The following is a 115,343-nucleotide window of genomic DNA, read 5'->3' on the forward strand; positions in this document are numbered from 1 at the left end:
TCATCCGCATTCATCGTTGAAGTTGAAATCGCCTCGCATGTTCAGGAGGGAGCTGGCGCGCCGGGCTCAGGAAAACGGCGCTAACTAAGCGATAGGCTGTGTCCGGCTATACGGGGGCAAGATCAGCTGCATTCATTACGTTGTGCGCAGGCAGTACAGCCAACGTGAGCGAGCCACTCAGAAAATTCTATATGTATCAGCATGCATGGGTGTTAATCCATTGCGAAGGCATGGGGTTCCGATTGCCTAAGAAACGCGATCTTGAGCGCATGGCTCTTACAGGCTCCCTGCCAGGCGAGGATGATGCAAGTGTCGCAGCTCGCCTTGAGCTGTTTAATTCGGTTGCGGAGTCTAGTCGGAAATAGAGCGACAGCCTCAGCGGACGCTCTCCTTGTAGTGCGCCCCCTTGCACGACTAGCGGCATGGAGCCTTGGTGCAAGGGGGCATAGCATTCGAATTGTTAATGAGCAATGGGAATCCCGCATGGTCGATGCATGATGGCACTTTGCATGTGACTGCGCTAGAAGGGGGAAGAATTGGCGCTTACGATTTCCTTGCGGCTGAGCGGCAATTTTGAGCGCGATGTGGTTACAGTTTTGCAGGAAGAATCTTCGGCAGGAATCATGCGAATATTCAGCGGAGACCGTTGGCCGAAGCTCCATTACAGTCCCTTTAAGGCCTGTGCTCGCCCCCAGCGCCTCGAGTGCATTGGAGAGCATCGCCATCGCGGCTTCGTCTGTTTCCAGGGTATTCCTTAACTGAGCCATTCAATCTTCCGCAGTTTTCACGTTACGTGAATTTTCACATTTCATGAAGAATTTTGGTCGTTTTCAAGAAAATCTGAAATTCACGGATCGTGAAAATAGGCAAAAGTTGAACGCAAACCAGAGAGAATACTCACCAAGCCAGTAGATGCAAAATATGCAACGCAGTAGCCACCACCCCGCCCTCCTGACTGGGCAATGAAAACCGACAACCAATTTCCAAATTGCAGCGTTGAGCAAACTCAACGCTTCGTGCGATACCCATAGGCCCATGTCATATCCCATAGCGTTCCCTCAAACGCTTACAACCGCGCAGGTCTTACCTTATTGAGAAGACCTTTCGATAAGGAGATAAGTGTGGACACCAATAAACTCATACCGGGAACATGCCGCTTGATGCGCATACGCGAAGTACTGCAATTGTGCGGCTTCTCACGCGCCACGCTGTACCGGGAGATCAAGCTGCACGCCTTCCCTGCACAGGTGAAGCTGTCAGCACGGTCTGTGGGCTGGCTGCAGGATGATGTGATGCAGTGGTTGGATGCGCGCATAGCGCAGCGCGGCCCGGCCTACCAGGCCTCCATACAGGTCGAATGCCACGACACCAAACGTGGGGCAGCAATTAAGCCTGCCCACCGCCGGGCAACGGATAGATCGGAATGACGTCGGCGCCAGCACGCAGCTTATCGAGGTAGTCGGCCCAGCGCTGCATCATCGCCTTGCGCGCTGGAAGGTGCGCCGTGCGATTGTAGGCACGCCCGTTTGGATCGATGACGCGGTGCGCCAGCTGGTGTTCGATAAGGTCCACGCGCTCATTCAGCACTTCATCAAGTATGGTTCGCGCGGTCGCGCGGAAGCCATGTGCGGTCATCACCTCTTTCGAGAAACCCATGCCCCGCAAGGCCGCATTGATGGTGTTCTCGCTCATACAGGCTTGCTCGGTGCGCAGACTAGGGAAGACAAACTTCCCGTGTCCCGTCACGCGATACAACTCCCGCAGGATCTCCACTGCCTGTGTGGGCAGAGGAACCATGTGCTCCAGCTTCATTTTCATCTTCGCCGCAGGGATACGCCATTCGGCCGCATCCAGATCGAATTCAGGCCATTCTGCGGCACGCAATTCGCCCGGACGCACGAACAGCATGGGGGTGAGCTTTAACGCCGACACCGCGACGATATGGCCGTTGTAGGCGTATATGGAGCGCAGCAGAACCGCTAGTTCCTTCGGTTCGGTGATGGCGGCGAAGTTAGTGCGTGGTATCGCCACCAAAGCACCCTTCAGATCTGGCGTCACATCACGCTCCACCCAGCCAATCGCCACGCCATAGCGCAGGATCTGGCCGCACACCTGCTTCATGCGGTGAGCCGAGTCGATGGCGCCGCGCGCTTCGACGCGTTGGATCACGCCCAGGATATCGCGCGGCCTGATGGCGGCTGCCGGCATGGAGCCAATGAAGGGAAAGAGATCGTGCTCCAGCCAGGCCTGCACCTTTTCTTGCGTTGCTGCGCGTCGGCTGACCGCCATCTTGGCCAGCCACTGCAGCGCCAATGCCTCAAAGGTGTTTTTCTCGATGTCGTCCTGTAGCTCACTCAGATCGGGCTTCTTCGGTTTCGGATCGACACCTGCGCGCAGCAGCTTGCGCGCATCGGCGCATAACTCGCGCGCCTCCGCCAGAGAGACTTCGGGATAGATGCCGAGGGCCAGAGTCTTGTGCTTGCCCTTGTAGCGGTAATTCATCCGCCAGTACTTATTTGCCTCTTTGATAAGCAAATATAAGGTGCGGCCATCGTTGTATTTGTCGCCGCTCGGCTTCCCGGAATGCTTGAGTTTCCGTATGAAAAGATCGGTGAGTGGCATGGCTGCCTCCCGAAGGGACCTGGCGCCGATTGAGGGACATTTGAGGGACCTAAGCTCTGTGTGAGGGACCTGACGCCAATTTTGTCCCTCATTTGTCGGAGATTTCATGGTACGCCGACGGATTTTCGAAGACAACAAAAAACCCGCTTCCCTATGACAGGAGCGGGTTTTGATACTTCTTGGTACTACTTATTGCTGAGTTCTGGTGCCGCTTGCCGGAATCGAACTGGCGACCTTTTCATTACGAATGAACTGCTCTACCAACTGAGCTAAAGCGGCGAAGGCCCACATTCTAACAAACAATTCTCCCTATCCGCTAGTCCCCGATGCAAAATAATTCGAGACATTGAAAAATCATCATTGCATCGGGCGCACAATAGGCTATACGGGGCTATGCGGCCGGTCAGCCCTGGTGGTAGCCCGTCACCACCGCCACCTCGTCGCGCGAGCCCAGGAACACGGGCACGCGCTGGTGCAGCTTGTGCGGGGCGATGTCGAGGATGCGCTGCTTGCCGTCGGTGGCCGCGCCGCCCGCCTGCTCGACGATGAAGGCCATCGGGTTCGCTTCATACATCAGGCGCAGTTTGCCCGGCATGGACGTGTCGCGCAGGTCGGCCGGGTACATGAAGATGCCGCCGCGGTTCAGGATGCGGTGCACATCGGCCACCATCGAGGCGATCCAGCGCATGTTGAAGTTGGTGCCGCGCGGGCCCGTGTCGCCAGCCAGCAGCTCTTGCACGTAGCGCTGCACGGGCGGGTGCCAGTGGCGCATGTTGGACATGTTGATGGCGAATTCCTTGGTCTTGGCCGGAATCTGCATGTCGCGCTGGGTCAGCACCCAGGAACCCATCTCGCGGTCCAGCGTGAAGCAGTTCACGCCATGGCCGGTGGTCAGCACCAGCATGGTCTGCGGGCCGTACACGGCGTAGCCGGCGGCCACTTGCTTGCTGCCGGCCTGCATGAAGTCGGCCTCGGTCGGTTCGCCCATGCCTTCCGGCGCCTTGAGCACGGAGAAGATGGTGCCGATCGAGACGTTGACGTCGATGTTGGAGGAGCCGTCCAGTGGATCGAACAGCAGCATGTATTCGCCCTTGGGATAGCGGTTCGGGATCGGGTGGATCGATTCCATTTCTTCCGACGCCATGGCCGCCAGGTGGCCGCCCCATTCGTTCGCTTCCAGCAGGATTTCGTTGGAGATGATGTCGAGCTTCTTCTGCACTTCGCCCTGGACGTTTTCCGTGTCGGCCGTGCCGAGCACTTCGCCCAGCGCGCCCTTGCCCACCGAGTGGCTGATGGTCTTGCAGGCGCGCGCGACCACTTCGATCAGCAGGCGCAGTTCGGCCGGGATCGTGTTGTTTTGTCGCTGTTCTTCGACCAGGTATTGCGTGAGGCTGATGCGTTTCATGGATTCCCTTATTTAGTCAAAATACTCAGTCAAAATACTTAGTTGGACAGCGCTTTGCTGATCACTTCCAGCACGTCGTTGGACAGCTTGGAGCGCGCTGCCACCCGTTCGAGCGCATGGCGCATGTGCACCTGCAGCGCAGGCACGTAACGGCGCCAGCGGTCCATGCTGCGCGCCAGGCGGGCCGCCACTTGCGGGTTGATCTTGTCGAGCGCGATCACCTGCTCGGCCCAGAAGTCGTAGCCGCTGCCGTCGGCCGCGTGGAACTGCGGTGGATTGGCGTTGGCGAAGTTGAACAGCAGGCTGCGCGCGCGGTTCGGATTCTTCAGCGTGAAGGCGGGATGCAGCATCAGCTGGCGCACGGCCGCCACGTCGGTGCCGGGGGCGGCGGCCTGCATGGCGAACCATTTGTCGACCACCAGCGCTTCCTGTTCGAAGTCGGCGTAGAAGCTGGCCAGGCTGGCGCTGGCGTCGGCGCCGCTGTGGATCAGGGCTGCCAGCGCTGCGGCGCGGTCGGTCATGTTGGTGGCTTGTTCGAACTGCTGGCGGGCCAGCGCCAGGTCCGCATCCTGCGGTGCGATCAGCAGGTAGGCCAGCGCCAGGTTCTTCAGCGCGCGCTTGCCGGCCGAGACGGCGTCCGGGCTGTAGTCGCCGGGGGTCTGGTTGGCGTGGTACTGGGCCAGCAGTTCCGGGCGCAGCGCGGCGCCGATGGTGCGGCGCATGAACTGGCGCGCGCCATGGATGGCTTGCGGGTCGACCACCGGCACCTGTTCGGCGATGATGGTTTCCGACGGCAGGATCAGGGCCAGTTCGCGGAAGGCCGGGTCCAGCGTGTCGTCCGTCAGCACGTTGCGGAAGGCGGCGATGAAGGTGTCGTCCAGCGCCAGCGTGTCGCCGGCGGCCACGGCGCTGGTCAGCACCAGCAGGCGTTCCATGGCCAGCCGCTGGCCAGCTTCCCAGCGGTTGACGGGGTCGCTGTCGTGGCTGAACAGGTGCAGCAGTTCGGCGTCCGTGTAGTCGTATTCCAGCACCACGGGCGCGGAGAAGCCGCGCAGCAGCGATGGCGTGGGCTTCTGGTCGATGCCCTTGAAGCGGAAGGTTTGCGTGGCCTCCGTCAGTTCCAGCACCACGGTGGTGGGCGCGTGCTTGGGCGACGGTGCGCCTTCCAGCCGCAACAACAAGTCCTTGCCGTTCGCGTCCAGCAGGCCCACGGCCACGGGGATGTGGAACGGCAGCTTGTCCGGCTGGCCGGCCGTGGCCGGGCAGTGCTGGCTGAGCGTGATCTCGTAGCAGCGCGCGGCCACGTCGTAGCGCGTGCTGGCCGTCACCACGGGGGTGCCGGCCTGGCTGTACCAGCGTTCGAACTGGGTCAGGTCGCGGCCGTTGGCGTCGGCCATGGCGGCGCGGAAGTCGTCGCATTCCACGGCCTGGCCGTCGTGCCGTTCAAAGTACAGGTCCATGCCCTTGCGGAAGCCGTCGCGGCCCAACAGGGTCTGGTACATGCGCACCACTTCGGCGCCCTTTTCATACACGGTCACCGTGTAGAAGTTGTTGATCTCGACGAACGAGTCGGGCCGCACCGGGTGCGCCATGGGGCCGGCGTCTTCCGGGAACTGGGCCTGGCGCAGCGTGCGCACCTGGTCGATGCGGGTCACGGCGCGGCCGGTGTCGGTGCCGATCATGTCGGCCGAGAATTCCTGGTCGCGGAATACGGTCAGGCCTTCCTTGAGCGACAGCTGGAACCAGTCGCGGCACGTCACGCGGTTGCCGGTCCAGTTGTGGAAGTATTCGTGGCCCACCACCGCTTCGATGCCGGCGTAGTCGACGTCGGTCGCCACGCGCGAATTGGCCAGCACGTACTTGGTGTTGAAGATGTTCAGGCCCTTGTTTTCCATGGCGCCCATGTTGAAGTCGCCCACGGCGACGATCATGAAGCGGTCCAGGTCCAGTTCCAGGCCAAAGCGTTCCTCGTCCCAGCGGATCGAGTTCTTCAGCGACTGCATGGCGTAGTCGGTCTTGTCGAGGTTACCCTCCTCCACCCACACCTGCAGCAGCACTTCGCGGCCGGACTTGAGCGTGTAGCGCTCTTCCTGGCATACGAGGCGGGCCGCCACCAGCGCGAACAGATAGGACGGTTTCTTGAACGGGTCTTCCCACTTGGCGTAGTGGCGGCCGTCGCCCAAGTCGCCTTCCTCGATCAGGTTACCGTTCGACAGCAGCACGGGGTACAACTGCTTGTCGGCCCGCAGCATCACCGTGTATTTCGCCATCACGTCCGGACGGTCGGGGAAATAGGTGATGCGGCGGAAGCCTTCAGCCTCGCACTGGGTGAAGAAATTGCCGTTCGAGACGTACAGGCCCGACAAGGTGGTGTTCTTCACGGGCGCGCACAGGGTTTCGATTTCCAGCACCACGTCGGCCGGGGCCTTGGGGATGGTCAGCGACGAAGGCGTGAGCCGGTACTGGCTGGCCGTCAGCGCCTTGCCGTTCAGGCGCACTTGCACCAGTTCGATTTCCTCGCCGTGCAGCACAATGTCGCGGCTCTTGCTGGCCGGATTGCGGTGCAGGGTGATGCGGTTGGCGACGATGGTGCGGGCCGGATCGAGGTCGAAGCCCAGTTCGACGGTGTCGACCAGGTAGGCTGGCGCGGTGTAATCCTTGCGGAAGATGGTCTGGGGGCTGCTGTCTGTGCGCATGGGAGCTCTGGTAGGAGGCGGGATCAAGGGGCTATTTTACCAATACCGGGCCCGGCGCGAGACGTTTTGACCGATGGGAACGTGGATAAGTTGCAGGTTTCCCTCCGCCGGTAACATTCTGTAATAATCATGCGCTAACGACAACTTCGTCGTAGACTGAATGATGGAACATTCATTGTGGAAGGGCAACGTCATGAAATCTTTCGCCATAGTGGCGGCTGCCGCCACCCTGTTGTTGAGCGGCTGCGCGACGACCATACGTAGCGACGTGACCGCTTTCAACGACTGGCCGGCGGACCTGCACAACAAAGCCTACGTGTTCAGCGCGCCACCGCCCAACGAGGACACGCTGGAATACCGCAGCTATCAAGTCTTGGTCAGCAACGAGCTGGGCAAACTGGGCTTCAAACAGGCGGCCGACGGCGTGCACGCCGGCTTGCTGGTGGGGATGCGCTTCAAGACCGTGGACCAGCCGATCCGCGTGCTGATGGCCACCGACCCGTTCTGGCCCGGCCCGTATTGGGGACCAGGCTGGGGCCGCTACCCCTACCATCGCTACGGCTACCGTCCATTCTTCTATGACCCCATGTTCTACGGCCCGATGGAAGTGGAGGAAGGTGTGCGCCACCAGTACGAGCGTCAGCTCAACATCACCATCAATTCGGATACGGGGCGCAAGCTGTACGACGTCACCGTGCACAACGTGAGCCGGGTGCAGGCCACGCCGCATGTGATGCCGGCGCTGGTGCAAAGCGCGTTCACCGGCTTCCCCGGCCAGAGCGGCGTGCCGCATCAGGTCGAGCTGAAGATCGATGCGAAAATGCTGGAAGACGAAGCACCAGCCGTGCCGGCGGCGGCGCAGAAGGAAGCGCCGCCCGCCGTCAAATAAGCGTTACCGGGTCGTTCAAGGCAAGAGGATGGACGACCCCATCGTCTTGCGCGACTCCAGGTCGATATGGGCTTGCGCCACGTCGGCCAGGTTGTAGCGCTGGTGCACCGGCACCTTCACTTCACCGCTGCCGACCACGCCGAACAGCGACGTTGCCGCCGCTTCCAGGTCTTCCCGCTTGGCCGTGTAGTTCATCAGCGAAGGCCGCGTGATGAACAGCGAACCGCGCGACGCCAGCTCACTGAGGCTGAACGGCGGCACCGGGCCGGACGCGTTGCCGAAGCTGACCATCATGCCCAGCGGCGCCAGGCAATCGAGCGAAGCCGTGAAGGTATCCTTGCCGATCGAGTCGTACACGACGGACACGCCCTTGCCGCCCGTGATCTCGCGCACCCGCTCCACGAAGTTCTCCGTGTTGTAGTTGATGACGTGGGCCGCGCCGTTGGCCCGCGCCAGCGCCGCCTTCTGGTCCGAGCCCACGGTGCCGATCAGGTTCACGCCCAGCACCCGCGCCCACTGGCAGGCGATCAATCCCACGCCGCCGGCGGCCGCGTGGAACAGGATGGTGTCGCCCGCCTTGAGCGCCACCGTGCGGTGGAACAGATACTGCACCGTCAGCCCTTGCAGCATCATGGCGGCCGCCGTCTCGAACGGAATATGCTCGGGCAGCACCAGCAGCGCGGCGGCCGGCATGTTGCGGGCCTGCGCGTACGAGCCGATGGGCCGGCCCGCGTAAGCCACGCGGTCGCCCACCTTGACGTGGGTGACGCCGGGACCAACCGCCTCCACCACGCCCGCCCCTTCCATGCCCAGCCCGGCCGGCAGCGGCTGCGGATACAGCCCGGTGCGGAAATACACGTCGATAAAGTTGACGCCGATCGCCTCGTGCCGCACCTGCGCTTCGCCGGGGCCGGGCGGCGCCAGCGTCACATCGACCAGCTCCATCACTTCCGGCCCGCCGGTGCGGGTCATCTGTATCACTTTCGTCATGCCGGCCTCCGTATGGTGATCAGGTTCAAGGCTGCGCGCGCAGCTGCAATTGGGACAGTACCAGATGTGCCGACGCCATGTTGGTGGCGCACGGCGTATTGTGCACGTCGCAGGCGCGCACCAGCGCGTTGATGTCCGGTTCGTGCGGCTGCGGCGTCATCGGGTCGCGCAGGAAGATCACGCAATCGATCATGCCTTCCACCAACAGCGAGCCGATCTGCAAGTCGCCGCCGAACGGACCGGAATGCTTGCGCTCCACCTGCAGCCCCACTTCGTTGACCAGACGGCCGCCCGTGGTACCGGTGGCCACCAGCGAGCACGTGGCGAGGAAGTCGCGGTATTCCGTGGCCAGCGCGATCATGTCGTCTTTTTTCTTGTCGTGGGCAATCAGGGCGATGCGGGTTTTCATAGCGTGATCCAAGGTTGGGGTGAAAGACAAGGTAAGGCTACTTCTTCGACAGCAGGTAAATCCCCGCCAGCACCAGCGTGGTGCCGGCCAGCTGCCAGGAGGTGATCGGCTCGCCCAGGATCAGCGCGCCGAGGAACAAGGTGGAAACGGGGCCTATCATACCGGCTTGCGAGGCCGTGCTGGCGCCGATGCGGGCCACGGCGATCATGGTCATAAACACCGGCATCACCGTGCACAGCAAGCCGTTCACCAGCGACAGCCAGTACACGGGCGCCGGCTGCACCAGCAACGCGGCCGGGCGCAGGATGAAGAACTGGCCGATGCAGGCCGCGCTGGACACGCACATGGCGTACGACACCAGCCGCAGCGAGCCCAGCCGCTTGACCATCTCGCCGGAAAACAGCAGGTAGACGGCGTAGGAGATGGCCGAGCCGACCACCAGCACCGCCCCCAGCGCCACGTTGCCGCCGCCGCGCAAGTCGTGCAGGAACACCAGCACAATGCCCGCGTAGGACGTGACCAGCGCCAGCCACTGGGCGCGCCGGATGTGCTGGCGCAGGAACACGGTGGTCATCAGCAGCACGAAAGTGGGCGTGAGGAACAGGATCAGCCGTTCCAGGCCGACGGAAATGTATTGCAGGCCGAGGAAATCGAGAAAGCTGGACAGGTAATAGCCGAGCAGGCCCAGCGCCGCCAGGCGCCAGCGGTCGGCGTTGGAGAGCGGCGGCCCGCGGCGCATCTGCCAGAGTGCGATGACGGCGAACACGGGCAGCGAAAACAGCATGCGGAACGCGATCAGGGTGACGGCGTCCAGATGGTGGCGGTACAGCAGCTTGGCCACCACCGCCTTGGTGGAAAACAGCACGGCCCCACCGATGGCCAATCCCAACCCGCCCAGGAAGGCGGCGCGCGCATTGGGCGCGGAAGATGAGGCAGTCGGGTTGTTATCCATGCGGGAATTGTAAAGGCAAACCGGCAACATCGCTTGCCACCAACGAAAATCGGGGACGGACCCCAATTTCCGCATAGCGAAAATTGGGGTCCGTCCCCGATTTTCTGTTCCCGATTCGGCTGGCGCTGTCGCTGTCGCTTAGCTGATGGCGACGGCGGCGCTACCGGCCGTGACGGTGGCGGTGGTCACGCGTGCCACCACATTGGCTGGGGCGTTGCTGCCCACCAGCTTGTTGGCTTGCTTGAACTGGGCCGTCAGCTTGCCCGGGGTCAGGGTGACCACGGTGTAGCCCTGGGCATCCGTGTTCACGTGCTTGAGCCATGGGTTGTTGCCCAACGACGCCAGCTGCTGGGCCAGCGCCAGCAGGTTGACGCTGAACGCGCTGCTGGCCTTCAGGCCGGCCATCACGGCGGCGACGGTCGGATCCAGCTGCACTTCCGGCAAGCCCTTGGCCGCCAGCGCGCCACGCAGTTGCACGCGCAGTTGGTCCAGCAAGCCGTCCACGGTCGGCGCGGCCTTGCCCATGGTGTAGTCGAGCAGGTCGAAGTCCAGGTTCAACGTGCCCACGCCCGGCACCGGCACGGCAACCGGGTAGGTCACCAGGGTGCTGATGTCGCCCAGCGCAGCCGCGGCCGCCTTCAGGTAAGTGAAGAAGGAGTCCGAGCTGATACCGGCCGTGACCAGGTCCACCATCACCGGCGTGCCGCCGTTGGCCGCGTCGAAGTCGTCGCTGACGGTGCCGGCGAAGAAGGCGTGGATGTCGCCCGTGAGCGCCACCACGTTGCTGATGTTGTTGGTCTTCAGGTGGCTCATCAGCGCCTTGCGTTCGCTGTTGTAACCGTCCCACTGGTCGCAGTTGACCAGGAAGCGGGTGAAGAACGGCGCCAGCGCGGCTTTCTTGCCGGACGCGGCCACGAACACGGAATCCGCTTTATGGGCCTGGATGTCGGCTTTGATCCAGCCGAATGCGATCACCTGCGCTGCGGAACCAGCCTGGGCGGCGGCACCAGCCGGCGCGGCGGCCACGGCGGCGTTGTAGGCGGCCACGGTGATGCCGGCCTGGGCCGTCGTCAAGCCCGCGCCCACGGCGGCCGCGCCTTGGGCGGCGGCGCTGCTGCCGGCGCCGGCGATGGCCATGGCGGCGGCCTGGGCGATCGCGGCGGTGGCGCCAGCCGTGGAGGCGGCCACGATGGCTGCGGCCACTGGCAGGTTACCGCCCACGGCGGCAGCAGTCGAGCCGATGGTCGAGGCCAGGGTTGGCACGGCGCCCAGCGCCAACAGGGTGGCGATCGCGTCCACACCGTTCAGGCCCATACGCAGCAGCGACACTTCATTGCCCCACAGCTTCCAGGTCGAGGTGGCCGATTTCATCTTGTCCATCCACCACTGGCGCTGGGTGGTGCCCAGCATGCCGACGATGCTCAGCGGATCGGCGCCGATCTGCACGCCGCCGGCCATCTTCTGCGCTTCCACGCTGTTGAACACGTCCTGCGGCACCAGGTAGCGGGCGCCGATGCTGCCCACGGCCACGCCGGTGGCGGGGTTGATGGCCGCTTCCGGAATCACGTGGTCGGCGCGGTACAGGCGTTCGTCGGTCATCACCAGTTGCATCAGCTTGCCGAACTGGAAGTCGCGGTAGATCTTGATGTTCTGGAAGCTGGTCGAGGCCGTATCGAGGCTCACGTCGGCCGGCATGTATTCGAACCAGGCCTGGTTGGCGTTGCGACGGCGGGCCGGCTGGTGCAAATCGCTGCCGTCGGCGTTGAACGTGCCTTCATAGGTTTCCGCATCCTGCCAGCAATCGTCCGAGAACTCGTGGTCGTCCCAGATGGCGATGAAGGCGAAGCGCTCATGCAGCGCCTGCAGGCGGCTGTCGGTGCGGTATTTCTTATACAGGTAGCGGTAGTCGGCCAGCGTGGTGGCGTACTTGGCGCCCGAGGTGCCGCTCTTGAAGGCGCCGTCCGGCAGCACCAGCTGGTCGTGGCGGGTTTCCACGGCGCCGACCTGGAACGTTTCACCCACGGTTTCGTAGATGTAGTCGCCCAGGTGGACGATGAAGTCGAGGTTCTCGGTGGCCATGTTGCTCATGGCGCCCCAGTGGTTGATGCTCCAGTCCTGGCAGGTCATGTAGGCGAATTGCAGCTGGCTGACGTCGGCGTCGGCCGCCGGCGCGGTCTTGAAGCGGCCCACGTTGGAGCGCACGTCACCGGCCACGAACTGGTAGAAATAGGTGGTGCCAGCCGTCAGGCCCGTGACCTTGTGGCGCACCGTGTTGTCGAACTGGGCTTGCAGCGGCAGTTTCTCGTCCACCAGCAGGGCACCGGCCAGGGCCGCGTTGCTGCCCAGCAGGGAGGCATTGTCGGTGGCGGTGACGACCAGGCGGATGCTCACGTCGTTGCCGGACGCGGCGGCGGCCACGCTGTCGGCGCCCGCTGGCAGCGCGCGGGTCCACAGCATGATGCTGTCGGGACGGGGGTCGCCGGAGGCTACGCTTTGGGGGAACTTCCAGCCGGCGCCTGTGGCGGCCGGCAAGTTGGCCGCGGCCGGGGAGCTGCTGCCGCCGCAACCGACCAGACCGGTGCTGGCCACGGAAACGGTGATGAAGCCGCTAAATTTGAGAAACTGCCTTCTGTCCATATGTCCCCTCTTGTTCGAAATGTACCGGAATTTAAAATCGTAGCATGGCCGTGTGACTTGATGCCTACAAGAAACCGAGCACGCACTCTATTTTAGCAATATTACAATCCTAGCACGCCGGGCTGGGCGGCCGGGGCGGTTTGGCGGGACGGCGATATGCTAAAATACCGCCCTCACGGACTCACCGCCTAAGGAAGACTGAACATGGCTGGACATAGCAAATGGGCCAATATCAAGCACAAAAAAGCCGCGACGGACGCTAAGCGCGGCAAAATCTGGACCCGACTGATCAAGGAAATCACGGTTGCCGCACGCATGGGCGGCGGTGACGTCAACGCCAACCCGCGCCTGCGCCTGGCCATCGACAAGGCGGCCGACGCCAACATGCCCAAGGATAACGTGGCGCGCGCGATCAGCCGCGGCACCGGCGGCGATGACGGCGCCAACTACGAGGAAGTACGCTACGAAGGCTACGGCATCGGCGGCGCCGCCATCATCGTCGACTGCATGACCGACAACCGTGTGCGCACCGTGGCTGAAGTCCGCCACGCCTTCAACAAGAACGGCGGCAACATGGGCACGGAAAACTCGGTGTCCTTCATGTTCAAGCACTGCGGCCAGTTCCTGTTCGCACCCGGCACCAACGAAGACGCGCTGATGGAAGTGGCGCTGGAAGCGGGCGCCGAGGACGTGGTGGCCGACGAGGAAGGCGGCTTCGAAGTACTGTGCGCACCGCACGACTTCGCCACCGTCAAGGACGCGCTGGAAGCGGCCGGTTTCAAGGCCGAAGTGGCCGAGATCATCATGAAGCCCGCCACCGAAACCGTGTTCACGGGCGACGACGCGGTCAAGATGCAAAAACTGCTGGACGCCCTGGAAAACCTGGACGACGTGCAGGAAGTCTATTCCAACGCCCTGATCGAAGACTGATAGTCCTCCCGGCAACAATCCCCCGCGGCGGCCCACTGGCCGCCGTTTTCCGCTCTTTTATGGATTGAACGATGAAAATTTTGGTAGTCGGCTCCGGCGGCCGCGAACACGCGCTGGCATGGAAATTGGCGCAATCGGAACGCATCCAGATGGTGTACGTGGCCCCCGGCAACGGCGGCACCGCGCGCGATGCGCGCCTGGTCAACGTCAACATCACGGACCTGCATGAACTGGCCAATTTCGTCGAGCAGGAACACATCGGCCTGACCGTGGTGGGACCGGAAACCCCGCTGGCCGGCGGCATCGTCAACCTGTTCCGCGCCCGTGGCCTGAAAGTGTTCGGCCCCACCAAGGAAGCGGCCCAGCTGGAGTCGTCGAAAGACTTCGCCAAAGCCTTCATGCACCGCCACGGCATCCCGACGGCGCGCTACCAGACCTTCTCCGACGTGGCCCCGGCCCACGCCTACATCGACGCCATGGGCGCGCCCATCGTCATCAAGGCCGACGGCCTGGCCGCCGGCAAAGGCGTGGTGGTCGCCATGACGCTGGAAGAAGCGCACCGCGCGGTGGACGACATGCTGGCCGATAACCGCTTCGGCGACGCCGGTGCCCGCATCGTGATCGAGGAATTCCTGGCCGGCGAGGAAGCCAGCTTCATCGTCATGTGCGACGGCAAGAACGTGCTGCCGCTGGCCACCAGCCAGGACCACAAGCGCCTGAAAGACAACGACGAAGGCCCGAACACGGGCGGCATGGGCGCCTACTCGCCGGCCCCGATCGTGACCCCGGCCATGCATGCGCGCGTGATGCGCGAGATCATCAACCCCACCATCGCCGGCATGGCCAAGGATGGGATCCAGTTCACCGGCTTCCTGTACGCGGGCCTGATGATCGACGCGGCCGGCAATCCGCGCACGCTGGAATTCAACTGCCGCATGGGCGACCCGGAAACGCAACCGATCATGGCCCGCCTGAAGACCGACCTGCTGGGCGTGATGGAACACGCCGTCAACGGCACGCTGGACGCGGTGGAACTGGAATGGGACCGCCGCACGGCCGTGGGCGTGGTGCTGGCCGCTGCCGGCTACCCGGACGCCCCGCTCAAGGGCGCCGTGATCGACGGCATCCCGGCCGAGACGGCCGAAACCGTCACCTTCCACGCCGGCACGGCCGAAGTGGGCGAACAGTTGCAGGTCACGGGCGGCCGCGTGCTGTGCGTGGTGGGCCTGGGCGACAGCATCAAGATGGCGCAGAAACAGGCGTACGACGTGGTCGACCAGATCCATTTCGACGGCATGCAGTGCCGCCGTGACATCGGCTGGCGCGGCCTGAAGCATTAAAACCAAAGACCGCGAAAGACCGGGGTCAGTTCCGGCATCGTGCCAAAACACGCAAACAAAACAGGGGGCAGTTCCGGCATCACGCCATGATTTGGCAGATTGCCGGAACTGACCCCGGTTCTCGCCGGAACTGACCCCGGTTCTCGGTTCTTGATTTGGCAGATTGCCGGAACTGACCCCGGTTCTTTTTGCTATCACAAACACGTGCAAACGGGTACAATCGACCCTTGATTTTTTTCCCCGCACCGCCTCATGTCGCTTTCTCCCAACCCTGAAGCCGTCAAAGCTTACCTGCTCGATCTGCAAGACCGCATCGTGCAGGCGCTCGAAACGCTGGACGGTTCGCCGTTCCGGCGCGACGCCTGGGACCGCCCCGAAGGCGGCAGCGGCATCACGCGTGTGATCGAGGAAGGCCACGTGTTCGAACGGGGCGGCTGCAATTTCTCGCACGTCAAGGGCGCCAAACTGCCACCGTCTGCCTCGGCCCACCGGCCCGAACTGGGCGGCCAGCCATGGGAAGCGATGGGCGTGTCGCTGGTGCTGCACCCGCGCAACCCGTACGCGCCCACGGTGCACATGAACGTGCGCTTCTTCTCCACCAGCGCGGCCGACGGCACGCCCGTGTGGTGGTTCGGCGGCGGCATGGACCTGACGCCCTACTACGGCGTCCAGGAAGACGCGCGCCACTTCCACCAGACCTGCTTCGCGGCGCTGGCACCGTTCGGCGCCGACCTCCATCCACGCTTCAAGCAGTGGTGCGATGAGTATTTCTATCTCAAGCACCGGCGCGAGGCGCGCGGCGTGGGCGGCATCTTCTTCGATGACGTCAACGCGGGCGGCTTCGAGCACTGCTTCGCCATGACGCGCAGCGTGGGCGACGCCTTCCTGACGGCCTACCTGCCGGTGCTGGAACGGCGCAAGGACCAGCCTTACGGCGAACGCGAACGCGATTTCCAGGCTTACCGGCGCGGGCGCTACGTGGAATTCAACCTGGTGTTCGACCGTGGCACGCTGTTCGGCCTGCAATCGGGCGCCGGCCGCACGGAATCGATGATGATGTCGATGCCACCGCTGGCCAAGTGGCGCTACGACTGGCAGCCGGAAGCGGGCACGCCGGAAGCGGCGCTGTACACGGACTTCCTGCCGCCACGGGACTGGCTGACGACGTGACGCGCCGCATCGCACTGCTGGGAGGCAGTTTCGATCCGGTCCATGTCGGTCATGTCGCGCTTGGCGCCCATTTCACCCACTTGCTGCAAACGGATCAGCTGCGCGTGATCCCGGCCGGCAGCCCGTGGCAGAAATCCACGCTGCAGGCCACGCCACGCCAGCGGGCCGACATGGTGCGGCTGGCCTTCGCCGACCAGCCCTTCCCCGTCGTGGTGGACTTGCAGGAAATCGAACGCAGCGAACAAGGGCAGCCGACCTACACCATCGACACCCTGCGCTTGGTACGCCAGGAACTGGGGCCGCAAGCGTCGATCGCCTTCCTGATGGGGGCCGACCAGTTGCAGAACTTCGGCACCTGGCGCGACTGGCGCGCACTGTTCGACTACGCCCACTTCTGCGTGGCGGCCCGGCCCGGCTTCGCGCTGGACAGCCTGGCGCCGGAAGTGGCGGCGCAATTCACGCAACGGCTGGGAAGCCCTGAACAAATACGCAACACCCCGCACGGTCTGACTTATCTGGCACAGGACTTTGCGGTCGATATCTCCGCCACCCAGATACGTGCGGCATTACAACGGGGGGAGCAGGCGAATTCGCTTATCGCCCCGCGAGTGCTAGACTATATTGAACAACATAATTTATACAAAAGCTAAATGGACATCAAAAAACTGCAAACCCTCGTCGTTGACGCCCTCGAAGACGTCAAGGCCCAAGACATCGTCCTGTTCGACACCACCCACCTGACCAGCCTGTTCGACCGCATCGCCATCGCCTCCGGCACCTCCAACCGGCAGACCAAGGCGCTGGCCGCGTCCGTGCGCGACAAGGTCAAGGACGCCGGCGGCAACGTCTACGGCATGGAAGGCGAGGACACCGGTGAATGGGTGCTGGTGGACTTGGGCGACATGATCGTCCACATCATGCAGGCCCCGATCCGCGCCTACTACCGCCTGGAAGAGATCTGGGGCGACAAGCCCGTCAAGCTGGGCGCCGCCAAGCGCGCCAAGAAGACCGACGACGCGGCGCCGAAGAAAACCAGCGGCCACCTGGCCGCCTCCAAGGCCGCCGTGGAAGCCACCCCGGTGGTGGAGAAAAAGGCGCCGGCCAAGAAAGCGGCCGCCAAGCCAGCCGCCGAGAAGAAGCCAGCCGCCAAGAAGGCCGCCGCCCCTGCCGGTAAAGTGGTCAAGGTCGCAGCCACCAAGAGTGCCACGGCCGCCGCCGCCGAACTGAAAAAACTGCCACCGAAGCCGAAAGCCCCGAAAGCGGCCGCCGACAAGGAAGCACCGGCCAAGACCGTGATCAAGCGCATCAAGAAAGTGGCCGAGTAAGGGCCGATGCAACTGATTATCGCGGCCGTCGGCCACAAGATGCCAGCCTGGATCGAGACGGGCTACGCTGAATACGCCAAGCGCATGCCGCCGGAACTGCGCATCGTGCTCAAGGAGATCAAGCCCGTTGAGCGCTCCGGCAGCAAGACGGCCGCCACCGCCATGGCGCTCGAACGCGAGCGCATCGAGGCGGTGCTGCCCAAATCGGTGCGCATCATCGCGCTCGACGAGCGCGGCAAGGACCTGACCTCGGTCGGCCTGTCCCAGCAGCTCGAAGCGTGGCAGCAGGATGGCCGCGACACGGCCTTCCTGATCGGCGGCGCGGACGGCCTCGATCCTGAACTGAAGGCCCGCGCCGAAGGCTTGATCCGCATTTCCAGCATGACCCTGCCGCACGGCATGGTGCGCGTGATGCTGGCCGAGCAGCTGTACCGGGCCTGGTCGATCACGCAGAACCACCCTTACCATCGGGTCTGACGTTACTATAATTAAAAAATGAAACCGGTCGACAAGAAGATCTACCTCGCCTCCAAAAGCCCGCGTCGGCGCGAACTGCTGCGCCAGATCGGGATTGACTTCGAATTGTTGCTGCTGCGCAGCGACGGCCCGCGCGGCGCCGACGTGACCGAGGAAGTGCTGTCGGGCGAAACGCCGGCCGTCTACGTGGCCCGCGTGGCGCGCGAAAAAGCGGCGTTCGCCTACGACCTGCAATACCGGCGCCACCTGACCCCGCGCACCGTGCTGAGCGCCGACACCACCGTCACCATCGACGGCGAAATCCTCGGCAAACCGGCCAATCCCAACGAAGCCAAAGCCATGCTGCGGCGCCTGTCCGGCCGCACCCACCAGGTACTGACCTCGGTGGCGGTCCACCATGCCGACTTCACCGGCCAGGTGACGCAAGTGTCGGACGTGCGCTTCTGCGTCCTCAGCGAAGCGGCCATCGACGCCTATTGCGCCACCCAGGAACCGTACGACAAGGCCGGCGGCTACGGCATCCAGGGCCTGGCGGCCCGGTTCATCGAACATATCGAAGGCAGCCACTCCGGCATCATGGGCCTGCCCCTGTTCGAAACGGCCGAGCTGCTGCGCCAGGCCGGCCTGCCCCTGCCCTGACGCGCCGCCCCGCAGCATCAGCCCCCACTATCACCCAGCGGTCGCACCGCGCGGCCGCCCCCAGTAACGCCGCCACGGCCCACGCCGTGGCGCGCCGCCGCATACTGTGGCATCACTGCCATGTTGCAATCTTGGCTAACCGTGTATGATCCCCTTGCGCATCCGCCAATCACAGATCCCAGGTCCATGAAGCATGAATGAAGACATCCTGATCAACATCACCCCGCAGGAAACGCGGGTCGCCCTGATCGTCCAGGGCGCCGTGCAGGAATTGCACATCGAGCGCACCCTCACGCGCGGCCTGGCCGGCAACGTCTATTCCGGCAAGGTGGTGCGGGTGCTGCCAGGGATGCAATCGGCCTTCATCGACATCGGCCTGGAGCGGGCCGCCTTCCTGCACGTGGCCGACATCTGGGAAGCCCGTCCGCACGACGGCCAGAACACCGCCCCCACCCCGATCGAAAAGATCCTGTTCGACGGCCAGGTACTGACGGTACAGGTGATCAAAGACCCGATCGGCACCAAGGGCGCCCGTTTGTCGACCCAGATCTCCATCGCCGGGCGCATGCTGGTCTACCTGCCGCAGGACTCGCACATCGGCATCTCGCAGAAAATCGAAAAGGAAGCGGACCGCGAAGCGCTGCGCGCGCGCCTGCAAGGCTTGCTGCCGGCCGACGAAAAAGGCGGCTACATCGTGCGCACCCAGGCCGAGGACGCGACCGATTCCGACATCGGCGCCGACGTCGAATACCTGCGCAAGACCTGGGCCGCCATCACCAACGGCGCCCGCACCAAGCCCGCCACCACCCTGCTGCACCAGGACTTAAGCCTGGCCCAGCGCGTGCTGCGCGACTTCGTGCACGAGGAAACGGCCACCATCCAGGTCGACTCGCGCGAAAACTACATCGCCCTGTCCGCGTTCGCCCAGACCTATACCCCCAGCGTGCTGCCCCGGTTGCAGCACTACACGGGCGAGCGCCCGCTGTTCGACCTGTACGGCGTGGAAGAGGAAATCCTGCGCGCGCTGGGACGGCGGGTGGACCTCAAGTCGGGCGGCTATCTGATCGTCGACCAGACCGAAGCCATGACCACCATCGACGTCAACACGGGCGGCTTCGTGGGCGGACGCAACTTCGCCGACACCATCTTCAAGACCAACCTGGAAGCGGCGCACGCCATCGCCCGCCAACTGCGGCTGCGCAACCTGGGCGGCATCATCATCCTCGACTTCATCGACATGGAGAACAACGAACACCGCAACGCCGTGCTGGCCGAGTTGAAAAAGACCCTGTCGCGCGACCGCACCAAGGTGTCCGTCTCGGGCTTCTCGGCGCTGGGACTGGTGGAGATGACGCGCAAGCGCACCCGCGAATCGCTGGCCCACATCCTGTGCGAACCGTGCCCGGCATGCGCCGGCAAAGGCCAGGTCAAGACCTCGCGCACCATCTGCTACGAAATCCTGCGCGAACTGCTGCGCGAAGCCAAGCAATTCAACCCGCGCGAATTCCGCATCCTCGCCTCGCAGGAAGTAGTGGACCTGTTCCTGGAAGAAGAATCGCAACACCTGGCCATGCTGGGCGACTTCATCGGCAAGAAAATCTCGCTGCAGGTCGAGACGGCCTACCACCAGGAGCAGTACGACGTGATCCTGATGTAAAAAACCCGGTGTCAGGTCTGTCAAACGGACAAAAAATGGGTAATCTGACATCGTTTTTTGAAAGACCCGGTGTCAGGTCTGTCAAATGGACAAAATGGAACGGTATTTGATTTTCGTTGTCCGATTGCCCGAACTGACCTTCCCCAACTGGAACCTCCCTGCCCCACATGACCGCCATCGACGTCAGCCACACCAAGCTCCTGCCCTGGAACCAGTACCGGGACCAGCAACCCGCCGACGCGCTCAAGATCATTTACGACCACGCCAACAGTACCTGCGCCGCCATCCGCGGCTGGTACTGGTCCAGCATCGGCGTCAAGCGCCGCATTTCGTGGTGGGTGCGCGGCGCCACTTTCCTGCTGCTGATCGTCGGTTCGCTGCTGCCGGTGGCGGCCGGCTTCAGCGACGCCAGCATGCTGCGCCTGCAATGCACCCAAAGCGGAGTGGTGGCGCTGGCCCTGGCCGGCCTGCTGCAAGGAGCGGACCGCATTTTCGGCTGGTCCAGCGGCTGGCTGCGCTATATCACCACCGTGGTCGCCATCGAAAACCGCAGCCGGCGCTTCGAACTGGAGTGGGCCGGCTACCTGCTGACCCGCCACGGCGCGCTCGATGACTCCGACGTGCGGGCCCTGTTCGAGCTGGCCCGCCAGTATGAGGATGACACGATACGGCTGCAGGCCGAGGAAACCAGCCAGTGGGCGGCCGAATTCAGCACCAGCATGACGGCCCTGGGCGAGGCCATCCGCGCCCAGCGCGAATCAGGCGACAGGGCGCTGGACACGGTGCGCGTCTCAGTCAGCAAATAACGCTGGCCTGACCCTGCGCCCAAACAAAACGGCCCGGACGCTCGCGCGGCCGGGCCGTTTCTGTTCGCCCGCCTCCATCGGAGCCGGGCAATATCGCTTACTTGGCCGCTTTGCGGCGCGCCACGAACGCCACCAGGCCCAGGCCGGCCAGCAGCATGCCGTAGGTTTCCGGTTCCGGCACGGCCGACGTCAACGACACCTTGTCGATCGACGTGCCATAGCTATCGCTGGTACCGACGGCCAGGAAGCTCAGCTTGGTGCCGCCCTTGTTGCCGATCACGTCGAAGGTCTTGGTGGTCCACTGGCTGGCGTTGTTGAACACGCCCAGATCCTGGCTACCCCAGAACACTTGCACGCCCTGCGAGGACGACGCCACACCAGGGCGGTTTTCGAACGCGAAGCTCAGCGTGTAGTGCTTGCCGGCCACATCGTTCACTTCCTGCCACATGGAGCTGTTGGCGGTGGTGTCCAGTTCCACGAAATTCTTGCCGTCCAAGGCGGTACCGGCCACGTTGTTGCGCAGCTCGATGCCGGTCTTGTTGGCGCCGTGCCAACCGATCAGGTTGTTGTAAATGTCCCAGGTGCCGGACGCTTGCAGGTTCTGTTCGAAGCTGCCGTTGGAGATCAGCTCGACGGCGGCGTGGCCGCCTGGGGCGGCCTGGCTGGCGCCGGCAACGACGATGGCGGCGGCTGCGGCGCACGACTTGAGGACGGTGGCAAATTTCATGTAGGGTTCCCTGTCTGTTTACTGTTGTTAATTATTGTTTCCTAAAAGACAGTGTGATTATATCCATTGCAATTATTTTTGCCACTTGAATCAGCAAAACCGAAGCCATCCTCTAATTCTCGCGCGCGCACCGTGCGGCCGATAAGCGGAGTAAGCTGCCGTTATTGTCCATTCCGCGCACAGGCCGCCATGGCACCCTCTACCGCCGACCAGGACGGCGCCTACAGCGAAGGACGGCTGTACGCGCGGCCCCACCCACCCACGGCCGCGCCCTCGATCGCGCCCGGCCTGCACACACTGGTGTTTCCGAACGGGCGCGAATCCCTGTTTTATGCGCCGCCGCAGCCCGACCCGGGCGGTGCGCCCCTGCTGTTGCTGCTGCACGGCGCCGGCCGGCGCGACGGCGGCTCCGAGGCCACGGCCCTGGCACACGTCATGCGCCGCGGCGCTTTCCTGCTGGCGCCGCGCGCCTATGGAACTTCGTGGGACTTGCTGCGTGGCGGCTTCGGCCCGGACCTGGCCTTCATCGATCTGCTGTTGAGCTGGACCATGCAGCACTACGCCATCGCGCCCGGCGCGCTGGCCATCGGTGGCTTTTCCGATGGCGCCTCGTACGCGCTCTCGGTGGGATTGGCCAATGGCGACCTGTTCGACGACATCATCGCGTTCTCGCCCGGGTTTTCGCGGCCACTGCGCATCATGGGCCGGCCACACGTGTTCATCGCCCATGGCGCGACCGATCCCGTGCTGCCGCTGCGCTGCGGCCAGGACATTGCCCGCCACCTGACGGCGACCGGCTATACGGTGGAATTCCAGCGCTTTGAAGGCGCCCACCTGGTGCCGCCCCGGATCGCCCTGGGGGCGCTGGCGCGGGTGGGTGGCGGGGCTTAGCTGAGGCTTGGACTTAAGCTTGGGAAATGGCGGACAGCATCGGTTGCAGGCTGTGCCAGGCCGTGGCCGGCAGCAGCTTGCGCATGCAATCCTGGTGACCGAGCGGACATTCGCGCTGGCGGCATGGCGCGCAATCGAGCCGCAACGACAGCGAGGCGGCCAGGTCGGAGAATGGCGGCGCGTGGTCGGGATCGGTGGGGCCGTACAGGGCCAGCACCGGACGGTTCAGGGCCGAGGCGATGTGCAGCAAGCCCGAATCGTTGGCCACCACGGCCGCCGCGCGGGCGATCAGGGCCACGGCTTCGGCCAGGCTGGTGGCGCCGGCCAGGTTGACGATGGCGTCCGTGCCGCCGGCCGCCGCCCGCACCGCATCGCACACTTCACTATCCTTGGGTGAACCGAGCAGCGCGATCTGGGCCCGCGGATGCGCGGCCAGCACGGCCTGCGCCAGGCTGGCGAAGTGCTCGGCCGGCCAGCGCTTGGCGCCGCCGAATTCGGCGCCCGGCGCGAACGCCAGCAGCGGCCGGTCCAGATCCAGCCCCGTGCGCGCGCAGGCGGCCGCGATCTGGGCGGCGCTGGCGCGCAGCGCCGGCCGTGGCAGGGCCGCGCGCCAGGCGGCCGGCTGGGCGGCCATCGGCGCCTCGGACAGGGCCGCATAGAACGCCACCATGGGCCGGGGCGGTTGTTCGTCGTGGTGCATCACGTTGATCAGGCCATGGCGGCTTTCGCCCTTGTAGCCGACCCGGCGCGCGATGCCAGCCAGCCAGGGGATCAACGCGTACTTGAGCGTGTTGGGCAGCACATAGGCATCCGCGTAGCCGCGCCGGCGCAAGACGCGCGCATACTTCCAGCGCTCGCGCAATTGCAGCGCGCCATGGCGGAACGGTGTCTCCAGCACTTCGTCCACTTCCGCCATCTGGCGCCACACGGGCGACACGGACGGCGGCGCCAGCACGTCGATGGGGCGTTCGGGATGGGCCGCCCGCAAGCGCCGCAGCAAGGGCTGGGCCATCACGGCATCGCCGATCCAGTTGGGGGAAATGACGAGGGTGCGCAATGGCGCCTTGGCGGTACTCATAGCACTTCCTTGGCAATGGCCGGCGCGCACCAGCCCAGCACCACCTGCTCCACCTGGGCCGGGGCGATGGCGTGCATGCAGGTGCAACTGGCCGCGTCGCGGCAGCCGGCGCATTCGCCCGTCATGGTGAGCGAGCGGGCCTGCGCGCCCAGCGCGCCCCAGCGCGCCGCGTCGATCGGTTTGCGGGGCGGGAACAGGCCCAGCGTGGGCCGGCCCAGCGCGGCCGACATGTGCAGCGGTCCGGTGCCGCTGGCCACCAGGCCGGTGCTGGCGCCGATCAGCGCACATAAGCCTTCCAGGTCGAAGCGGCCGCACAGGTTATCCACGTTGGGCATGGCCAGCAAGTCCGGCGCCTGGGCCGCCAGCAGCGCCCCTTCGGCCGCGCTGCCCGTCAGCCACAGCCGCACATCGGGTCGCGCTTGCAGGCGCCGCGCCAGTTGCGTGTAGTGTTCCAGCGGCCATTCGCGGCCGTTGCCGTTCGATTTAGGGTGCAGGATCACGGCATGGGGCGTGGCGGCCCGCAGTGCGGCCACGTCATCGCGTTGGGGCGCCGTCAGGCCATACAGGGGCGGCAGGCTGGCCAGCGGCGGAATCTCGCCCATCCCCAGCGGCCGTAACAGCGCGAAATTGAGCTGGGCTTCGTGCAGCGCCGAGTGGGCGCGGCCAAAGTGGGCCAGCCGGTTGCAATGGAACCAGTGGTACAGCCGATGGCTGGTGCCCACCCGGTTGCGGATCCGGGCCCGGCGCGCCGCCTGCGCCAGGCGGCGATTGGGCATGGCGAAGATCACCGTGTCGGCGCCATTGGCGGCGAAGAAGGCGGCCGGATCGCCCACCTGTTCCAGCGCATACACCTGGTCCAGGTGGCTGCAGCGGCGCGCCACCGGCGCGGCATAGTCGCTGCACAGCAGGTCGATCCGCACGCCGGGAAAACGCTGCTTGAGATAGCCGGCCAGTGGCAGCAGCAGCACGACATCGCCGATATTATCGGTGCGACAAATGAGTATGTGGTCCAGTTGCGGGGGCATGCGAGCCTGTGTAAAAAAATGGGAGACGCTCACGCGCGGATCTCAAGGGAAAGCGCGCGGCGCGCGGGCATCCTCGTCGTTCAAGCAGAAGCCGGCCAGCATGCACACCATGATACCGTAGAACACCTTGGGCATCATCAGCCAGAACATGACGTCGGTCTGGCCAAAGCCGAAGAAGCACACCACCAGCGTCAATCCGGCCAGGGCGGCGGCGCGGCCCTCGGCGCTGGCGCCCGCGCGGCGCAGGCGGCTCAGGAAAAAATGCAGCGGCGCGCCATACATCACCAGCAGCAGGCTGAAGTCGAGCAGGCCGCCGGTGGCCAGCACGTTGATCAAGTCATTGTGGCTGCTGCTGTAAATCAGCGCGTCGGACTGCTGCAAGCGCCCCTGCTCACGCAGCGCCAGCAACGCCGGGTGGAATTGCTCGCGCCCAACGCCCAGCCACGGATGTTCGCTGATCATCATCCACGACGCCTTCCACAATTCCAGCCGGATGCCGACCGAGGTGCTGGCGTTGCCCTGGGTCTGGTACAGCCGCACTTCGTTGACGGCGTCATCAACCCGCTTGGCGATGCCGGTGGCCGGCACGAACCAGGCGGCCACGCACAGGGCCAGCGCCAGCAACACGCCAACCACCAGGCGGCGCCCATGCACGGCGGCGCCGTACTTGAGCAGGAAGGGGATCACCAGCAGCAGGCCCAGCCAGGTGCCGCGCGAGCCCGACAACACCGCCGCCACCAGTCCGCACACAAAGGCCAGCATGGGCAGCGGCGCCAGCCGGCTGTGCCGGAACTGGCCCAGCGCGCACAGCGCCATCACGCCCATGGCTGCGGCCAGGTCGCCAAACGTGATGGCATGGTGGGTGAAGCCTTCGGCCCGCTCGCCGCCACTCATGGTCCATTGCACCACGGCAATCACGCCGGCGCTCACGGCGCCCAGGCACAGGCCCAGCCAGAACACCCGCACGGGTGGCCGGTAGCCGGCCACGAACACCAGGGCCGCCAGCGCCAGCAGCAGGCGCAGCGGCCCGTCCAGCGTGTGCAGGTTCTGGCGGAAAATCACCAGCCGCAGCAGCGAAATGAGGAAATAGCCGCCAAAGCCGAACGCGATGCCGGCCACGGCGCGGCCATGATCGGCCACCAGGGCGCGCCAGCGCACGCGCCCCAGCCAGGCCAGCGACAACAACATCAGGAACAGCGCGCCATGCATGCCGTCGCGCGTGATGATCACCAGCAGCGGCAAAGCAAAGGTGAGCATCACGGCCAGCGGGGGGGCGGAACGGAGCAATGCTTGCGGCTGGTTCAATAAGGTATTATTCATGCATTCGATTGTGAGCTTTACTTAGAAGAATCAACCAGGAATGCATTGCCCTCATGGAACAAGTTTTCACCATTTCCGTCATCATCTCCACTTACAATCGTCCCGACGCGCTCACGAGCGTGGTCGAGGCGTGTTTCCGCCAGGACGATGCGAATTACGAAATCATTATCGCCGATGACGGCTCCACCCACAACACGCGAGCGTGCGTGCAAGCCCTGCAGGCGCGCTCGCCGGTGCCCCTGCGCCATGTGTGGCAGGAGGATATCGGCTTCCGGCTGGCCCGGGTCCGCAACCTGGGGATCCAGGACGCGCGCGGCCGCTATCTGATCTTCCTGGACGGCGATTGCGTGCCCCAGCCTGATTTCGTCAGCCAGCACCGCAAGCTGGCCCAGCGGGGCCACATGGTATCGGGCAGCCGCATCCTGCTCAGCGAACAGTTGACGGCGCGCGTGCTGGCCGGCCAGGTGGACGTCAACCAGCTCACGCTGGCCGATAAAGTGCGGCTGCGGGCCGGTGGCCACCTTAACAAAATCTTACAATTATTAGCGCGCTGGCCCGACATCGGCCGCGCCCGCCGCCACTTCAGCTGGCGCCGCATCAAGGGTTGCAACCTGGCCATGTGGCGCGACGACCTGGACCGCATCAACGGCTTCGATGAAAGCTTCCGCGGCTGGGGCTATGAGGATTCGGACATCGTGGTGCGCCTGTTCAACGCCGGCGTGATGCGCAAGGATGGCGCGTTCGCCACCGAAGTGCTGCACCTGTGGCATCCAGAAAGCAAGCGCGACCAGGCCGGCAGCAACCGCGAGCTGGTGGTGCGCCGCATCGCCGACAAGACCATCCGCGCCGCGCAAGGATTACAGGCGTGAACCAGCCCAGCATCAGCCTCATCATGGCCGCCTACAACGCGGCCCCCTTCATCACCGACACCCTGGCGCACATCGTCGGCCAGATGACGGCCACCCATGAACTGATCGTGGTGGACGACGGCTCGCGCGACGCGACGGCCGACCAGGTGCGCGCCGTCCAGGCCAGCCACCCGGCGCTGCGCATCGTGCTGCACCAGCAAGCCAACGCCGGCATCGCCGGCGCCCGCAACGCCGGTTTGGCGCTGGCCGGCGGCCAGTACCTGGCCTTCATCGACAGCGACGACCGGCTGCGGCCGGGCGCGCTGGCCGCGCTGGACGCCGTGATCGCGTGCGAACAGCCGGACGTGATCAGCACCGCCTTCCACTTCTGGCACCCGGACGCGCCGCACAAGGACCGCGACGTACAGCTCAGTTACCCGGTCGGCCAGCGCATCGAAGGCCAGGACGCCATCCTGGCGCCGTTCTTCGACGACCGCCACACCTACCTGTGGAACAATATCTGCCGGCGCGAGATCTACGCGCGGCTGCCGCAGCCGCCGTTTCCCGCCGGCCGCGTGTTCGAGGATCTCTCCGTGGTACCGCTGCTGCTGGCGCACTGCCACAGCATGGTCTACCTGCCGTTCGTGCTGCTGGACTACCGCCAGCATCCGGCCAGCATCACCAAGGCTGTCAGCGCCGGCTGGTGCGTGGACGTGGTGACGGCGCTGGCCAGCGCCCGCGCGCCACTGGCGCGGGCCGGCATCAGTCCTGCCGTCCAGGCCCACTTCGACGCGGCCGTGTGCGATTTCTATGTCGGCACCGTCAAGTGCAGCTACCAGTTGCCGGGCACCGAGGGCGCGGCCGTGCGCACGCGCCTGCGCGCACTCTTCCTGTCGACCCTGTTCACCTCGCCGCAACAACTGCTGGCGCGGCTGGGCGCGGCCGGCGCCAGCAAAGCCGACCGCCGCAACGCCCGCCAGCTGGGCCAGATATTGCGTGGTGACTGGCTATTCCACCTGCGCCAGACGGCCAGCCGCCAGTTCAAGCTGTGGCGCCGCGCCCGCGCCGCCGCCTAGCAGCGGGGTCAGCAGCGCCTAGCAGCGGGGTCAGTTCCGGCAATCTGCCAAAAATGGCAGATTGCCGGAACTGACCCCGTTATCGATCTGCCAAAAATGGCAGATTGCCGGAACTGACCCCGTTATCGGGACCCCGTTATCGTTATCGCAGCACGAAAATCGCGCCCTGTCGCCGGCCGGTGCCAACCGGTCGGCGGGACTCATCCCTCCCCTTGCAGCAAGCTGATACGCACCAGGTCGGCCACGTTGTCCACGCCCAGCTTGGCCATCAGGCGCGCCTTGTGCACCTCCACCGTGCGCACGCTGATGCCCAAGGCCGGGCCGATGTCGCGGTTGTGCTGGCCCATCACCACCAGCCGCATCACTTCGCGCTCGCGCGGGGTCAGCTCGCGCAGCAGGTCGGCGCCGCGCGCGCGCAGTTGCTGGGCGCCGCGCTGGGCCCGTTCGCGCGCGTAGCCCTCCTCGATGGCGGCCACCAGCTTGGCGTCGTCGAACGGCTTTTCCAGGAAATCGATGGCGTTGGCCTTGAACGCGGCGCGCGCCGAGCCCACGTCGCCATGGCCGGTGGCGATGATGACGGGGATGGTGCAGCCGCGCGCCAGCAATTCCTGCTGCAGCGCCAGCCCGTCCATCCCGGACATGCGGATATCGATCAGCAAACAGCCGGCCCAGTCCGCCCGCCACGCCTGTAAAAACGCTTCGCCACTGGCGAACACGGCGGTGCGGTAGCCGCGCACGCCCAGCAACAGGCCCAGCGCGTCGCGCACGGCCGGATCGTCGTCAACGATGAAGACAGTCAAATTATGTGGCAAGTTGTTCTCCAGCAGCCGCCATGGGCAGATCAAAACGGAATATGCCGTGCTCGCCCACCTCGGCCCACAGGCGGCCGCCATGGGCTTCGACGATGGCCCGGCTCAACACCAGGCCCAATCCCAGGCCACTGGCCTTGGACGACACGAATGGTTCAAACAGGCGCGTGGCCAACGCCTCGGACACGCCAGCGCCGCTATCCTCCACGCTCAGGCGCAAGCGCCCGTCCGGCGCCGGTGCGGCCGTCACGCTGACGCGGCGCGCGCCGGCCGGACGCGCCAGCACGGCGTCGCTGGCGTTGTCGAGCAGGTTGCGCAGCACCAGCTCCACCTGCACCCGGTCCACCCGCAGCGCCAGGGCCGGGTCCACGGCCACCGTCAGCGCGATGCCATGCTGGCGGAACGGCAGCTGGAACTGGGCCGCGATGCCCTGCACCAGCGCGGCCGCCGCCACGGTTTCGAAGCGCATGGCGCCGGTGCGGAAAAAGTCGCGCAAGCGCCGCACCACGTCGGCCGCGCGGCCCGCCTCCACCAGCATGCGGCCGATGGCATCGCGCAGCAGGGCTTCGTTGCCGCCCCGCTCCAGCAAATGCTCGCACGCCTTGCCGTAGGCCGACAGGGCCGTGAGCGGCTGGTTCAATTCATGGGCCAGGGCGGCGGCCATCTCGCCGGCCGCCGCCAGCCGCAGCGACTGGCGCAAGTCGGCCGCCACCTTGCGCAGCTCATCGACCACGATGCCGATGAAAAAGCCCACCAGCGCCAGCATCGCGTCCAGCATCTGCAATTCGTACACGGCCAGGTCGCGCGCGCCGTGCCACTTGACGAGCGCGATGATGCCCGTCTGCAGCACGAACACGATCAGGGCCGTGCCGTACAAGCCCTGGCGCGAGGCGGCCCAGATCACGGGCAGGAACAGGAAATAAAAGTGCTTGAATTCGGAACTGGCGATGGAGCCGAACACGGCATAGAGCACCAGCATGGCCAGCGCCAGGTAGGCCAGCGTCTCGCCGCGGGCCAGGATGCGGCGCAGCCGGTCGCGCCCTTGGGTACTGGCCAGCATCCAGATCAGCGGCATCGATACCAGGATGCCCACCGTGTCGCCGATGCCGAAGCGCATCAGCGCCAGCGTCCACTGGGCCGGCGGCACCAGCCCGGCGGCCGACAGCAGCGAGATATAGCCGATGCCGTTGAACAGGGTGCCGACCGCCACCACCGCCACCCAATGGAACAAGCGGCCGCGGTTGTCGAACATGTCGGCGCTGGAAAAGTCGCGCCGCAGGATGGCGCCCATCAGCCCGTAGGCGGCCGTCAGCCACAGCGCGCCGGCCAGCGTGAGCAGCGGCCCGGCCGGCATGCCGCGCACCAGCACTTCGCCGCCCAGCAGGGCGAGGAACAGCGGCAGCGCCGCGCGCCGGCCATAGCGCAGCCAGAACACCAGGCCCAGGGCCGGATCGGGATTCCAGGGCGTGATGTTCAGGCCGTACAGTGGATACAGATAGGTGGTCCAGTCGAACAGCAGGTACAGCCCGATGAACGCCGGATAGTGCAGGTAACGGAGCGAGAAATGGCGCATGGCATGGGCTTGTAACGGTATGTAGCATTATGCATGGCATTTTGTCAAAAAACACTAGGGAAATCGACTACGTGTTTCCCTTATATCGCCCACCAAATCCACGCGCATAGCCAGTGCGGCGGCCCGCCACCGGCGCCGCGGCGTTTAAGGGAAAACCGTAAGAGATTTTGCCAATTTACAATACGTTACACGAGGAATACCATGCACGATTCCGTATTCCGTCCCCACTCCTCCCAATGACGATGCAGGCTTCCGCCCCGATGGCGCAGTTAATCACCCTCCGCACGGGCCTGGCCGCCCGGGACGGCGCCCTGTCCTACCTGCGCGACTCGCTCAAGCTGTCGTTGCGCGCCTTCATGAACCGGCAAACAACGGTGGGCTGGCTGCAGCTGCTCAATTCGCACCCGCTGTACCGCGAACTGGTGCAGATCTATCCGATGATGGTGTACAAGATCTATCGCCCCTACCTGAGCGACGCCCTCAGCTGCGCCCAGCGTTTGACGGTGATCGAGGACCATTACCGCTTCGTGCTGCGCCACGGCCTGGGCCCGCTGACGGTACAGGCCGCGCGCGCGCCCATGATCCTGGGCGAGGTGCAAGGCAAGTCGGGCCGCGGCTACCAGCTGGAAATGCACGCGGTGGCGCCGCTGGAACGCGAGGGTGAATTGATGCTGCGCCTGTTGCAGGATGGCGAACGGGTGTTTTCCACCTCGTTCGTGTTCTTCCAGGGCGAGCGCGGCATGGCGCTGGGCGTCGGTTGCATGCAGGGCCCGCAGGATGACGAAGGCCAGCAGCGCATCAAGGAAGCGACACGCGACCTGCACGGCCTGCGTCCCAAGAATCTGATGGTGTATTTGCTGCGCCAGCTGGGCCATGCCTACGGCTGTGACCAGCTGCGCCTGGTGGGCAACGCCAACCGCACGGCCCGCACGGCCCTGCGCAAGGGCAAGGTACACGCCGACTACGACGCCCTGTGGCAGGAGCTGGACGCCCAGTTGCGTCCGGACGGCGACTACCAGCTGGCCTGCGCGCCGCTGACCGAGCCGGACATGGCCACCATTCCCTCGAAAAAGCGTTCCGAATACCGCAAACGCCACGAAACCCTGCAAGCGCTGGCCGCCATCCTGCAGGCGGGCCTGCAAGCGCCGCGCCTGACGCCCGTGGCCGGCGCGCCGCTGCGCGACTTCAGCGCGGCCGAACCGGCAGGCGCCACGCACGACGACAATTACCAATCAGCGCTGGCTTGAGCCGGCCCGCGCCGCACCGCAAGCCCACCCTGCCCTGTCTTGCCTCGTGGTCTGACAGGAACGGCCACCGCCCCCAATTTCCTGTAACATAGGAAATGGCGGTCGGCCCGGATCGTAGCCGTGGCCCGTTACCGCCCTGCCCAACAAGGAGGAGCGACATGCGCGTGGACATCTATCGCAGAGCTGAACACAACGGCGATTTTTCCTACCTGGCCGTACCGGAAGACAAAGCCATCCCCCAGGAAGCCATCAGCACCGACTGGCAGCAGGCCGCCCAGCGGGTGGAAGTGGACGAGGACGGCGACGACACCCTACCCCAATATCACATCACCCATCCGCTAGCGCAGATCCGCGACAAAGGCTACGCCATCACGGGACTGAACGGCAAGGGTTGAACAGCGGGGGTCAGTTCCGGCATCACGCCACAAACTTTGGTTGTTGGCGTGATGCCGGAACTGCCCCCCGCTTTTTAATACTCGACCGCCACCTCGCGGGCGCCCAGCACCTGCTGCAGCGCCAGTTGCAGCTCGTCCGACGGGGCCACCCGCCATTCGTCGCCAAATTGCAGCACGCACGCGACGCCCTGCGGCGCGATGCGGGCCGCGATCGGCAAGCCTTGCTCGTGGCGATGCGGCGCCAGCACGTCGGCGATCTTGCGGCTGTCCAGCGTGGCCGGTAGCGACAGCCCCAGCTGGCGGCCATACTGCACCCGCGCCGTGACGATGTCGAACACCTTCTCGGCCGAGATGCGCAGGCCGCCCGAGAAACGGTCTTCCGACACCTTGCCCACCACGGCCAGGAACTCGTCCTCCTTGAACATCTTCTTGTTCTCTTCGAACACTTCCGAATACACGGTCACTTCCAGCACGGCGCTCTTGTCGTCCAGCGTGACGATCAGGATCTTGCCGCGCTGGGTCATCTGCGGCCGGATGCCCGTGATCACGCCGCACAGCATGCGCGGCTCGCGCGACGGCTCCAGCTCGGACAACTTGGTGCGCGCGAAACGGCGCGCCTCCGGTGCGAACGAGTCGAACATGTGGCCCGACAGGTAGAAGCCGAGCGCGGTCTTTTCCTCGGCCAGCTTCTGGCGGTCCGTGAACGGCGCGCACTTGACGTATTCGGGCGGCGCCACCAGGTCGCTGTCGTCGCCGCCGAACAGGCTCACCTGGTTGGCGGAACGGGCTTCCTGCTCGGCGCACTCCATGGCGAAACTGACCGAGGCCAGCAAAATGGCGCGGTCGATGCCCAGGCCGTCGAAGGCGCCGGCACGGATCAGCGATTCGATGGTGCGGCGGTTGATCTGCTTCTTGTCGACCCGCTTGCAGAAATCGAACAGGCTGACGAAAGGACCGCCCGCCTCGCGCGCGGCGATGATGGCTTCGATCGCGTTCTGGCCCGCGCCCTTCACGGCGCCCAGGCCGTAGCGGATCTGCGTCACCTTCTTGCCCGTCACCGAAGGCGGCGGGCCGTCCGGCGTGAAGCGGAACTGGGACTGGTTGATATCCGGCGGCAGGATGGTCAGGCCGCAGATGTCGATCGCGTCCTCCACCAGAATCTTGACCTTTTCCGTATCCTCCATCGCCAGCGACATGTTGGCCGCCATGAACGCGGCCGGGTGGTGCGCCTTCAAATAGGCCGTGTGGTACGACAGCAGCGCGTACGCGGCCGCGTGCGACTTGTTGAAGCCGTAGCCGGCGAACTTCTCCATCAAGTCGAAGATCTCGTCGGCCTTTTCCGTCGACAGGCCATCCTTGGCGGCGCCGGCGCGGAAGATGGCGCGGTGCTCGGCCATCTCCTCGGCCTTCTTCTTACCCATCGCGCGGCGCAGCATGTCGGCGCCGCCCAGCGAGTAGCCGCCGACGATCTGCGCCATCTGCATCACCTGCTCCTGGTACACCATGATGCCGTAGGTTTCGGACAGAATCGTCTCGGTGCGCGGATCGGGGTAATCGAACTTCTCGCCGTGCTTACGCTTGCAGAAGTCGGGGATCAGGTCCATCGGGCCGGGACGGTACAGCGCCACCAGCGCGATAATGTCCTCGAAGCGGTCGGGCCGCGCATCCTTCAGCATGCCCTGCATGCCGCGCGACTCCAGCTGGAACACGGCCACGGTCTTGGCCTTGGTCAGCAGTTCATACGATGGGCGGTCGTTCAACGGCAGCTTGGCCAGGTCGAACTCCGCCTCGACCGGATCGAGCTGCTTGATGTAGCGTACCGCCCGGTCCAGGATGGTCAGCGTGGTCAAGCCCAGGAAGTCGAACTTCACCAGGCCCACGGCCTCCACGTCATCCTTGTCGTACTGCGACACCACGCCCGTGTCGCCGGACTGGGTGTACAGCGGGCAGAAGTCGGTCAGCTTGCCGGGCGCGATCAGCACACCACCGGCGTGCATGCCGATGTTGCGGGTGATGCCCTCGACCTGCTGCGCCAGGTCCAGCAGTTGGCGGACCTCCTCCTCGTTCTCCTGGCGCTCCTTGAGCATCGGTTCTTCTTCGATCGCGTCGGCGATCGTCACCGGCTTGCCCGGCTTGAACGGAATCAGCTTGGACACGCCGTCGCAGAAGTTGTAACCGAAATCCATCACCCGGCCCACGTCGCGGATAGCGCCCTTGGCGGCCATGGTACCGAAGGTGGCGATCTGCGACACGGCGTCGCGGCCGTACAGATCCTTCACGTGCTGGATCACCAGTTCACGCTTTTCCTGGCAAAAATCGATATCGAAGTCGGGCATCGAAACCCGTTCCGGATTCAGGAAACGTTCGAACAGCAGGTTGTATTTGAGCGGATCGAGGTCGGTGATCTTCAGGCTGTAGGCCACCAGCGAGCCCGCGCCCGAACCCCGGCCCGGGCCGATCGGCACGCCGTTGTTCTTGCCCCATTGGATAAACTCCGCCACGATCAGGAAGTAGCCGGGGAACTTCATCTTGATGATGGTTTCGTTCTCGAACTGCAGCCTGGCCTCGTAGCGCGGCCGCTCCTTCTCGCGTCGTTCCGGGTCCGGGAACAGGTGGATCAGGCGTTCCTCCAGGCCCTTCTTGGTTTCCTCGACCAGGAATTCATCGATCGTCATGCCCGGCGTGGGGAAGTTAGGCAGTTGCGGCTTGCCCAGCGTGAGCGTGAGGTTGCAGCGCTTGGCGATTTCCACCGAGTTTTGCAGCGCGGCCGGCAAGTCCGCGAACAGCTCGCGCATCTCGGCCTGCGACAGGAAGCGCATCTGCTCATTGAAGCGGCGCACCCGCTTGGCGTTGGCCAGCATCTCGCCTTCCGCGATACAGATGCGGGCCTCGTGCGCGATGAACTCATCGGCCGACAGGAACTGCACGGGATGGGTGGCCACCACCGGCAAGCCCAGTTTGGCGGCCAGCGCCACCGAATGGCGCACCTGCAGCTCCTGGTTGGCCTGGCCGGCGCGCTGGATCTCGATGTAGAAGTGGCCGGGGAAAATGGCAGCCCACTTTTGCGCGTTGCGCTCGGCCAGTTCCGGGTTGCCGTTCTCGATGGCCACGCCGACGTCGCCGAAGTGGGCGCCGGACAGGGCGATCAAGCCGTTGGCCGGGTCTTCGCCGGGCAGCAGCTCGTAGGTCTTGGAGGTCAGCTCCATCAGCCACTCGGTGCGGATCTCGGCGCGGCCCTTGTACTGGTTGGTGAGCCAGGCCAGCGACAGCAGTTCGCACAGCTGCAGATAGCCCATGCGGTTTTTCGCGTACAGCATCAGGCGCGAAGGCTTGTCGCGGTTATCGTCGTTGGTGATCCACACGTCCACCCCGACCACCGGCTTGATGCCCTTGCCGCGCGCGGCCTTGTAGAACTTGACCATGCCGAACATATTGGACAGGTCGGTGACGGCCAGCGCCGCCTGCTTGTCCTTGGCGGCGGCCGACACCAGGTCGTCAATGCGCACCAGGCCATCGACGATGGAATATTCCGAGTGCACCCGCAGGTGGACGAAGTCCGGGCCGGCGGGGACGGCGACCGGGGCTGCCACCACGTTGTCTTGTTCGTTTGCTACCATGTTCATACGCCGCTCAATGCTGGTTCAATAACCCGCTATTTTACCGTGCGGCGGGCGCGCCGCTGGGTTATTCGAATAGGGCCACGCCGGCATTGCGCGCCGCGTCCGCCAGCTTGTTGTCGAAGGTGGCCAGCGTCGCCATGGTTCGCACAGCCAGATCCAGATAGCACGCGTCATATGCAGACAGGCCATACTGGCGCGCAATGCCCATCACGGCGTCCCGGCGCGAACCAGGTAGCGCGCTATCGACGGTGATCGGCAACTGATCCAGCCGCGACAAGAATTGCTGTGATTGCGCAGGGGTGATGACCCTGCGCCGCTCCCCCACCAGCAAGGCATTCGCCACCTCGACGTGCCATAGCGGCGGCACCAGTCCGGCGACACTGGTCAATGCCAACACTGCGCGGTCGGCACAGTCGCGCTGTACGGCATCCGCGCGTTCGAACATCCACGCCAAGGCCATCGAAGCATCGAGCACCAGGATCACGGGCGGCCCTCGGCGATCCAGTCCGCGAGCTCCTCGCTGCCGACCCCCTGGATTTTTTTAAATTGCCGCATCGCAGCGACCGCCGCTTCGCGCCCGATATCGTGATTGCCGGCGTAAGGCACGAGATCGGCGACAGGCTCGCCCCGCACCGTAATGGTGTAACGCTGTCCGGCGCGCACTTCCCGCAACAATTCAGATAATTTTGCCTTGGCGTCAAAGGCGCCGATTTCCTTATGCATGGCGTGTCTCGAACTAGTTCATCAACTAGTTCAATCATACCACCAGCGGCGGCAATCTGCCCATTTTTTGAGCAAATGTGGTGCCAGATCAAACTGCGCCGCGTATAATGTCGGCTTTCCTGTTTTACGCCCCTGACACCACCATGCACGCTAATACCGCTTTACAAGCTGAAGCGCATGCCGCCGCCACCGCCGCCGCTGCCGCTCACGTCAACATCGCCGCCTACAAGTTCATCACCTTCGACAACACGGAAGAGATGCGGCCGCGGTACCAGGCCATCTGCGCCGAACTGGGCTTGAAGGGCACCATCTTGCTCACGCCCGAAGGCATCAACATGTTCGTCTCCGGTCCGCGCAGCCAGATCGACCAGTACCTGGCCTGGGTCCGCAGCGACGCCCGCTTCGCCGACCTGGAGGTGAAGGAAAGCTATTCGAAAGAGCAGTCGCACAAGCGCATGCTGGTCAAGATCAAGAGCGAGATCATCACCATGCGCATGCCGCTGATCAAGCCCGAGGAGGGCCGCGCGCCGTTCGTGGAAGCGGCCACCCTCAAGCGCTGGCTCGACAACGGTGTGGATGACAACGGCCAGCCCGTCGTCATGGTCGACACCCGTAACGATTTCGAAGTGGACGTGGGCACCTTCAACAACACGGTCGACTACCGCATCAAGAAGTTCACGGAATTCCCGCAAGTGATCGCCGACCACAAAGACGACTTCGCCGGCAAGACCGTGGTCACCTTCTGCACCGGCGGCATCCGCTGCGAAAAAGCCGCCATCCACATGCAGAACATCGGCTACGACAGCGTGTACCAGCTCGAAGGGGGCATCCTCAAATATTTCGAGGAAGTGGGCGGCGACCATTACACGGGCGACTGCTTCGTGTTCGACTACCGCACGGCGCTCAACCCGAAACTGGAACCGACGGAGACCGTGCAGTGCTTCGTGTGCCGCGCTGTCGTCACGCCGCGCCAGCAATTGTCGCCGGAATATGTGTACGAGAAATCGTGCCCGGCTTGCCATGGCAAGCAGCCCTAAGACAGGCTCAGCCCAGCCTGTCCTTCGCGGCCCCATACGCGCGGCCGCGTTCCCGCTTGCCAACGGCAATGACGGTCACGTAAACCACATCGTCCTCGACCCGGTAAATCAGCCGGTAACCGACTGTTTTGAGCTTAATCTTTTAACAATCTGCCATACCGGATAATGCGGCGCTGGGCACCCGTGGTGGTTGCAACCGGCCGGCCCGCGCCGCGCTATTGATGCGTGCGCGGCAGCAGCTCCCGCAGGGCCGCCTCATAGGCGTTGCGGGCCGTCTGGAACACCGCCAGCTGCGAGTGCAACTGCGTCATCTGGGCGTCGACGAAACGCAGGCTGGTCACTTGGTCCTGCGCCGCCGCGCTCAGATCACTGACGCGATAGCTCACGCCGTCGACCGTCACTTCCTGTTCTTCATGCATCGCGCTGTTTCCCATGCCGACTCAACGGAAATAGCTGGCCGCGTCGCGTACATCGTCGGCGCCCAACGTGCCTGCCGCCGAGCGCAAGCGCAACAGCGATTGGAGGTAGGTGTAGCGCGCTTGTGCCAAGTCGCGCTTGCTGGTGTAGAGCTGCTGCTGAGCGTTGAGCAAGTCGAGGTTGATGCGCACCCCGCCCTTAATGCTTTGCTCGGTGGCCTTGACCAGCAACTGTGCCGACTCCACCGCGCGATCCAGCGCGACGATACGGGCCATGCCGCTGTTAACCAGTCCGAACTGCTTGCCCACTTCCACCATCACCTTGGCCGTGCGCAGGTCGAGCTCGGCGCGCGCCTTCTCCAGTCCGGCCGCTGCCTGGCGCGTGGACGCGCTGACCGCGCCCCCCGAATACAGCGGGATGTTGATCTGCACGCCGATGCTGCGCGACGTCGCATCCTGGTTCAGCGTGGTCAGGGTGTCGGACTTGGTCTTGCTCAGGCTGCTGACTAGGTCGATGCGCGGCGTGTGGCCGGCGCGATTCTTGTTCACTTCCTGCACGCTGGCCTCGATCGCATAGCGCTGCGCCTGCAAATCGGGATTGTGTTCGAGCGCAAGTGCCTTCCAGTCGCCCAGCGCGGCTGGCTGCAGTGGCTGCACATGGAAGCTGTCACCAAGCATCTCCACTGACGGCACGGCTTCGCCCACGATGGCAGCTAGCGCGGCCATCGACGATTGCTGGTTGTCCAGCGACTCGATCAGTTGCGCTTCCGACAGTTGCAGCCGGGCCTGGGTTTCCAGCATGTCGGTGCGAGTGCCCTCGCCTTTCTCGAACAGGCGTTCATTGGTCCGGTACTGCTCCTGCTGGGCGTCGCGCTGGGCGCGCGCCAGCGCCACCTGCTCGGCGCTCAACGCGGCGTCGAAGTAGGTGCCGGCCAGTCGCACCACCAGCTCCTGGCCCGCGCTGGAAAACTGCGACGCGGCGTACTGGCTTTGCGCCACACCCTGCTTGTAGCGGGCCAGTGCGTCCAGGCTGAACAGCACTTGGCGCAGTTGCAGGGCGTCGGCATGGCTGTAGTACACCGGATGCGTGGTCGAGATCTGGCCGAACCCATTGGGCGCCGTCAAGTCCGCTCGGTTCTTATTGGCCGTGTAATTGGCCGAGAGCTGCGGCAGCATGCCGCTGCGGCCCAGCGCTTTGTACTCGGCGCCGCTCAGGCTGTCCTGGTAGGCTTCGCGATAGGTCGGGTCGTTGTGCAAGGCCGCATCATAGGCTTGCACCAGGTCCATCGCGCATGCGGCAGGATGATACAGTACCACCGCCGCCCCCACTGCGGCCGCCATCGTCTTCAACAAGGCGCCGCATGTCAGTATTGGTCGCACGCTCAATCCTCCGTCATCGACGTTTTGGCACGGTCAAAGACCGGTTTCAACAGGTAGCTCATCATCGACCGCTCGCCCGTCTTCACGAACAACTCGACCGGCATACCCGCCTGTATCGTCAACTTCTTGGCCGTGATCAGCTTCAAGCCTTCGGCGGACACTTTGGCGCGTATCTTGTAGTACGGTTGTCCCGTGCGCTCGTCCTGGGTGCGGTCCGCCGACACTTGGGTCAACACACCCGGGATATGGGGCGTGGTGTTGGTATTAAATGCGGAGAAAATCAGTTCGACTGGCATACCCACCTTGACTTTGTCGATCAAGTTGATGGCCAGCTGGGCCTCGACGATCAACGGATCGTCAGCAGGCACCACGTCCATCATGCGGAAACCTGGCGCCACCACGCCGCCCTTGGTGAATACGCTAAGGCCCACCACCGTCCCATCGACCGGCGCCTTGACATCCACATTGTCCATCTCGAATTTCTGTGCATGCAAACGGCCCTCGGCCACTTCCGCATCACGCTGCGCATCGGCCAGCAGCGAGTTCACTTCCTTTTGATACTCCTGCGAACGTTGCGTACGGCGCAAGGTGATTTCAGCGATTTGCCGCTGGGTGCGCCCAATATTGCCCGTATCTTCGGCGATCGCACCCAGCAACTGCGAATAGCTGCGCTCGGCGTCCAGCAAGCGGCTGCGCGGTACATAACCATCCTTGGCCAGGTCACGCAAATTGTCCAGTTGCTCTTTCAGGAAGACCACCTGGTCTTTCTTGCTGGCGCGTGACGCCTCCAGACCCTGCAACTGACTACTCAAACCGGCGATATTCTCCTCATAGGCCGCCAGTTCGTTATGCACCGACATCTCGCGCGAGGTGATCAACAAATTCTGCGATGCCATCGCCTGCGCCACCACTGGTTCATTGCGCTCGGCCAGCAGCGCCTCCGGGTAACTAATGACAGCCTTGCCCTGTCGTTCTGCCTGCAGCCGCGCAGCCGTTGCCGCCGCCGCTACGTACTGCGCATGGGCCATATCCAATTGCGCACGGGGTGCCACCGCATTCATGCGTACCAGCACCTGGCCTGCCTTGACCACGTCGCCATCCTTGACGAGGATTTGCTCCACCGTGCCGCCCTGCTGGTACTGGATCGACTTGCGGTTGCCCTCCTTTGCCACGGTGCCGGACACGGGCACGCCCTTGTCGAGCGGGGCAAAAACTGCCCACAGTAGGAAACCGCCTACGCCCAGCAGCGTGATCAGCCAACCCAGTTTGCTATAAGCGCGGGCGTCCGTGTTCACTTCCAGCGGGGTGACGTCATGGGCGATCACCTCGGTGGCGTCAGTCGTTTGTTTCGATAAATTCTTCATCATCACTCCTGTTCCTTGACCGCGTCCTGACCAGCGGCTTGTACCTGCACCGCAGCCTGCTGCTGGGCCATTTGCAGTTGCGCCTGTGCCTGTGCCTGTGCCTGTGCCTGTGCCTGTGCCTGTGCCTGTGCCTGCTGCTGGGCCAGCAATGCCTTCTGGTTATTCTCCTGCAGCGCTGCCAACACTTGATTGGTCGGACCGAACATTTCCAGGGCGCCGTCGCGCAGCAGTAACAGCTTGCTGGTAATGCCGATGATGCTGGTACGGTGAGTAATCAGCACGATGGTCTTGCCACGCTGGCGCAAATCATTGATCGCCTTGACCAGCGCCTGTTCGCCCACGTCATCCAGGTTGGAATTGGGTTCGTCCAGCACGATGACCGACGGGTCGCCGTACATGGCACGCGCCAGGCCCAGGCGCTGACGCTGGCCGCCGGACAAACCGGCGCCGCCATCGCCCAGCACCGTGTCGTAGCCCTTGGGCAGGTGCAATATCATCTCGTGCACGCCCGCGCGCTGAGCAGCCAGCACCACCTTTTCAGCGTCGACCTCACCGAAGCGCGCGATGTTCTCGCTGACGGTACCGCCGAACAATTCGATATCCTGCGGCAGATAACCGATATTCGGTCCCAGTTCGCCCTTATTCCATTGGAAGATGTCGGCGCCATCCAGGCGCACCTTGCCCATCACGGCCGGCCACACGCCCACCAGCAAACGCGCGAGGGTCGACTTACCGGAACCACTGGGACCAATCACGCCCAGCACATCGCCAGACGTGATGCCGAAACTGACGTTCTTCAGCACGGGTACCGTGGTCCCGGGCGCCGATGCGGACACGCCCTCCACCTGCAACTGCCCCACCGGCTTGGGCAAAGCCATGCCGGCCGAGCGCGCGGGGTTATCCGCCAGCAGCTTGGTCAAACGCTCGTAGGCGCTACGGGTACTGCTCCAGGACTTCCATACGCCGATTACTTGCTGCACCGGCGCCAGTGCGCGGCCAAGCAGGATGGACGCGGCGATCATCATCCCCGACGAAATCTTGCCGTCGATCGCCAGCAATGCGCCATAGCCCAGCACCAGCGACTGCATGGATACTTGCACGAACTTGGTGATGGCGCCGACGATGCCAGCCTTTTGGCTCGCTTCGGCCTGCAGATGCAGGAAGCGGGCGTGTACTTTGTACCAGCGGCCCATCAGGTTGGGCAGCATGCCCATCGACTCGATCACCTCGGCATTGCGCAAGTTGTTCGTCGCCAGCGTGCTCGACACGATGGCCATGCCGTTCGCCTCGGCCAACGGCTTGTGCGACACTTTTTCATTGACGTAAGCGAGGATCACCAGCAGCACCGTACCGCACAGGGCGAACACACCCAGCGAAGGTTCGAACATGAAGATCACGATCAGATAGATGGGGAACCACGGCGCGTCGAAGAACGCGAACAGGGCGTTGCCTGTCAAGAATTGACGGATGTTGGTCAGGTCCTGCAAGGCTTGTCCGGCGTTGCCACCGGCGCGCTTCAGGTTTTGTTCGAATGCCGCCGTGTAGACGCGCTTGTTCAGCTGCATGTCGAAATGCGCGCCCACCCGAACCAGCACGAAGCTGCGCACCAATTCCAGCGCCCCCATCAGCAGATAGGCACCCAACATCATCAACGTCAGCATCAGCAACGTAACTTCATTGCGGCTGCCCAGCACGCGGTCATATACCTGCAGCATGTACAGCGACGGTGCCAGCATCAACAAATTGATGATCGCGCTGAAGGTGCCGACAGTGTAGAAGGTGCTCCGGAAACCCGCCAATATTTGCTGGATTTCATTCTGTGGGGGGAGAAGTTTTTTCATGTCAATACGCGTTCGATTCAATAGTGTGAGGCGACGACGGAGCCAAAAGCGAAACGTCACCGTTTCGCAGCCCAGAACCACGCGACCGGCAACTCGGATGGCCGGTAAAAATGGAGTCAGGCGTGAGATTATAGAGCAATAGCCCAATAAAATGTGATGCTCATCACAAAATATTAATCAAGGCGAGCGCCTCCACGATGGCGACAGACGCCATAGAACGACGCTGTTATCGCATGCGCGCCTACAAAGCAACAGCCCCGCGCGGTCAGGCTCGCACTTGGCCGCGCGGGGCCGCTAGTCGTCGCCGGCGTTAGCCAATCAGCAGTGCGGCATGGTCAGCACTGAGCGAGGCATGGCTCAGGTCAACCAGGCCGATCAGCTTAACGATCAGATCGGTGCCATTCAGGAACGCCACCTCCGTCGACGCGTAGACGTGCTGCACGATGTAGGTATTGCCGCCGAACTGGAACCAACCGATATCTCCCTGGTTGCTTCCCGTAACAACGGCGTTAGCGTAATCCTGGAAAATGGCCGTCGAGTCCAGCGCGACCTTCGTTTCGGCAAAGGTCACCGTGCCGACGGTGGCCAGGCCAATCATGTCGCCTGCGGTCGCGTCAGTGATGGTGACGTAGTTGTTGACGTTGGTCGACGGCGTCTGGATGACGAACAGATCATTGCCGGCACCACCGGTCAACTTCACCCCATCGGCGGCGGCGATCAGCATGTCGGCGCCGGCGCCACCGATCACGGTGTCGCCGTTGTGGAGGGCATCGAGCACGTCGTCGCCGGCGCCGCCCTTGAGCACGGCGGCCGCGGCCGCGCCGGCCACCGTCGCCGCCTGCAGGTTGCCGGTCATGGCGCTGCCGTCGATCAGGGTCAGGGCCACGTCGGACGGGTCGAGCCCCAGCAGCAGGTCGGCATTGCCGTCCAGGTGCACCGTCATGGCGGCCGCGTCGGTGATGATGATCGCGGCGTGCTGCACGCCGTAGCCGGTGCTGGTGACGTCAGTGTCGATTGCGCTGACATTGACCGTCTCCACGCCGACCACCGCCACCACATTGAACGCCACGTCGGCCGCCGTCACCTTGGCAATCACGTTGAAGCTGTCGGCCGTGCCGGTGGCGTCGCTCATGGTCACGGTGGTGCTGGTGGCCGCGCCCGTCAACTCCAGCGTGCCCGCGTTGGCCATGTGGGCGAGCGTCAGCGTGCCGCTGCCCACGCCGCCGGCGCTAGTCACATAGCTGATACCGTCCAGATTGGCCAGGTTCACGCTGTCGCTGGCGGCGTTGGCCACCGCACCCAGCTTGAGGTGCTCGAAACCCGTGATCTTCGCGCCGAACGCGCCGTCGGCCGAAGCGCTGGCCGCGTCGGCCGAGGCCATCGCCAGCGTGTCGGTGCCGGCACCGCCGTCGAGCACGGCGGTAGCGGAATGGGTGCCCGAGGCCAGCGCCAGCGTATCATCACCGGCGCCCAGCGACACCGCCTTGGTTGGGGCGGTGGTGGTCAGCGTGACCGTGTCCACGCCGCTGCCGCCCGTGTAGACGGCCTGGTTGGCGTCGATCGAGATCACGTTGGCGCCCACGGTGGCCGCAGCGTTGACGGTCTGCACCGTGGTGCCCGACGCGTCCATCGTCACGCCGGCGGCACCGGTCACGACTACGTCGCTCAGCTTGCCCAGCACCGAATCGCTGAGGTCCACTGCCTTGCTGCCGGAAATATTGAGCGTCGCGACGCCGCCCGCATACAGCTTCACAAAAGAATCATCGCCCGTGGCGTCGATGTTCAGGGTGCCGTAGGTGGCGCCGAGGGTGACGGTGCTGGTGTAGTTGGCCAGGCCCACGCCATTCAAGCCCAGCGCCAGGGTGGTGGCGGCAGCATTGGTCACCGACACGTCCTCGTTGCTGTGGGCCAGGTTCAGGCTGGTCAGCGCGTCGGAGGTGATGGACGAGGCCGCGCCGATACCGTCCAGCGTCACGCTGGCCAGCTTGTCGGCGCCGTCGATGGCGCCGTTGATGGTCACGGCGCCACTGCGCACGCCCAGCACGCCTGTCTTGGCATCCACGTTTGTCAGACCGGCTGTCTTGTTGACGGCGGCCACATCGCCTGCGCTGGCCATGTCGTACACGGTGATCGGAGTGTGGCCGGTAACGGCGTTAGTTGCGGTCGCATCGACCGTAACGACGGTGCCGGTGGCGGTCACGGCGCCGGTGCCGTAGCTGCCCGAGAACACGCCCGTATAGCTGCCGCTGCCCGCTGGCGCGGCGCCGGCGACGGCGCCCCCGCTCAGGTTGGCGAAGGCGGCGGCAGCCTGCGCGGCCGTCAGCGCCTTGGTGGCCGTGAAGGTCAGGCCGCCCACCGTGACCGATTCGGTGGCCGCCATCGCGACGAAGGTCACCGTGTCGACCTGCTTGACGCCCACCGTGGCCGGCACGGCGTCCACGGCCGACACTTCCGGTGTTTCCGTCACCGACACGCTGGTGGTGGCGGCGCCAGCCGTCACCGTCACGGCGCTTTGCACCACGGTGTGGCCGATGAGGGAGGTATCGGCGGCAGCGGCGGCGGCGGACGAGGTGGCCGTCTCATTGATGGTGACAGTGGTGCCGCCCGTGACCTGGATCGCGCCGCGCACTACAGCCATGTCGGTGCCGGCATAAGCCTTGCCCACGGTGGTCACGCTGATGGCCCCGGAAGGCTGGTTGGTGGCGTCGCCGCCCTGGCCAATGTTGATGGTGCCAGTGGTCGCCTCGCCGGTCGTCAGGCTGACGCTGGTGCCGCCATCGATGCTGATGTTGCCGCTCCCCTGGGCGCTGTGGCTGACTGACACGGCGCCTTTGCCCACAGTGGTGTAGCCCAGCGTCACGTTGGTGTTGGCGGCGGCCGTGCTCACGGTCTGCGCCGCGCCACCGTTGAGGGAAATGGCGCCATCGGCGCCGGCCACGCTGATGGCGGTGGTGCCGGCTGCCGTCAGCGTGACGGCCTTGCCCTGCGTCAGCTTGAGCGAGGTCAGGCCGGTCCAGCCGGACACGTCGGCCGTCAGATTAACGGCAGAGCGCACCAGTGCGTTCTCGACGCCGGTCACGCTCAAGGAGCTGGGCAAGTCAGTGACGGCCGTGTTAGCCGGGCCGGCGCCGTTGACCACCTGCAGACTCAAGGTGTCCTTGCCCTGGCCGCCGTTGATGGTGTCGAGCGCGTTCAGGGTTGTTTTCTTGGCGCCGGTGGTGTCATCGATGACGGCATTGAAGTTGTCGTCACTGGAGCCGCCCACCTTGTCGATGGCCGTCGTCAGATCCCACGTCTTCGCTTGCGCAGCGGCCGCCCCGCCCAACAGGGTGTTGAGAGTGGTAGTGATGGTGGTCTGGAAGGCGGTCGTATCCGTGGTGGAAGTGACGGTGGACAGCATGGTGCGGGCAGACACGGCGGCGGTCGCCCCCTGGTAAGCCAGTATTTCATCCGTCGTGTCGATCGCATTTGTGAAATTGGTCGCGATCGTGGTCTTCCTGGCCAACAAGGCCGCATCGATCAGGCCCTGCTCGGTCGTGTTGTTCATCGCCCCGAGCGCGATATTCAGCGCGGCCGCAGCCTTGCTCAGGCGACCGGCGTCGATCTCGCCGGCCCAGTACAGCAAGCCCGAGAAATTGGCATGCCGGTTCAGCACGTTGACGAACACGGCGTCGACGAACGCCAGGGTGTCGGTACCGTACAACGCGACAGATTCAGTGCTGGTGCCAAACGAATTTATCAGGGTCGACAGCGCCGCGTTGGTGGTGCTGGCGGTCAACAAGCCGCTGAGCGTGGTCGGCGCGTGCAGCGCGTCCAGCTGTGCCGAGACATTTTTCAGGCCAATCACATCGGCCGGGCGGCCGAAATAGGAGATGTAAATCTGCTGTACGAGGTCGTTGTAGTCTGCTGCGGCCATTGTCTTCCCTTGGTAATTTTGAGTTATAGAGCCAACAGGCTGGCGACCGATGCTCCAGTGGTCACGCCATCCAGGACGTGAGCGGCAATTATAAACGCTACCAAAAACCAAGTGTAATTGATAAACCAGCAACTATCAGTCATCTCGATACCGCCTCAGGGCCATCACACTGCGTTACCGGTCGCGGCACTCCGGCGCCTGCCATCCCGTCAGCTGGCGCGATATCTCCTGTGTGTTCGCCGCTAGCAATACAGGGTCATACACCAGGTAACGAAGGTTGCGATCATAGTCCAGCAGGTGCAACAATGCCTCATCCCTCCGACCAGCCTGCATCAACCGGACGAAATGGGTGGGGAAGTGTTCAACCTCAGCCAGCTTGGAATCGAGCTCCCCGACATTCGGCCTCACGGCTACCTCGCAGGGCACGCCTGCGTTAATGAAACGCTGGTACGCGGCCGCGAAGTCGTGGCCAAACCAGCGGCCGAAGACGACCCATTTGGTTGGGCGGGGATCAGCCTCAAGCAAGAAATAGCGCTGAGTGGTCGCCTCCTTGATCAGCGTGCCGTTGACGAAGCCATGCAACAAGGCACTGCGGCCAAGCCGGATGAAGATGTCTTCCAACTCGGGGGGATTGGCGAAGTAGCGGCGTTTGGAGGCTGGACCTAAGGTCGCGTCAATGTCGTAGGCGCAGACCAGCTCCAGCAGTTCGCCGTCCTTGAACAGCGCGTCGACACCGACCACGTCACCGGCGATATGCCGCTGGGCCAGCAACGGTTCGCTGAAGTCATGGGACGCGACAAACTGCAGGAACGCGGCTTCATCATGCAATATCCTGACGCCGGCGCCACCGTTTGAATAATTTTCCTTCAACACGATCGGCAAGCCCAGCGACAGCAGCACTTCACTGGTCGCGTCCGCATTGTCCATACGAATGAACGCTGGCGATGCGATCGCATGATCGCGGCAATATTCGGAGAAACCGACTTTACTGAGCACGGGCAACGCTTCGGCACGGCGCACCGGCAGCAGGTGCAGCAGCGCCCCAATGTTCTCGCGATAGATCTTCCAGAGGATAGGATCGTCGCCAATGATGATGGCATGGTAGGTGCCTGATGCGGCCAACTTCGCCAGTTGCGTCAGCAACGTATCCAGCGATTCGCCGGCGTTGATCCAATGGTGATAGAAGCCGCTGGTCAAGGTGCGATTGAAGCTGGGGCACAACACGTGCACTTCACACCCTGCCTGCCTGAGCACGTAGGGCATCTCGACCAGCGTGCTCCAGTCAAACGTCACCAGCAGCACCTTGGGCGCGGTGGCGACAACCGGCATGGGCGCCGCGACTGCCGGCGACGCCGACCTGTCAGCAAGCCGCGCCATCTGTGCGCGCACCACCGCTTCGGCCCTGGCGGCGGCCAACTCCCGCAATGTCGCCACATGCTGCACTGACAGTAGCTGGCAATACGCCACCGCTAGCGCCCCTGCCCGACTAAGTTCCGCCAACGCCTCGGCCGGCAGGCGGCCCAGCGCCGCTTCGTCTATCCGGAACAAATCGGTGATATGGCGGGTGCCGGTCGGGGAAGGCAAGGCGATATGCCAGGGCTGTATCAACCCATGCTGATCCAGTAGCGCGCAAACGGCCACGGTGACAGCGCGGCTTTGTTCGCCACCGCGGAGCACCTCCAGGATGCCGGCCAGCGCCGGGCTGGGTTGTCCAGGCGCGACAAAAAACGGCTCGCCAGCTTCGTCGTCGTCGGCGAGACCAGCATCCTCATCTATGCACAACAAACGCTGTCCATCGGCGGACGTCCCCAGCAGAAATGGGTAAGACTTGAAAGCGGCGGGAACGAATTTTCCCAGCCAACGCCCCGCGTTGTCGACCATCAAATTCTCGCCTGGGCGCAGACCCAGCATGGCGGCCGGCACGAAGCCACCTTCTTGCCTGACGAGGCACACGGGCAGCATCATCGCCAGATTCGGCAGCTCATCAGTTGCAAGGGTAACGAGCGCATCTTCTGCGGCAAAGCCGAAGTGAGCCCTTAGCCGCCAGCGCTGGCCGGCGTGGCGGTCATAGGAAACGGCATGTACGCTAGGCATAGGCAACAAGAAAGCGTGGAAATTAACTCGGGGGCACCTGCGCAAAACGTTCCAGGTCCGCGATCGCAGGATAACGCGTGGCGGCGGCGGCAAACCATCGCTGTCCGCGCTCCACTTCCACCGCATCCATACGCAACACGTCGGCAATATCTTTCGCCCTGGTGGCGCCGTCGTATTGCGTATCGGGACGCTTGGAATTTTGCCGCACCACCTCGCCCGTCACCAGGGTTAGTATCTGGTCCTGCGTGTAAGGCAAGCGTAGATGGTCCAGCAAGACCGGTAGCGTCGCGGCATCGTGGAGAAGGTAATCGTCAAAGTCAACCCAAACCACCCGATCCGAACAATCGACAGCGGCGGCGGTCAACGTCAGCATCTCGGCGACCCAGCTCATGGCCGTGATTTCGCCGCGCGACATATCAAACAAACGCCAACTGTCGCAGTCCAGCAAACGATGCAAGCGCTGCAAGCGCGACGGCGCCTGGGCATATATATCATCCTGTCCCCAGCCCGCCTTGAAGATGGTGGCAAGAAATGCGGGGAGGCCGCTGTAGACAAACAACGCCCGTGGCGCGTGGTCTTGCGTCAAGATTCGCCGCGCCAAAACGTTGGTATAGCTGGTCGCCTTGATGACGACATCGTTTCCACCGCTGAACTGACGCGACAAGAAGGCCAGCGTGGCAGCGAAATAATTATCGAACTGCGCAGGCGAAACCCTGCTCTCGGGTACTGGCAGTTGGACATCAAGCTCGGCCAGCCAGCGCAACAGCAAAGGCTCACGTAGGGACAAGACCCGGGGTGCCTGGCCGATCACTTTGGACAGCAGCGTCGAGCCGACGTGGCTGATATGGAAAATATAGCGGCTGCATGGCGGCGACAGCAGCGACGGCGCCACCCGGCAAAATTCAGCCAGGGTTAACTGAAATTGCGTCGTGTCGCTACGCCGAATCCGATGGTCCAGAAAGCCCGAATTGCGGTAATCGTCTTCGCTCATTCGAACCAAGGTGATGCTGTCGCGCGCGCTGATCTGCAAAGGATACAGATCGGCCAGCAGCACCGATACCTGCCGCTCCGACGCGCTCATCCCGGCCCCACTACATCAGGCCGCGGCCTGATCAAATTGGCCGCCGGGCGCGTGGTTGGCAACTGGCCAAGAGGCAGGCCGTTCACACCTGAATAGCATTCATGGCGATGGAAATGCGCGCTTGCGGACCGGTGTGCAGTTCGACCCGATGCTCCAGCCAGCTAGGGAACACCACCAGCTGACCTGGTTTGGGGTGCAGGCTGACCGTGCTTTCGCTGTGCACGCCCGTCCCAGGCAAGGCGGTCAACATGACGCCAGGGCGAGGGTCGCGGAACACGATAGGACTGGACTGCTCGCACGCCTGCAGATAGTAACAACCGGCAAGCAAGGTGTGAGGGTGGACATGGGAGAGGTTACTGCCGCCCACATCAAGCATGTTGACCCACGCTTCGAGCTGGAAGCGTAGCGGCTCCTTGAGGGCCAGGTCCTTGAACGCATGCACGAATGCGGTTTGGGCCAGGCGCTGCAATGGCTCGAACTGCGGCACGGCAAACACCGTCTTGTCACTGTTCCAGCCTTGCCGATTGGAGCGCCCGGCCGGCACCGGCGACGCCTCGCGCATGGCGAGGATTTGGTCGATCCAGCCGGGATGCTGCTCCAGCAATTCGTCCAGCTCGAACACCCATATTCTGGTTGGGAACAAGTCCTGCGTAGTCAGTTTCATGACGCTCTCTTATCAATAACGAATGCCCAAGGCCATGCCGCCCCAGCGCAACCTCCCATGATAGCAGGCCGGCGGCATCGGATGCCAGCACTACCCTGCGTATCCGGGGTGGCGCTGGCATCCATACCACAGCCTGGTGCCAGCGTCGGTAATCGCCACCGCCATGAATTCAAAAAAAATCGTCCTGACACGTTCGCCCTGCCAGTAAAATCCAAAGTATTTTCTCAACTCCTGCATCTGGCAGCCGCAACGTAGCGTGCCTTCAAAAAACCGACCATGTCCTATCACGCTGAACTCCTGTCCACAATTGATGCCTTGGATGCCATCAAAGACCAGTGGCAAGCATTGTGCGCCGCGCTGCCCGAAAATACCGGCTTCTTCTCATCCTATTCCTACCTGCGCAGCTATCTCGATTTCCATCAGCCCAACGGCTGGGTGGTCGTGGCCATTTATGGCGCCGACAGGGCGCAACTGCTCGGTGTCTTTCCTCTATCAATCTTTAATGTCCAGGATGGGGACAACAATTACCGGGCCTGTAAGCCGATAGGTACACCTTACGCGCCATACTACGATTTCGCAGTGCGCAGTCAATGCCGCCGCGAAGTGCTCTCAATTCTCATCCATAACGTGCTGCGCGGCCATTTCAAATGCGATCTGGCGTTTTTGGGGCCGCTGCATGACTCCTCACCGCTGTCGATAGTCCTGCTGGAGGAGCTGGATGCGCCGATGATCAAGATGGTATCTAACCGCGATGCCCTTAGCCAAATCGATACCAGGGGTCAAACGCTTGAGGCCTATTTTCGGCGACGGAAGTCGCTCACATTGCCGAATGCGCGCTATCAGGAGCGGCGCTTGCGCAAATGCGGGAACGTCGAGATTTGCCTCACGGAGCATGGCGCGGATCTGGCTAATGTGGTCATGGAACTATGCCAAAGAAATGAGGAGCATTTTCCCGAGGAGAACTACTATCGTCAGCATGCGGACTGGAAGACGTACATGACGCAGCTTGCCACACAGCTGGCTCCTCAGGGTTTTGCCGAAATTGCGACCTTGCGCCTGGACCAGCAGGTCATCGCCTCGGCATTGAGCTTCTTGCAGCCTGGCCGACGTTATTTCTATCTGATAGCTTACGACCCGGCTTTCGGGCGCCACTCCCCATCCAAAATACTGATGGCCCATCTGATCGAACGCACGTTTGCGGAAAAGAACGTCTTCTGCTTCGGCGCGGGTCAGTACCAATACAAGCTCGACTGGTGCCAGTCGCTGGGCGACATTCGAACGCCCGTCATCTTCTACACGCCGGAAGCACGTCGCGCGCTTGATGAGAAGATAGTGGCAGGAAAAATGTCAGCGTTCATCAGCCATCATTGACCTGCTATTCCGGCCGTGTTCGGCTGCTGGTCAACAACCATCGATACAGCCCATCCCCTTTGACAAATCCGTAGTGCCCCTCGCCAGCGCTGGTGACTTGCAGCGCCTGGCCGAGGTACGCGGCTGCACGCTGGCGTATCGCCTGCGCACAATTGCCATGCTGATCACAAATCGGCATAGGGGGTGACCCAAGTGGGCCACTCCCCTGCCACACCACCCGGCATGCGGATCCGCACCGGGCGGTTCGAGTAGTTGAGGTCAAGACAGGCGAGGTACGCCAAGTCGGTCGAAATAAGCAATCGTAAGGACCGTCTTTAGCAGCCGATCCGCGTTGCGCCACCAGCGACGTCTATTTGCCGCCACCTGTCGCACCACCAATGGTGCGGCTCCGAGTTGGGTCAGCTCCCGATACATGGTCTTGCCGCGTTTCCAGTGCTTGAGCAGGATGGCTCAGCTCGCGGATGCGCTGCTTGAATGATGCCAGCGGTTTAGCCGCGACTTTCAATTTCACCACTTTCCCACGCGCTACCCATAGGCTGTAACCGAGGAACTTACGGCCGAAGGCACTGCCGACCGCGCTCTTGGCTTCGTTGACCACAAGGTGTAACTTGGCGTAGAGGCGGTGCAGCAGCGCCATCACCCGCTCGCCAGCCTTCTTGCTGCGGACATAAACATTCGCATCATCGGCATAGCGCGCGAAGCAGTGGCCCCGTCGCTCCAGCTCCTTGTCCACTTCATCGAGCAGGACGTTGGCGAGCAATGGCGACAGGGGGGCGCCTTGTGGCGTGCCCTCATGCCGCGACGGCACCACACCATGATCCATGATACCGCTGTTCAGATAGGCACGGACCAGCCGGATCACTCGGGCGTCGTCGATGCGTTTCTGTAGGCGGTCAATCAGGATGTCATGGTTGACGCGGTCGAAGAACTTCGACAGGTCCACGTCCACCACGATCCGCCGTCCCGACTGGACATACGCTCGGGCGGAAAGTACCGCGTCGTGCGCACGCCGGCCCGGACGAAAACCGTAGCTGTGCTCGCTAAATGTGGGGTCAAGAATCGGTTGCAGCACCTGAAGCAGTGCTTGCTGGATCAGCCGATCCGTCACCGTTGGAATGCCAAGCTCGCGCTCGCCACCGTCGGGTTTCGGGATCGTCACCCGACGTACCGGGCTGGGCCGGTACGTCCCCGCCAGCAGTTGTTCGCGTATTTCCGGCCACGCCAGCACCAGATAGCGCGAGGTTTCGTCGATGTCCCGACCATCCACCCCGGCTGCGCCTTTGTTGGCGCGCACACGCTTGAACGCTTGCAGCAGGTTCTCCCTTCTCAGCGCTGCGCGCAGCAGCGCCGATCCTGCGTCTCCTGACGCATGTCGCGGGCGGCAGGCTTCGTCGCTGGAGGTTGCGGCCAAGGCTTCACCTTGACCTACGGCCGCCCGCCCCGTTGACACGGGCATCTGACGCATTGCCTGTTGTATCGACATGCCGGACAACACTCCTACTCGTTCGGTCCTTCGTTGGCGGGGTTGAGCCTTCCCGTCGCTACCACCAACTACTATGACCTCAGCTGAGACCCTGCTACGGCGAATGCCGCCGTCCTTTCTGACATGAGGCAGGGCGTCCCCAGGTAAGGGCCGCATTCCTTCATCACACAACCGCCGCATCTACGCCACCTCGCCTTGACCACAAGAGCTTCGCGGTTTCTGGCCCGCTCGCCCTGCTCGGCAGCGCCTTCTATGCGGTTCGTGTTCCTCGGCTCATGATTTACGATTCACGCTTCCTTCCCACGGTCAATTACTCTTCCGCAGTTGCGCTTCACTTCGCTCACTGTGGTCAGCTCGCGGCGGGACTTGCACCCAAAGGAATGCGCCCATGCTGGGCGCACCAGAAAAAAAAATCCCCGCCTCCTTGCGGAGAGCGGGGATTTCGTCTTTTCGCCTAGCGTCCCCCGCTTGCGCGGGAGACAGCTTATTGAAATGCTTAGCCGATCAACAGGGTGACGTTGGTCGTGTTCAGCGAGGTGTGGCTCAGGTCAACGGTGCCGGTCAGCTTGACGATCAAGTCGGTGCCGTTCTTGAAGTCGTGCAGCGACGATGCATCGTGGTTGCTTTCCACAACGTAGGTATTGCCAGCAAACTGGAACCAGGAAATATGACCGGTGGTGTCGGTCGTATTGTTCTCGTTGACAGCGGCGTTGGCGTAATCCTGGAACGATGCGGTCGTGTCCAGCGAGATCGCAGCGGCCTTGAACGTTTCCGTACCGGTCGTGTTCAGGAACTGGATGATGTCGCCTTTGGCTGCATCAGTGATGGTCGCGTAGGAGTTGACGTTCACCGAAGCGGTCTGGATCACGAAGGTATCGTTGCCAGCGCCACCGGTCAGCACGTCGCGGCCAGCATTGGCGGTCAGCACGTCAGCAGCTGCGCCACCGATCAGCACGTCGGCGGTGGTACCCGTGCCGGCGGTCAGATGGTTGGCCATTGCGCCGCCCTTGACGGTCTCAGCAACGGTACCAGCGGTGGTCACGGTCAGGCCAGCGGTCATGCCGGAGGCGTCGATCGAGGTCAGCGCGGTGTCGCCGGTCACGGTCAGGGTCAGGTTGGCATTGCCCAGCACCTTGATCGCGGTCACAGCGGCGTCGGAAACGGTCAGCGAATCGCTGATCGTGCCGGCGTCGTGCTTGGCGTTGGTGTCGGTTGCGGTGACGTTGACGGTCTCAACGTTAGCCACAGCCACGGTACCACCAGCGATCGCAGCGCCCTTCAGCAGCACGTTGAAGCTGTCAGCGGTGCCGGTCGCGTCGGTCATGGTGACCGTGGTGCTCGAGGCGTTGCCGTTCAGTTCGAACGTACCGGCGTTGGCCATGTGGGTCAGAGCCAGGGTACCAACAGCAGCACCATCGGTGGTGACAGCAGTCGCGGCCGTGTTCAACACGGTGGTCTGCGAACCTACACCGATTGCCGAACCGCCACCAGCGACGTGCTCGGTGAAGGTGCTGGTGGTAGCGCCAGCTGCCGTGATGTCGTAGGCACCGCCATTCACCACCGTCAGACCAGTAATCACGACGCCGCTCGCGGCACTTGCCACTTGCGCTGCGGTGAACGCGCCGGTCGCGGTAATGGTCACGCCGCCAACGCCACCAATCGACTGCGTACCCGCATCCGCGAATGCTTGCCAGGTGACGGTGTCGACTTCCTTCGTAGCCACGCCATCGGGCGTCACCACGACTGCCGTTGGAGCGGTGTTGTTGGCTGCCGTCGTTACAGCAGGTGCAACCAGATCCACGTTAGCGACGTTGGTGTTAGCGGTGGTGCTGGTGAACACGTTGGTCGCGCCGGAAGCGGCGGCCACGGTCCATGCCACTGGTGGGGTGGTGATGGTCAGGCCAGCAACGGTGCCGCCGCCTGCCACGGTCGCCACTTGCGCAGCGGTGAACGAGCCGGTTGCGGTAACGGTCATGCCGCCGATGGTCTGGGTGCCGGCGCCGCTGAAGGCTTTCCAGGTCACCACTGCCGATTCGGTCGTACCTGCACCACCTGCGCTCACAACGTAGCTGATGTTGTTCAGGTTGGCCAGGTTGATGGTATCGGCACCACCTGCTGCTGCTGCGGTCAGGCCCAGCTTCTCGAAACCGGTGATATGGGCTTCGAAGGCGGTGTCGCCGGTAGCCGTCGCCGCATTCGCGGAAGTCATCACCAGGGTATCGGTACCGGTGCCGCCGTCGATGGTAGCGGTCAGCGCGGTCGTGCCGCTAGCCAGGGTCACTTTGTCGTCGCCAGCGCCCAGCGAAACTGCTTTCGACACGGTGGTCGAGCTCAGGGTCAGGGTGTCAACGCCCGAACCGCCTTCATAGGTTGCTTGGTTGGCGTTGATGGCGATGGTGTTCGCGCCCGACGAAGCTGCTGCGTTCACGTCGGTGACGTTGCCGCCAGCGGTGAACTCGGTGCCAGCGGCGGTCACGCCAGCGGCGCCCGAAATGGTGACGGTCTTCAGTGCGGTGAAGGTCGAACCGGTCAGGTCAACCGACTTGGCGCCATCGACGGTCAGGGTCTGCACGCCTGCGGCGGTCACGTTGACGGTCGATGCGGCACCGGCGGTGTGAACGTTCAGGGTGGTGTAGGTTGCGCCAACGTTATCCAGGTTCAGGGTCGACAGCGAGCCAGCGGTGGTCGCTGCCAAGTTGTTGACGGTCAGGCCCAGGGTCTTGGCGGTGTGGTTGTCCACAGTCACTGCCGCGTCGGTGGCGTTAGCCAGCGACAGGGTAGCCAGCGCGTCGGACTTGATGACGGAACCGGTGTGGTACGCATCCAGCTTGACGTTGTTGATGGTGCCGGCCGTCGCGGTGTTGTAGTTGACGTCCGTCACAGTCACGGCGCCGGCCGCGATGCCGCCCACGCCAGCTTGTGCGTCTACCGAATTAACGCCGGTGGTCACGTTGGTGCCGGTCGGAGCGGTGCCCGTGCCGGTGAACGCGGCAGCGGCAACAGCAGCGGCCGATTTGTAGCTGAACACCACGGTGTCGGAAGCGGTGCCGGTCACAGCGCCGGTGGTGAAGTTGCCGCCATAGGTACCCGAGTAGGTGCCCAGCACCGAATTGCCCTGGGTGGAGGTCTTGGTCAGGTTGGCGAAGGCAGCAGCGGTCTGGGCAGCGGTGGTGCCAGCGGCGCCAGCGGTGAAGGTCAGGCCGTCGACGATCAGGGTTTGGCCAACGGTCAGTGCGGCGAACTTGAAGCTGTCGGCTTCCACAACGCCGGTCTTGGCGGTGATGGTGTCAACTTTCGACACTTCAGCCGTCTGGGTCACGGACACGGTGGTGGTGGCGGTGGTGCCGGTGACGCCAACAGCGGCCTGGGTCAGGGTGAAGTTGGTCGCGGTAGCGCCTGCAGCCGGGGCGGTTGCCAGTGGCTGGGTCGCGTTTTCGGTAACGGTCACAACGGTGCCGCCGGTGATGGCGATGTTGTTGGTGCTTTGATTGCCAGTCTTGTCGCCGGCAATGTTGGCAACCACAGTCACGGCGCCGGTCGGGTTGTGGCCGCCGCTGCCGATCGTGATGCCGTTGCCTTCGCTGTCAGCGTCGAACGACGTGGTCAGCGAAACGCTGGTGCCGTGGGTGATGGTGGTGTCATTGCCGCCTTGGGCAGCGTCAACCACAACAACCGCGCCGGTTGCCTTGTCCAGGGCCACGCCGCCGGAGGTGTTGACGGTCTGGGTCGAACCGCCATGCACGGTCACTTTGCCAGCAGCGTTCACGGTCACAGCCGAATCGGTGGCGGTAACGCCAACGGTAGCGGCAGCTTTGGTGTCGGTGACGTTCACGGCCGTGCCGTCGCCAACAGCGACCACGTCATTACCGGTCGAACGGGTCACGTTCAGGGTCTTCAGGCCGGTGAAGCCGGTGGTGGTGTCAATGGTAGCTGCGCCGGCAGCTTGCACGTTCACGGTCTGAACGTTGGAGATCTGCAGGCCGCCTGGCAATGCGGTGCCGCCGCTAACGTCGGAGATGTTCAGGACGTTCTGGCCGGTCTTACCATCGATGGTATCCAGGGCGCTCAGGGTCGGGTTGGTTGCGGCGAGGCCGATCGTACCGTTGTAGGTATCGTTAGCGGAGGTGCCAACCAGGTTGTCCACGCCGACGGTCAGCGTGGTGTTCACGACTGGGTTGTTTGCGGTAACAATAGCGGCCAGGGTCGAATCAATGGTTGCCTGGAAGGTCGTGGTGTCGGTGGTCGACACGACGGTCTTCAACATGTCGCGCGCGTCCTGCGCAGCAACGGCGCCAGCGTACGACACGATGTCGGCGGCGTCGGTGGACATGGTGGTGGTGAAGTTGGTCGCAACGGTCACTTTGTTGGAGACGTTGGCCAGGTCGGTGGCGTTGCCGCCATCCTTGACTGCGGCGGCCAGGATGTTCATGGCGGCGGCGCCTTTGGTCAGCGCGCCGGAATCGATCGCGTTAACCCAGAACAGCAGGCCGTCGACGAGCGGTGCGCGGTTCAGCAGGTTCTGGTAGATGGCGTTGACGAAAGCGGCGGTGGTGCCGGAACCGTACAGGTTGGCCGATTCGGTGCTGTTGCCGAAGCTGTCAACCATCGACTTGACGGTCGAGTTGGTCGAGTAAGCGGCAACGAAGTCAGCGGTGTTGCTAGGCACGTTGCCAGCTGCCATGTTCTTGGTCATGTTGCTCAGACCGACGACGTCGGCAGGACGACCGAAATAGGCGATGTACAGTTCTTGCGCCAGGGAGGTGTAATCTGCGGCTACAGCCATGATGATTTCCTTTAAATTGTGGTTTAAACCAGGTTTTCTGCCATCGCATAGCGCCTAGTACCGGGCGCTATGTGATGCCTTTTTTGCAGAACTGGGAGTATATTGCCAGATAGGGGGGCAGATGTTGTGATGGCCATCACATTAACTCAGTGAATCTGCCCTTTTTTGTAATATTTTGTGTTTTTTTTGAGATTTCTCTCATGCACTGCACAATTTTTATGCAGCGAGACGGAAAAGTGAGCTTGGGCGCGCATCGGGTGAATGAATAAGCAAGTTTAATTCACAGGCCACGGATAATGACGAATATCACGCTCTCGCTATTTAATATGCCAACGGCGCCGGCCATCGCCCATTCCGGAGCAAACCAGCCCGCCCGGCAAGACAACGGGCTGGCATCCTTGCGAATGCCAGCCCGCCACCGCGCATCCTGTCTAGATCAGTGCTTCCAGGTGGTCGCACCCTCGGCCGTCATTTTGGGATTATTGATTGTCTTGAATACATAACCGGCTTGTTCGGCCTGGGAACCACCTAGGTAGCCCCGGATCGTCATGTCAGCCCCAAGATCGCTGACCAAGCCACCCACCGACGTGATCGAACCCTGCCCCGCCACGGCCATCGACGCATCGGGCGTGTACACCGTCAGGCCAGTGGAGAAACTGCGGCTGCCGAAATTGACGTCCAGATGCGCGTCCCTGATGGCGGCGGCGACTGGGTTCTGGCCGGCCAACTGCAAGGTCGCCTCGCTGCCCGACAACACGAACGCGGCCGTGCCATCCTTGGGCATCACCAACTGGCTGTTCTTCAGGCGCGCGATCACATAGGCACCGCCGGCCGTATAGGTATTCTCAAACGTACCATCGCGCAATTTCGCCAGCGCCGCCGCATCTTGCGGCACGTCGGCCACGGCTTGCCAGCGGCCCCACAGGATTTCCGGCGGGCTCGGTGGTGCGGGTGGCACGACGGGCTTGCCCGGATCGACGACAACTTCAGCGGGCGGCACCTTGGCGCCCGTGTCGGTGCCGGTCTGGGTGGTGTTGTTGCCGCTGGCGGCCTTGCCCGCGTTGAGCAAGCCCGCACCTTTTTGCGCATCCAGGTTCACATCCTGCACGGCCACCGGCAAGCTGGTCGCCGGCGTCACCTTGCCCACAGGCTCATCGCCACGCGGCGGCATACTCTGGTCCGGTGCCAACGATGGATTGCGCAGCAACTGAGGGATATTCTGGCCGCGCTGCACCTGCAGCAGCACGCCGGACTGGCCGGCGAACAGTTCGCGGCTGGCATTGCCTTCGCACGGGCCGTTGCCTTCCGGGCCGCAGCCGCCGGAGAAGCCGCTCACCACCACGCCGCCGGACACGACGGCCACGCGCGACGTTTCCTGGTCGGTATAAACGATAAAGTCGGTGCCGCGCACGCCGATGGCGGCCACAGGGGTGTTGAAACGGAAATTCTGGCGCGCTTTCTTGACGGCCGTACCGGAGATGCTGCGCGCCACACCACCGAGCAATTCGAGCTTGACGTGGGTGTTGCCGGGATTTTGCTGGTCAACCTGGTAGGCCGCGATGCGCGCCTTGCTGTTGGGGCGCAGGATCAAGAAGCCGGCGTCCACCGTCTTGATATAGACGTAGCCATCGGCGCCGGTGGCGACCTCGTCGCCCTCCTGCACGGCCGCGTCCAGTACCGCCGCCCGTTTGGCCAACTGCACCTGTCCGGTGACAAATACCACTTTCCCGGCCTCGCCCGCCATGGCGGCGGCCGACCACAGCAAGCCGGCGCCCACGCTCAACGAGACCAAAATTTGACGCAACATAATATATTCTCCCTCACCCTGCATTGTCCGCATTCTGGCGCCAAAGTATGTGATTACCGTCACATTCTTGCATTTGGATACAATTGAGAATACGCGCTGGCGGACGCCGCTTTAGAAACCGCTTTTTCGCCCTCCCGCCATAGTGTTGACGGTCACAAAGCGTTATACTTGACAACTATTTTACTGGGGTGCCGCCCCTCTCCTGCCCCAGCCTTCGGCACGCGAGCTTCGCCGGCACCGACTTGTTAGCCTATTTTGCGCCATTTGATCCCATCCGACTCCATGTTTCGCACCGGCATCGCGCTGGCCGCCGTCCTGCTGACGGTCTGGTCGCAGTGGCTGGCGCCCTCGGGCACGGGGTTCGCGGACGACTGGCTGCGCGACCGCTTCATCAAGCTGCGCGCCAGCACGGCGCCCGAGCACCGCATCCTGGTAGTAGATATCGACGAGAACAGCCTGGCGGCCCTGCCGTGGCCGTGGCCGCGCGCGCGCCTGGCCACGCTGATCGAAACCCTGCTGGCCAACGGCGCGCGCGGCGTGGCGCTCGACATTCTGCAAGAAAAGCCGGCCGATGCCGAAGGCGACGCGCGGCTGGCCATGCTGGCCCGCCACGGCCCCGTGGTGCTGGCCCAGCTGTTCGACTTCGCCCAGCAGCCCCATCCGTTGCGGGGCGGCCATCTGGTGGGCGGCACGCCGGCCGCCGCCGGCGCCGTGCCAGCCAGCGGCTACCTGGCCAACCACGCCGGGCTGGCGCAAGCCGCGCACGCCGGCAACATCGGCGTGGCGCCCGATCACGACGGCACGCTGCGCTGGGTTCCCATGTACGCCAGCTTCGAAGGCAGGCAATATCCCACCCTAGCGCGCGCCCTGTTCGACTGCTGCGCCGACGGCCCGGCGGCCGAACTGCCCACGGGCGCCCTGCGCATCCCCTACAGCCGCGCCTGGTCGGCCTACACCGGCCTGAAGGCGGCCGACGTGCTGGAGCAGAATTTCGCGCCCGACCAGGTGGCCGGCAAACTGGTGCTGATCGGCTCCTCGGCGCTCAGCATCGGCGACCGCCTGTCCACGCCGCTGGGCGCGTCCACCGCCGGCCTGCTGGTGCACGCGGCCGTGCTCGACAACCTGCTGGCGCGCCAGTCCGGCCACGCGCCCGCGCCCTGGCCCGGCAAGTGGATGGCGCTGTTGTTCTGCCTGAGCGTGGTGCAACTGATCAGCTACACCCTACCGCGCCAGTCGGCCGCCGCCAACGTGGCCCTGCTGGGCGCCAGTTCCGCGCTGTGGCTGGTGCTGGCCTATTTCGTCGTGCCGCATGACGACCAATTCTCCACGGCCGGGCCGCTGCTGTCCAACCTGTTCCTGCTGGCCGTGGCCGTGCCGTTCCACTGGCAACTCACGCAACACAAGTCGCGCCAGCTGCTACACACGCTGCGCCAGTACGTGGCCAAGGAAGTGGTCGAGGAACTGCTGCGCAGCGACCTGCAGGACCCGCTGTCGCCCAAGCAGCGCCAGGTCACCACGCTGATCGCCGACATGGAGGGCTACACCACCCAGGTCGAGTCGCTGCCGGTGGAGGAAGCGGCCAAGCTGACCACCGACTTCCTCGATTGCCTGACCCGCCCCGTGCTCGACATGCACGGCACGCTCGACAAATACACGGGCGATGGCCTGGTGGCGTTCTGGGGCGCGCCCCTGCCCATCGCCGACCATGCCGACCTGGCGCTGGACGCGGCCCAGCTGATCCTCAAGGAGGTGGCCCGCATGAGCGCGCACCGGGTGGCCGACGGCAAGCCGCCGCTGCGGGTGCGGATCGGCATCGAGAGCGGCCTGGCCATGGCCGGCGACTACGGCACCGCCTTCCGCAGCATCTACACGGCCGTGGGCGACAGCGTCAACACGGCTTCGCGGCTGGAGCAGGCCGCGCGCGACTTCCCGCACGACGTCATCATCGGCGAAGGCACGGTGCGCGGCGCCACCCGCCACCGCTTCGTCCACCTGGGCGAACGCCACCTGCGCGGCAAGGAAAAGCCGGTGCAGCTCTACACGCTGGAGCAAGCGGCATGAGGCGCCGGCTGCTGACATCCGTGCTGGCCACGGTGCTGGCAACGGCGCTGGCTGGCCCGGCGCGCGCCGACGAGGCGCCGCCGTTCCCACCCGTGCAGCAGGAAGAACTGTACGTGAGCGCCATGAAGGCGCTGGCCGACGGGCACCCCGACGATGCCACCCGGCTGCTGATGCGCTTTCTGGAAAAAGAACCGCAGCACGCTGGCGCTTGGCTGGACCTGGCCATCAGCCAGTGCGAGCTCGGCCATGGTGCCGAGGCCGAGCGCCTGTTCGTGGAAATCGAACGGCGTTTCGCGCCGCCGCCCGGCATCGTGGAAGTGATCCAGGGCCACCGCACGCGCGGCTGCCACCCTTTGCCGGCCGGCCGGCGCGACCTGCTGTCGCTGTCGGCCGGGCGCGGCTACGACAACAACGTCAACCAGGGCGCCAGCAACGCCTTCTTCAGCACCGGCAGCGGCGCCAACTATCTGCAATGGCAGTTGACGCCCGATTATCTGCCCAAGGCGGACGGCTACAGCTTGCTGACGGCCGACTACAGCGGCAACCTGGGCCAGAGCAAGCTGCTGGGATTCGCCCAGTTGCGGGTGCGCCGCCACGACCATGAGCACGAACAGGATATGGCCTCGGCGCTAGCGGGCCTGGAACAGCCATGGCAGTGGGGCCAGTGGCGCGGCCGGGCCACGGCCGGCCTGAGCGCCCTGGAGCTGAACGGCCACTACTACCAGCGCCAGGCCCAGGTGCAGCTGCGCGCCACGCCGCCCGTGGACTTGCCCGAGGCGCTGGAATGGTCGCTCACGAGCGGCCTGAGCCACGTCACCTATCCCACCCGCACCAAGTACGACGCCAACACCGTGGAACTGAGCAGCACACTCAACTACCGTGACAACGTGCGCCAGGCGCTGGCCGGGGTGGGCGTGCTGTCCGACCATGGCCAGGCCGGCCGGCTGGGCGGCAACCGCGATGGCTGGTATGGTAATCTACTGCTTTACAGCAATCTGGGCGAACGTTTCAGCGGCCAGCTGGGCTGGACGCGCCAGGTGTGGCGCGGCTCCACCGTCTATTCACCCAACGTGATCGACCTGGTTCGGCGGCAGGACACGCGCCTGCTGACGGCCAGCATTTCGATGCAGCTGCCGGCCCACCACAGCCTGCAGCTGGAATGGCGCTCGACCCAGAACAGGGAAAATATCTCGCTGTTTCAATATAATAGCCGCAGCTTGCAACTGACCTGGCACTGGGATGGTTTCTGACCGCCGGGCGCGGCACCATCCTCCGAAAGATACAAAGAACATTGCCACCATGACTTGGGAACTGATTTTCTTTTTACTGGCGCTGGCCGTCGTGTCGGCCGGCTGCCTGGCGCCGAGCGGCTGGCTGCCGGTGCTGCCGAATGACAAACTGCTGCACTTTGGCGCCTACGCCGCGCTCACGCTACTGGCGCTGCGGCTGGCCCACGGCTGGCGCGAACTGGCGTGCTGGATGATGGGGTTGCTGCTGGCGGGCTGGGCGATCGAGCTGCTGCAGAACCTGGTGCCAGGGCGGCGCTTCTGCTGGCGCGACCTGGGCGCGAACGCGGCTGGCATCGCAGCCGCCGCCTGCTGCGCGCCGCTACTGTTGAACTATTGAATCATTGGAAACCCCGCATGACCTCCAGTAAAAAGTCCCTCGCCGCCGCCGTTCCCGACGACACCGCCGCCGTCGGCGGCGCGCTGGCCGCGCAGGCCGCCGAGGGGCGCCAGCTGGGCGATCCCAACGAGCCGGTCAACATCCAGATCCACTTGCGCAAGATTCCGCTGTTGGCCGACCTGAGCGAGGAGGACATGGCCAAGGTCCGGGCCGACCTGCGCATCCGCCAATACAACAAGCGCGACGTGGTGCTGCAAAAAGGCGCGGCCGGCGACGCGCTGCTGTTCCTGCTGACGGGCCAGTTGCAAGTGATCGACGTGACCGAGGACGGGCGTGCGATCGGCCTGCGCATGCTGGCGCCGGGCGACTTCTTCGGCGAGATCGCCGTCATCAACGGCTCCATGCGCTCGGCCTCGGTGGTGGCCCTCAGTCCGGTACTGGTGGCGCTGCTGCCGCGCGCCACGGCGCTGCATCTGTTCTCGCACTCGCCGTCGGTGGCCAACCAGATGCTGCGCTTCCTGGCCGCCAAGGTGCAGCGCGATTCCGAATTCCGCGCGCTGCTGAGCATCCACAACACCTCCAAGCGCATCTACACCTTCCTCGAACTGCTGAAGGAGAAAAAGGAAGGCGAGGAGGAAGTGGTGGAAAACCTGCCCACCCACCAGGACATCGCCAACATGATCAACACCAGCCGCGAGACGGTCACCCGCACGCTGCTGACGCTGGTCCAGCAAGGCATCATCAAGAAAGGTACGCACCGGCTCATCATCATCAAGCCCGACGCGCTGCAAAAACTGGCCCAGGGCTGACACCCCGCGCTGCTATAATCCGGCGCGCGCCGGCCGGCGTTCCCGTCACGATCACCACACATATTCCGCATGGGCAGCATACACGTCAGTCAACTGGGCAAGGCTTATAAACAATACCCAGGCCGCTGGTCGCGCCTGCTCGAATGGGTCACCCCTTTCCTGGGACAGCGCCATCGCCTCAAGTGGGTGCTGCAGGATATCGATTTCCACATCGCGGCCGGCGAATCCGTGGCGCTGATCGGCGTCAACGGGGCCGGCAAGAGCACGCTGCTCAAGCTGATCACGGGCACCGCCCAGCCCACCACGGGCGCCGTGGCCACCCACGGCCGGGTGGCCGCGCTGCTGGAGCTGGGCATGGGTTTCCATCCCGATTTCACGGGCCGCCAGAACGCCGTGATGGCGGGCCAGTTGATCGGCCTGAGCGTGGAGGAAGTGACGGCCCTGATGCCGGGCATCGAAGCGTTCGCCGAGATCGGCGACTATATCGACCAGCCGGTGCGGGTCTATTCATCCGGCATGCAGGTGCGGCTGGCGTTCGCCGTGGCCACGGCCGTGCGGCCCGACATCCTCGTGATCGACGAGGCGCTGGCCGTGGGCGACGTATTCTTCCAGCAAAAATGCTACGAGCGTATCCGCGCCTATTGCCACGCCGGCACCACGCTGCTGTTCGTGTCGCACGCCATGGGCGCCGTGTATTCGCTGTGCAACCGTGCCATCCTGATCAGCGCCGGCCGCGTCGCACTCGACAGCAGCCCGCGCGAAGTGATCGATCTGTACAACGCCCATGTGCTGCACCAGCGCGAAGGCAAGACGCCACCACCGGCCCCGGTGCGCGCGCCCACATCCGACACTGGCGCCAGCTCCGCCACCGCCAACGCGCCAGGTGCGGCCGGCGCGCCCGGCGCGCCCGCGCAGGGGCATGCTCCTGCTCCTGCTCCAGCACCCGCGCCCGCCCCAGCCCCGGCCGACGCGGCCTCGCCATCGACCGTGGGCTCGTTCGCCAACGGCGGCGCCACACTGGACGCGGTGGGCCTGTACGTGGACGACCAGCCGGCCGCCACCATCGTCAGCGACCGCGTGGCCACGGTGCGAGTCGAGAGCCGTTTCGCCCAGGGCTACGCCGACCCGCACATTGGCTTCCAGATCCGCAACGCGCGCGGCGAGGCCGTGTTCATGACCAACACCTATTGCATGGGCCAGACCATAGGCCCGGTCGGTCCGGGCGAGGCGGTGCGGGCCGAATTCTCGTTCAAGGCCAGCCTGGCGCCGGGCGACTACACCATCACGGCCGGGGTGGCCGAGGGCGGCGCCGGCGAGGGCGACTTCCGCCAGACCCTGGCCCGCCAGCAGGACGCCAGCGCCTTCACGGTACTGCGCAACTTGGACGCCATCGTGTGGAGCGGCGTGTGCAACCTGGACCCCATCTGCGAGCTGCAGCGCCAGGCGGTGTAGCGGTGGGGTCAGTTCCGGCATCGCGCCATGAACCGCGGTTTATGGCGTGATGCCGGAACTGACCCCACACACTGACCCCACACAGTGGGAACTGACCCCACACAGAAATTAACATCCGCACAACGTTGCGGGCGCGCCAGTTTTTCACGCTATAATCGCCGGTTGCCCCGCTGCCCCCTATTTCGACATGGATTTACTGGTTACCACTTCGCAGTCCCTGCTGCTGCTCGACACCGACACCGGTCACGCCGTCCGGCTCGACAGCGGCCGCGGCTTGTATTACGGCCTGGCCCGCCACGGCGACCATTTGTACGTGGCCGCCCGCAACCGGCTGGTGTCGTCCACCGTCGATGCGGCGCTGGAGCGGGGCGAGATCCTGCTGTTCGACCGCGCGCTGCGCCCCTGCGGCGCGCTGCAGGCGCCGTTCCCCCTGCGCGACCTGCACGAAATCGCCTGGCACGACGGCAAGCTGTGGGCCACCGCCTCGCATGACGACATGGTCGCCATCTACGATGGCCAGCGCTGGGAGCAATGGTATCCGCTGGACTGCCGCGAGCAGGGCGATGTGCACCACTTCAATTCCTTCATGTTCGAGGACGGCCTGGTGTGGGTGCTGGCGCACAACCGTGGCCCCAGCGAACTGCTGGCGTTCTCGCTGGACACGCGCGCGCTGGCGCGCCGCGTGGCGCTGGGCAATTGCGGCCACAACATGTGGCGCGAACATGGCCAGTTGCTGACCTGCTCCTCGGCCGAGAGCCGGCTGCTGGGCGAACAAGGCTTGGTACTGGAGACGGGCGGTTTCCCGCGCGGCGTGGCCAGCGATGGGGTGGACCGCTGCGTGGGCGTATCGGCCCTGGCCGAACGGGCCGAGCGCGACTTCAGCGACGGCCAGGTGCAAGTGTATGACCAGCAATGGCGGCTGCGCCACACCATCGATCTGGCCGGCGAAGGCCTGGTACTGGACTTGCTGGCGCTGCCGGCCGGCTTCGGCCTGGGCCCGCTGCGCCGCGCCGGTGTCGCACTGGCCCGCCATTGGCCCGGTGCCGTGGCCGCGCCCCGCTTCCAGGTACGCCGCGCATGAGGATGCCCGCCCTGCTCGCCAGCGTGTGGCGCTACCGTGGCTTCGTGCTGGGCAGCGTGCGGCGCGAATTCCAGGCCAAATACCGTAACTCCCTGCTGGGCGCGCTGTGGACGGTGCTCAATCCCTTGGCCATGATCATCGTCTACACGGTGATCTTCTCGCAGGTCATGGGCAGCCGCCTGGCCGGCGATGGCGCGCCGTTCGCCTACAGCATCTACCTGTGCGCCGGCGTGCTGACCTGGGGCTTGTTCGCCGAGATCACCTCGCGCAGCCAGTCGGTGTTCATCGAGCACGCCAACCTGATCAAGAAGCTGCAGTTCCCCCGCATCTGCCTGCCCATCATCGTGGTGCTCAACGCGCTGGTCAACTTCGGCATCATCTTCGGCCTGTTTACGGCCTTCCTGGTGCTGTCGGGCAGTTTTCCCGGCTGGGCCTACCTGGCGCTGCTGCCAGTGCTGCTGATGCTGGTGCTGTTCGCCATCGGCCTGGGCATGATCCTGGGCGTGCTCAACGTGTTCTTCCGCGACGTGGGGCAGTTCTTCACCATCCTGCTGCAATTCTGGTTCTGGTTCACTCCCATCGTCTACCCGGTGGCCACGCTGCCGGCCGCCGTGCGCGACCTGCTGGGCTGGAATCCGATGGCGGCCGTGATCGGCGCCTGCCAGACCATCCTGGTGCACGGCCAGGCGCCGCAGTGGCGCAGCCTGCTGCCGATCGCCGTGCTGGCCGTGCTGAGTTGCGCACTGGGCCTGCGCCTGTTCCGCCGCCGCGCCGGCGAGATGGTGGACGAACTGTGATGGCGCGCCGCCAGGAGAAGACCGCATGAGCCAGACTTTTTACCGCGCTTTCGAGGACCGCTACCGTGGTTCGCGCGAGCTGATCAAGCACCGGCTGGGCGCCTACCGCCCCTTCCTGCTGCCGCTGGTGGCGCTGGATGCGCCGGCGCTGGACCTCGGTTGCGGCCGTGGCGAATGGCTGGAACTGTTGGCCGAATGCGGCCTGCAAGGACGCGGCGTGGACCTGGACGCCGGCATGCTGGCGGCCTGCCGCGAACGCGGCCTGAATGTGGCATTGGGCGATGCGCTGGCCGCGCTGCGGGCCCAGCCCGACGCCAGCCTGGCGCTGGTATCGGCGTTCCACCTGGTCGAGCACTTGCCGTTCGCGCTGGTGCAGGAACTGATCACCGAGTCGCGCCGCGCACTGCTGCCGGGCGGGCTGCTGATCCTGGAGACACCCAACCCGGAAAACCTCACCGTGGGCGCGGCCAGCTTCTATCTCGACCCCACCCATGAACGGCCGCTGCCGCCGGCGCTGCTGGAGTTCGCCGTCGACTATGGCGGTTTCGAACGCCACCGCGTGGTGCGCCTGCAGGAAGACCCGGTGCTGCACGATGAAGCGGCCGCCGTGGGCCTGATCACGGTGCTGGAAGGGGTCAGCCCGGACTACGCCGTGGTGGCCCAGCGCGCCGCCGCGCCGGCGGTGCTGGCCGCGCTGGATGCGCCGTTCGGCGCCGACTACGGTGTGGGCCTCGGTCAGTTGGCGCAACGCTACGAACAACAACAGGAGCGCGACCGCGCCAGCCTGCACCGCGGCCTGGCCCAGGCCAACACGGAACTGGACGCGCTGCGCGGCGGCGTGGCCATGGTGGCCGGCGGGGTGCAATCGCTGGTGGGCACCACGGACCAGCTGGCGCAGCAGCAGGCGGCCTTGCACGCCGAACTGAGCGACCGCCTGGGCCGGCTCGAAGCGCGCGGCGCGCAACTGGAGCAGCGCATCATCGACATGCTCAACAGCCGCTCGTGGCGCGTCACGGCGCCGCTGCGCTGGGCCACCGACCAGGCCCGCGCGGCGCGCGGCGCATGGCGCCAGTTCCGGTTCCGGCTGGCGCCGCGCCAACGCGCCCGCGCGTTGCTGCTGGCCACGATGCGGGCCGTGCTGCGCCGGCCCCGCTTCGCGCGCGCCGTGCGCGGCGTGGTGGCGCGCTTCCCGGCGCTGCAGGCGCGCCTGTACAGCCTGGCCTACCAGCCCGCGCATACGGGCGCTCCCGCCCCCATACCGGAATCGGAACAGCAGCTGTCGCCACGCGCCCAGCACGCCTATCAACAACTGCAACAAGCGCTGGCCGCGAGGAAGAAACCCTGATGCGCATCGTGATCGACCTGCAAGGAGCCCAGTCGGAAAGCCGCTTTCGCGGCGTGGGCCGCTATTCGCTGGCGCTGGCGCTGGCCGTGGCCCGCAACGCCGGCGAGCATGAGATCTGGCTGCTGCTGAACGGCGCGCTGGCCGACGCCATCCCCGACCTGCGCCACGCCTTCGCGCAACTGGTGCCGTCCGAGCGCGTGTGCGTGTTCGAGCCGGCCGTGCCGGTGGCCGCGCTGGCGCCGGCCAACGGTCCGCGCGCGCGCGCCAGCGAACTGCTGCGCGAACACGTGCTGGCCGAACTGGAGCCGGACATGGTGCTCGTCACCAGCCTGTTCGAAGGCTATGTCGACGACAGCGTGACCTCGATCGGTTGCCACCTTGGGGCCGAGCGCACGGCCGCCATCCTGTATGACCTGATCCCCCTGCTCAACCCGGCCGCCTACCTGCCATCGGCGCCCCAGCAGGACTATTACCGGCACAAGATCGCCTCGCTCAAGCGGGCCGGCCTGCTGCTGGCCATCTCCGACTATTCGCGCCAGGAGGCGCTGGACGCGCTGGCCCTGCCGGCGCGCCAGGTGGTGGCCATCTCCACCGCCGTCGACAGCCAGTTCCACCCGGCCCCGCTGGCCGACGCCGAGCAAGCCGCGCTGCGCCAGCGCTACGGCCTGACGCGCGCCATGCTGATGTACGCGCCCGGCGGCTTCGACGCGCGCAAGAACATCGATGGCCTGATCACGGCCTTCAGCCTGCTGCCGCCGGCCGTGCGCAGTGCGCACCAGCTGCTGGTGGCCAGCAAGGTGGGCGAGCATGACCGCGCCACGCTGCTGACCCATGCGCGCCGCTGCGGCCTGGGGCCGGACGAACTGGTGCTGACCGGCTATGTGGACGACGCCACCCTGATCGCCCTGTACCGCAGCGCCACCCTGTTCATTTTCCCGTCCAAGCACGAAGGCTTCGGCCTGCCCGCGCTGGAAGCGATGGCCTGCGGCGCGCCCGTGATCGGCGCCGACAACACCAGTATCCCCGAAGTGATCGGCTGCGACGAAGCCCTGTTCGACGCCGGCTCGCCGCCGGCCATGGCCACCAAGCTGGCCGAAGTGCTGGGTGATCCGGCCATGCTGGAACGCCTGCGCGCGCACGGCCGCCAGCAAGCGGCCAAGTTCTCGTGGGATATCTCGGCCCGGCGCGCGCTGCGCGCCATGGAACAGCATGTGGCCACGCTGGCCGGCGCGGCCGCCGCCACCACCCCGGTACCGATGCCGATGCCGATGCCGGCGTCCGCGCGCAAGCCGCGGCTGGCCTTTGTCTCGCCGCTGCCGCCGGAACGCACCGGCATCGCCGACTACGCGGCCCAGTTGCTGCCGGCCCTGACGGCCCACTTCGAGATCGAACTGGTGCTCAAGCAGGAGCAGCTCACCTTGCCGCCGGCGCTGGCCGCGCTGCCGCGCCGCACGGTGGACTGGTTCGCCGAGCATGGCGCCGGGTACGACCACATCCTCTACCAGTTCGGCAACAGCCCGTTCCACAGCCATATGTTCCCGCTGCTGCGCCAGCATCCGGGCGTGGTGGTGCTGCACGACTTTTTCCTCAGCAGCGTGCTGGTGTATGAACAGTTATCGGGCCTGCTGCCACATGCCTGGAGCGAAGCGCTGGCCGCCCATGGCTACCCGGCCCTGCGCGCCGGCCTCGGTGGCGGCGCCGACGCGGCCGAAGCGGCCAAGCGCGATTATCCGGGCAACCTGCCCGTGCTGCGCGACGCCAGCCACGTGATCGTGCACTCCGACCATGCCCGCGTGCTGGCGCGCCAGTGGTATGGTGCGCAGGCCGACCGCGACTGGAGCGTGGTGCCGCTGCCGCGCGCCGCCCCGCCCGCGCGGGATGGCGCGCGCGCTGCCGCCCGCACGGCGCTGGGTATCCGCCCCGGCGCCTACCTGGTGTGCAGCTTCGGCTTCATCGCCCCCACCAAGCTGACCCACGAGCTGGTGCAAGCATGGCTGGCCTCCAGCCTGCATGACAACCCCGATTGCGAACTGGTGCTGGTGGGCGCCAACCACGGCTCCGAATACGGCCTGGAACTGACGGCCATGCTGAGCGGCGCGGCGGGCCGGCGTATCCGCATCGCCGGCTGGACCGACGAAGCCGACTACCAGCGCTACCTGCAAGCGGCCGACGCTGCCGTGCAATTGCGCGCCGTGTCACGCGGCGAAACCTCGGCCGCCGTACTTGACTGCATGAACTACGGCTTGCCCACCATCGTCAACGCCAATGGCTCGATGGCGGCCCTGCCCGACGATTGCGTGCTCAAGCTGGACGACAGCTTCACCCCAGCCGCGTTGACCGCCGCGCTGGAAACGCTGCATGGCGACAGCGCGCTGCGTGACGCCATGGGCCAGCGCGCGGCGGCCCTGCTGCAACGCGAGCACAGCCCAGAACATTGTGCCGCCCTGTATGCGCAAGTGCTGGCCAACGTGCGTCCCGGCCGCCCCGCCCTGCTGCGCGCGCTGGCCGAGGTGGACGGACTGGCCGAGGATGGCCTCTTGCAGCGCCAGCTGGCGTGCGCCATCGCGGCCGCGCCCGATCCGCTGGCGCCGCGCCAGTTGCTGGTGGACGTGACCACCATCGCCCGCCACGACCTGCGCACCGGCATTGAACGGGTGGTGCGCGCCGAGCTGCTGGAACTGCTGCAACTGCAGCGGCCGGGCTGGCGGGTGGAACCGGTCTACCTGTGCCAGGAAGACGGCCGCTGGCAGTGCCGCTACGCGCGCCAGTACACCTACGCCCTGCTGGGCCTGGACCCGCGCACCACCCATGACCCGGTGGCCGACGTGCGCGCCGGCGACCAGTACTACGGCGCCGACTTCGCCCCCGGTCCGGTGGGCGGGGCCGCCGCCGACGGCCTGTACGCGCGCTGGCGCGCGCGCGGCGTGCACGTCAGCTTCGTGCTGTACGACCTGCTGCCCGTGCTGCGCCCCGAATTCTTCCCGCCCGGCGCCGACGCCGGCCACGCCGCCTGGCTGGCCACCATCGCCGCGCAAGCCGACCAACTGGTGTGCATCTCGCAGGCGGTGGCCGACGACATGCGGCGCTGGCTGGCGGCCCACCCGCTGGCCGACGGCGCGCGCCGCACGGCACTGCAACTGACGGCGCTGCATCTGGGCGCCGACCTGGCCAGTGCACCGGGCCAGGCGGGCATGGACGCCGCCCCCCATCCGCTGCTGCCGGCGCTGCGCGCGCGGCCCAGCTTCCTGATGGTGGGCACCATCGAACCGCGCAAGGGCCACTTGCAGGCGCTGGCCGCGTTCGAGCGATTGTGGGCCGATGGCGTGGATGCGCAACTGGTCATCGTCGGCAACGAAGGCTGGAAGCCGCTGCCGGCCGCCGCCCGGCGCACCATCCCCACCATCGTACGGCGGCTGCAGGAGCACCCGGAACTGGGGCGGCGTCTGCACTGGCTGCAAGGCCTGGACGACGCGGCGCTGGAACAGGTGTACGGCGCCTGCGCCTGCCTGCTGCAACCGAGCGAAGGTGAAGGTTTCGGCCTGCCGTTGATCGAAGCGGCCTGCCGCGGCCTGCCGCTGCTGGCGCGCGACATCCCCGTGTTCCGCGAAGTGGCGCACGACGGCGCCAGCTACTTCAGTGGACTGGAAGGCGAGGATCTGGCGCGGGCCGTGCGCGCCTGGCTGGCCCAGCACGCCGAAGGCCGCCATCCCAAGCCTGACGCCATCCGCTGGCGCACCTGGCGCGAGACGGCAGCCGAACTGCTGGAAGTGCTGGGCGAACCGCGTCATCAGCGCTGACCAGTCGGGACGGTGCAGGCCGGCCGCCGTGGTGGCACGGCCGTTGTAGGGTGGGGTCAGTTCCGGCAATCGGCCATATCGTCACTTCGCTTCGAACTTCCTCACTGCGCGGTTCACCGTTCGCAACGAAATACCGAAGAACTCGGCAATTTGTCGCATGGTGTACATCGTAGAGAAATACGCGCGGAAGATCGCCTCATCGCGGTCAGGGAATTGGCGCTGATACTCATCAAGTGGCCAGCCCACCGCGCGCCGCTGCGCCTTCCCGACATCGCGCAGAGAGTCTTGCACGGAATCATGATGGTAACGTGAAGTAAAGGCCGCATCGCCCAAAATGAGCTGGTAACTCACCTGTTTCAACGGACTATCCCGTCCAATGCCATCCATCACAAATTGCATGTAACGCTGAATAGCCTCGCCGCGCGTCGAACCGAACTGGCTCAGCAACCAGCCACTGTCCAGCCACGCAGGCGCCTTCCGAGCCCCCACTAAAAATGGATGGCTGCTCCACGGCCACTCCAGCAGCGAATGCACCAAGCGGGCCCGCAACGGGTTCAAGACCACATACCGCGAGAGCTCCAGCAAATGGCTCTCTTTTTGCACCAGGATGGCCTTGTAGCGCCCCTGGAAAAGGTGGCCGACAAGACCGTGCCTGCGATTGAAATGCTGCGTATATAGACCATTTAACTGCCGCATTCCTTGCGACAGGTTGCCTTCAACAGTTTCAATCAGCACGTGATAGTGGTTCGTCATCTGGCAATACGCGTAGATGACGAAATTGAACCGGCCGCAGACGAGCTCCAAAGTTTCAAGCCATGCCCGACGATCGGAATCATCGCGATAAATTGCCTCACAATGATCGCCGCGCGAGGTGACGTGATATAGCGCACCGGCAAATTCCAGACGAAGTGGACGTGTCATGCGTCCACCCTAATCCTCGCAACTAAAAGGTGCCTTGATTTACCGCAGCCGCAAATGAGCTTATGGCACGATGCCGGAACTGACCCCGCTTGTGACCCCGCTTGCTGGCGCCGGCGGGGTGATCCGGCACAACTGGTAAGGCTGGCGGCTGCTGCCCACGTAGGCTGAATAGATCTGGCAGCTGTCATCGTGCAGCGTGATGCCGTAACGGTCCAGGATCACGCGCGCGCGGCGCACCAGGTCGGCCTGGTGCTGCAAGGCGGCCTCCCGTTGCTCGGGCGGCGCCACGTCGGGCTCGGCGCCGCTGGCCGTCAACATCACATACATCGGGCCGCTGCGGGCGGCCATCATGTCGGCCACCCGGCGCGCATAGGCCGCCGATTCGGGGAAGCCCGAGCCCAGCGAGACGAACGCCAGCTCGCGCGGGAAGAACTGCACCATCCAGCCCAGCGGCGGATCACCTTGCACCGTGATCACCATGCTTTGCGCCGGCGCCGTGATAGGCGGCACGTCGGCGCGCGCGGCCGCGCGGGCCCAGCCGGCGTGGCCCCAGTTCGATACGGGCCAGATCGCCACGGCGGCCAGCAACAGCGCGTAACCGGCCACGCCGCGGGCGACCTGGGCCGGCATCAAGCGGTGCGCCACCAGCCACAGGGCCAACGGCGCCAGCAGTTCCAACGGCACCAGGTAGCGGTAGATGCCAAACAAGTTGAGCCAGCCCAGATAGGCCAGCGCGCAGAACACCAGCAGGAAGCCGATGCGCTGGCGGCGCGGTGTGAGCGCCGGCAGCTGGCCCAGGATCGCGGCCCGCAGGGCGCGCACGGCCAGCGCGAGGAAGGCCAGGTACAGCATCGGCCAGATCAGCTGCGTCATCGAAATCTCGATCACGCGCTGCGGATGCAGCGTGAAGATGAACGGCCACAGCAGGCGCTCGGCCCAGCCCTTGGGCAGCCAGCCGGTGTCGCCGATGCCGATCGGCGCCGCCAACGCCGCGTGGAAGCGGTCGTTAAACTGCGGGAACAGCGGATTGCCGAACTGCTGCCACATGCGCCAGTACCAGTGGCCAGCCGTGATGCCGATGCCACCCAGTACCCCCACCCCAAACACGAAGGCGGCCCGCACGCGGCGCAGCAACCCGCCCCGCACGCCCAGCAGCGCCAGGCACAGGGCCACGGCGTAGGTGGCGTTGGTCAGCTTCAGGCCGCAGCCGGCGCCCATCACCAGGCCGGCCAGCAGTGCCACCGGCAAGGCCTTGCTCGAGGCCAGCTGCGACCAGGCCTGCAGCAGCAACAGCAGCGCGCCCAGCACGCACAGCGAGGTCAGGTTGTCGCCCATGGTGTTGCCCAGCTCGGACAGGAAACCCGGTCCCAGGCAGCCGGCCAGCGCCAGCAACAGCGCCAGGCGGTGCGCGCCGCGGTCCAGCAGCAAACGCGCCAGCGCCAGCAGCAGCACGAAGTTGAGGCCGTGCAGCCAGCCCATGACGAAGCCGACGGCGGGCGCCGGCAGCACCCGGTTCAGGCCGTAGTACAGCAAGTCCAGCGTCGGATTGAAATAGCTTTGCCACTGCCCCGGCGCCAGGTCCAGCCCGATCTTGCCGTTCATCAGGGCGTAGGGATTGTAGAAGTGGTAGTTGTGCAGGTCCCAGTTGTCGTCCTGGCCCCGGGCCAGCGACAGCAAACCAAACGCCAGCGGCACCAGCCAGGCGGCCGCGCGCGCGACAGCGGGTTGATCGAGCGCCTGCCACAGGCGGCGCCAGGCGCCTTCCAGCGCCAGCAAAGAGGAGCGGAGTGGATTCATCGGGACGGGACGGCCGGCGCCGTCCGGTTAGCGTTGAAAGACAAAGAATTTGGCGCTGGCGAAATTGAGCATCATGCCCGCCAGCGAGCCGCAGCCCACGGCCAGCATCGGCACCAGCACCGGCGGCATGGGCGGCCAGTCGCGCAGCAGCCACACGGCCACGCTGTAGACGGCGTAGTTGAGCAGGCCGCCGCCGGCCATGGCCAGCAGGTAACGCCACCATTCCAGCCACACGGAACCGGTGCGCTCGCCGTGGAAGGTGTAGCGGCGGTTGATTTGCCAGGTGACCCACACGGCGCCCAGGAACGACAGCACGCGGCCGGCGTAAAAGCCCAGCCCCAGTGCCAGCGCCAGGTACAGCAGCGCCACGTCGGCCACCAGGCCGGCCACGCCGGCCACGGCGAACCACAGCGCCTCGCGCCTGATCCGGCTCATCGCGCGCGCCGTCTCAGGCTGGCCCGGCGCCGGGCGCCGGAATGGCCAGGTAGGCGAAGCGCTTCTGCTCCACGCGGCCCTTGGTGACGGTGTCGAGGATCAGGCCGCACGACAGCAGGATCACGCCGAACAAGCCGAGGCCGGAGCACAGGATGGCCGTGGGCAGGCGCGGCACCAGGCCGGTCTGCAGGTAGGTCTGCAGCAGCGGCACGGCCAGCCCCAGCGACGTCAGCGCGCACAGCAGCGCGCCGATCGAGAAGAAGGCGAACGGTTTTTCCGTCTTGAACAAACGCAAAATCATCCACAGGATGCGGATACCGTCACGGTAGGTGTTGAGCTTGCTGACCGAGCCTTCGGGACGGGCGCCGTACACGGTGCTCACTTCGGCCACCGGCATGCGCAGTTCCAGCGCGTGCACGGTCAGTTCCGTCTCCGTCTCGAAGCCGGCGGCGTGGGCGGCGAACGACTTGACGTAGCGGCGCGAGAACACCCGGTAGCCCGACAGCATGTCGGTGAAGGTATTGCCGAACACGGCGGCCACGAAGCCGGTCAGCATCTTGTTGCCGAAGCGGTGGCCGAAACGGTAGGCTTCCTGCTCGGTCGACACGCGCGTGCCCACCACCATGTCCAGCCCTTCGCGCACCAGCTTCTCGGCCAGTTGCGGCGCCACGCTGGCGTCGTAGGTGTCGTCGCCGTCGACCATGATGTAGATGTCGGCTTCGACGTCGGCGAACATGCGCCGGATCACGTTGCCCTTGCCCTGCAGCGGCACTTTGCGCACGATGGCGCCGGCGGCCAGCGCCACGCCCACGGTGTCGTCGGTGGAATTGTTATCGAACACGTAGACCGGAGCGCCCGGCAGGCAGGTGTTGAAGTCGCGCACGATGGCGGCGATGGTCAGCGCTTCGTTATAGCACGGCACCACAATCGCAATGCGTTGATTGGAAAGGATAGTCACTCGCTGTCGTTCAATCTGAATAGGATGAAAAAAAAGCCCCGCGACGGGCCCTGCGCGCCGCAATTTTACCAAATTGGCAAAACTGCGGATTCTATACGATATTTCGCTCAGGCACTAACGCGCGCGCTGCCGGGCCAGCGCCGCGGCGGCTCGCCCGCGGTCGCGTCAGGACTTGGGCAAACCGCCCAGCAAGGCGGCGATCTTCTGCTTGGGCTTGCTGGTTGGCGCGCTGTTGAGGGCGGCGGTCGGCGCCGGTGCGGCGGCCTTGGCCGGCTCGTACGGCTTGAGGAACCACGGATCGACTTTGTCGCGGCGGGGGCCGGCGCCGTTGTAGGAAGGCGCGGGACGGGGGCTGCGCTCGGCCACGCGGGCGGCCGGGGCACGGGAATCGCTGTCGGCCGGACGGCGCGCGCGGCGCTCGCCATGGCGCTCGTCGCCGCCGCGCGTGGTGCCGGGCGTGAAGCCGTCCAGCGTACCGCGGCGGATGGTTTGCTTGATCAGTTTTTCGATGTCGGCCAGCAGGCGCTCATCCTTGTCCGAATAGATGGAGATGGCGTCGCCCGACGCGCCGGCGCGGCCCGTGCGGCCGATGCGGTGCACATAGTCTTCCGCGTTGTACGGCAGGTCGTAGTTGATCACGCACGGCAGGTCGGAGATGTCGAGCCCGCGCGCGGCCACGTCGGTGGCCACCAGCACGTCGATCTCGCCCTTCTTGAACGCGTCCAGCGCGGCCATGCGCTCCTGCTGGGTCTTGTCGCCGTGGATGGCCGATGCCTTCATGCCTTCTTGCTCCAGGCCGCGGGCCAGGCGCGAGGCGCCGATCTTGGTGTTGGAGAACACGATCACTTGCTTGAGGTCGCGCTGGCGCAGCAAATGGGCCACCAGGTCGCGCTTCTGCTCGTCCGGCACCTTGTACACCACCTGGGTCACCTTGTCGGCCGTGGCGTTGCTGCGCGCCACTTCGATCGTCAGCGGGTTGTTGAGGAAGGTGTTGGCCAGTTTCTTGATCTCGGGCGAGAACGTGGCCGAGAACATCAGGTTCTGGCGCTGCTTGGGCAGCATGTTGATGATGCGCTGCAGGTCGGGCAGGAAGCCCATGTCGAGCATGCGGTCGGCTTCGTCCATGACCAGCATCTGCACCTGGCCCAGGCTGATGTTCTTCTGCTCCACGTGGTCCAGCAGGCGGCCCGGGGTGGCGATGACGATTTCCACGCCGGCCTTGAGGATCACGGTCTGGCCCTTCATGTCCATGCCGCCGAACACCACGGTCGAACGCAGCGGGGTGTGCTGGGCGTAAGCCTTGACGTTGTCGGCCACCTGCACCGCCAGTTCGCGGGTCGGGGTCAGGATCAGCGCGCGCACCGGGTGGCGCGCCGGCGACATGCTGGCGCTGGCGTGGGCCAGCAGCATCTGGATGATGGGCAGCGCGAAACCAGCCGTCTTGCCGGTACCGGTCTGGGCCGCACCCATCACGTCGCGCCCTTGCAGCAGCACGGGAATGGCCTGGGCCTGGATCGGGGTCGGGTGCACATAGCCCTGGTCGGTCAGCGCGCGCAGGATCAGCGGCGACAGGCCGAAGTCGGCGAAGCGGACCTGCTCGGCCGGCGCGGCGGCGGGGGCGGCGTCCGGCGCGGATGCGGCAGGTGCGGCGGCGGCCACAGGTGCGGCGGTTGCGGCTGGGGCAGGGACTGGGGCAGAGGCTGGCGCAGCGACTGCGGCGGCGGGCGCGAAGTCACCCGTCGCGGTAGCAGCCACGTCGACGGCGGCCGGTGCGGGCTGCGATGGGGCGGTACCGGGGGTGGAAATGATCTCGTTTTCAGACATAGTAGGGTTCGGCCTCCGTCCAGCGGTCAGCCATGCTTTCTTCAATTAACAACATTTTCTGCGAACGACTATCCAACTGGCCAAACGCACCTTGACTCGCCACGGCGGGCAATGCGGACACAGGGGGAAACGGCGGGACTGGCAGGGCGCGCCGCGGCGGCTTGACCGCGCAGCCAGCGCGGTGAGTGCCCGTCCTGGCGCGCGCAGACGTGGATACAATATCAGCGGCGTAAACTATACCCTAAATCGCCACAACTGCCCACGAAAACAGCACGCCATGGCCAAACTATTGCAGCAATGGAATGTATAATGACCATTCCGTCCAGCAATTTGAAGCCCCGGCCCCGTCCCGGCGCGCCCCGCCCTCCCCGGCTGGCGCCGCCGCGCCGCCGCCCCTCCACCATGCACCAGCCGCCGCCGCTCCGCCCGGAGCGCTACTCCCCATCCTTGCTGAGGCGCTGCCTTGCCGCGCGTCTGGCGCTGTTGGTGGCGACAGTGGCGACCGTGGCTTCGGTGGTCTTGATGGCCTTGGTGGCCTTGGTGGCCTTGACGCCCCTGGCGTCCGCGTGGGCCGGCGTGCCGGCGCTGCGTTTCCAGAAGCTGGGCCCGCTGGGCAACGACGAACCGACCATGCTGGCCCTGCTGCAGGACCGCCAGGGCTATGTGTGGGTGGGCACCCTCAGCAACGGCCTGTACCGCTACAACGGCTACCACGCCGTCAAGTACGCGCACCGCGCCGGCGACGCGCACAGCCTGCCCCACAACCGCGTCTCGGCCCTGTTCGAGGATGACCAGGGCCGGATCTGGGCCGGTACCCAGGATGGCCTGGCCCGCTACAACCCCGAGCGCAACGACTTCACCGTCTACGCGCCGCCCTCGGGCCCGCACAACCACCGCATCATCAAGGCCATCCGGTCCGATGGCGGCCACGGCATGTGGCTGGCCAGCTGGGGCGGCCTGCAGCACTTCGACCCGGCCACGGGCGCCTTCACCGTCTACAGCCACGACCCGGCGCGCCCCGACAGCCTGGCCAGCAACGACTTGAACGCGCTGGCGCTGGACCCGCTGGGCGGCGTGTGGGCGGCCACCTGGCCCGGCGGGCTGGACTACCTGGCGCCCGGCGCCACCAGCTTCGTGCACCGCCAGGCCAACCCCACGCCCCAGGCCGAAACGCGGCGCAACATCGTGCGCGCGCTGCAGTTCGACGCCAGCGGCGCGCTGTGGATAGGGACCGAGGCCGGCATGCTGCGCTGGGACGGCCGCGGCCCGTGGGAAACGCGCACCGTGGTGGCGGCGCCGGCCAGCCGCGTCACCGGCTTCTACCTGGACCGCCAGCACACGCTGTGGGCCACCACGCTGTCGGCCGGCCTGCTGCGCTGGAACGATGCGGCCAGCCGCTTCGAGCGCTTCCACCACGCGCCCGACGATCCCTACAGCCTGCCCAGCGACAACCTGAAAGCCGTGATGCAGGACCGCGGCGGCATGTTGTGGGTGGCGTCGTACACGGACGGCATCAGCCTGGCCAACCTGTCGAGCGCCGGCCTGGCCCGCTACGTGCCGCTGCCGCCCGTGGGCGAGGCGGCCAACGCCAGCAACGCCATGCTGGCCATGGCGCGCGCGCCTGACGGCCGCCTGTGGCTGGGCAGCGATAGCGGCCTGAGCCTGTATGACCCGGCCAGCAACCGGGTGCTGCGCAACTACCGGGCCCAGCCCGGCAAGCGCGGTGCGCTGAGCCAGGACATCGTCTACAGCCTGTACCAGGACGTGGCCGGCCACGGCCCGCTGTGGCTGGGCACGTCCGACGGCCTGAACCGGCTGGAGCGGCCCGACGGCCCGTTCCAGGTGGTGCGCTTCGGCGATCCGGCCAGCGACTACATCAACGCCATCGCGCCCGGCGCCGGCGGCGTGCTATGGCTGGCCACCGGCAACAGCCTGATCAGCTACGAACCGGCCAGCGGCGCGCGCCGCGTCTACCGCCACGATCCGCAGGACAGCAACAGCCGCAGCGTGGATGGCGCCTCGGCCGTGCTGGAGGATGGCGCCGGCCGGGTGTGGGCCGGCTCGGAATGGAATGGCGGCGGGCTCGATGTGCTCGATCCGGCCACGGGCCGCTTCCGCCATTACACCCACCGCGACGGCGACCCGGCCAGCCTGAGCGACGACAACGTCTCCAGCCTGCACCAGGATGGCCGGGGCCGGATCTGGGTCGGCACGGGACGGGGCTTGCACCTGGCCTTGCCGCAGGCCGATGGCGGCCTGCGCTTCCGCTACTACGGCGCCGCGCTGGGCGGCGAAAAAGTGCTGGCCATCCGCGACGACGCCAAAGGCCGCATCTGGTGCAGCACGCTCACCGGCCTGTACCGGCTCGACCCCACGTCCGGCCAGGCCAGCCACTACACGGCCACCGACGGGCTGACGGAAGGCTTCATCATCAATTCGGCCGTGGCCGGCGCCGACGGCGACCTCTATTTCGGCAGCGTGCACGGGCTGACGGCCGTCACCCCGGACGCCGTGCGCAGCAGCTCGGTGGCGCCGCAAGTGGCGATCAGCGATATCAGCGTGTTCAACCACTCGATCTACGACGGCAAGCTGGGGCCGGGCGTGACCGTGACCGGGCCGCTGACGGCGCCCACCGCGCTCACGCTGTCGTCGCAAGCGTCCGTGTTCTCGCTGGAATTCTCGGCCCTGCACTACGCCGACCCGGCCGCCAACCGCTACGCCTACCAGTTGCAAGGCTTCGACCGCGACTGGGTGGAAACGGACGCGGCCCACCGCAGCGCCACCTACACCAATCTCAATCCCGGACAATACGTGTTCCGGGTGCGCGCCGCCAACCATCGCGGCGTGTGGAGCCCGGAGCCGGCCACGCTGCTGGTGACGATCGAACCGCCGCTGTGGCAAACCTGGTGGTTCCGGGCGCTGGCCGGCGTGCTGGCGGCGGCGGCCCTGCTGGGCGCGCACCGCTGGCGCATCGTGCGGCTGACGGGCCACCAGCGCCAGCTGGAACAACTGGTGACGGCCCGCACGGCCGAACTGGAGGAAAGCAACCGCAAGCTGGCCGCGCTCAGCACCACGGACGGCCTGACGGGGGTGCGCAACCGGCGCGGCTTCGACGCGGCGCTGGCGGCCGAATGGCGGCGCGCGGCCCGCACCGGCCAGTCGCTGGCCCTGTCCATGCTCGACGTGGACCACTTCAAGAAATACAACGATCGCTACGGCCACCTGGCCGGCGACGCCTGCCTGCAACAAGTGGCAACCTTGATCATGGCCCATGGCCGGCGCACCAGCGACCTGGTGGCGCGCTATGGCGGCGAGGAATTCGCGCTGCTGGCCGCCGCCACCGACGCCACCGACGCCTTTGGCATCGCGGAAACCATCTGCGCTGAACTGGCGCGGCTGGGGCTGCCGCATGACGGCTCGCCGTTCGGCACCGTGACCATCAGCGTGGGGGTGGCCGTGATGGTGCCCACGGAAGGCCGCACGCCCGACATGCTGGTGCGCCTGGCCGACCGCGCGCTGTACCAGGCCAAGGAAAAAGGCCGCAACATGGCGCTGCTGGCGCTGCCGATGGAGGAAGACGAGTTTGAATGAGAACACCACGATGACAGAACAAGCAGCGCGCCCGGCACCGGACGATCCCATGCCCGAGGCGCCGGAGCCGCCCGATCCCAACGCCTGCTGCCACAGCGGCTGCGCGTACTGCGTGGAGGATTTGTACGCGGAAGAACGGGCGCGCTACCTCGCCGCGCTGGCCGCCTGGCATCTGCGCCACCCAGCCAAGTAGCAAATCGGAAAAATCGAAAATCGGGGTCAGTTCCGGCAACCTGCCAAAAAATCGGGGTCAGTTCCGGCAACCTGCCAATGAGTGGCGTGATGCCGGAACTGACCCCGCTTCTTCCGTGATGCCGGAACTGACCCCGCTTCTTCCGTCCAGCCAAGCAAAACGCGGTTTCCGTTCTGGTTTTCTGGTGGCCTTGCTTATGCGTTACGGCTGACCGCTACCCGCCCTCGCCGCGCTGTCGCGCTTGCGCTTGACGGCCAGCGTGCCGGCAGCGCGGAAATCGAACAGGTTCATCAGGTCGCCAATGGCGGGCCGGTTGGCCGGGACGTAGGGATCGCCGGCCACATGCACGGGATTGGGCAGGTTGTCGCGGCTGCGGGCCGACAACGGCGGCAAGGCCCAGTTGCGTTCGATGAACTTGGCGATCGAAGCATGGTCGTAATAGGTGTGATCCACGGCGCCCTTGCGCGCATACGGCGAAATGGCGATCAGCGGCACCCGCGTGCCATCGCCAAAAAAGTCGATCAGTTGCACGTAGCCGGAATCGTAATAGCCGCCGCCCTCGTCGAAAGTAACCAGGATGGCGGTCTTCTTCCATAGCGCCGGATTGGCGCGCACCCGTTCCAGCACGTCGGCCACCAATTGGTCGAAGCTGGGCTGCATGGCGTAGCCGGGATGGCCGGAGATGCTGTCGTACGGGGCGATCACGGCCACTTGCGGGAACGTGGCCTCGTCTTTCACGTCCACGTAGAACTGCATCAGGTCGACCAGCTTGTCCTTGTCCGGCCCCGTCATGGTGGAGCGGAAGAAGGTGGGCGTGTCGCACATGCCGCAGTATTCCCTGTCCACTTTGACGCCATCGTTGCGCCCGCCGCTGTACCACTTCCACGCCACGCCGCCGGCCGTCATGGCGTCGCCGATGTGGGGCATGGTTTGCGGCGGCAGCAGGAATTTGTCGTCGCCCAGCGCCAGCGGCTGGCCCAGCGGCGCGTAGGACGGCTCCATGTTGTTGACCATGTACCAGGCGCCAGGCGCGCAATTGCCGTCATTGAAGGCGCGGTACGGCAGCTTGGCCAGCAGGCCATGGATGCCGGCCACGCCCGGCTGCGCCGGGTCGGCGCAGTTGACGTAGCTGCCGCCCCGGTAGCCGTCTTCCACGTACCAGTTGTTGGTGCCGGGCTGGGCGTTGGGGTTTTCGATCTGTTTGATGGGTGGCGTGGCCGGCTGGCCGTTGGCGGCGTCGGTGTACACGCCCACGTCGGCCGTGGCCAGCGCAAAGTAGTTGGCCGTGGTGCCGCCCATCACGGGCTGGTGGTAGTTGTCGGCGATGGCGTACTGGTCGGCCAGGCGCTTGAACAATGGCGCGTCGCCGGCCGCCATGTTGTAGTAGCCCATGGCGATGGCGCCCTGGCGGGTCTTGCCGGGCGCCAGCGGGAACGGGTTGCTGGGGCCGGGGCCGGTCTGGTCGGCCACCCACACGAACAGGTCGTGCTTGCCGCCGTTGACCTGCTGCCACATCTGGAAGAAGCGGTGGGTGGGGTCACCCGTGTGGGCGCCGTAGCTGACGTGGCGCGTGATCTGGAATGGGCCGTTGGGCAGGTCGGCCGGGAAGCGCGCGTCCGGCACGTCCTGGCGCTGGCCGAAGGCGCCGGCCGCCCACGGTTGCGGCAACTGGCCGTAGACGCCATTGAATTCCGGTGTGGGCGTGTAGGCGCCGGTGGACAGGCCCAGCTTTTGCGCCGCGTCGCGGAAGCGCGGACCGGGCGTGCCGTCGCGGTTGACGATTTTTTTCGACAGCAGGTTGGCCACGCTCTGGCCGCGCGTGGGCTCGTACACGCCGTACAGGTTGTCGAAGGTGCGGTTCTCGCCCACCAGCACAATCACATGTTCGATCGGGGTGGTGGCGGTGGCGGCCAGGCAAGCTGGCGCGAAGCTCAACGCGGCCAGGGCAGCCAAGGTGGACGTGGTCGAACGGGATATGGGCATGACTCTCTCCAATGAAAGACAGCGCGGCGAGGCGCGCCACGGCATCGCTGCCGTGGCGTCCCCGCCGCGCCGTGAACGGCTAGCTTGCGATCGTGCCCTTACAGCTTGCCGCTCAGGGTCAGGAAGGCCTGGCGCGGCGCGGCCGATTGCAGCGTGGCGAAGGTGCCGGTGGCATCGGAGGCGGTGAAGCCGTTGGTGCCGATCGAGCTGAAGTACTTCTTGTCGAACAGGTTGGTCACGTTGAACTGCAGCGACAATTCCTTCAACATGCCCACGGGTTTCAGTTTATATCCAGCCGACAAGTTTGCCACCCAGAACGAAGGCACGGCGCCATCGTTGAGGTAGGTGTAGTAGCGCTTGCCCGTGTACTTGGCGCCCAGGCGCGCGAACCACACCAGGTTATCGTAGCCCAGTTCCGTGTCGAACATGGTGCGCGGGGTGTCCACCACTTGCTTGCCGCTCACGGCCACCACCTTGCCGTTATCCAGATAGTTCGATTTGTACTTGGAGTCGTTGTAGGTGAAGGTATTGAACCACGCATAGCCCGGCAGGAACTTCCATTCGGCCACCGCTTCCAGGCCCTTGGTTTCCACCTTGCCCACGTTGACGAAGGTGCTCGGGCAGCCGGCGATGCCGACGCAGGTGGCCACGTTCAGCTGGCGGTCATCGAAATCGGCGTGGTAGATGGCCAGCGAGCCTTGCAGGTCGCGCCGCTTGAAGCGGTAGCCCAGGTCGACGTTGACCGAGGTTTCAGGCTTGAGGTTGGGGGCGCTCTGGTTGAACACGGCCTGGGGCTGCGAGAACGGGCCGTTCACGCCCGGCTGGAAGGCACGCATGTTTTGCGAGGCGGAAGCGAACAGTTCGTCGTCGCGGCTCAGGGCGTAGTTCAGGCCCAGTTGCGGCAGGAAGGACTTGGAGGCCACCAGTTCGCCACCGGCGCGGCCGTCCACCAGGTTGGTGGCATCGATGGTCACTTTCGGGCTCTTGAAGCCGGCATTGATCTTCAGCTTGCCGTCCAGCGCGCGGTAGGTGTCCTGCAGGTAGAACTGGGTGGTGGTGGTGGTGAAATCCTGCTTGAAGCCCGTCTTGAACGGGTTGCTCAGAAAGTGGTTGGTGTCTTCCGGACCGCTAACGGCGTAGAAGTTGCGGGTCAGGCGGTGCAGGCTGCGCTCGCCCCAGATACCGGCGGCGACGGTGTGCCGGCCCCAGTCCACGGTCAGGTCGTTGACCAGGCCGTCGCGGCCGATCGAATACTCGGTGGTGCGGATCGCGATCGGCACGGTGGGCGAGGAGTCCTGGTAAGGCGTGTACCAGTGGCCCTGGCCTTCATTGCTGTGGTGATAGTAGCTGGTCTTGAGCCAGGCCGCGGGCGCGAGCTTGAGCTCCACCGACAGGCCGCCCAGGCTGTCCTTGCGCAGGCCGCGGCCGAGGAAGTAAGCGTCGTCCTTGTTGTTGTCCGGTCCGGTGAAGATATTCTTGGCCGCGTTCACGGCGCGCTGCCAGTCGGGTGCGTAGTTGTCCCAGTTGTAGCCCAGGCGCTGCGCCATTTCCAGCGACAAGTCCTGGTAATCCGTTTCCTTGCGGTTGGAGGTGTTGTAGAAGGCCGTCAGCGTGTTCTCGCCGAACTGGTGTTCCACCCGCGTGTTGATCTGGTCCTGGTCCTGCGAACCGGCGCCCTTCCACTTGTCGGCGCGCTGGCGGGTGCCGCTGACGAACAGCTTGGTGGCGTCGTTGATCAGGCCGCTGTCCAGGCGCACGAAGGTGCGCGAGGTGCGGTCCGCGCCCACGGTCTGGTTGACCGTCACGCCGCGCTCGTCGGTGGGGGCCAGCGTGATGAACTGCACCGTGCCGCCCAGGTTGCTGGTGGAGGCCGTGCCCAGCGCGCCGGCGCCTTGCGAGATGGCCACGCGGCCGATGTTTTCGGCCGAAACGGCGCGGCTGATGTGCAGGCCGTTGTTGTTACCGTAGCTCATGTCGCCGAGCGGGAGGTCGTCCAGCGTGAAGCCCAGCTGGCTCTGGTTAAAGCCGCGCACGCTGAAACGGGTCGACCATTCATAGGCGCCGAACGGGTCGGACGACTGGAAATTCACGCCCGGCAGCTTCTCCAGCGCCTTCAACGGACTGGTGCCCGGCAACGCCTTGGCCAGTTCCGCGTGGTTCAGGTTCTGCACCTGGCGCGACTGGCCCTGGCCCAGGACTTCCACCACCTGCGCCGGGGCGCCGGCGGCACCCGCCACGGCGGCTTCCGCCTGGCCGGCGGCGGCGGCGACGGCGGCCACGTCAGCCACCTCGGCCGCGTCCGGCGCGGCATAGGCGTAGCAGGCCAGCGATTGCAGGACCAGCAGGCAGATCGGTTTTAAACGGAGATGCTGTTGCATGATAGGACTTTCGTACGTTGATGGGAGAAGTTGCGGATATCCGCGCTCCGGCAAACTTGCCGAAAACAAAACTTGCAGGATTGTAGGAAGGGGATGTGACAGCTGCGTGACGGTCACGTGACAGTTCGATGACCAATGAATAATTTTGCCATTCGGACAAAACTACATCGGGCCCATGGATGCAGGCGGCGCGAGGTGTGGCGGCCGTCACCGGCCGGCGCGCGGGGGCGGCTAGAGGAATGCCTCCAATGTGCCGATCTGGGGTAAGCTAGGCGTTCCCCGACGTCACTGTGGAATGCATATGTGGATCAAACGTAGTGTGGCCGCGCTGCTGGCGGCCGTGATGGCGCTGCCGCTGCTGGCTGGCGCCCGCCCGTTCCCGGCCGACATCAAGCGCGGCCGGATGACGCCCGGTTATTACCCCGACCTGACCATGGATGGCCAGCCGCGCAAACTGTCGCCGGCGGCCCGCATCTTCAACCAGGACAACATGATAGAAATGCCGGCCAGCCTGCGTGGCAGCGGCATACTGGTGTACTACACGGAAGACGCCAACGGCGATATCAAGGAAGTGTGGATCCTGACGGACGAGGAAGCGGCGCAGGGCATGCCCGCGCCGTCCCGATAAGGCCCCCGCCTCAGGAATGCGATAAGGCCTTGGCCTGGCGGCCAGCCACCGGCGCCACCGCGCGCGCGGTGGACCGCGTGGACGTGGCTGCGGCGACCGCACGCTGGCCATCGTCGTCCAGCCGGAACACGCTCATCGACGCGATCAGGCTTTCGGCCTGTTCCTGCAGGCTGGCCGAGGCGGCCGCCGTCTGTTCCACCAGGGCCGCGTTCTGCTGGGTCATGTCGTCCATCTGGGTGACGGCTTCGTTGACCTGTTCGATACCGCTGCCCTGCTCGGCCGAGGCGGTGGCGATCTCGCCCATGATGGCCGTGATGCGCTCGACGCTGCCCACGATCTCACCCATGGCCTGCCCGGCGCGGTCGGCCAGCCGGTTGCCGGCGTCCACTTTTTCCACGCTCTGGCCGATCAGTTCCTTGATTTCCTTGGCCGCCGCGCCCGAGCGCTGGGCCAGGTTGCGCACTTCCGACGCGACCACGGCGAAGCCCCGGCCCTGCTCGCCCGCGCGGGCCGCTTCCACGGCCGCGTTCAAGGCCAGGATGTTGGTCTGGAATGCGATGCCGTCGATGGTGGCGATGATGTCGACGATGCGGTGCGAACTGGCGTTGATCTCGCTCATGGTCTGCACCACCTGCGACACCACTTCGCCGCCGCGGCTGGCCACGGTGGAGGCGTTCACCACCAGCGCGTTGGCCTGGCGCGCGTTGTCGGCGTTCTGGCGCACGGTGCTGGTCAGCTGCTCCATCGACGATGCCGTTTCCTCCAGGCTGGACGCCTGCGCTTCCAGGCGGGCCGATACGTCGGCGTTGCCGCTGGCGATGTCGCGCGTGGCCGCGCCGATGTTGTCGATGCTGGCCCGCACGTCGCTGACGATGGTGCGCAAGCTGTCGTTCATGTGCTTGAGCGCGCGCAGCATCTGTCCCACCTCATTGGGCGCGCCCACGTCGAAGTCCGACACCAGGTCGCCGCGCGCCACGCTTTGCGCCACCGTCACCGCGTTTTGCAGCGGCACCGTGACGGAGCGGGAAATCAGCCAGGCCACGACGCCGGCCAGCGCCAGCAAGGCCAGCATGCTGCCCAGCATCAGCCAGCGGGTGACGTAAAAGTCGGCGATCTTGGTCTTGAGCATGGCCGCGATCTCGGTGGCCGCCAGTTCGTTGGCCTTGAACTGCAGGTCGATGGTCTGGGTCGCCAGGGTGACGTATTGTTCCGGCGAATAGCTCAAATTCTCCGCTTGCACCACCTCGTCATTGGCCACCTTGGTGAAGGCGACGGCGGCGGCGCTGGCCTCGCGCATGGCCGCGCCCAGCTTGCTTTCAATGTCGGGGTTGGCGGCGGCCGCCTTGCCGAACGCTGTCTGGGCCTGGCCCTGGCGGTCGATGACGCGGCCGATATAGCCGGCCAGCCGGACCCGTTCCTCGGGCGTCGCTTCATGGCGGGCCAGCAAGCCCGCGCCCAGCGCGCGCGTCTTGCCCAGCTCCTCCGTCAGGTAGGGCAGCTGGTAATACATGGACTGGATCAACTGGTAGCTGTCCTTGTCGGGGTCCAGGCTCAGGCCGTAGTAATCGCCCACCAGGTCGTTCACCTTGAGCAGCTTGGGCACCAGCGCCGTGTGGGCGGCGAAGCTTTGCGGCACTGTCAGCGTGCGCCCGGCCACACCCGTGCGCAGCCGCTCCCAGTCGGCGCGGGCGTCGTCCCAGGCCGCCGTCACGCCCTTGTCATTGATGCGCTTGACCAGGATATCGACCTTGGCGTACAGCCGGTCGGCCTCGTCCTGCTTGGCCTGGCGCTTGCCTTCCACCCCGGCCACCTGGCCCAGGAACAGGGCCGACAGGCCGCGATGCTGCTGGGTCAACTGGATGGTCTTGAGCACCTCGTCCACATGGGGCACGCCCTCCTGCTCGGCCAGGTAGGCGTCCAGGCTCTTGGCCGCTTCGCGCATGTACAGATAACTGGGGATGGCGGCCAGGATGACGGCGATCAGACTCAGGATCAGGAATTTATGGGGCAAGCGCAGGCGGTTCACCAGTGCAAGGGCGTTCATGTCCACCTCCAGATGTCGACGCGGGCCAGCGATAACTTGCAAAACGGATGTTTCTATTTCTTATGATAATCGCCTGACCGGCAATGTGTAGAAGATTTTACGTGCTGTGGATGGTATGGGCCGCACCGCTGGCCGTTTCGGGCCGGCGCGCCGCGAAAAGCAACAGCTGGTCCGGCGCGGCCGGACGGGCGATGTGGAAACCTTGCAGGTAATGACAACCCATGCGGGCCAGGATGCGGGCCTGGCCATCCGTCTCCACCCCTTCGGCCACCAGTTGCAGGCCCAGGCTGTGGCCCATGGCGATGATGGCGTGCACCAGACTGTTGCTGCGGGCGCTGTGTTCGATATCCATCACGAACGCGCGGTCGATCTTGAGCGTGTTGAGCTGGAACTGGGTCAAATAACTGAGCGAGGAATAGCCGGTGCCGAAATCATCGAGCGACACGCTCACCCCCAGTGTCCGCAAGCGTTCCAGCACGGTGCGCACATTGGGGCCGTCGTCGATCAGCACCCGTTCCGTCAATTCCAGTTCCAGCAGCGCGCCGGGCAAGCCGTGGCGCGCCAGGGTCGCCTCCACCAGCGCCACGAAGCCGGGGTCGGCCAGCTGCCAGGCCGACACATTGATGCTGATCCGCACCCCGTCGAGCGGACCGCCGCGCCACAGGGCCGCCTGGCGGCAAGCCTCCTCCAGCACCCAGCTGCCCAGTTCGACGATCAGGCCGCTGTCCTCGGCCACCGGGATGAAACGGTCCGGCGGCACTGTGCCCAGCGTGGCGCTGCGCCAGCGCAGCAAGGCTTCCACCTTGCCCAGCCGGCCGCTGCCCGCTTCCGCGATGACCTGGTATTCGAGCCGGAACTCGCCGGCCGCGATGGCGTGGCGCAGCGCGCCGTCGATCACCAGCGCGTCGTGAGCGGCCGCGTTCATGGCGTCGCTGAAGAAGCGCAATTCGCCCCGGCCACCTTTCTTGGCTTCGTACATGGCGATGTCGGCATGGCGCAACAGGGTGTCGCCATCGCGGCCATGGCGCGGATAGCAGGCCAGGCCGATACTGGCCGTGACGGCCACCGTGTGGTGCGACACGTCGAACGCCGGCCCAATGGCGGCCAGGATGGTCTGGGCGCACGCCTGGGCCCGTGCTTCGCAGTCTTGCGGCGCCAGGTCCGGCAGCGCGGCGATGAATTCGTCGCCGCCGAAGCGGGCCAGCATGTCGCGCGGCCCCAGCAGCGCCTCCAGCCGCTGGGCCACCTTGCGCAGCAGTTCGTCGCCGGCGCTGTGGCCGAAGGAATCGTTGACGCGCTTGAATTTGTCGAGGTCGATGAACAGCAGCGCGCAGGCGCGCCCGCTGGCGCCGGCCTGGGCGATGTCCTGGCGCAGCCGCTCGGCCAGCGCGTAGCGGTTGCCCAGGCCCGTGACGGGGTCGATGCGGGCCGCCTGGTACAGCAGCGCGTCCTTCTTCTTGCGTTCGGAAATGTCGAGCAGTTGCACCAGGCAGTACAGGCGGCCCCGCTCGACATAGGGCGAGGCCATCATCTCCACCGGCAGTCTGGCGCCATTGTGCAGCGTCAGCTCCGCTTCCTGGGTGATCGGATACCTGGCATCGGCCGCCTCGAAGGCGGCGAAGTAGTCGTCGGCCATCTGGCGCGTCAGGCCCGGCAGCAAATCCGTCACGTTGCGCCCGATCAGGTCGGCGGCACTGCCGTAGCCCAGCAGGCTGGCGCAGCGCTCGTTGGCCACGTGCACGTAGCCGCGCTTGTCGCGGATCAGGAAGCCGTTGCTCAGGCTGTCGATGGTGCTGGCGTAGCGTTGCTTGATCTCATGCTGGACGGCGTAGATCAGACCCAGCAGCGACAGCAATTTGAACGCGCTGCCGGCGACGAACCAATACAGATAGGCTTGCGGCACAATGCTGAGACTGCCGGCCAGGTTGAACACGCCACGCGCGACCATGACCACGCCCAGCAGCCGGTAGCGGTGCAGGTGGCGGCCCTGCCCCAGCCGCACCCCGGTCCACACCATGACCAGGCACAGCAGCACGCCACCGCTGGGGAATACGACGGTCGGGTCGGCCGCCCACCACAGTTGCAAGGCGGCGGCCAGCAGCACAAAGCCCAGCAGAGGCAAGGCACCCTCGCCGCGCCGCAGGCCGCCCAGGAAGAATTGGGTGCCGGCCCAGTAGCCGGCCACGCCGCCCGTCAGCAGCACCGCGCCCAGTGGCCGGCGCAACGGCTCCAGCGCCGGCACGCCCGAGAACCACAGCGCGAACGCGGCCATGATGGACAACTGCCCCATGGCCCAGTACAGGGCATGGCGCTCCTTGCGCTGCATCAGCCACAGGAAAATCAGGATGGCGCTCAGGATGGCGTCGGCCATCACCGAAATATAGGCGTACTGACTGGGATCCGGACTCATTTGTCTCCACCGCTGGGGGCCGGTCGCCACGCGGGGCGCCGGAGTTTAGTGCCGAGGCTGTCCACGACAGCCGGCCGTCACTCCCGACATTGTAGTCTGAATAACGGGCGCCGGACATCCAGGTGTTGCCTGCCAGCACAGAAATGGGCGGCAAGGCAAAATTGGCAACAGCGGCGCGGCCATACATAGCCAAAGCGGGGGAATCTGGGCATACTATCCGGCAAGGCCAGACGCCGTGGATGGCGCTCGCCTCTCGCGAGGGTGACCATGAAATCCCTGTTGACGCTGCTGGCCGCACTGCTGTTCGCCCTGCCCGGCGTGGCCGCGCCCAGGCTGGTGCTCAACAGCTCCTTCTTCGCCCCCATCACCTCGCCCGCGCATGACGGCGCGCTCGATCTGCTGTACGCGGAACTGTTCCGCCGCGTGGGCCTGGACGTCTGGATCCAGCCGGCATCGGCCGAACGGGGCTTGCTCAACGCTAACAGCGGCATCGACGACGGCGACGTCTCGCGGGTGCTGGGCATCGAGCAAAGCTACACCAACCTGGTGCGCGTGCCCGAGCGGGTGATGACTTACCAGATGGTGGTGTTCACCCGCCATGCCGATTTCACCGTGGACGGCGCGGCCAGCCTGCGGCCCTACGACGTGGGCATCCTGACCGGCTGGAAGGTGCTGGAACGCAGCATCACCGGCACCCGCTCGCTGCAAAAACTGGAGACGGGGCACCAGCTGTTTGCCATGCTGGCCATGGACCGCATCGATGTGGCCGTGATCGAAAAGCTGGAAGGACTGCAGTTCGTGCACAGCATGGGTTTGCAGGGCGTCAAGGTGCTGGAACCGGCCTACGTGGAAGGCGACTGGTTCCTCTACCTGAACAAGAAGCACGCGGCGCTGGTGCCACGGCTGGCCGAGCAGATCCGCCTGATGAAACGGGATGGCAGCTACCAGCGCATCTTCGAGCAAGCCCTGCACGGTGCACCGCACTGAGGCCCGCCATGGACATGACCCGGCCCTGGCTGCATAACCTGGCGGACGCCCGCCTGGGGCGGCGGCTGGCCGTGCTGATTTTGCTGTTCAGTTCGGTCGTCACGCTGGTGTCGACCGTGCTGCAACTGGCGCTCGAATACCGGCGCGACGTGAGCCAGATCGCCACCCAGCTCGACCAGATCCACGCCAGCTATGCCGACAGCCTCGCTTCCAGCCTGTGGATCACCAGCACCCGCGATTTGCAGCTGCAACTGCAAGGCATCATGCGCCTGCCCGACTTGCAGTATGTGGACATCGCCAACGAACAGGGCCAGACCGTGGCCCGGGCCGGCAAGCCCGTCAAGGATGACGACGCGAGCGTGCTGGGGCGCGAATTCCCGCTCTACTATCAGCACCGCGAGCGCCCCGTCTACATCGGCAAAGTGCATGCCGTGGCCAGCCTGGACGGCGCCTACCAGCGCCTGCTGGACAAGGTGGTGACCATCCTGATCGCCCAGACCATCAAGACCTTCCTCGTGTCGCTGTTCATCCTGGTGCTGTTCCAGTGGCTGGTGGGGCGCCACCTGAAAAAGATCGCCGCCTATTCCGACCTGCTGTTCGCCGGCCACCTGGCATCGCCGCTGGTGCTGGAACGGCGCGCCAGCAAGCACCACGCGCATGACGAGCTGGCCCAGGTGGTGGCAGCCCTGAACGCCATGCGGCTGCGGCTGGCCGCCTCGTTCCAGCAATTGCAGGAAAGCGAATTCCGCTGGCAGCACGCGCTGGAAGGGGCCGGCCATGGGGTGTGGGACTATCATGTGCTGACCGGTGAAGTGCTCTATTCCAAGCGCTGGAAGGAGATGCTGGGCTACCGCGAGGACGAACTGCCCAACCACCTCGACACCTACCAGCGCCTGGCCCACCCGGATGATTTGCGCACCGCCATGCGGCTGCTGGAGGCCAACTTCAACGGCAGCTCGAAGACCTATGCCATCGAGCAGCGCATGCGCTGCAAGGATGGCAGCTGGAAGTGGGTGGTGGCGCGCGGCATGGTGGTGGAGCAGGACGCCAACGGCCGCGCCGTTCGCATCATCGGCACCCACACGGATTTCAGCGAACGGCGCGCGGCCGAGGAAGCCATGAGCAAGCTGCTGGAACAGACCGAGCACGCGCGGGCCGAACTGCGGGCGGCCAACGACACCATGGAAGCGCAAGTGCGCGAACGCACGGCGCAACTGCGGCTAGCCAATCAGGAACTGGAAGCGTTCTCGTATTCCGTCTCGCACGACTTGCGCAGCCCGCTGCGCGGCATCGCCGGCTGGGCCCAGGCGCTGGAGGAGGATTATGGCGGCCAGCTGGACGAGACGGCCAAGCTCTACCTGGCGCGGGTGCAGGGCGAGGCGGGACGCATGGGCCAGCTGATCGACGGCATGCTGGAACTGTCGCGCCTGGGCCGGGCCGCGCTCAACCGGTGCCCGCTGGACTTGTCGGCGCTGGCCGCCAGCGTGGCCGCGCGCGTGCGTGAAGGCTATCCCGAACGCCACATCGACCTCGACATCGCGCCCGGCCTGCGGGCCTGGGGCGACCGCGCGCTACTGGAGGCGGTGCTGCACAACCTGTTTGAGAACGCGTGCAAGTTCAGCGCCCGGCGCGACCCGGCCCGCATCAGCTTCGGGCGCGAGACGGCGACCGACCCGGCCAGCGGCCAGCCGGTGCTGGCCTGGTTCGTGCGCGACAACGGCGCCGGCTTCGACATGCGCCACGCCCACAAGCTGTTCGGTGTGTTCCAGCGCCTGCACAAGACCAGCGAATTCGCCGGCAGCGGCATCGGCCTGGCCACCGTGCAGCGCATCGTGCAGCGCCACGGCGGCCATGTGTGGGCCAGCGCCGCGCCGGACGCCGGCGCCACCTTCTATTTCACCCTGGAGGATGCGCCATGAGCGCCAAAGTCATCCTGCTGATCGAGGACAATCCCAGCGACGTGGCGCTGACCGAGCGCGCCCTCCAGCGCAACAACATCAGCAACACGCTGGTGGTGGCGCAGGATGGCCAGGAAGGGCTGGACTACCTGTTCGGCGGCGGCGCCCACGCGGGACGCGACGTGGGTGCGCTGCCGGTGCTGATCCTGCTCGACCTCAAGCTGCCCAAGGTGGACGGGCTGGACGTGCTGCGCCAGATCCGGGCCGACGCGCGCACCCGCCGGGTGCCGGTGGTGATCCTGACGTCGTCGCGCGAGGAACAGGACATCGCGGCCGGCTACGACCTGGGCGTGAACAGCTACATCCGCAAGCCGGTGGACTTCGCCCAATTTTCCGAAACCGTGCGCCAGCTGGGTTTATACTGGCTGGTACTGAACGAATCGCCATGAGGCCAGCCATGACCCCGCTTGCCGTGCTGCTGGTGGAAGATAGCGACAGCGATGCCGACCTGATCGAGCGCTGCCTGCGCAAGGCTGGCTACGCGGTGGCGCTGGACCGGGTCGAGACGGCGGCCGACCTGAGCGATGCGCTGAGCGCGCCGCGCTGGGATATCGTGCTGTCGGACCACAACCTGCCGGACTTGAACGCCAGCATCGCGCTGGCCCATTTGCACGCGGCCGGGCTGGACTTGCCGTTCATCGTCGTCTCCAACACCATCGGCGAGGAAACGGCCGTGGCCCTGATGCGGGCCGGCGCCCACGATTACGTGATGAAGAGCGACCTGGCGCGGCTGGCCCCGGCCATCGCGCGCGAACTCAAGGACGCCGAACGGCGCCGCCAGCACCGCGCCGCCGCCCAAGCGCTGCGGGCGGCCGAGGAACGCTGGAACTTCGCGCTGGAAGGGGCCGGTTACGGCGTGTGGGACTGGGACATCCCCAACGGCCAGGTGCTGTTCTCGCCCTGCTGGCGCGGCATGCATGGCTACGCCGAGCATGAGGTGGTGCCCACCGCCACCTGGCGCGACAGCCTGGTGCATCCGGACGACCTGCCGCGGCTGCAAACAGCGCTGCGCCAGCACTTCGACGGCGCCAGCCGCCGCTACAAGGAGGAATACCGGCTGCGTTGCCGCGACGGTTCCTGGAAATGGGTGCTCGACAACGGCACCATCGTCAGCCGCGACGGCGCCGGCCAGCCGCTGCGCATGATCTGCACCCATGTCGACCTGACGGAGCGCAAGCGCATTGAGGAAGAGCTGCGCGAACTGAACGAGCAGCTGGAAAGCCGGGTCGAGGAGCGCACCCGCGAATTGCGGTTGGCCATGGACCAGATCGTGGAATCGGAAAAGCTGGCCTCGCTGGGGGTACTGGTGGCCGGTGTGTCGCATGAGCTCAACACGCCGATCGGCAACATGGTGCTGGCCGCCACCGCGCTGGCCGACAAGCTGGCCGAGCTGTGCGGCGCGGCCGAACACAACGGGCTGACCCGCTCCGGCCTGCTGCAAGGCTTGCACGAATGCCTGGCCGCGAGCGACATCATCGCCCGCAACGGCCAACGTTCAAATGAGCTGATCGAAAGCTTCAAGCGGGTGTCGGTGGACCAGACCAGCCAGCGCCGCCGCCACTTCGACTTGCGCACCACGGTGCAGGACAGCCTGACGGCGCTGGGCGCCCGGCTGCGCCGCGCCAAGGCGACGGTCGAGCTGCGCATTCCGGACGGGATAGAGATGGACAGCTATCCGGGCCACCTGGAACAGATCATCAACAATATCGTGATGAATTCCATCAATCACGGCTTCGACGGCAAGAGCGACGGCCATATTGTGATCGAGGCCAGCAGCGCCGACGGCATGGTCGAGCTGCACTACAGCGACGATGGCCACGGCATTCCGGCCGAGGTGCAGCACCGGGTGTTCGAGCCGTTCTACACGACCAAGCTGGGCAAGGGCGGTTCGGGGCTGGGGCTGTCGATCGTCAACAACCTGGTGCAAGCCATCTTCAAGGGCCAGTTGCGGCTCGACAGCGCACCGGGCCAAGGCGTGCGGCTGCACTTCAGCTTCCCGGCCCTGACGCCGCACGCCCCCGCCGCGCCGGACGCGGGCACAAGCCTGGACGCGGGCACGGCCCCGGAACTGGACGGCACGGCGCCGGCCGCCTGAGCAACCGCTGAGCAACTGCTGAGTAATCGCTGAGCAATCACTGAGTAACCGCTGAGCCAATCGCTGAGCCGGCCTCCGAGCCAGCTTTACAGCACCCCGTCGCCCTGGGCCAGGCGCACCAGCCAGCTCCGCACCAACTGCTGCCCCGCCTCGTCCAGCCCACCGTCCATGGCAGCCTCCACCGGCTGCACCCGGGCGCGGCACGCGTCCAGCAATTGGCGGCCCGAGTCCGTCAACTCGATCAGCTGGATGCGGCCGTGCACCGGATGGGGATGGCGGCTGACAGCGCCGGCCCGCTCCAGGTTGTGCACGATCACGCTCATAGTCTGCGGCGTGAGCAGCGATAGCCGCGCCAGGTCGGCGCCGGACGCGCCGGGATAGGCGGCCAGCATGGTCAGCACGGAGAACTGGGGCAAGGTGACGTCCAGTTCGGCCAGCGCCCGTTCCATGCGGATGCGGTGCGCCGCGTGGGCTTGCCGCAGCAGATAGCCGAGGTGGCCATCCACCCCGCGCTTACCTTCGCCCACGGCCGGAATGACGGGGGAATTGACGGTTTTTAGCATGATGTTAGAATTCGAATATAGTATGTTCGAACTCTGATATTAACACGCCTCGCGGCGCCCACCTGGAAGCTCGCCATGACCACTGACTTGACCACCACCTCGGCCACCGCTTCGGCCACCATCACGCCACGCCTCGACTACGCCAGCTTCAGCCAACTGGCCCCGGCCGCCGGCGCCGCCCTGCGCGCGCTGGGCCAGGCGGTGGACGATTCCGGCCTCGACAAATCGCTGACGGAACTGCTCAAGCTGCGCGCCTCGCAACTGAACGGTTGCGCCTTCTGCCTGCAATATCACTTGAACCTGGCGCGCGCCCTGCCCCAGCCGCCGGCGCCCGCCAAGCTGGACTTGCTGGCCACCTGGCGCGACGCCCACGTCTACACGGCACGCGAACGGGCCGCGCTGGCCTGGACCGAAGCGCTGACCCTGATGGCCGGTCATCACGTGGATGACGCCGTGCACCAGGAACTGGAGCGCCATTTTAATACCGCCGAAATAGCGTTCCTGACGGCGGCCGTGGCCAACATCAACGCCTGGAACCGGATTGCCGGCGCACTGCGCTTCACCGCTCCCGTGCCGGCCCAGGCCATGGCCGATATTCATCATCACGCCGAAGCATAAATTCAGCTTGCCGGCCATATTAAAAACCTGAGTGGATTATATTGGCGCGACCCAAGCATATTTCAAAATCAGCTCGAAATGAAATATCGACGTATCAGGAAAGCGACTGGTGCGGGTAATACTGGTTAGCGGCGACGCGTTAGTATTATCCACGACCTGGAAACCAGATTCTGTCACGTCATATCCACGCCATACCCACGTCATACCCACGTCATACCAACGTCATCGTCGCGCCATATTCACGATATATTCATGTCATATATTCTGCATGCTGGGCGTGCGCGATATGGACGCGATTAACTTCGACAAAATAAATCGCGGCCCGGAAGCGATGGCGGCCCGCCACGAACGCGCCCAGCACCGGCTGGCCGAGCTACGCTGCTGGCGGCTCGTCCGCTGGGGAAACCGTTGCCTATCATGCCAGATTTTGGCGCGTAACTGCCAAATTCCAGCATGCGCGCCGTCAACGCACGGAGTTAGGCAGCGCCGTGAAGTCCGCGCTGTGTTCAAGCTGCTGCAAATGGCCCAGTAAATCCGGCGGCGGGCATACCAGTTTGCGCTGGGCCTGGTCAATCCAGCCCACGGTGGACGTGACACGCGCCACCAATACCTCACCGCGATAAAATTCATTACGTAATTTCATGCGGCTGCCGTCGTCGGAAATACCGGCCAGCGTCAACGTACCTTTGATTACATCCAATAGATGGCATTCGCGGAAATATTCAACTTCATCCTTCATTACGACCGGCCCCAGCTTGCGGCGCATGAATTCCGACATGGGAAAGCCACAATCGGAAAAATACATCATCCGCACGTCGGCCGATTTATCGAGATAAGCCGTATTGCGCATATGGGCATTAAAGTCCATATCGCCCCAACCGGCGACCAGGTTTTTTTCGTACATGATGTTTCCTTGAATCAGGTGGAATAAAAATATGCGGACGTGGAAGGTGATCCGGCCACGCGACAGCCAGTCTAGCGCCTGGCAACGGCGCCACGATCCTGTGCGGTTAGTGGAGTTCCTCCAGAATGGGCGGGCAGCTGGAGAACGGCATTGGCTATAATTAACTTTCCTATAATTACAAACGCCTGGAATTCAATATGAGACTAGTCATCGCCTGTGTGGCGGCAGCGTCTGCTTTGTCCGCCTGTGGTGGCGGCGGTACGGCGGTCGGCGGTAGTGTCAACCCGCCGGCCATGGCGCCCTTCGCGAAATATGTGGGAGAGTGGAAAGATGTATGCCAGTTCCACCATCGCGAAACCATCACCGTGGCCACGCTCACGGCCAGCGCCACGACGGCTACCCTGTCGGACCGGATCGACTATTATGACAACGCCGATTGCAGCGGCGCCCTGGTGGCCACCGGTGTCTATTCCAAGCCTATCGCCACGCTGCAATATGTGACGACGGAAAACAGCGCCACCGTCCACCTGCAGTCGGGCCAGAGCCTGACGGGCGTCGTGGACCGCGGCACGGCCACGGCGTCGGACGCCACCGTCAGTTTCAGCGGCACGGGCGTCAGTTCGTCCGTGGTGAACGGCAAGACCGTGTGGCACATCGCCTACAGCGGCGGCGGCACCGATATCCAGATCAACAACGTGCTGGGCGCCACGCCGGGCGGCCTGTTCCTGAGCAGCGGCCAGCTCTACATCGTCACGGCTGAGGGCAGCTCGACCAGCACCTTCGACGCCAGCGCGCCGCTGACGCACTGACCGGCCAGCGGCCCCGGCCCGTCAGAACAGATTGTTGCGGATGCCGAAGTAGCAGACGGCCAGGACCAGCACCGGGCCCAGGTAGAACGCGACCAGCCATACGGCGCGCCAGGATCGCAGCAGGAGCAGGTGCGCATGGTCCAGCGCGCTGAGCTTGCCGTCGGTCCTGTCCGCCGCCGCATGCTGGCGGGCCGACAAAGCGTCGCCGGCCGTGTGGTGTTCCACATCGTTGAGTATTTGCTTGTAGCTGGCGAACAGGTCGTTGTAATCGTCGAGCATGGCCTGTGGCGTGCGCTGCAGCGTAACCTGCATGATCCTGCTCTCAATATCCATCAACTTCAGGTAACCGCTCTTGAATTGCTGCGCGCGCTCGCGGAAGTTGCGGGTATTCAGATTGAGCGACAGCGCCATCAGCATGACGGCGAGCACGACGGAAAAAATGTTCTGGAAGTCGTCCGACACGACCTTGTATTTCAATAAGGCGATCGCAAAGCACAGGCTGTAGACGGAATAGACCACCATCAGCCGTTGCGCATGCCCCTGGTCGGACAGCAGCCGCGCCTCGGCCCGCGCCCACGCTTCCCGGGAAAACCAGATCCGATCGCTCAAATTCTTGGCGCTATCGACGATATTACTCACTTTTGCCTCTGCTGAAAGGGACGGGAACAGGGCAGCCTGCCCGTCAAATTAATTGCCACACGGCAATTTACTACCTTTCGATGGACGAGACAATCCGCTGGCGGCAAGTTCCTCCAGAAAAGGGAAACGGACGCAACAGATGTGCGACTGGCGCCGCTCCCGGATGCAGGATGCCCGCCACAGGCATGCAGGCCTGGGCGGCGTGCGGCCGGAAAAAAGATTGCGGTGACCGGCGACTCAAGTCATTGCCGGCACGACATTACTTCCCTCGCCCGCACCAACTTCCAGGTAGTCCCGGATGGCCGCGATCGCCAGCCGCACCTTGGCAGGCTGGGCATCGCGCTGCACCGTCAACGCGTACACGCCCATCGGCGCCATCGACCACTCCGGCAACACCAACACCACCTGTCCCGTTGCCAGCAACGGCATGGCATCCGGACCGGGCATGCGCAGGATGCCCGCGCCTTGCAGCATCATCGCCTGCAACGCGATAAAGCTGTTGCCCGCCACTGTGCCATGGACCCGCACCCGCCGCGGTGCCTCGCCCGCGCGCGACAATTCGATGAATTCAGTCTGGTTCATGACATTCAGGCTCATCACCGGATGGCGTGCCAGCTCCTCCGGCATTTGCGGCAAGCCATGTTCACGCGCATAGCCGCTGGACGCCACCAGCACATGGGGCCACTCGGCCAGGCGGCGCGCCACCAGGTTGGAATCGCTCAAGGTGCCGATGCGGATGGCCAGGTCGATGCGCTCGGCGATCAGGTCGACGCGGCGGTCTTCGGCGAACAACCGCAGCGCAAGCCGGGGCTGGGCGCGCAGCAGCGGCCCCAGCGCCGCCGCCAGATGGCCGCTGAAACCGACCGGAAAGGCGATCCGCAATTCGCCGCGAGGCTCATCGCGCAGGTCGGACAGACGCTGCTCGGCGGTATGGGCCGCCAGCAGCATGGCGGCGCAATCCTCGTAGTAAGCCTGGCCCGCTTCCGTGGTGCTCAGACGCCGGGTGGAGCGGTGCAACAAAGCGAGGCCGATCTCGGCCTCCAGCTGGCGGATCTGCTGGCTCACGGCCGAGGTGGTCATCGCCAGCTCGCGCGCGGCGGCGCTCATGGAACCGGCTTCCACCACGCGGGCGAAGACGGCCATCCGTTTCAAACGGTCGATTGTTAAGAACTGCTTCATAGTGATTGTGAATTTTGCCTACTTATCGCGCCATCGTAAAGGCCGCATACTAAATCCACTTTCAACCAAGCAGGAGTTTTTCATGAAAATCGCACTGATCGGCGCAAGTGGTTTTATCGGTTCTGGCTTGCTGGCGGAGGCGCTGTCGCGCGGCCATCAAGTCACGGCACTGGTGGGCCGTCCGGAACGTTTGGAACCCGCCGCTGGCCTGACGGCGCTGGCCACCGATGTGATGGACCCGGCCCGCCTGGCCGTCCAGCTGGCCGGCCACGACGCCGTCATCAGCGCCTTCAGCGGCCACGCCCAGGAAGACGTACGCGCCTACTATAACCGTGGGATCGACGCCATCCTGGCCGCATCCAAGCAAGCTGGCGTGCCGCGCCTGCTGATGGTGGGCGGCGCGGGCAGCCTGGAGGTGGCGCCCGGCGTGCAAATGGTCGACACCCCGGACTTTCCCGCCCAATGGAAGGGTACGGCGCTGGGCGCGCGCGACACGCTGGAAAAACTGCGCCAGGAAAGCGCGCTGGACTGGACCCTGCTGAGCCCGGCCGCCATGATCGCCCCCGGTCCGCGCACCGGCCAGTTCCGCCTGGGCGGCGACCAGTTGCTGACCGATGCGAACGGGGATAGCAAGATTTCCGTGGCCGACTACGCGGTGGCGATGATCGATGAGCTGGAACGCCCGGCCCACTCGCGCCAACGCTTCAGCATCGCCTACTGATTTCCTTCAGGTAACCAAACCGTCAAATCGCCCAAGCCGGGCGGTTTGACGCATACGGAACAGTACCTTGGCTTCTACGCCGCTGCAAAAAATATGCGCCAGGGTAGTTTCAATAGCGCTGGTCCAAGAGGATAATGTACGTAATTATGTACATATTAGAAGGTGTGCCATGGCATTTTCAGCAAGCGATGTTGTGTCCCTGACGCAAGCGCGGGCCACACTTTCCGATCTTGCCGATCAGGTAAAAGCGGGTGCTGAAAAGATCATCACCAAGAATGGCGAAAGTTACGTCGCCATCGTCGACGCCAAGCGCCTGGACTATTACCATCAACTGGAACGGGAACGCATCCATCTTTTCATTATTGATGATGCCAGCAAGGGCTTGCAGGACGTGAGCTCGGGCAAGACCAAAGATGCGCAAACTGCCCTGAACACAATCAAACGCCGCCGCGCCGCAAAAACCCGGGGCTGACAGTGGCGGGCAAATGCCATGTCAAACTGACCGCTAACTTCGAACGCAATCTCGAAGAGGTGGAGTCTTTCTTATCCAATGCCGATGCACCGCACGCATTCGATGCGCTGCTGGACGAACTGACGGCAACGGTCATCCCGACGCTTGAACACTTTCCTGACGTTGGGCGACTATTCTTTGAGCGACCGACGCGTTCGGTCGAGGTCGGCAAAAGTCTCGAGGGTTTGAAGCGCAAGCTGAAGGCCATCGGTCGTAACGGCGAGGTGCGGGAATATGTCATGTCGCATTACTTGCTTCTTTATGCCCGCTTCGGCGACACAATTTATCTGTTGTCGATACGCCACCATCGACAACTCTCGTTCGATTTCCAGGCCCTGTGGCCGACAGCATGACAAATAACCAGGGCGACGAGGTCAGATTGGAGCAAGCGGACAAATGCAGCGCTGTTGAGTGCAGGCCGAAAAGCGAAAAAGGGAGCTAGGCGCGAGCCTAACTCCCTTCAAATTTTGGTAGGCCCTCGCGGAGTCGAACCGCGCACCAAAGGATTATGAGTCCTCTGCTCTAACCAAGCATGAGCTAAGGGCCCTACGAACAACGTGGCCCGATATCGCGACCCACTCTTGCTACCGTTGTTGAAACGAACCCGAGAGGATATAGGCCACCCGGGACTCCCGTCAAGTCTTAGTTCCCTTCCAGGAAGCTTTTCAGCTTGTCCGAACGGGATGGGTGGCGCAGCTTGCGCAGGGCCTTGGCTTCAATCTGGCGGATGCGCTCGCGCGTGACGTCGAACTGCTTGCCCACTTCTTCCAGCGTGTGGTCGGTGGACATTTCGATACCAAAGCGCATGCGCAGCACTTTCGCTTCGCGCGGGGTCAGCGAGTCGAGCACGTCCTTCACCACACCGCGCATGGAGGCGTGCAGCGCGGCGTCGGACGGCGCCAGTGTGTTGTTGTCCTCGATGAAGTCGCCCAGGTGGGAATCGTCGTCGTCGCCGATCGGCGTTTCCATCGAGATCGGTTCCTTGGCGATCTTCATGATCTTGCGGATCTTGTCCTCGGGCATCTCCATCTTGATGGCCAGCGTGGCTGGGTCCGGCTCGGCGCCCGTTTCCTGCAGGATCTGGCGCGAGATGCGGTTCATCTTGTTGATGGTTTCGATCATGTGCACCGGGATACGGATGGTGCGCGCCTGGTCGGCGATCGAGCGCGTGATGGCCTGGCGGATCCACCACGTGGCGTAGGTCGAGAACTTGTAGCCGCGGCGGTATTCGAACTTGTCCACCGCCTTCATCAGGCCGATATTGCCTTCCTGGATCAGGTCGAGGAATTGCAGGCCGCGATTGGTGTATTTCTTGGCAATGGAAATCACGAGGCGCAAGTTGGCCTCCGTCATTTCGCGCTTGGCCTTGCGCGCCTTCATTTCACCGGCCGCCATCTGGCGGTTGATGTTGCGCAGGTCCGGCAGCGGCAGCACGACGCGCGCTTGCAGGTCGATCAGCCGTTGCTGCAGTTCCTTGATGGTGGGAATGTTGCGGCCCAGGATGGCGCTGTAGGCGTGGCCGGCGGCCACTTCCGCGTCCACCCATTCCAGATTGGTTTCGTTGCCGGGGAATACTTTGATGAAGTGGGCACGCGGCATGCCGCACTTGTTGACGGCCACGTCGAGGATCTGTTTTTCGATGTGGCGCACTTCGTCCACCTGGCCGCGCAGGGTGTCGCACAGCTTTTCGACCACCTTGGCCGTGAAGCGGATGCCCAGCAGTTCGAGCGAGATGGCTTCCTGCGCCTTGACGTAGGCTTTGGAGCTGTAGCCATCCTTCTCGAACGCCTTGCGCATCTTGTCGAATTGCAGGGAGATAACGTCGAATTTCGCCAGTGCCGTGCTCTTCAGCGCTTCCAGCTGCTCGGCCGAGAAGCCGGCGGCGCCCGAGGCGCTCGGTTCTTCCTCTTCTTCCTCTTCTTCCTCTTCTTCCTCTTCCTCTTCCTCGTCTTCCTCGCTGGCGGGGGCCGGAGCAGGCGCGGCGGCGGCCGCGTCCTCGTTCTCGTCCACCAGGCCATCGACGATCTCGTCGATCTTGATTTCGTCGGCGCGGATGCGGTCGGAGGCGGCGATGATCTCGGCGATCGTCACCGGGCAGGCGGAAATGGCCTGGATCATGTCCTTCAGGCCGTCTTCGATGCGCTTGGCGATTTCAATCTCGCCTTCGCGGGTCAGCAGTTCCACGGACCCCATTTCGCGCATGTACATGCGTACCGGGTCAGTGGTGCGGCCAAAGTCGGAATCGACCGTGGACAGGGCGGCCTCGGCTGCCGCTTCCGCTTCGTCGTCACTGGTGACGGTGGCCACGTTGTCCGACAGCAGCAGCGTCTCGGCATCGGGCGCGTGCTCGTAGACGGCGATGCCCATGTCGTTGAAGGTGCCGATGATGCCTTCGATCGCTTCCGGATCGACGATGTTCTCGGGCAGATGGTCGTTGATCTCGGCGTAGGTGAGGAAACCGCGTTCCTTGCCGAACTTGATCAGGGTCTTGAGTTTCTGGCGCCGGCGTTCCAGTTCTTCCTCGGTCGCTTCCGTGTCCGACGAGAACGCATCTTTCAGCAAGGCTTTTTCCTTGGCCTTGCGATCCTTGGCCTTGGCCTTGTCCACCGCCTTGAGCTCAGCCCGCTCGACGGCGTTCAGGGCCGCCACTTCGTCGTTCTCGGGCTGGAATTCCTTGGGCTTGCGACCGCGCCGGCCCGGCACTTTCACCGAGGGCAGCACGTAGCCGGACGTATCGATGGCGGCCAGGGTGGCGGCATCGGTGGTCTGGCTCACCGCCGGCGGGTTGCTGGCGACGCGCGCTTCCGACTTGTCCGTCGATTTCGCGGACTTGGCGGTCACTTTGCTGGGCTTTGCAGCCGCTTGGGATTCAGGTTTCTTGGTTGGCACAGGCGCTTTCGATTACACAACGACTTGCTTATTTAGGATAAAGTTTCTTGCGGCCCTTATGGGGCCCCTGTCTTCGAACTTGCCGACCACACAAGTCCGACAATACTACGACTTACTTACACCTTGTTGGGCACGATCCGCGTCCACAACAGATTCCTTACCGACGGCCAAGACAGCCGTTTTCGGCAGAAATTCTACTGCATTTGACATGCGTGTGGGGGCTGGAGCCATGACTGGTTCACGGGCAAACAGAACGTTCGCCATCGGCTGCACGTTCATGCGCCGGTTCAACCAAAGCCGGCCCTGGCCGCCGACGCTGCCTTACTGCGCCGATCAAGAGCCTAACTTGCTAAAAAACAAACACACTCTGAACTGAAAAACGATGCCAAAATTGACAACACTTAGCGTTTTATTATAGCACGCACATTTGCAATTTCCAGAGGGCAGCCAACCCGCTCTCCCTCTGGCAAATCATACCCGGCTCTCGCACGGGTCTAGCGATGGGCCAACTCCGCCTCCGCCTCGCGCAACAACTGATCTTGCTTCGAGGTAATTTCGCGGTAACGCACGCCCAGCTCGTCCGACGACAGGCCGGCCGCCAGCACGTCATGCAACTCCTGCTTCAACGCATCATTCTTGACCTGGCGAATGGCGCCGCGCAGGAACAAACGCACGGCGTCGAAATCGGACTCGGGCTCCTTGACGATCTCGGCGATGATGGCGTCGTACTCCGCCCCCTGCGACTTCAAGTGTTGCGCAAAAGCAGCAAAGCCGCCGTTCGGCCCCATGGCCTGGGCCTGGGCCACCAGCTGGGCCAGCCGTTCGGCCGGTTCCGCGCCAAAAAAGGCGAAGGCGGCCAGCGCGTCGGCGTCGATGTCCAGCGCCAGCGGCGGGTGGGCCACCAGCAGCCGCACGATCTGCAACTCCAGCCCGACCGGCACCGGACGGCCAGTGCGCGGCGGCGCCTGGCGCGCCACAGCCACCGGCTTGGCCAGCTCGAACAGCGCTTCGATCTCGGATGGCGTGCTCTGGGTCAGCTGGGCCAGCGCCCGCACGATCTGCAGCCGCAGCGCCGACGGCGCCATGGCCTGCAACAGGGGCTTGGCATCGAACTGGGCACGGGCCCGCCCTTCCGGCCCGTTCAAATCATGCTCGCCCACCACTTCCTTGATCAGGAACTGGGACAGCGGCATGGCTTCATGGATTTCCTGCTCGAACGCTTCGGCGCCGTGGGCGCGCACATAGCTGTCCGGGTCGTGCTCGGTGGGCAGGAACAGGAATTTGATGGTCTTGTTGTCGGACACGTGGGGCAAGCATGCTTCCAGCGCGCGGCGGGCGGCGCGGCGGCCGGCCTTGTCGCCGTCGAAGCTGAAGATCACATTGTCCGTTTGGCGCAACAGTTTCTGCACGTGATTGGTGGTGCAGGCCGTGCCCAGCGTGGCCACGGCTTGCGGGAAGCCCATCTGGGCCAGCGCCACCACGTCCATATAGCCTTCCGTCACCAGCACATAGCCGGCGTCGCGGATGGCCTGGCGCGCTTCGAACAAGCCATACAGTTCGAAGCCCTTGGAAAACAGCGGTGTTTCGGGCGAATTCAGGTATTTCGGTTCGCCATGGTCGAGCACCCGGCCGCCGAACGCGATCACCTGGCCCTTGGTGTTCTTGATGGGGAACATGATGCGTTCACGGAAGCGGTCATAGCGCTTGCGGTTGCCGCCATCCTCGTCCACCTTGTCGATCACGAGGCCGGACTCGGCCAGCACCACGGCTTCATAGTCGGGGAACACGGAACGCAGGTTGTCCCAGCCGGCCGGCGCGTAGCCGAGGCCGAAACGGGCCGCGATCTCGCCCGTTAATCCCCGGTTTTTCAGGTAGGCGATGGCGTTGGTGGCGCCACGCAATTGCGCCCGGTAAAAGTCGCAGGCGCGCGTCATGGCGTCCGTCATGGCCATGCTGTGGGCTTGCATCTGGGCCCGCTGGGCCGGGGGAATCTTGTCGTCCTGCTCGGGCACCACCATGCCCACGTTCTGCGCCAGTTCCTTGACGGCGTCCACGAAGCCCATGCCCGAGTATTCGATCAGGAAGCCGATCGACGTGCCGTGCGCGCCGCAGCCGAAGCAGTGGTAGAACTGCTTGGTGGGACTGACCGTGAAACTGGGCGACTTTTCGCTGTGGAACGGGCACAGGCCCATGAAGTTGGCGCCGCCTTTTTTCAGCTGCACATAGCGTCCCACGATGTCGACGATGTCGACCCGGTTCAGCAAATCGGAAATGAAAGATTGCGGTATCACGTGCTGGCGCGGCCTTGTTTGGGGTCAGACTATACCGCCGCACCTCGCTCAGCCTTGCGGCGGCTCAAGGTACGGCGGGGAACTTGCAGGTAATTATGCCGGGGTCAGCGCCTTCTTCACCAGCGCGGAAACGACGGTCATATCGGCGCGGCCCGCCAGCTTGGGCTTGACGATGGCCATCACTTTGCCCATGTCCTGTGGACCGGCGGCGCCCGAGGCGGCCACGGCGGCGGCCACTTCGGCGGCGATTTCCTCATCCGACAGGCCGGCTGGCATGTAGGTCGACAGCACGGCCAGTTCCGCTTTTTCGATATCGGCCAGGTCGGCACGGCCACCGGCTTCGAACTGGGTGATGGAATCCTTGCGCTGCTTGATCATCTTTTCCACGATGGCGATGGTCTGGGTATCGTCCAGTTCAATGCGCTCGTCCACTTCCTTGCGCTTGATCTCGGCGATCAGCAGGCGGATGGTGTTGAGCTTGCCGGTTTCCTTGGCACGCATGGCGGCTTTCATGTCTTCGGTGACTTGTGCTTTCAAGCTCATGGCGATCTTTCTATCAAAATAAACAGTTTATAAATGAGAAAACCCGCTGCGGCGAACCGGAGCGGGTAAGCGACTCATCTGGACTAACGGCATCCAAACGCTGCGCAACATGGCCCGTGGCGACGATACGCCGCACGATCAGGCCAGTGCTGCCAGGGCAGTCTTAGAACAGTTTCTTAGGCAGTTGCTGGCTGCGGATGCGCTTGTAGTGGCGCTTCACGGCGGCTGCCAGCTTGCGCTTGCGCTCAGCCGTTGGCTTTTCGTAGAACTCGCGTGCACGCAGTTCGGTCAGCAGACCGGTTTTTTCGATGGTGCGTTTGAAGCGACGCATTGCGACTTCGAACGGCTCGTTTTCTTTAAGGCGAATAGTGGTCATGTAAAATTCAAACCGTTGAGGTTATAGGAAGAAAGAGACTATAGCAGCTTTTATCCAAAAATGGAAGATGCCTGGCCGCCAAAACGGCCAGCCATGCGGCTTTCATCAGAAAATACAACGCAGACCGGAGAGCAATCTTTCCCGCACCTCAAGGCCTAAGCCGCTACATCAAGGTCGATCAGTATATCAGACTGCCTGGCCGGCCGCCACACCGGACGCCCACGCCCACTGGAAATTGTAGCCGCCCAGCCACCCCGTCACGTCCACCGTCTCGCCCACGAAGTACAGGCCGGGCACCTTGGTGGCCATCATGGTCTGCTGCGACAGCTCGCGCGTATCGACCCCGCCGCGCGTGACCTCGGCCTTGCGGTAGCCTTCCGACCCATTGGGCACCAGCGTCCACTGGTTGATGGCCTGGCCCAGGCGGCGCAGCTGGGCGTCCGGCATGTCGGCCAGGCGCGCATCCAGCGCGAAACCGTGCGCCAGCAGCAGCCCCTCGGCCAGGCGGGCCGGCAGCCATTGGGACAGCACATTGCCCAGTTGTTTCTTGATGCTGCCTTTGCCTTCGATCAGGGTCTGGGCCAGGTCCATTTCCGGCAGCAGGTTGATGACGATGGGCGTGCCCGGCTGCCAGAAACTGGAAATCTGCAGGATGGCGGGGCCGGACAGGCCACGGTGGGTGAACAGCAAATCCTCGCGGAAGCGCCCGCCCGTCGGATTACGGCCCTTGAAGCTGCCCGTCTCCACGTCCACTTCCAGCGCGATGCCGGCCAGCGGCACGAACGGCTTCCACTCCGCCTCGTCGAAGGTCAGCGGCACCAGCGCGGGGCGCGGCTCGACCAGCTTCAGGTCGAACTGGCGCGCGATGCGGTGGCCAAAGTCGGTGGCGCCGATCTTGGGAATGGACAGGCCGCCCGTGGCGACGACCACGCTGGCGGCCTCGATGTCGCCACTGTCCGTTTGCAGCAGGAAGCGGCCATCGACCTGGCGCTCGACGCCGGCCACCTTGCACGGCATGCGCCATTCCACGCCGCCGGCCGCGCATTCATCCTTGAGCATCTGGATGATCTGCTCGGCCGAGTCGTTGCAGAACAACTGGCCCTTGTGCTTTTCGTGGTAGCCGATGCGATGCTTCTTCACCAGCGCCAGGAAGTCCTGGGCCGTGTAGCGCGACAAGGCGCTCTTGCAGAAGTGGGGATTCTCGGACAGGAAGTGCTGCGGCCCGGCGTGCAGGTTGGTGAAGTTGCAGCGGCCGCCGCCGGAGATGCGGATCTTTTCCGCCAGCCGGGCCGCGTGGTCGAGCAGCACCACGCGCTTGCCGCGCTGGGCCGCCACGGCCGCGCACATCATGCCGGCCGCGCCCGCGCCGATTACTGCCACATCAGACTGTTTCGCCATATTCCACTCCGGTCCCGCACTGTTACAAAGGCGTGATTGTACTGTGTGCGGGCGGCCGGACGCGGCGATCGGCTCGCGGTGGTGGTCAGCCCGACGGTCAGGCCAACGGTTCGCTGGCGTGCTGGCGCGAGCGCAGCGTGCGCGCCACCAGCAGGATCTGCGCCACCTGCTCGGCGATGGACGGCGGCACCGGCACCTCGCCGCGCAGCACGGACGCGATCCAGGCGGCGGTGGTGGCCGCGTCCTTCTCCTCGGGCAGCACGGGCAGCTCCTGCACCAAGGTCTGCTTGGGCACCAGCATGGTGCGCAGGCCGCCGTGGAACCAGTCGATCTGCTGTGCCTTGTTGGCGTTGGCCACCGTCTCGCCTTCCGTGCCGCGCATCAGGAAAGCGTCGCCGCGCTCGTGCGGCGCGGCCGTGGTGAAGTACTCGCCCAGCATTTCCAGGTATTCCGGGTGAGTGTAGGACACCAGCCGCAGCGCCGGCCCGGCGAACGGCTGCATGATCTTGACCAGCGTGTGGGTGGAATTGCGCACCCCCAGCACGGAGCGCAGCGCCAGCATGCGCGCCAGCTTGGGCGCCAGCGCGTCGATGGTGATGAAGGCGGCGCGGCCCTGGGCCATGGCCTCCTCGGCTTCGGCGTGGTCTTGCGCGGCGGACAGGCCCAGCGCCTCGAACACTTCGGCCGTGGCCACCCGGCCCGCGTCATGGGCCACACCGTGCACCAGCACCGGCACGCCTTCGCGCGCCAGCAGCATGGCCAGCAGCGCCGTCAGGTTGGCCATCTTGCGGGCGCCGTTGTAGCTGGGGATGAGCACCGGCGCGTACTGGCCCGGCGGCGCCGTCAGCGGCGCGAACGCCGCTTCGGCCGCGTCCAGGAAGCCGGCGATCTCCTCCACCGATTCACCCTTGATGCGCATGGCCAGCAGGATGGCGCCCAGTTCGAGGTCGGAAACGCGGCCGTCCAGCATGGCCTGGTACAAGTCGTGGGCGTCCTCGCGCGTCATGCTGCGGGCGCCGTTTTTGCCGCGGCCGATCTCCTTGATGAAGCGGGCCGCCGGGAAGGGTTGGTTCAGTGTCGTCATAAGTAATAGCTTACACGGAATTGACGCACCGCAGCGACGCCCGGCCCATCCGCGCCATTTCAGCTACACTATGGCTCCCCCGGAAAAATACTACTGCTGAGAGCCGCCATGATTTCCCCAGATATCGAAAACATCAACGTCACCTCGTTCGGCGCCATGCCGTCGCCGGAAGCCTTGCACGCCAAGCTGCCGCTGACCGACCTGGCCTCGGACACGGTGATGAAGGGCCGCGAGGCGCTGCGCAACATCATCGACCGCAAGGACAAGCGTTTGTTCGTGGTGGTCGGCCCCTGCTCCATCCACGACCCGGTGGCCGGCCTCGATTACGCCCGCCGCCTGAAGGCGCTGCAGGACGAAGTGGGCGACACCATGCTGCTGGTGATGCGCGTGTATTTCGAAAAGCCGCGCACCACCACCGGCTGGAAGGGCTATATCAACGATCCGGACATGGACGATTCCTTCCGCGTGAACGTGGGCATGGAAAAAGCGCGCCAGTTCCTGCTGGACGTGTGCGAACTGGGCCTGCCCACCGCCACCGAGGCGCTGGACCCGATCTCGCCCCAGTACCTGGGTGACTTGATCGCCTGGACCGCCATTGGCGCGCGCACCACCGAGTCGCAGACGCACCGCGAGATGTCGTCCGGTCTGTCGACCCCGGTCGGCTTCAAGAACGGCACCGACGGCGACATCAGCATCGCCATCAACGCCATCCTGTCGTCGGCCCATCCGCACTCTTTCCTGGGCATCAATAGCCAGGGCAACGTGTCCATCGTGCGCACCCGCGGCAACGGCTACGGCCACGTGGTGCTGCGCGGCGGCGACGGCCGCCCCAACTACGATTCCGTCTCGATCGCCATCGCCGAGCAGGCGCTGGACAAGGCCAAGCTGCCCGCCACGCTGGTGGTGGACTGCTCGCACGCCAACAGCTACAAGAAGCCGGAACTGCAACCGCTGGTGATGGCCGACGTGATCCACCAGATCGTCCAGGGCAACAAGTCGCTGGTGGGCGTGATGATCGAATCGAACATCGTGGCCGGCAACCAGAAGATCCCGGCCGACCTGAGCGAACTGAAATACGGCTGCTCCGTGACGGACGCCTGCATCGACTGGGACACCACGGCCAAGATGCTGCGCGACGCGGCGGCCCAGCTGCGCCACCGGCCGTAACAGGAAACACCGCGCGCAAACACCGCGCGGGCACGCTGCGCAGGCACACAACGCCGGCACACAGCGGCACACCAGCACCGGAGCGCCCCCCTCCGGTGCCGGCCAGCGCCCCCGCCACACGGCCCGGCGGGGCGCTTTCCTTTACAATGGCGGATTACTCCTTCACATCCGCACTTTTCATGATCGTTCTCGGCGTCGAATCCTCCTGTGACGAAACCGGCCTGGCGTTGTATGACACGCAACGCGGCCTGCTGTCGCACGCCCTCCATTCCCAGGTGGCCATGCACGAGGAATACGGCGGCGTGGTGCCGGAACTGGCCTCGCGCGACCATATCCGGCGCGCCATCCCGCTGCTGCAAAAAACGCTGGAAGGCGCCAACGTCGCCATGGCCGACATCGACGCCATCGCCTACACCCAGGGCCCCGGCCTGGCCGGCGCGCTGCTGGTGGGCTCCTCCATCGCCTGCAGCCTGGGCCTGGCGCTGGACAAACCGGTGCTGGGCGTGCACCACCTCGAAGGCCATTTGCTGTCGCCGCTGCTGGCCTCGCAGCCGCCGGAATTCCCGTTCGTGGCGCTGCTGGTATCGGGCGGCCACACCCAGTTGATGCGGGTCGATGGCGTGGGCCAGTACACCCTGCTGGGCGAAACGCTGGACGACGCGGCCGGCGAAGCATTCGACAAGTCGGCCAAGCTGCTGGGCCTCGGTTATCCGGGCGGCCCCGCCATTTCGCGCCTGGCCGAATTCGGCGATCCGCTGGCCTACACCCTGCCGCGCCCCATGCTGCACACCAAGGACTTCAATTTCAGCTTCTCGGGCTTGAAGACGGCCGTGCTGACGGTGGTGAAGAACCACCAGGAAAAGGTGATCGCCAATATCTGCGAGCAGGACAAGGCCAACATCGCGCGCGGCTTCGTGGACGCCATCGTCGACGTGCTCACGGCCAAATGCGTGAAAGCGCTCAAGCACACGGGCCTGAAGCGGCTGGTGATCGCCGGCGGCGTGGGCGCCAACGCGCAACTGCGTGCCTCGCTCAACGAGGCGGCCGCCAAGAAGCGCTTCAAGGTCTACTACCCCGAGCTGGAATTTTGCACCGACAACGGCGCCATGATCGCCTTCGCCGGCGCCATGCGCCTCCAGATCAATCCACAGGCGGCCCAGCGCGAGTATGGCTTCAACGTGCGCCCGCGCTGGCCGCTGGATGAACTGAAGGTCGTCTAAGCCCTCCCCCGCCCGCGCTCACGCGGCGCGCCGTGGCTGGCGCTGGTACAGGAATTCCAGCACGCTGGCCCGGTAATCCATGTACAGCGCGTCCTGCGCCAGCGCCAGCCGGTCGCGCGGGCGCGCCAGCCGCACTTGCAGGATCTGGCCGATGGTGGCGGCCGGACCGTTGCTCATCATGACGATGCGGTCCGACAGCAGCACCGCCTCGTCCACGTCGTGGGTCACCATCACCACCGTCGATCCCGTTTCCGCCACGATGCGCAGCAACTCGTCCTGCAAATGGGCGCGGGTGAGCGCATCGAGCGCGCCGAACGGCTCGTCGAGCAGCAGCACCCTGGGTTCCATCGACAGCGCGCGGGCGATGCCGACCCGCTGCTTCATGCCGCCCGAGATCTCATGCGGCCGCTTGGCCGACGCCGCGCTCAGGCCCACCATGGCCAGCGCCGCCTGGGTGCGTTCGCGCAGCTTGCCCTTGCCCTCCCTGGCGCCGAATACGCGCTCCACGGCCAGGTACACGTTCTCGTAGCAGCTCAGCCACGGCAGCAGCGAGTGGTTCTGGAACACCACGCCCCGCTCGGGCGAGGGGCCGGCGATCTCGCGTCCGCCGTACAGCAGCACGCCGCCCGTGGCGCGGGTCAGGCCGGCGATCAGGTTGAGCAGGGTGGACTTGCCGCAGCCGGAGTGGCCGATCAGCGTGACGAACTCGCCCTGCTCCACCGACAAGTTGACGTCGGCCAGTGCGTGGAAGCTGCCCTTCTTCGTGTCGAACACCATTTCCGCATGGCTGATGTCGATGATTTTCGCGCTGCCCATATCAAGCCTCCACTTCTTCGTAAGCGAACGATTTGGCCAGCGTCACCAGCAGCAGTTCCAGCGCCAGGCCCACTACCCCGATCACCCCGATCGCGATCAGGATGTGCGGCACGTTCAGGTTGTTCCATTCGTCCCATACCCAGAAGCCGATGCCCACGCCGCCCGTCAGCATCTCGGCCGCCACGATCACCAGCCAGGCCGTGCCGATGGCCAGCCGCACGCCCGTCAGCACGTGCGGCAGCACGGCCGGCAGCAGGATGCGGGTGAGGACCTTCCATTCGGACAGCTTGAGCACGCGCGCCACGTTCAGGTAGTCCTGCGGCACGCGCCGCACGCCCTCCGCCGTGTTGATGATCATGGGCCAGATCGAGCAGATGAAGATGGACCAGATGGCGGCCGGGTCGGCGGCCTTGAACACCAGCAGCCCGATCGGTAGCCAGGCCAGCGGCGAGACGGGCTTGAGCAGGCTGACGATGGGATCGCACATGCCGGCCACGAACTTGAACCGCCCCGCCAGGAAGCCCAGTGGAATGCCCACCGCCGCCGCCATGCCGAAGCCGATGCCGACCCGCTTGAGCGAGGCCAGGATGTTCCAGCCTATGCCCTGGTCGTTCGGCCCCTTGCGGTAGAAGGGATCGGCGAACAGGCGCAGCGCCTCGTCCCAGGTGGCCTGCGGCGTGGGAAAGGCGCTGTTGCGGCTGGCCAGGATCTGCCAGGCCAGCACCAGCAGGGCCAGGCCGATCAAGGGCGGCAGTACGGAGGTCACCAACGGCGCCAGGCGCGACCTGCCGCCGCGCAGCGTGACGCCCTGCGCGGCGATGCGTTCGCTGCGGCGGCGCCGCTCCGGCGCGTCCGCGGCCGCGGCCGCCGATGCGGATGCCGATGTGGACGACATCGCGGCCGGAGATACGGCCAGCGATGGCGCCGGCCCA

The 115,343-nt window shown here is 64.9% G+C and carries 88 protein-coding genes, 2 tRNA genes and 1 pseudogene (1 of these 91 running past the window's edge); 41 read left to right on the top strand and 50 right to left on the bottom strand.

The window, feature by feature from the left end:
- The first annotated feature begins 1,121 nt into the window (after positions 1 to 1,121).
- On the top strand, positions 1,122 to 1,427 hold the full coding sequence (locus H3H39_RS12885) for a helix-turn-helix transcriptional regulator (RefSeq protein WP_182153805.1): 306 nt from the start codon (positions 1,122 to 1,124) through the stop codon (positions 1,425 to 1,427).
- Here H3H39_RS12885 and H3H39_RS12890 read toward each other — a convergent pair.
- The 4 genes from H3H39_RS12890 to pepN all read right to left on the bottom strand — a co-directional run bounded on the left by H3H39_RS12890 (position 1,387) and on the right by pepN (position 6,723).
- On the bottom strand, positions 1,387 to 2,622 hold the full coding sequence (locus tag H3H39_RS12890) for a tyrosine-type recombinase/integrase (RefSeq protein ID WP_182153806.1): 1,236 nt from the start codon (positions 2,620 to 2,622) through the stop codon (positions 1,387 to 1,389). The genes H3H39_RS12885 and H3H39_RS12890 overlap by 41 nt on opposite strands.
- Positions 2,623 to 2,825: 203 nt before the next feature.
- Positions 2,826 to 2,901: transfer RNA gene (locus H3H39_RS12895), tRNA-Thr, on the bottom strand.
- 124 nt (positions 2,902 to 3,025) lie between these two features.
- Entirely contained in the window at positions 3,026 to 4,027 is a 1,002-nt protein-coding gene (locus H3H39_RS12900; RefSeq protein ID WP_182153807.1) for a class 1 fructose-bisphosphatase, read from the bottom strand.
- A 38-nt stretch (positions 4,028 to 4,065) separates the two neighbouring features.
- Entirely contained in the window at positions 4,066 to 6,723 is a 2,658-nt protein-coding gene (gene pepN / locus H3H39_RS12905; protein ID WP_182153808.1) for an aminopeptidase N, read from the bottom strand.
- 193 nt (positions 6,724 to 6,916) lie between these two features.
- Here pepN and H3H39_RS12910 point away from each other — a divergent pair, with 193 nt between their 5' ends.
- Complete coding sequence (locus H3H39_RS12910; RefSeq protein ID WP_182153809.1) at positions 6,917 to 7,612, top strand: DUF4136 domain-containing protein; 696 nt, start codon at positions 6,917 to 6,919, stop codon at positions 7,610 to 7,612.
- 15 nt (positions 7,613 to 7,627) lie between these two features.
- Here H3H39_RS12910 and H3H39_RS12915 read toward each other — a convergent pair whose 3' ends face one another.
- The 4 genes from H3H39_RS12915 to H3H39_RS12930 form a co-directional block, all read right to left on the bottom strand.
- The gene (locus H3H39_RS12915; RefSeq protein ID WP_182153810.1) at positions 7,628 to 8,602 is read right to left on the bottom strand and encodes a quinone oxidoreductase family protein; all 975 of its coding nucleotides are present in this window, start codon (positions 8,600 to 8,602) and stop codon (positions 7,628 to 7,630) included.
- A 25-nt stretch (positions 8,603 to 8,627) separates the two neighbouring features.
- The gene (locus H3H39_RS12920; protein WP_182153811.1) at positions 8,628 to 9,011 is read right to left on the bottom strand and encodes a methylglyoxal synthase; all 384 of its coding nucleotides are present in this window, start codon (positions 9,009 to 9,011) and stop codon (positions 8,628 to 8,630) included.
- Positions 9,012 to 9,048: 37 nt separating this feature from the next.
- The gene (locus H3H39_RS12925) at positions 9,049 to 9,963 is read right to left on the bottom strand and encodes a DMT family transporter (RefSeq protein WP_182153812.1); all 915 of its coding nucleotides are present in this window, start codon (positions 9,961 to 9,963) and stop codon (positions 9,049 to 9,051) included.
- Between the two features lie 138 nt (positions 9,964 to 10,101).
- Positions 10,102 to 12,600, bottom strand: coding sequence for an alkaline phosphatase D family protein (locus H3H39_RS12930; RefSeq protein ID WP_182153813.1), 2,499 nt, complete (start codon positions 12,598 to 12,600; stop codon positions 10,102 to 10,104).
- 204 nt (positions 12,601 to 12,804) lie between these two features.
- Here H3H39_RS12930 and H3H39_RS12935 point away from each other — a divergent pair, with 204 nt between their 5' ends.
- From H3H39_RS12935 to H3H39_RS12975, 9 genes are all read left to right on the top strand, one after another.
- Positions 12,805 to 13,530 (top strand): YebC/PmpR family DNA-binding transcriptional regulator, encoded by a 726-nt coding sequence (locus H3H39_RS12935; RefSeq protein ID WP_182153814.1) that lies wholly within the window; start codon positions 12,805 to 12,807, stop codon positions 13,528 to 13,530.
- Positions 13,531 to 13,601: 71 nt separating this feature from the next.
- Complete coding sequence (gene purD, locus H3H39_RS12940; protein ID WP_182153815.1) at positions 13,602 to 14,870, top strand: phosphoribosylamine--glycine ligase; 1,269 nt, start codon at positions 13,602 to 13,604, stop codon at positions 14,868 to 14,870.
- 252 nt (positions 14,871 to 15,122) lie between these two features.
- Positions 15,123 to 16,040, top strand: a complete 918-nt coding sequence (gene hemF, locus H3H39_RS12945; RefSeq protein ID WP_182153816.1) for an oxygen-dependent coproporphyrinogen oxidase — start codon at positions 15,123 to 15,125, stop codon at positions 16,038 to 16,040.
- The gene (locus H3H39_RS12950; protein WP_182153817.1) at positions 16,037 to 16,690 is read left to right on the top strand and encodes a nicotinate-nucleotide adenylyltransferase; all 654 of its coding nucleotides are present in this window, start codon (positions 16,037 to 16,039) and stop codon (positions 16,688 to 16,690) included. Before hemF ends, H3H39_RS12950 begins: the two co-directional genes overlap by 4 nt.
- Positions 16,691 to 17,365, top strand: a complete 675-nt coding sequence (gene rsfS, locus H3H39_RS12955; RefSeq protein WP_182153818.1) for a ribosome silencing factor — start codon at positions 16,691 to 16,693, stop codon at positions 17,363 to 17,365.
- Between the two features lie 6 nt (positions 17,366 to 17,371).
- On the top strand, positions 17,372 to 17,842 hold the full coding sequence (gene rlmH, locus H3H39_RS12960; protein ID WP_182153819.1) for a 23S rRNA (pseudouridine(1915)-N(3))-methyltransferase RlmH: 471 nt from the start codon (positions 17,372 to 17,374) through the stop codon (positions 17,840 to 17,842).
- A gap of 18 nt (positions 17,843 to 17,860) precedes the next feature.
- On the top strand, positions 17,861 to 18,481 hold the full coding sequence (locus tag H3H39_RS12965; RefSeq protein WP_182153820.1) for a Maf family protein: 621 nt from the start codon (positions 17,861 to 17,863) through the stop codon (positions 18,479 to 18,481).
- 193 nt (positions 18,482 to 18,674) lie between these two features.
- A complete protein-coding gene (gene rng, locus H3H39_RS12970; protein ID WP_182153821.1) occupies positions 18,675 to 20,138 on the top strand; it encodes a ribonuclease G in 1,464 nt (487 codons plus the stop codon).
- Between the two features lie 167 nt (positions 20,139 to 20,305).
- A complete protein-coding gene (locus H3H39_RS12975) occupies positions 20,306 to 20,944 on the top strand; it encodes an SLATT domain-containing protein (RefSeq protein ID WP_182153822.1) in 639 nt (212 codons plus the stop codon).
- 97 nt (positions 20,945 to 21,041) lie between these two features.
- Here H3H39_RS12975 and H3H39_RS12980 read toward each other — a convergent pair whose 3' ends face one another.
- On the bottom strand, positions 21,042 to 21,671 hold the full coding sequence (locus H3H39_RS12980) for a PEP-CTERM sorting domain-containing protein (protein ID WP_182153823.1): 630 nt from the start codon (positions 21,669 to 21,671) through the stop codon (positions 21,042 to 21,044).
- A gap of 189 nt (positions 21,672 to 21,860) precedes the next feature.
- On the opposite strand from H3H39_RS12980, the gene H3H39_RS12985 reads away from it, so the two are divergent.
- Positions 21,861 to 22,562 carry an alpha/beta hydrolase gene (locus tag H3H39_RS12985; protein ID WP_182153824.1) on the top strand — a complete coding sequence of 234 codons (702 nt, stop codon included), beginning with the start codon at positions 21,861 to 21,863 and terminating at the stop codon, positions 22,560 to 22,562.
- 13 nt (positions 22,563 to 22,575) lie between these two features.
- On the opposite strand, the gene waaF is transcribed toward H3H39_RS12985, so the two are convergent.
- The 3 genes from waaF to H3H39_RS27885 form a co-directional block, all read right to left on the bottom strand.
- Positions 22,576 to 23,640 carry a lipopolysaccharide heptosyltransferase II gene (waaF, locus tag H3H39_RS12990; protein WP_182153825.1) on the bottom strand — a complete coding sequence of 355 codons (1,065 nt, stop codon included), beginning with the start codon at positions 23,638 to 23,640 and terminating at the stop codon, positions 22,576 to 22,578.
- Positions 23,637 to 24,608, bottom strand: coding sequence for a glycosyltransferase family 9 protein (locus H3H39_RS27880; protein ID WP_311196908.1), 972 nt, complete (start codon positions 24,606 to 24,608; stop codon positions 23,637 to 23,639). The genes waaF and H3H39_RS27880 overlap by 4 nt, the downstream gene beginning before the upstream one ends.
- A gap of 99 nt (positions 24,609 to 24,707) precedes the next feature.
- A complete protein-coding gene (locus tag H3H39_RS27885) occupies positions 24,708 to 25,985 on the bottom strand; it encodes an O-antigen ligase family protein (RefSeq protein WP_229218019.1) in 1,278 nt (425 codons plus the stop codon).
- Between the two features lie 53 nt (positions 25,986 to 26,038).
- Between H3H39_RS27885 and H3H39_RS13000 the strand changes: the two genes are divergently transcribed.
- Both H3H39_RS13000 and H3H39_RS13005 read left to right on the top strand, forming a co-directional pair.
- On the top strand, positions 26,039 to 26,854 hold the full coding sequence (locus H3H39_RS13000) for a glycosyltransferase family 2 protein (RefSeq protein ID WP_182153826.1): 816 nt from the start codon (positions 26,039 to 26,041) through the stop codon (positions 26,852 to 26,854).
- Positions 26,851 to 27,909, top strand: a complete 1,059-nt coding sequence (locus H3H39_RS13005; protein WP_182153827.1) for a glycosyltransferase family 2 protein — start codon at positions 26,851 to 26,853, stop codon at positions 27,907 to 27,909. The genes H3H39_RS13000 and H3H39_RS13005 overlap by 4 nt, the downstream gene beginning before the upstream one ends.
- A 200-nt stretch (positions 27,910 to 28,109) precedes the next feature.
- On the opposite strand, the gene H3H39_RS13010 is transcribed toward H3H39_RS13005, so the two are convergent.
- The gene (locus tag H3H39_RS13010) at positions 28,110 to 28,721 is read right to left on the bottom strand and encodes a response regulator transcription factor (RefSeq protein ID WP_229218020.1); all 612 of its coding nucleotides are present in this window, start codon (positions 28,719 to 28,721) and stop codon (positions 28,110 to 28,112) included.
- Positions 28,711 to 30,291, bottom strand: a complete 1,581-nt coding sequence (locus tag H3H39_RS13015) for a sensor histidine kinase (protein ID WP_182153829.1) — start codon at positions 30,289 to 30,291, stop codon at positions 28,711 to 28,713. The genes H3H39_RS13010 and H3H39_RS13015 overlap by 11 nt, the downstream gene beginning before the upstream one ends.
- 260 nt (positions 30,292 to 30,551) lie before the next feature.
- Here H3H39_RS13015 and H3H39_RS13020 point away from each other — a divergent pair, with 260 nt between their 5' ends.
- Both H3H39_RS13020 and H3H39_RS13025 read left to right on the top strand, forming a co-directional pair.
- Positions 30,552 to 31,538, top strand: a complete 987-nt coding sequence (locus H3H39_RS13020; RefSeq protein WP_182153830.1) for a VirK/YbjX family protein — start codon at positions 30,552 to 30,554, stop codon at positions 31,536 to 31,538.
- A 158-nt stretch (positions 31,539 to 31,696) separates the two neighbouring features.
- The gene (locus H3H39_RS13025) at positions 31,697 to 31,933 is read left to right on the top strand and encodes a DUF6139 family protein (protein WP_182153831.1); all 237 of its coding nucleotides are present in this window, start codon (positions 31,697 to 31,699) and stop codon (positions 31,931 to 31,933) included.
- 74 nt (positions 31,934 to 32,007) lie between these two features.
- Here H3H39_RS13025 and dnaE read toward each other — a convergent pair whose 3' ends face one another.
- From dnaE to H3H39_RS13040, 3 genes are all read right to left on the bottom strand, one after another.
- Positions 32,008 to 35,556: a DNA polymerase III subunit alpha gene (gene dnaE, locus H3H39_RS13030; RefSeq protein ID WP_182153832.1), complete on the bottom strand. Its 3,549-nt coding sequence runs from the start codon at positions 35,554 to 35,556 to the stop codon at positions 32,008 to 32,010.
- Positions 35,557 to 35,617: 61 nt separating this feature from the next.
- Positions 35,618 to 36,037 carry a type II toxin-antitoxin system VapC family toxin gene (locus H3H39_RS13035; RefSeq protein ID WP_311196909.1) on the bottom strand — a complete coding sequence of 140 codons (420 nt, stop codon included), beginning with the start codon at positions 36,035 to 36,037 and terminating at the stop codon, positions 35,618 to 35,620.
- A complete protein-coding gene (locus tag H3H39_RS13040; RefSeq protein WP_182153833.1) occupies positions 36,034 to 36,276 on the bottom strand; it encodes a type II toxin-antitoxin system Phd/YefM family antitoxin in 243 nt (80 codons plus the stop codon). Before H3H39_RS13040 ends, H3H39_RS13035 begins: the two co-directional genes overlap by 4 nt.
- A gap of 143 nt (positions 36,277 to 36,419) precedes the next feature.
- Between H3H39_RS13040 and H3H39_RS13045 the strand changes: the two genes are divergently transcribed.
- Complete coding sequence (locus H3H39_RS13045) at positions 36,420 to 37,313, top strand: sulfurtransferase (protein WP_182153834.1); 894 nt, start codon at positions 36,420 to 36,422, stop codon at positions 37,311 to 37,313.
- A 215-nt stretch (positions 37,314 to 37,528) separates the two neighbouring features.
- Here H3H39_RS13045 and H3H39_RS13050 read toward each other — a convergent pair whose 3' ends face one another.
- The 8 genes from H3H39_RS13050 to H3H39_RS13085 form a co-directional block, all read right to left on the bottom strand.
- On the bottom strand, positions 37,529 to 37,732 hold the full coding sequence (locus H3H39_RS13050) for a DUF6447 family protein (RefSeq protein WP_182153835.1): 204 nt from the start codon (positions 37,730 to 37,732) through the stop codon (positions 37,529 to 37,531).
- 21 nt (positions 37,733 to 37,753) lie between these two features.
- Positions 37,754 to 39,109, bottom strand: coding sequence for a TolC family outer membrane protein (locus tag H3H39_RS13055; protein ID WP_311196910.1), 1,356 nt, complete (start codon positions 39,107 to 39,109; stop codon positions 37,754 to 37,756).
- 2 nt (positions 39,110 to 39,111) lie between these two features.
- Positions 39,112 to 40,476: an HlyD family type I secretion periplasmic adaptor subunit gene (locus H3H39_RS13060; protein ID WP_229218021.1), complete on the bottom strand. Its 1,365-nt coding sequence runs from the start codon at positions 40,474 to 40,476 to the stop codon at positions 39,112 to 39,114.
- Positions 40,476 to 42,314 (bottom strand): type I secretion system permease/ATPase, encoded by a 1,839-nt coding sequence (locus tag H3H39_RS13065; protein ID WP_182153836.1) that lies wholly within the window; start codon positions 42,312 to 42,314, stop codon positions 40,476 to 40,478. Before H3H39_RS13065 ends, H3H39_RS13060 begins: the two co-directional genes overlap by 1 nt.
- Positions 42,315 to 42,624: 310 nt before the next feature.
- Complete coding sequence (locus H3H39_RS13070; RefSeq protein WP_182153837.1) at positions 42,625 to 46,230, bottom strand: beta strand repeat-containing protein; 3,606 nt, start codon at positions 46,228 to 46,230, stop codon at positions 42,625 to 42,627.
- A gap of 174 nt (positions 46,231 to 46,404) precedes the next feature.
- Entirely contained in the window at positions 46,405 to 48,324 is a 1,920-nt protein-coding gene (locus tag H3H39_RS13075; RefSeq protein ID WP_229218041.1) for a SapC family protein, read from the bottom strand.
- Positions 48,325 to 48,346: 22 nt separating this feature from the next.
- A complete protein-coding gene (locus H3H39_RS13080; RefSeq protein ID WP_182153839.1) occupies positions 48,347 to 49,405 on the bottom strand; it encodes a hypothetical protein in 1,059 nt (352 codons plus the stop codon).
- Between the two features lie 82 nt (positions 49,406 to 49,487).
- Positions 49,488 to 50,069 (bottom strand): TIGR02466 family protein, encoded by a 582-nt coding sequence (locus H3H39_RS13085; RefSeq protein WP_182153840.1) that lies wholly within the window; start codon positions 50,067 to 50,069, stop codon positions 49,488 to 49,490.
- 276 nt (positions 50,070 to 50,345) lie between these two features.
- Between H3H39_RS13085 and H3H39_RS13090 the strand changes: the two genes are divergently transcribed.
- Complete coding sequence (locus H3H39_RS13090; RefSeq protein ID WP_182153841.1) at positions 50,346 to 51,440, top strand: GNAT family N-acetyltransferase; 1,095 nt, start codon at positions 50,346 to 50,348, stop codon at positions 51,438 to 51,440.
- Between the two features lie 258 nt (positions 51,441 to 51,698).
- Here H3H39_RS13090 and ltrA read toward each other — a convergent pair.
- The 3 genes and pseudogenes from ltrA to H3H39_RS13105 all read right to left on the bottom strand — a co-directional run bounded on the left by ltrA (position 51,699) and on the right by H3H39_RS13105 (position 59,513).
- Positions 51,699 to 52,923 (bottom strand): annotated as a pseudogene (ltrA, locus tag H3H39_RS13095) (group II intron reverse transcriptase/maturase).
- Between the two features lie 496 nt (positions 52,924 to 53,419).
- Positions 53,420 to 57,706 (bottom strand): beta strand repeat-containing protein, encoded by a 4,287-nt coding sequence (locus H3H39_RS13100; RefSeq protein ID WP_182153842.1) that lies wholly within the window; start codon positions 57,704 to 57,706, stop codon positions 53,420 to 53,422.
- Positions 57,707 to 58,142: 436 nt separating this feature from the next.
- Positions 58,143 to 59,513 carry a FecR family protein gene (locus H3H39_RS13105; RefSeq protein WP_182153843.1) on the bottom strand — a complete coding sequence of 457 codons (1,371 nt, stop codon included), beginning with the start codon at positions 59,511 to 59,513 and terminating at the stop codon, positions 58,143 to 58,145.
- 282 nt (positions 59,514 to 59,795) lie between these two features.
- Between H3H39_RS13105 and H3H39_RS13110 the strand changes: the two genes are divergently transcribed.
- The 9 genes from H3H39_RS13110 to H3H39_RS13150 all read left to right on the top strand — a co-directional run bounded on the left by H3H39_RS13110 (position 59,796) and on the right by H3H39_RS13150 (position 72,481).
- A complete protein-coding gene (locus H3H39_RS13110; protein ID WP_182153844.1) occupies positions 59,796 to 61,574 on the top strand; it encodes a CHASE2 domain-containing protein in 1,779 nt (592 codons plus the stop codon).
- On the top strand, positions 61,571 to 62,824 hold the full coding sequence (locus tag H3H39_RS13115) for a tetratricopeptide repeat protein (protein ID WP_182153845.1): 1,254 nt from the start codon (positions 61,571 to 61,573) through the stop codon (positions 62,822 to 62,824). Before H3H39_RS13110 ends, H3H39_RS13115 begins: the two co-directional genes overlap by 4 nt.
- Before the next feature lie 49 nt (positions 62,825 to 62,873).
- A complete protein-coding gene (locus tag H3H39_RS13120; RefSeq protein WP_182153846.1) occupies positions 62,874 to 63,200 on the top strand; it encodes a VanZ family protein in 327 nt (108 codons plus the stop codon).
- A gap of 17 nt (positions 63,201 to 63,217) precedes the next feature.
- Positions 63,218 to 64,009, top strand: coding sequence for a Crp/Fnr family transcriptional regulator (locus H3H39_RS13125; RefSeq protein WP_182153847.1), 792 nt, complete (start codon positions 63,218 to 63,220; stop codon positions 64,007 to 64,009).
- 69 nt (positions 64,010 to 64,078) lie between these two features.
- Positions 64,079 to 65,461 carry an ABC transporter ATP-binding protein gene (locus tag H3H39_RS28365; RefSeq protein ID WP_182153848.1) on the top strand — a complete coding sequence of 461 codons (1,383 nt, stop codon included), beginning with the start codon at positions 64,079 to 64,081 and terminating at the stop codon, positions 65,459 to 65,461.
- A 187-nt stretch (positions 65,462 to 65,648) separates the two neighbouring features.
- Positions 65,649 to 66,542: a hypothetical protein gene (locus H3H39_RS13135; RefSeq protein ID WP_182153849.1), complete on the top strand. Its 894-nt coding sequence runs from the start codon at positions 65,649 to 65,651 to the stop codon at positions 66,540 to 66,542.
- Positions 66,539 to 67,339: an ABC transporter permease gene (locus H3H39_RS13140; RefSeq protein WP_311196912.1), complete on the top strand. Its 801-nt coding sequence runs from the start codon at positions 66,539 to 66,541 to the stop codon at positions 67,337 to 67,339. Before H3H39_RS13135 ends, H3H39_RS13140 begins: the two co-directional genes overlap by 4 nt.
- Positions 67,340 to 67,364: 25 nt before the next feature.
- Positions 67,365 to 68,684 (top strand): class I SAM-dependent methyltransferase, encoded by a 1,320-nt coding sequence (locus H3H39_RS27630; protein ID WP_220461536.1) that lies wholly within the window; start codon positions 67,365 to 67,367, stop codon positions 68,682 to 68,684.
- A complete protein-coding gene (locus tag H3H39_RS13150; protein ID WP_182153850.1) occupies positions 68,684 to 72,481 on the top strand; it encodes a glycosyltransferase in 3,798 nt (1,265 codons plus the stop codon). Before H3H39_RS27630 ends, H3H39_RS13150 begins: the two co-directional genes overlap by 1 nt.
- 81 nt (positions 72,482 to 72,562) lie before the next feature.
- Here the strand turns inward: H3H39_RS13150 and H3H39_RS13155 are convergent, their stop codons facing one another.
- The 5 genes from H3H39_RS13155 to H3H39_RS13175 form a co-directional block, all read right to left on the bottom strand.
- On the bottom strand, positions 72,563 to 73,402 hold the full coding sequence (locus H3H39_RS13155; protein WP_182153851.1) for a transposase: 840 nt from the start codon (positions 73,400 to 73,402) through the stop codon (positions 72,563 to 72,565).
- A 60-nt stretch (positions 73,403 to 73,462) separates the two neighbouring features.
- Positions 73,463 to 75,199 (bottom strand): glycosyltransferase 87 family protein, encoded by a 1,737-nt coding sequence (locus H3H39_RS13160; protein WP_182153852.1) that lies wholly within the window; start codon positions 75,197 to 75,199, stop codon positions 73,463 to 73,465.
- Between the two features lie 27 nt (positions 75,200 to 75,226).
- Positions 75,227 to 75,634 carry a GtrA family protein gene (locus tag H3H39_RS13165; RefSeq protein ID WP_182153853.1) on the bottom strand — a complete coding sequence of 136 codons (408 nt, stop codon included), beginning with the start codon at positions 75,632 to 75,634 and terminating at the stop codon, positions 75,227 to 75,229.
- A gap of 13 nt (positions 75,635 to 75,647) precedes the next feature.
- A complete protein-coding gene (locus H3H39_RS13170) occupies positions 75,648 to 76,592 on the bottom strand; it encodes a glycosyltransferase family 2 protein (RefSeq protein ID WP_182153854.1) in 945 nt (314 codons plus the stop codon).
- Between the two features lie 165 nt (positions 76,593 to 76,757).
- Positions 76,758 to 78,416: a DEAD/DEAH box helicase gene (locus tag H3H39_RS13175; protein ID WP_229218022.1), complete on the bottom strand. Its 1,659-nt coding sequence runs from the start codon at positions 78,414 to 78,416 to the stop codon at positions 76,758 to 76,760.
- A gap of 309 nt (positions 78,417 to 78,725) precedes the next feature.
- Between H3H39_RS13175 and H3H39_RS13180 the strand changes: the two genes are divergently transcribed.
- The gene (locus H3H39_RS13180; protein ID WP_229218023.1) at positions 78,726 to 82,007 is read left to right on the top strand and encodes a ligand-binding sensor domain-containing diguanylate cyclase; all 3,282 of its coding nucleotides are present in this window, start codon (positions 78,726 to 78,728) and stop codon (positions 82,005 to 82,007) included.
- 10 nt (positions 82,008 to 82,017) lie between these two features.
- Positions 82,018 to 82,200 carry an oxidoreductase-like domain-containing protein gene (locus H3H39_RS13185; RefSeq protein WP_182153855.1) on the top strand — a complete coding sequence of 61 codons (183 nt, stop codon included), beginning with the start codon at positions 82,018 to 82,020 and terminating at the stop codon, positions 82,198 to 82,200.
- A gap of 201 nt (positions 82,201 to 82,401) precedes the next feature.
- Here the strand turns inward: H3H39_RS13185 and H3H39_RS13190 are convergent, their stop codons facing one another.
- A complete protein-coding gene (locus tag H3H39_RS13190; protein ID WP_182153856.1) occupies positions 82,402 to 84,183 on the bottom strand; it encodes an alkaline phosphatase family protein in 1,782 nt (593 codons plus the stop codon).
- A gap of 98 nt (positions 84,184 to 84,281) precedes the next feature.
- Positions 84,282 to 86,561: a TonB-dependent receptor gene (locus H3H39_RS13195; RefSeq protein ID WP_182153857.1), complete on the bottom strand. Its 2,280-nt coding sequence runs from the start codon at positions 86,559 to 86,561 to the stop codon at positions 84,282 to 84,284.
- Positions 86,562 to 86,862: 301 nt separating this feature from the next.
- Here H3H39_RS13195 and H3H39_RS13200 point away from each other — a divergent pair, with 301 nt between their 5' ends.
- The gene (locus tag H3H39_RS13200; RefSeq protein WP_229218024.1) at positions 86,863 to 87,189 is read left to right on the top strand and encodes a hypothetical protein; all 327 of its coding nucleotides are present in this window, start codon (positions 86,863 to 86,865) and stop codon (positions 87,187 to 87,189) included.
- Positions 87,190 to 87,199: 10 nt separating this feature from the next.
- On the opposite strand, the gene H3H39_RS13205 is transcribed toward H3H39_RS13200, so the two are convergent.
- Together H3H39_RS13205 and H3H39_RS13210 are read right to left on the bottom strand one after the other, a co-directional pair.
- Positions 87,200 to 89,233, bottom strand: a complete 2,034-nt coding sequence (locus H3H39_RS13205) for a methyl-accepting chemotaxis protein (protein ID WP_182153859.1) — start codon at positions 89,231 to 89,233, stop codon at positions 87,200 to 87,202.
- Positions 89,234 to 89,330: 97 nt separating this feature from the next.
- Complete coding sequence (locus H3H39_RS13210; protein ID WP_229218025.1) at positions 89,331 to 91,643, bottom strand: putative bifunctional diguanylate cyclase/phosphodiesterase; 2,313 nt, start codon at positions 91,641 to 91,643, stop codon at positions 89,331 to 89,333.
- Between the two features lie 267 nt (positions 91,644 to 91,910).
- Here H3H39_RS13210 and H3H39_RS13215 point away from each other — a divergent pair, with 267 nt between their 5' ends.
- From H3H39_RS13215 to H3H39_RS13230, 4 genes are read left to right on the top strand one after another with little or no spacing between them, the layout of a single operon-like run.
- On the top strand, positions 91,911 to 92,630 hold the full coding sequence (locus H3H39_RS13215) for a substrate-binding periplasmic protein (RefSeq protein WP_182153860.1): 720 nt from the start codon (positions 91,911 to 91,913) through the stop codon (positions 92,628 to 92,630).
- 8 nt (positions 92,631 to 92,638) lie between these two features.
- The gene (locus H3H39_RS13220) at positions 92,639 to 94,549 is read left to right on the top strand and encodes a PAS domain-containing protein (protein WP_182153861.1); all 1,911 of its coding nucleotides are present in this window, start codon (positions 92,639 to 92,641) and stop codon (positions 94,547 to 94,549) included.
- Positions 94,546 to 94,977, top strand: a complete 432-nt coding sequence (locus H3H39_RS13225; protein WP_182153862.1) for a response regulator — start codon at positions 94,546 to 94,548, stop codon at positions 94,975 to 94,977. Before H3H39_RS13220 ends, H3H39_RS13225 begins: the two co-directional genes overlap by 4 nt.
- A gap of 8 nt (positions 94,978 to 94,985) precedes the next feature.
- Positions 94,986 to 96,683 carry a hybrid sensor histidine kinase/response regulator gene (locus H3H39_RS13230; RefSeq protein ID WP_220461538.1) on the top strand — a complete coding sequence of 566 codons (1,698 nt, stop codon included), beginning with the start codon at positions 94,986 to 94,988 and terminating at the stop codon, positions 96,681 to 96,683.
- 86 nt (positions 96,684 to 96,769) lie between these two features.
- On the opposite strand, the gene H3H39_RS13235 is transcribed toward H3H39_RS13230, so the two are convergent.
- The gene (locus H3H39_RS13235) at positions 96,770 to 97,246 is read right to left on the bottom strand and encodes a MarR family winged helix-turn-helix transcriptional regulator (protein WP_182153863.1); all 477 of its coding nucleotides are present in this window, start codon (positions 97,244 to 97,246) and stop codon (positions 96,770 to 96,772) included.
- A gap of 75 nt (positions 97,247 to 97,321) precedes the next feature.
- Between H3H39_RS13235 and H3H39_RS13240 the strand changes: the two genes are divergently transcribed.
- On the top strand, positions 97,322 to 97,864 hold the full coding sequence (locus H3H39_RS13240) for a carboxymuconolactone decarboxylase family protein (protein ID WP_182153864.1): 543 nt from the start codon (positions 97,322 to 97,324) through the stop codon (positions 97,862 to 97,864).
- A 463-nt stretch (positions 97,865 to 98,327) separates the two neighbouring features.
- Here the strand turns inward: H3H39_RS13240 and H3H39_RS13245 are convergent, their stop codons facing one another.
- Complete coding sequence (locus H3H39_RS13245; protein WP_182153865.1) at positions 98,328 to 98,768, bottom strand: thioesterase family protein; 441 nt, start codon at positions 98,766 to 98,768, stop codon at positions 98,328 to 98,330.
- A gap of 197 nt (positions 98,769 to 98,965) precedes the next feature.
- On the opposite strand from H3H39_RS13245, the gene H3H39_RS13250 reads away from it, so the two are divergent.
- Positions 98,966 to 99,577: a hypothetical protein gene (locus H3H39_RS13250; RefSeq protein ID WP_182153866.1), complete on the top strand. Its 612-nt coding sequence runs from the start codon at positions 98,966 to 98,968 to the stop codon at positions 99,575 to 99,577.
- Between the two features lie 21 nt (positions 99,578 to 99,598).
- Here the strand turns inward: H3H39_RS13250 and H3H39_RS13255 are convergent, their stop codons facing one another.
- Positions 99,599 to 100,216, bottom strand: coding sequence for an SLATT domain-containing protein (locus H3H39_RS13255; protein WP_182153867.1), 618 nt, complete (start codon positions 100,214 to 100,216; stop codon positions 99,599 to 99,601).
- A gap of 237 nt (positions 100,217 to 100,453) precedes the next feature.
- Positions 100,454 to 101,395, bottom strand: a complete 942-nt coding sequence (locus H3H39_RS13260; RefSeq protein ID WP_220461539.1) for a LysR family transcriptional regulator — start codon at positions 101,393 to 101,395, stop codon at positions 100,454 to 100,456.
- A gap of 82 nt (positions 101,396 to 101,477) precedes the next feature.
- Here H3H39_RS13260 and H3H39_RS13265 point away from each other — a divergent pair, with 82 nt between their 5' ends.
- The 3 genes from H3H39_RS13265 (at position 101,478) to H3H39_RS13275 (ending at position 102,980) form a co-directional block, all read left to right on the top strand.
- A complete protein-coding gene (locus tag H3H39_RS13265) occupies positions 101,478 to 102,116 on the top strand; it encodes an NAD(P)-dependent oxidoreductase (RefSeq protein ID WP_182153868.1) in 639 nt (212 codons plus the stop codon).
- A 169-nt stretch (positions 102,117 to 102,285) separates the two neighbouring features.
- Entirely contained in the window at positions 102,286 to 102,588 is a 303-nt protein-coding gene (locus H3H39_RS13270; RefSeq protein WP_182153869.1) for a type II toxin-antitoxin system Phd/YefM family antitoxin, read from the top strand.
- Positions 102,589 to 102,590: 2 nt separating this feature from the next.
- Entirely contained in the window at positions 102,591 to 102,980 is a 390-nt protein-coding gene (locus H3H39_RS13275) for a type II toxin-antitoxin system RelE/ParE family toxin (RefSeq protein WP_182153870.1), read from the top strand.
- Positions 102,981 to 103,095: 115 nt separating this feature from the next.
- On the opposite strand, the gene H3H39_RS13280 is transcribed toward H3H39_RS13275, so the two are convergent.
- From H3H39_RS13280 to ybiB, 7 genes are all read right to left on the bottom strand, one after another.
- Positions 103,096 to 103,174, bottom strand: a tRNA-Ile gene (locus tag H3H39_RS13280).
- Positions 103,175 to 103,269: 95 nt separating this feature from the next.
- Complete coding sequence (rpoD, locus tag H3H39_RS13285) at positions 103,270 to 105,516, bottom strand: RNA polymerase sigma factor RpoD (RefSeq protein WP_182153871.1); 2,247 nt, start codon at positions 105,514 to 105,516, stop codon at positions 103,270 to 103,272.
- A gap of 494 nt (positions 105,517 to 106,010) precedes the next feature.
- Entirely contained in the window at positions 106,011 to 107,807 is a 1,797-nt protein-coding gene (gene dnaG / locus H3H39_RS13290; protein WP_182153872.1) for a DNA primase, read from the bottom strand.
- Positions 107,808 to 107,900: 93 nt separating this feature from the next.
- A complete protein-coding gene (locus H3H39_RS13295; RefSeq protein WP_182153873.1) occupies positions 107,901 to 108,350 on the bottom strand; it encodes a GatB/YqeY domain-containing protein in 450 nt (149 codons plus the stop codon).
- A 163-nt stretch (positions 108,351 to 108,513) separates the two neighbouring features.
- On the bottom strand, positions 108,514 to 108,726 hold the full coding sequence (rpsU, locus tag H3H39_RS13300) for a 30S ribosomal protein S21 (protein WP_008451879.1): 213 nt from the start codon (positions 108,724 to 108,726) through the stop codon (positions 108,514 to 108,516).
- A gap of 186 nt (positions 108,727 to 108,912) precedes the next feature.
- Complete coding sequence (locus H3H39_RS13305) at positions 108,913 to 110,124, bottom strand: BaiN/RdsA family NAD(P)/FAD-dependent oxidoreductase (RefSeq protein WP_182153874.1); 1,212 nt, start codon at positions 110,122 to 110,124, stop codon at positions 108,913 to 108,915.
- 97 nt (positions 110,125 to 110,221) lie between these two features.
- The gene (gene ybiB, locus H3H39_RS13310) at positions 110,222 to 111,208 is read right to left on the bottom strand and encodes a DNA-binding protein YbiB (protein ID WP_182153875.1); all 987 of its coding nucleotides are present in this window, start codon (positions 111,206 to 111,208) and stop codon (positions 110,222 to 110,224) included.
- 108 nt (positions 111,209 to 111,316) lie between these two features.
- Here ybiB and H3H39_RS13315 point away from each other — a divergent pair, with 108 nt between their 5' ends.
- Together H3H39_RS13315 and tsaD are read left to right on the top strand one after the other, a co-directional pair.
- Positions 111,317 to 112,375, top strand: coding sequence for a 3-deoxy-7-phosphoheptulonate synthase (locus tag H3H39_RS13315; RefSeq protein WP_182153876.1), 1,059 nt, complete (start codon positions 111,317 to 111,319; stop codon positions 112,373 to 112,375).
- A 179-nt stretch (positions 112,376 to 112,554) separates the two neighbouring features.
- A complete protein-coding gene (gene tsaD / locus H3H39_RS13320) occupies positions 112,555 to 113,595 on the top strand; it encodes a tRNA (adenosine(37)-N6)-threonylcarbamoyltransferase complex transferase subunit TsaD (RefSeq protein WP_182153877.1) in 1,041 nt (346 codons plus the stop codon).
- Between the two features lie 18 nt (positions 113,596 to 113,613).
- On the opposite strand, the gene H3H39_RS13325 is transcribed toward tsaD, so the two are convergent.
- Complete coding sequence (locus H3H39_RS13325; RefSeq protein WP_182153878.1) at positions 113,614 to 114,411, bottom strand: ABC transporter ATP-binding protein; 798 nt, start codon at positions 114,409 to 114,411, stop codon at positions 113,614 to 113,616.
- 1 nt (position 114,412) lies between these two features.
- On the bottom strand, positions 114,413 to 115,343 hold the 3' portion of the coding sequence (gene ntrB / locus H3H39_RS13330) for a nitrate ABC transporter permease (RefSeq protein WP_375540423.1). The gene runs 41 nt beyond the window's last position; the window shows 931 of its 972 coding nt (coding positions 42-972); its start codon lies beyond the right edge, outside the window — the gene reads right to left on this strand; the stop codon is at positions 114,413 to 114,415.

Origin of the sequence: Rugamonas apoptosis, assembly GCF_014042355.1 — a bacterium.
Lineage (GTDB): Bacteria > Pseudomonadota > Gammaproteobacteria > Burkholderiales > Burkholderiaceae_D > Rugamonas > Rugamonas apoptosis.

Excerpts from the sequence above, each read along its gene's own strand:
- H3H39_RS13150 (WP_182153850.1), top strand. The coding sequence starts at position 68,684 with ATGCGCATCGTGATCGACCTGCAAGGAGCCCAGTCGGAAAGCCGCTTT.
- H3H39_RS13265 (WP_182153868.1), top strand. The coding sequence starts at position 101,478 with ATGAAAATCGCACTGATCGGCGCAAGTGGTTTTATCGGTTCTGGCTTG.
- H3H39_RS13225 (WP_182153862.1), top strand. The coding sequence starts at position 94,546 with ATGAGCGCCAAAGTCATCCTGCTGATCGAGGACAATCCCAGCGACGTG.
- H3H39_RS12930 (WP_182153813.1), bottom strand. The coding sequence starts at position 12,600 with ATGGACAGAAGGCAGTTTCTCAAATTTAGCGGCTTCATCACCGTTTCC.
- H3H39_RS13195 (WP_182153857.1), bottom strand. The coding sequence starts at position 86,561 with ATGCAACAGCATCTCCGTTTAAAACCGATCTGCCTGCTGGTCCTGCAA.
- H3H39_RS13305 (WP_182153874.1), bottom strand. The coding sequence starts at position 110,124 with ATGGCGAAACAGTCTGATGTGGCAGTAATCGGCGCGGGCGCGGCCGGC.
- H3H39_RS12980 (WP_182153823.1), bottom strand. The coding sequence starts at position 21,671 with ATGAAATTTGCCACCGTCCTCAAGTCGTGCGCCGCAGCCGCCGCCATC.
- rlmH (WP_182153819.1), top strand. The coding sequence starts at position 17,372 with ATGCAACTGATTATCGCGGCCGTCGGCCACAAGATGCCAGCCTGGATC.
- H3H39_RS13215 (WP_182153860.1), top strand. The coding sequence starts at position 91,911 with ATGAAATCCCTGTTGACGCTGCTGGCCGCACTGCTGTTCGCCCTGCCC.
- H3H39_RS13125 (WP_182153847.1), top strand. The coding sequence starts at position 63,218 with ATGACCTCCAGTAAAAAGTCCCTCGCCGCCGCCGTTCCCGACGACACC.
- H3H39_RS12900 (WP_182153807.1), bottom strand. The coding sequence starts at position 4,027 with ATGAAACGCATCAGCCTCACGCAATACCTGGTCGAAGAACAGCGACAA.
- waaF (WP_182153825.1), bottom strand. The coding sequence starts at position 23,640 with ATGAGTACCGCCAAGGCGCCATTGCGCACCCTCGTCATTTCCCCCAAC.
- H3H39_RS13155 (WP_182153851.1), bottom strand. The coding sequence starts at position 73,402 with ATGACACGTCCACTTCGTCTGGAATTTGCCGGTGCGCTATATCACGTC.
- H3H39_RS13110 (WP_182153844.1), top strand. The coding sequence starts at position 59,796 with ATGTTTCGCACCGGCATCGCGCTGGCCGCCGTCCTGCTGACGGTCTGG.
- H3H39_RS13160 (WP_182153852.1), bottom strand. The coding sequence starts at position 75,199 with ATGAATCCACTCCGCTCCTCTTTGCTGGCGCTGGAAGGCGCCTGGCGC.
- H3H39_RS13050 (WP_182153835.1), bottom strand. The coding sequence starts at position 37,732 with ATGCATGAAGAACAGGAAGTGACGGTCGACGGCGTGAGCTATCGCGTC.
- H3H39_RS13180 (WP_229218023.1), top strand. The coding sequence starts at position 78,726 with ATGACCATTCCGTCCAGCAATTTGAAGCCCCGGCCCCGTCCCGGCGCG.
- H3H39_RS12890 (WP_182153806.1), bottom strand. The coding sequence starts at position 2,622 with ATGCCACTCACCGATCTTTTCATACGGAAACTCAAGCATTCCGGGAAG.
- H3H39_RS13045 (WP_182153834.1), top strand. The coding sequence starts at position 36,420 with ATGCACGCTAATACCGCTTTACAAGCTGAAGCGCATGCCGCCGCCACC.
- H3H39_RS13245 (WP_182153865.1), bottom strand. The coding sequence starts at position 98,768 with ATGTACGAAAAAAACCTGGTCGCCGGTTGGGGCGATATGGACTTTAAT.
- H3H39_RS13135 (WP_182153849.1), top strand. The coding sequence starts at position 65,649 with ATGGATTTACTGGTTACCACTTCGCAGTCCCTGCTGCTGCTCGACACC.
- H3H39_RS13025 (WP_182153831.1), top strand. The coding sequence starts at position 31,697 with ATGCGCGTGGACATCTATCGCAGAGCTGAACACAACGGCGATTTTTCC.
- H3H39_RS12925 (WP_182153812.1), bottom strand. The coding sequence starts at position 9,963 with ATGGATAACAACCCGACTGCCTCATCTTCCGCGCCCAATGCGCGCGCC.
- H3H39_RS13205 (WP_182153859.1), bottom strand. The coding sequence starts at position 89,233 with ATGAACGCCCTTGCACTGGTGAACCGCCTGCGCTTGCCCCATAAATTC.
- H3H39_RS13120 (WP_182153846.1), top strand. The coding sequence starts at position 62,874 with ATGACTTGGGAACTGATTTTCTTTTTACTGGCGCTGGCCGTCGTGTCG.
- H3H39_RS13070 (WP_182153837.1), bottom strand. The coding sequence starts at position 46,230 with ATGGCCGCAGCAGACTACAACGACCTCGTACAGCAGATTTACATCTCC.
- H3H39_RS13270 (WP_182153869.1), top strand. The coding sequence starts at position 102,286 with ATGGCATTTTCAGCAAGCGATGTTGTGTCCCTGACGCAAGCGCGGGCC.
- H3H39_RS27630 (WP_220461536.1), top strand. The coding sequence starts at position 67,365 with ATGAGCCAGACTTTTTACCGCGCTTTCGAGGACCGCTACCGTGGTTCG.
- H3H39_RS13175 (WP_229218022.1), bottom strand. The coding sequence starts at position 78,416 with ATGTCTGAAAACGAGATCATTTCCACCCCCGGTACCGCCCCATCGCAG.
- H3H39_RS13115 (WP_182153845.1), top strand. The coding sequence starts at position 61,571 with ATGAGGCGCCGGCTGCTGACATCCGTGCTGGCCACGGTGCTGGCAACG.
- H3H39_RS13190 (WP_182153856.1), bottom strand. The coding sequence starts at position 84,183 with ATGCCCATATCCCGTTCGACCACGTCCACCTTGGCTGCCCTGGCCGCG.
- H3H39_RS12975 (WP_182153822.1), top strand. The coding sequence starts at position 20,306 with ATGACCGCCATCGACGTCAGCCACACCAAGCTCCTGCCCTGGAACCAG.
- H3H39_RS13295 (WP_182153873.1), bottom strand. The coding sequence starts at position 108,350 with ATGAGCTTGAAAGCACAAGTCACCGAAGACATGAAAGCCGCCATGCGT.
- H3H39_RS13220 (WP_182153861.1), top strand. The coding sequence starts at position 92,639 with ATGGACATGACCCGGCCCTGGCTGCATAACCTGGCGGACGCCCGCCTG.
- H3H39_RS13140 (WP_311196912.1), top strand. The coding sequence starts at position 66,539 with ATGAGGATGCCCGCCCTGCTCGCCAGCGTGTGGCGCTACCGTGGCTTC.
- H3H39_RS13015 (WP_182153829.1), bottom strand. The coding sequence starts at position 30,291 with ATGCGCCATTTCTCGCTCCGTTACCTGCACTATCCGGCGTTCATCGGG.
- H3H39_RS13230 (WP_220461538.1), top strand. The coding sequence starts at position 94,986 with ATGACCCCGCTTGCCGTGCTGCTGGTGGAAGATAGCGACAGCGATGCC.
- H3H39_RS12935 (WP_182153814.1), top strand. The coding sequence starts at position 12,805 with ATGGCTGGACATAGCAAATGGGCCAATATCAAGCACAAAAAAGCCGCG.
- H3H39_RS13105 (WP_182153843.1), bottom strand. The coding sequence starts at position 59,513 with ATGTTGCGTCAAATTTTGGTCTCGTTGAGCGTGGGCGCCGGCTTGCTG.
- H3H39_RS27885 (WP_229218019.1), bottom strand. The coding sequence starts at position 25,985 with ATGAATAATACCTTATTGAACCAGCCGCAAGCATTGCTCCGTTCCGCC.
- H3H39_RS13085 (WP_182153840.1), bottom strand. The coding sequence starts at position 50,069 with ATGAAACTGACTACGCAGGACTTGTTCCCAACCAGAATATGGGTGTTC.
- H3H39_RS13235 (WP_182153863.1), bottom strand. The coding sequence starts at position 97,246 with ATGCTAAAAACCGTCAATTCCCCCGTCATTCCGGCCGTGGGCGAAGGT.
- H3H39_RS12915 (WP_182153810.1), bottom strand. The coding sequence starts at position 8,602 with ATGACGAAAGTGATACAGATGACCCGCACCGGCGGGCCGGAAGTGATG.
- purD (WP_182153815.1), top strand. The coding sequence starts at position 13,602 with ATGAAAATTTTGGTAGTCGGCTCCGGCGGCCGCGAACACGCGCTGGCA.
- H3H39_RS13090 (WP_182153841.1), top strand. The coding sequence starts at position 50,346 with ATGTCCTATCACGCTGAACTCCTGTCCACAATTGATGCCTTGGATGCC.
- H3H39_RS12965 (WP_182153820.1), top strand. The coding sequence starts at position 17,861 with ATGAAACCGGTCGACAAGAAGATCTACCTCGCCTCCAAAAGCCCGCGT.
- H3H39_RS13080 (WP_182153839.1), bottom strand. The coding sequence starts at position 49,405 with ATGAGCGCGTCGGAGCGGCAGGTATCGGTGCTGCTGGCCGATCTGTAT.
- H3H39_RS13315 (WP_182153876.1), top strand. The coding sequence starts at position 111,317 with ATGATTTCCCCAGATATCGAAAACATCAACGTCACCTCGTTCGGCGCC.
- H3H39_RS28365 (WP_182153848.1), top strand. The coding sequence starts at position 64,079 with ATGGGCAGCATACACGTCAGTCAACTGGGCAAGGCTTATAAACAATAC.
- H3H39_RS13040 (WP_182153833.1), bottom strand. The coding sequence starts at position 36,276 with ATGCATAAGGAAATCGGCGCCTTTGACGCCAAGGCAAAATTATCTGAA.
- H3H39_RS13000 (WP_182153826.1), top strand. The coding sequence starts at position 26,039 with ATGGAACAAGTTTTCACCATTTCCGTCATCATCTCCACTTACAATCGT.
- H3H39_RS13325 (WP_182153878.1), bottom strand. The coding sequence starts at position 114,411 with ATGGGCAGCGCGAAAATCATCGACATCAGCCATGCGGAAATGGTGTTC.
- H3H39_RS13165 (WP_182153853.1), bottom strand. The coding sequence starts at position 75,634 with ATGAGCCGGATCAGGCGCGAGGCGCTGTGGTTCGCCGTGGCCGGCGTG.
- H3H39_RS12985 (WP_182153824.1), top strand. The coding sequence starts at position 21,861 with ATGGCACCCTCTACCGCCGACCAGGACGGCGCCTACAGCGAAGGACGG.
- tsaD (WP_182153877.1), top strand. The coding sequence starts at position 112,555 with ATGATCGTTCTCGGCGTCGAATCCTCCTGTGACGAAACCGGCCTGGCG.
- H3H39_RS13250 (WP_182153866.1), top strand. The coding sequence starts at position 98,966 with ATGAGACTAGTCATCGCCTGTGTGGCGGCAGCGTCTGCTTTGTCCGCC.
- H3H39_RS13260 (WP_220461539.1), bottom strand. The coding sequence starts at position 101,395 with ATGAAGCAGTTCTTAACAATCGACCGTTTGAAACGGATGGCCGTCTTC.
- hemF (WP_182153816.1), top strand. The coding sequence starts at position 15,123 with ATGTCGCTTTCTCCCAACCCTGAAGCCGTCAAAGCTTACCTGCTCGAT.
- rsfS (WP_182153818.1), top strand. The coding sequence starts at position 16,691 with ATGGACATCAAAAAACTGCAAACCCTCGTCGTTGACGCCCTCGAAGAC.
- H3H39_RS13075 (WP_229218041.1), bottom strand. The coding sequence starts at position 48,324 with ATGCCTAGCGTACATGCCGTTTCCTATGACCGCCACGCCGGCCAGCGC.
- H3H39_RS12920 (WP_182153811.1), bottom strand. The coding sequence starts at position 9,011 with ATGAAAACCCGCATCGCCCTGATTGCCCACGACAAGAAAAAAGACGAC.
- H3H39_RS12910 (WP_182153809.1), top strand. The coding sequence starts at position 6,917 with ATGAAATCTTTCGCCATAGTGGCGGCTGCCGCCACCCTGTTGTTGAGC.
- rng (WP_182153821.1), top strand. The coding sequence starts at position 18,675 with ATGAATGAAGACATCCTGATCAACATCACCCCGCAGGAAACGCGGGTC.
- H3H39_RS13200 (WP_229218024.1), top strand. The coding sequence starts at position 86,863 with ATGTGGATCAAACGTAGTGTGGCCGCGCTGCTGGCGGCCGTGATGGCG.
- H3H39_RS13100 (WP_182153842.1), bottom strand. The coding sequence starts at position 57,706 with ATGGCTGTAGCCGCAGATTACACCTCCCTGGCGCAAGAACTGTACATC.
- H3H39_RS13065 (WP_182153836.1), bottom strand. The coding sequence starts at position 42,314 with ATGAAAAAACTTCTCCCCCCACAGAATGAAATCCAGCAAATATTGGCG.
- H3H39_RS13060 (WP_229218021.1), bottom strand. The coding sequence starts at position 40,476 with ATGATGAAGAATTTATCGAAACAAACGACTGACGCCACCGAGGTGATC.
- ybiB (WP_182153875.1), bottom strand. The coding sequence starts at position 111,208 with ATGACGACACTGAACCAACCCTTCCCGGCGGCCCGCTTCATCAAGGAG.
- H3H39_RS13240 (WP_182153864.1), top strand. The coding sequence starts at position 97,322 with ATGACCACTGACTTGACCACCACCTCGGCCACCGCTTCGGCCACCATC.
- H3H39_RS13210 (WP_229218025.1), bottom strand. The coding sequence starts at position 91,643 with ATGAGTCCGGATCCCAGTCAGTACGCCTATATTTCGGTGATGGCCGAC.
- H3H39_RS13185 (WP_182153855.1), top strand. The coding sequence starts at position 82,018 with ATGACAGAACAAGCAGCGCGCCCGGCACCGGACGATCCCATGCCCGAG.
- dnaE (WP_182153832.1), bottom strand. The coding sequence starts at position 35,556 with ATGAACATGGTAGCAAACGAACAAGACAACGTGGTGGCAGCCCCGGTC.
- H3H39_RS13020 (WP_182153830.1), top strand. The coding sequence starts at position 30,552 with ATGGCGCAGTTAATCACCCTCCGCACGGGCCTGGCCGCCCGGGACGGC.
- rpsU (WP_008451879.1), bottom strand. The coding sequence starts at position 108,726 with ATGACCACTATTCGCCTTAAAGAAAACGAGCCGTTCGAAGTCGCAATG.
- pepN (WP_182153808.1), bottom strand. The coding sequence starts at position 6,723 with ATGCGCACAGACAGCAGCCCCCAGACCATCTTCCGCAAGGATTACACC.